This is a genomic window from Pseudoalteromonas sp. OF5H-5 (assembly GCF_021530695.1).
Classification (GTDB): Bacteria; Pseudomonadota; Gammaproteobacteria; order Enterobacterales; family Alteromonadaceae; genus Pseudoalteromonas.
In genome coordinates this window covers 1-115,343 of record NZ_JAKGBF010000004.1, presented here as the reverse complement: position 1 = coordinate 115,343, position 115,343 = coordinate 1, and the positions used below count along the sequence as shown (strand labels likewise).

The 115,343-nt window shown below is 42.4% G+C and carries 109 protein-coding genes and 1 pseudogene (1 of these 110 running past the window's edge); 60 read left to right on the top strand and 50 right to left on the bottom strand.

The features are described 5' to 3' along the window. The 4 genes from L1271_RS07270 to L1271_RS07255 all read left to right on the top strand — a co-directional run. Positions 1 to 137, top strand: partial view of a DUF6429 family protein gene (locus L1271_RS07270; protein WP_099029137.1) — the 3' portion only. The gene continues 88 nt to the left of window position 1, outside the view; the window shows 137 of its 225 coding nt (coding positions 89-225); the start codon falls outside the window, past its left edge; it ends in the stop codon at positions 135 to 137. Positions 138 to 336: 199 nt separating this feature from the next. Then, positions 337 to 624, top strand: coding sequence for a type II toxin-antitoxin system RelE/ParE family toxin (locus L1271_RS07265; protein ID WP_174168916.1), 288 nt, complete (start codon positions 337 to 339; stop codon positions 622 to 624). Between the two features lie 10 nt (positions 625 to 634). Further along, entirely contained in the window at positions 635 to 952 is a 318-nt protein-coding gene (locus L1271_RS07260) for a HigA family addiction module antitoxin (RefSeq protein ID WP_099029135.1), read from the top strand. A 115-nt stretch (positions 953 to 1,067) separates the two neighbouring features. Further along, positions 1,068 to 1,691: a DUF5710 domain-containing protein gene (locus L1271_RS07255; protein ID WP_102056752.1), complete on the top strand. Its 624-nt coding sequence runs from the start codon at positions 1,068 to 1,070 to the stop codon at positions 1,689 to 1,691. A 362-nt stretch (positions 1,692 to 2,053) separates the two neighbouring features. Here the strand turns inward: L1271_RS07255 and L1271_RS07250 are convergent, their stop codons facing one another. Both L1271_RS07250 and L1271_RS07245 read right to left on the bottom strand, forming a co-directional pair. Continuing rightward, positions 2,054 to 3,220: a putative manganese transporter gene (locus L1271_RS07250; protein WP_102056753.1), complete on the bottom strand. Its 1,167-nt coding sequence runs from the start codon at positions 3,218 to 3,220 to the stop codon at positions 2,054 to 2,056. Positions 3,221 to 3,290: 70 nt separating this feature from the next. After that, positions 3,291 to 4,916 (bottom strand): M28 family metallopeptidase, encoded by a 1,626-nt coding sequence (locus L1271_RS07245; protein ID WP_102056754.1) that lies wholly within the window; start codon positions 4,914 to 4,916, stop codon positions 3,291 to 3,293. A 47-nt stretch (positions 4,917 to 4,963) separates the two neighbouring features. Here L1271_RS07245 and L1271_RS07240 point away from each other — a divergent pair, with 47 nt between their 5' ends. The 5 genes from L1271_RS07240 (at position 4,964) to L1271_RS07220 (ending at position 9,261) form a co-directional block, all read left to right on the top strand. Continuing rightward, the gene (locus tag L1271_RS07240; RefSeq protein ID WP_158299109.1) at positions 4,964 to 5,137 is read left to right on the top strand and encodes a hypothetical protein; all 174 of its coding nucleotides are present in this window, start codon (positions 4,964 to 4,966) and stop codon (positions 5,135 to 5,137) included. A 37-nt stretch (positions 5,138 to 5,174) separates the two neighbouring features. Next, positions 5,175 to 5,975, top strand: coding sequence for a DUF3025 domain-containing protein (locus L1271_RS07235; RefSeq protein WP_102056755.1), 801 nt, complete (start codon positions 5,175 to 5,177; stop codon positions 5,973 to 5,975). Position 5,976: 1 nt separating this feature from the next. Then, a complete protein-coding gene (locus tag L1271_RS07230) occupies positions 5,977 to 6,762 on the top strand; it encodes an ABC transporter ATP-binding protein (protein ID WP_174168911.1) in 786 nt (261 codons plus the stop codon). Further along, positions 6,755 to 7,963 (top strand): ABC transporter permease, encoded by a 1,209-nt coding sequence (locus L1271_RS07225; protein ID WP_235367460.1) that lies wholly within the window; start codon positions 6,755 to 6,757, stop codon positions 7,961 to 7,963. The genes L1271_RS07230 and L1271_RS07225 overlap by 8 nt, the downstream gene beginning before the upstream one ends. 155 nt (positions 7,964 to 8,118) lie before the next feature. Then, entirely contained in the window at positions 8,119 to 9,261 is a 1,143-nt protein-coding gene (locus L1271_RS07220; protein ID WP_235367459.1) for a hypothetical protein, read from the top strand. A gap of 394 nt (positions 9,262 to 9,655) precedes the next feature. Here L1271_RS07220 and L1271_RS07215 read toward each other — a convergent pair whose 3' ends face one another. From L1271_RS07215 to tsaA, 3 genes are all read right to left on the bottom strand, one after another. Beyond that, positions 9,656 to 10,456 (bottom strand): UDP-2,3-diacylglucosamine diphosphatase, encoded by an 801-nt coding sequence (locus L1271_RS07215; protein WP_102056759.1) that lies wholly within the window; start codon positions 10,454 to 10,456, stop codon positions 9,656 to 9,658. A gap of 130 nt (positions 10,457 to 10,586) precedes the next feature. Then, the gene (locus L1271_RS07210; protein ID WP_010604699.1) at positions 10,587 to 12,314 is read right to left on the bottom strand and encodes a proline--tRNA ligase; all 1,728 of its coding nucleotides are present in this window, start codon (positions 12,312 to 12,314) and stop codon (positions 10,587 to 10,589) included. A 131-nt stretch (positions 12,315 to 12,445) separates the two neighbouring features. Then, positions 12,446 to 13,153 carry a tRNA (N6-threonylcarbamoyladenosine(37)-N6)-methyltransferase TrmO gene (tsaA, locus tag L1271_RS07205; protein ID WP_235367458.1) on the bottom strand — a complete coding sequence of 236 codons (708 nt, stop codon included), beginning with the start codon at positions 13,151 to 13,153 and terminating at the stop codon, positions 12,446 to 12,448. 157 nt (positions 13,154 to 13,310) lie between these two features. Between tsaA and L1271_RS07200 the strand changes: the two genes are divergently transcribed. Together L1271_RS07200 and L1271_RS07195 are read left to right on the top strand one after the other, a co-directional pair. After that, positions 13,311 to 13,493 carry a hypothetical protein gene (locus L1271_RS07200; protein WP_235367457.1) on the top strand — a complete coding sequence of 61 codons (183 nt, stop codon included), beginning with the start codon at positions 13,311 to 13,313 and terminating at the stop codon, positions 13,491 to 13,493. Between the two features lie 104 nt (positions 13,494 to 13,597). Beyond that, positions 13,598 to 13,780: a hypothetical protein gene (locus tag L1271_RS07195; protein ID WP_235367456.1), complete on the top strand. Its 183-nt coding sequence runs from the start codon at positions 13,598 to 13,600 to the stop codon at positions 13,778 to 13,780. 382 nt (positions 13,781 to 14,162) lie between these two features. Here L1271_RS07195 and L1271_RS07190 read toward each other — a convergent pair whose 3' ends face one another. Next, entirely contained in the window at positions 14,163 to 14,642 is a 480-nt protein-coding gene (locus L1271_RS07190; protein WP_010372647.1) for an acyl-CoA thioesterase, read from the bottom strand. Between the two features lie 84 nt (positions 14,643 to 14,726). Continuing rightward, the gene (locus L1271_RS07185) at positions 14,727 to 16,376 is read right to left on the bottom strand and encodes an electron transfer flavoprotein-ubiquinone oxidoreductase (protein ID WP_235367455.1); all 1,650 of its coding nucleotides are present in this window, start codon (positions 16,374 to 16,376) and stop codon (positions 14,727 to 14,729) included. 176 nt (positions 16,377 to 16,552) lie between these two features. Between L1271_RS07185 and L1271_RS07180 the strand changes: the two genes are divergently transcribed. From L1271_RS07180 to L1271_RS07170, 3 genes are all read left to right on the top strand, one after another. Then, complete coding sequence (locus L1271_RS07180; RefSeq protein WP_174168906.1) at positions 16,553 to 17,305, top strand: electron transfer flavoprotein subunit beta/FixA family protein; 753 nt, start codon at positions 16,553 to 16,555, stop codon at positions 17,303 to 17,305. Then, on the top strand, positions 17,302 to 18,228 hold the full coding sequence (locus L1271_RS07175) for an electron transfer flavoprotein subunit alpha/FixB family protein (protein WP_235367454.1): 927 nt from the start codon (positions 17,302 to 17,304) through the stop codon (positions 18,226 to 18,228). The genes L1271_RS07180 and L1271_RS07175 overlap by 4 nt, the downstream gene beginning before the upstream one ends. Positions 18,229 to 18,340: 112 nt before the next feature. Further along, complete coding sequence (locus tag L1271_RS07170; protein ID WP_235367453.1) at positions 18,341 to 18,748, top strand: VOC family protein; 408 nt, start codon at positions 18,341 to 18,343, stop codon at positions 18,746 to 18,748. A 111-nt stretch (positions 18,749 to 18,859) separates the two neighbouring features. Here the strand turns inward: L1271_RS07170 and L1271_RS07165 are convergent, their stop codons facing one another. Continuing rightward, on the bottom strand, positions 18,860 to 19,930 hold the full coding sequence (locus L1271_RS07165) for a DUF3083 family protein (protein ID WP_235367452.1): 1,071 nt from the start codon (positions 19,928 to 19,930) through the stop codon (positions 18,860 to 18,862). Positions 19,931 to 20,178: 248 nt separating this feature from the next. Here L1271_RS07165 and glnS point away from each other — a divergent pair, with 248 nt between their 5' ends. The 7 genes from glnS to L1271_RS07130 all read left to right on the top strand — a co-directional run bounded on the left by glnS (position 20,179) and on the right by L1271_RS07130 (position 27,613). Then, a complete protein-coding gene (gene glnS, locus L1271_RS07160; RefSeq protein ID WP_211868904.1) occupies positions 20,179 to 21,843 on the top strand; it encodes a glutamine--tRNA ligase in 1,665 nt (554 codons plus the stop codon). A gap of 56 nt (positions 21,844 to 21,899) precedes the next feature. Beyond that, positions 21,900 to 23,726, top strand: a complete 1,827-nt coding sequence (locus tag L1271_RS07155; RefSeq protein ID WP_235367451.1) for a protein kinase domain-containing protein — start codon at positions 21,900 to 21,902, stop codon at positions 23,724 to 23,726. A 102-nt stretch (positions 23,727 to 23,828) separates the two neighbouring features. Next, positions 23,829 to 25,103 carry an RNA polymerase sigma factor gene (locus L1271_RS07150; protein WP_235367450.1) on the top strand — a complete coding sequence of 425 codons (1,275 nt, stop codon included), beginning with the start codon at positions 23,829 to 23,831 and terminating at the stop codon, positions 25,101 to 25,103. A 137-nt stretch (positions 25,104 to 25,240) separates the two neighbouring features. After that, positions 25,241 to 26,086: a YciI family protein gene (locus tag L1271_RS07145; RefSeq protein ID WP_235367449.1), complete on the top strand. Its 846-nt coding sequence runs from the start codon at positions 25,241 to 25,243 to the stop codon at positions 26,084 to 26,086. Positions 26,087 to 26,171: 85 nt separating this feature from the next. Beyond that, positions 26,172 to 26,561 (top strand): YciI family protein, encoded by a 390-nt coding sequence (locus tag L1271_RS07140; RefSeq protein WP_235367448.1) that lies wholly within the window; start codon positions 26,172 to 26,174, stop codon positions 26,559 to 26,561. A gap of 14 nt (positions 26,562 to 26,575) precedes the next feature. Next, entirely contained in the window at positions 26,576 to 26,929 is a 354-nt protein-coding gene (locus tag L1271_RS07135) for a DUF1428 domain-containing protein (protein ID WP_174168900.1), read from the top strand. A gap of 54 nt (positions 26,930 to 26,983) precedes the next feature. Beyond that, on the top strand, positions 26,984 to 27,613 hold the full coding sequence (locus L1271_RS07130; protein ID WP_235367447.1) for a glutathione S-transferase family protein: 630 nt from the start codon (positions 26,984 to 26,986) through the stop codon (positions 27,611 to 27,613). A gap of 90 nt (positions 27,614 to 27,703) precedes the next feature. Here the strand turns inward: L1271_RS07130 and fur are convergent, their stop codons facing one another. The 5 genes from fur to L1271_RS07105 form a co-directional block, all read right to left on the bottom strand. Then, the gene (fur, locus tag L1271_RS07125) at positions 27,704 to 28,150 is read right to left on the bottom strand and encodes a ferric iron uptake transcriptional regulator (protein WP_010372691.1); all 447 of its coding nucleotides are present in this window, start codon (positions 28,148 to 28,150) and stop codon (positions 27,704 to 27,706) included. Between the two features lie 104 nt (positions 28,151 to 28,254). Then, a complete protein-coding gene (gene fldA, locus L1271_RS07120) occupies positions 28,255 to 28,782 on the bottom strand; it encodes a flavodoxin FldA (protein WP_010604714.1) in 528 nt (175 codons plus the stop codon). Between the two features lie 14 nt (positions 28,783 to 28,796). Then, positions 28,797 to 29,075, bottom strand: coding sequence for a LexA regulated protein (gene ybfE / locus L1271_RS07115; RefSeq protein ID WP_010372698.1), 279 nt, complete (start codon positions 29,073 to 29,075; stop codon positions 28,797 to 28,799). After that, positions 29,075 to 29,296, bottom strand: a complete 222-nt coding sequence (locus L1271_RS07110) for a DUF2788 domain-containing protein (RefSeq protein WP_010372701.1) — start codon at positions 29,294 to 29,296, stop codon at positions 29,075 to 29,077. Before L1271_RS07110 ends, ybfE begins: the two co-directional genes overlap by 1 nt. Positions 29,297 to 29,383: 87 nt before the next feature. After that, positions 29,384 to 30,151 (bottom strand): alpha/beta fold hydrolase, encoded by a 768-nt coding sequence (locus L1271_RS07105; protein ID WP_102057864.1) that lies wholly within the window; start codon positions 30,149 to 30,151, stop codon positions 29,384 to 29,386. 136 nt (positions 30,152 to 30,287) lie between these two features. On the opposite strand from L1271_RS07105, the gene seqA reads away from it, so the two are divergent. From seqA to L1271_RS07070, 7 genes are all read left to right on the top strand, one after another. Further along, entirely contained in the window at positions 30,288 to 30,836 is a 549-nt protein-coding gene (gene seqA / locus L1271_RS07100; RefSeq protein ID WP_010604716.1) for a replication initiation negative regulator SeqA, read from the top strand. Positions 30,837 to 30,849: 13 nt separating this feature from the next. Beyond that, a complete protein-coding gene (gene pgm, locus L1271_RS07095; RefSeq protein WP_102056773.1) occupies positions 30,850 to 32,487 on the top strand; it encodes a phosphoglucomutase (alpha-D-glucose-1,6-bisphosphate-dependent) in 1,638 nt (545 codons plus the stop codon). A 245-nt stretch (positions 32,488 to 32,732) separates the two neighbouring features. After that, positions 32,733 to 33,767 (top strand): succinylglutamate desuccinylase, encoded by a 1,035-nt coding sequence (gene astE, locus L1271_RS07090; protein WP_102056774.1) that lies wholly within the window; start codon positions 32,733 to 32,735, stop codon positions 33,765 to 33,767. A gap of 351 nt (positions 33,768 to 34,118) precedes the next feature. Beyond that, entirely contained in the window at positions 34,119 to 35,336 is a 1,218-nt protein-coding gene (locus L1271_RS07085; RefSeq protein WP_010372716.1) for a thiamine pyrophosphate-dependent dehydrogenase E1 component subunit alpha, read from the top strand. Continuing rightward, positions 35,336 to 36,313: an alpha-ketoacid dehydrogenase subunit beta gene (locus L1271_RS07080; RefSeq protein WP_102056775.1), complete on the top strand. Its 978-nt coding sequence runs from the start codon at positions 35,336 to 35,338 to the stop codon at positions 36,311 to 36,313. Before L1271_RS07085 ends, L1271_RS07080 begins: the two co-directional genes overlap by 1 nt. A 9-nt stretch (positions 36,314 to 36,322) precedes the next feature. Then, complete coding sequence (locus tag L1271_RS07075; RefSeq protein WP_235367446.1) at positions 36,323 to 37,894, top strand: dihydrolipoyllysine-residue acetyltransferase; 1,572 nt, start codon at positions 36,323 to 36,325, stop codon at positions 37,892 to 37,894. Between the two features lie 648 nt (positions 37,895 to 38,542). Next, on the top strand, positions 38,543 to 41,473 hold the full coding sequence (locus L1271_RS07070) for a TonB-dependent receptor domain-containing protein (protein WP_235367445.1): 2,931 nt from the start codon (positions 38,543 to 38,545) through the stop codon (positions 41,471 to 41,473). 437 nt (positions 41,474 to 41,910) lie between these two features. Here L1271_RS07070 and L1271_RS07065 read toward each other — a convergent pair whose 3' ends face one another. The 7 genes from L1271_RS07065 to L1271_RS07035 form a co-directional block, all read right to left on the bottom strand. Then, the gene (locus L1271_RS07065) at positions 41,911 to 42,159 is read right to left on the bottom strand and encodes a DUF3862 domain-containing protein (protein ID WP_235367444.1); all 249 of its coding nucleotides are present in this window, start codon (positions 42,157 to 42,159) and stop codon (positions 41,911 to 41,913) included. A 12-nt stretch (positions 42,160 to 42,171) separates the two neighbouring features. Further along, the gene (locus L1271_RS07060) at positions 42,172 to 42,996 is read right to left on the bottom strand and encodes a CsiV family protein (RefSeq protein ID WP_102056779.1); all 825 of its coding nucleotides are present in this window, start codon (positions 42,994 to 42,996) and stop codon (positions 42,172 to 42,174) included. Then, positions 42,993 to 46,466, bottom strand: a complete 3,474-nt coding sequence (gene mfd / locus L1271_RS07055; protein WP_235367443.1) for a transcription-repair coupling factor — start codon at positions 46,464 to 46,466, stop codon at positions 42,993 to 42,995. The genes L1271_RS07060 and mfd overlap by 4 nt, the downstream gene beginning before the upstream one ends. 16 nt (positions 46,467 to 46,482) lie before the next feature. Beyond that, positions 46,483 to 47,373, bottom strand: a complete 891-nt coding sequence (locus tag L1271_RS07050; RefSeq protein ID WP_010604726.1) for a carbon-nitrogen hydrolase — start codon at positions 47,371 to 47,373, stop codon at positions 46,483 to 46,485. Between the two features lie 5 nt (positions 47,374 to 47,378). After that, positions 47,379 to 48,416, bottom strand: coding sequence for an agmatine deiminase family protein (locus tag L1271_RS07045; RefSeq protein ID WP_235367442.1), 1,038 nt, complete (start codon positions 48,414 to 48,416; stop codon positions 47,379 to 47,381). Positions 48,417 to 48,530: 114 nt separating this feature from the next. Continuing rightward, on the bottom strand, positions 48,531 to 49,097 hold the full coding sequence (locus L1271_RS07040; RefSeq protein WP_235367441.1) for a PilZ domain-containing protein: 567 nt from the start codon (positions 49,095 to 49,097) through the stop codon (positions 48,531 to 48,533). Positions 49,098 to 49,163: 66 nt separating this feature from the next. Continuing rightward, a complete protein-coding gene (locus tag L1271_RS07035) occupies positions 49,164 to 51,032 on the bottom strand; it encodes a methyl-accepting chemotaxis protein (RefSeq protein WP_235367440.1) in 1,869 nt (622 codons plus the stop codon). A gap of 165 nt (positions 51,033 to 51,197) precedes the next feature. Here L1271_RS07035 and L1271_RS07030 point away from each other — a divergent pair, with 165 nt between their 5' ends. Then, entirely contained in the window at positions 51,198 to 52,157 is a 960-nt protein-coding gene (locus L1271_RS07030) for a DUF4382 domain-containing protein (RefSeq protein WP_206472913.1), read from the top strand. Between the two features lie 54 nt (positions 52,158 to 52,211). On the opposite strand, the gene ald is transcribed toward L1271_RS07030, so the two are convergent. Then, positions 52,212 to 53,333, bottom strand: a complete 1,122-nt coding sequence (gene ald, locus L1271_RS07025) for an alanine dehydrogenase (RefSeq protein ID WP_102056785.1) — start codon at positions 53,331 to 53,333, stop codon at positions 52,212 to 52,214. 139 nt (positions 53,334 to 53,472) lie between these two features. On the opposite strand from ald, the gene lrp reads away from it, so the two are divergent. The 7 genes from lrp (at position 53,473) to rmf (ending at position 60,991) form a co-directional block, all read left to right on the top strand. After that, positions 53,473 to 53,952: a leucine-responsive transcriptional regulator Lrp gene (gene lrp, locus L1271_RS07020; protein ID WP_095726862.1), complete on the top strand. Its 480-nt coding sequence runs from the start codon at positions 53,473 to 53,475 to the stop codon at positions 53,950 to 53,952. Between the two features lie 114 nt (positions 53,953 to 54,066). Beyond that, positions 54,067 to 56,676, top strand: coding sequence for a DNA translocase FtsK (locus L1271_RS07015; RefSeq protein WP_235367439.1), 2,610 nt, complete (start codon positions 54,067 to 54,069; stop codon positions 56,674 to 56,676). After that, entirely contained in the window at positions 56,676 to 57,314 is a 639-nt protein-coding gene (gene lolA / locus L1271_RS07010; protein ID WP_235367438.1) for an outer membrane lipoprotein chaperone LolA, read from the top strand. The genes L1271_RS07015 and lolA overlap by 1 nt, the downstream gene beginning before the upstream one ends. Beyond that, complete coding sequence (locus tag L1271_RS07005; RefSeq protein ID WP_235367437.1) at positions 57,307 to 58,647, top strand: replication-associated recombination protein A; 1,341 nt, start codon at positions 57,307 to 57,309, stop codon at positions 58,645 to 58,647. Before lolA ends, L1271_RS07005 begins: the two co-directional genes overlap by 8 nt. 2 nt (positions 58,648 to 58,649) lie before the next feature. Further along, positions 58,650 to 59,030, top strand: coding sequence for a fluoride efflux transporter CrcB (gene crcB / locus L1271_RS07000; RefSeq protein WP_102056789.1), 381 nt, complete (start codon positions 58,650 to 58,652; stop codon positions 59,028 to 59,030). A 7-nt stretch (positions 59,031 to 59,037) separates the two neighbouring features. Further along, on the top strand, positions 59,038 to 60,333 hold the full coding sequence (gene serS / locus L1271_RS06995) for a serine--tRNA ligase (protein WP_045988497.1): 1,296 nt from the start codon (positions 59,038 to 59,040) through the stop codon (positions 60,331 to 60,333). A 487-nt stretch (positions 60,334 to 60,820) separates the two neighbouring features. Continuing rightward, positions 60,821 to 60,991 (top strand): ribosome modulation factor, encoded by a 171-nt coding sequence (gene rmf, locus L1271_RS06990; RefSeq protein WP_010372771.1) that lies wholly within the window; start codon positions 60,821 to 60,823, stop codon positions 60,989 to 60,991. Positions 60,992 to 61,069: 78 nt separating this feature from the next. Here the strand turns inward: rmf and fabA are convergent, their stop codons facing one another. Beyond that, complete coding sequence (gene fabA, locus L1271_RS06985) at positions 61,070 to 61,585, bottom strand: 3-hydroxyacyl-[acyl-carrier-protein] dehydratase FabA (RefSeq protein ID WP_010372774.1); 516 nt, start codon at positions 61,583 to 61,585, stop codon at positions 61,070 to 61,072. Positions 61,586 to 61,825: 240 nt separating this feature from the next. Here fabA and L1271_RS06980 point away from each other — a divergent pair, with 240 nt between their 5' ends. The 16 genes from L1271_RS06980 to L1271_RS06905 all read left to right on the top strand — a co-directional run bounded on the left by L1271_RS06980 (position 61,826) and on the right by L1271_RS06905 (position 76,633). Further along, positions 61,826 to 62,680 carry a 6-carboxytetrahydropterin synthase gene (locus L1271_RS06980; protein ID WP_010604735.1) on the top strand — a complete coding sequence of 285 codons (855 nt, stop codon included), beginning with the start codon at positions 61,826 to 61,828 and terminating at the stop codon, positions 62,678 to 62,680. Then, positions 62,673 to 63,497, top strand: coding sequence for a M23 family metallopeptidase (locus tag L1271_RS06975; protein WP_235367436.1), 825 nt, complete (start codon positions 62,673 to 62,675; stop codon positions 63,495 to 63,497). The genes L1271_RS06980 and L1271_RS06975 overlap by 8 nt, the downstream gene beginning before the upstream one ends. Continuing rightward, entirely contained in the window at positions 63,494 to 63,928 is a 435-nt protein-coding gene (locus L1271_RS06970) for an acyl-CoA thioesterase (RefSeq protein ID WP_010372783.1), read from the top strand. Before L1271_RS06975 ends, L1271_RS06970 begins: the two co-directional genes overlap by 4 nt. 284 nt (positions 63,929 to 64,212) lie before the next feature. Next, complete coding sequence (locus L1271_RS06965) at positions 64,213 to 64,578, top strand: response regulator (protein WP_010372787.1); 366 nt, start codon at positions 64,213 to 64,215, stop codon at positions 64,576 to 64,578. Continuing rightward, positions 64,575 to 65,156 (top strand): chemotaxis protein CheX, encoded by a 582-nt coding sequence (locus tag L1271_RS06960; RefSeq protein ID WP_010604738.1) that lies wholly within the window; start codon positions 64,575 to 64,577, stop codon positions 65,154 to 65,156. The genes L1271_RS06965 and L1271_RS06960 overlap by 4 nt, the downstream gene beginning before the upstream one ends. Before the next feature lie 2 nt (positions 65,157 to 65,158). Beyond that, positions 65,159 to 66,457, top strand: coding sequence for a sensor histidine kinase (locus L1271_RS06955; protein WP_235367435.1), 1,299 nt, complete (start codon positions 65,159 to 65,161; stop codon positions 66,455 to 66,457). Positions 66,458 to 66,779: 322 nt separating this feature from the next. After that, complete coding sequence (locus L1271_RS06950) at positions 66,780 to 67,295, top strand: chemotaxis protein CheW (protein WP_010604740.1); 516 nt, start codon at positions 66,780 to 66,782, stop codon at positions 67,293 to 67,295. After that, positions 67,295 to 68,482: a methyl-accepting chemotaxis protein gene (locus L1271_RS06945; protein ID WP_235367434.1), complete on the top strand. Its 1,188-nt coding sequence runs from the start codon at positions 67,295 to 67,297 to the stop codon at positions 68,480 to 68,482. The genes L1271_RS06950 and L1271_RS06945 overlap by 1 nt, the downstream gene beginning before the upstream one ends. A gap of 8 nt (positions 68,483 to 68,490) precedes the next feature. Then, complete coding sequence (locus tag L1271_RS06940; protein WP_010372802.1) at positions 68,491 to 68,856, top strand: response regulator; 366 nt, start codon at positions 68,491 to 68,493, stop codon at positions 68,854 to 68,856. 10 nt (positions 68,857 to 68,866) lie between these two features. Further along, positions 68,867 to 69,151, top strand: a complete 285-nt coding sequence (locus L1271_RS06935) for an STAS domain-containing protein (RefSeq protein ID WP_010604743.1) — start codon at positions 68,867 to 68,869, stop codon at positions 69,149 to 69,151. Position 69,152: 1 nt separating this feature from the next. Continuing rightward, on the top strand, positions 69,153 to 71,129 hold the full coding sequence (locus L1271_RS06930; RefSeq protein ID WP_069020652.1) for a chemotaxis protein CheA: 1,977 nt from the start codon (positions 69,153 to 69,155) through the stop codon (positions 71,127 to 71,129). A gap of 14 nt (positions 71,130 to 71,143) precedes the next feature. Next, positions 71,144 to 73,378, top strand: coding sequence for a methyl-accepting chemotaxis protein (locus L1271_RS06925; protein ID WP_235367433.1), 2,235 nt, complete (start codon positions 71,144 to 71,146; stop codon positions 73,376 to 73,378). Between the two features lie 11 nt (positions 73,379 to 73,389). Further along, positions 73,390 to 74,190 (top strand): CheR family methyltransferase, encoded by an 801-nt coding sequence (locus L1271_RS06920; RefSeq protein ID WP_010604746.1) that lies wholly within the window; start codon positions 73,390 to 73,392, stop codon positions 74,188 to 74,190. Further along, positions 74,184 to 74,684, top strand: coding sequence for a chemotaxis protein CheD (locus L1271_RS06915; RefSeq protein ID WP_235367432.1), 501 nt, complete (start codon positions 74,184 to 74,186; stop codon positions 74,682 to 74,684). Before L1271_RS06920 ends, L1271_RS06915 begins: the two co-directional genes overlap by 7 nt. Continuing rightward, positions 74,684 to 75,736, top strand: coding sequence for a protein-glutamate methylesterase/protein-glutamine glutaminase (locus L1271_RS06910; RefSeq protein WP_102056797.1), 1,053 nt, complete (start codon positions 74,684 to 74,686; stop codon positions 75,734 to 75,736). Before L1271_RS06915 ends, L1271_RS06910 begins: the two co-directional genes overlap by 1 nt. Positions 75,737 to 75,790: 54 nt before the next feature. After that, a complete protein-coding gene (locus L1271_RS06905; protein ID WP_235367431.1) occupies positions 75,791 to 76,633 on the top strand; it encodes a lysozyme inhibitor LprI family protein in 843 nt (280 codons plus the stop codon). Between the two features lie 34 nt (positions 76,634 to 76,667). On the opposite strand, the gene L1271_RS06900 is transcribed toward L1271_RS06905, so the two are convergent. From L1271_RS06900 to ggt, 19 genes are all read right to left on the bottom strand, one after another. Then, positions 76,668 to 77,057 carry a hypothetical protein gene (locus L1271_RS06900; RefSeq protein ID WP_235367430.1) on the bottom strand — a complete coding sequence of 130 codons (390 nt, stop codon included), beginning with the start codon at positions 77,055 to 77,057 and terminating at the stop codon, positions 76,668 to 76,670. A gap of 61 nt (positions 77,058 to 77,118) precedes the next feature. Further along, positions 77,119 to 79,410 carry a sensor domain-containing diguanylate cyclase gene (locus tag L1271_RS06895; protein WP_102056799.1) on the bottom strand — a complete coding sequence of 764 codons (2,292 nt, stop codon included), beginning with the start codon at positions 79,408 to 79,410 and terminating at the stop codon, positions 77,119 to 77,121. A gap of 2 nt (positions 79,411 to 79,412) precedes the next feature. Continuing rightward, positions 79,413 to 80,390: a response regulator gene (locus L1271_RS06890; protein WP_045989674.1), complete on the bottom strand. Its 978-nt coding sequence runs from the start codon at positions 80,388 to 80,390 to the stop codon at positions 79,413 to 79,415. Continuing rightward, positions 80,362 to 81,501 (bottom strand): response regulator, encoded by a 1,140-nt coding sequence (locus tag L1271_RS06885; protein WP_010604753.1) that lies wholly within the window; start codon positions 81,499 to 81,501, stop codon positions 80,362 to 80,364. The genes L1271_RS06890 and L1271_RS06885 overlap by 29 nt, the downstream gene beginning before the upstream one ends. Further along, positions 81,491 to 83,389, bottom strand: a complete 1,899-nt coding sequence (locus tag L1271_RS06880) for an EAL domain-containing response regulator (protein WP_010604754.1) — start codon at positions 83,387 to 83,389, stop codon at positions 81,491 to 81,493. Before L1271_RS06880 ends, L1271_RS06885 begins: the two co-directional genes overlap by 11 nt. 2 nt (positions 83,390 to 83,391) lie before the next feature. Next, complete coding sequence (locus tag L1271_RS06875; protein WP_010604755.1) at positions 83,392 to 83,991, bottom strand: response regulator; 600 nt, start codon at positions 83,989 to 83,991, stop codon at positions 83,392 to 83,394. A gap of 149 nt (positions 83,992 to 84,140) precedes the next feature. Continuing rightward, a complete protein-coding gene (locus tag L1271_RS06870; RefSeq protein WP_010604756.1) occupies positions 84,141 to 85,469 on the bottom strand; it encodes a Na+/H+ antiporter family protein in 1,329 nt (442 codons plus the stop codon). Between the two features lies 1 nt (position 85,470). Beyond that, positions 85,471 to 87,414, bottom strand: a complete 1,944-nt coding sequence (locus L1271_RS06865) for a transglutaminase family protein (RefSeq protein WP_235367429.1) — start codon at positions 87,412 to 87,414, stop codon at positions 85,471 to 85,473. Continuing rightward, positions 87,404 to 88,333: a DUF58 domain-containing protein gene (locus tag L1271_RS06860; protein WP_233525238.1), complete on the bottom strand. Its 930-nt coding sequence runs from the start codon at positions 88,331 to 88,333 to the stop codon at positions 87,404 to 87,406. Before L1271_RS06860 ends, L1271_RS06865 begins: the two co-directional genes overlap by 11 nt. Positions 88,334 to 88,347: 14 nt before the next feature. Then, positions 88,348 to 89,253: an AAA family ATPase gene (locus L1271_RS06855; RefSeq protein WP_010604759.1), complete on the bottom strand. Its 906-nt coding sequence runs from the start codon at positions 89,251 to 89,253 to the stop codon at positions 88,348 to 88,350. Then, positions 89,250 to 89,633, bottom strand: coding sequence for a response regulator (locus tag L1271_RS06850; protein WP_010372856.1), 384 nt, complete (start codon positions 89,631 to 89,633; stop codon positions 89,250 to 89,252). The genes L1271_RS06855 and L1271_RS06850 overlap by 4 nt, the downstream gene beginning before the upstream one ends. 261 nt (positions 89,634 to 89,894) lie before the next feature. Beyond that, on the bottom strand, positions 89,895 to 91,151 hold the full coding sequence (locus L1271_RS06845; protein WP_235367428.1) for a S41 family peptidase: 1,257 nt from the start codon (positions 91,149 to 91,151) through the stop codon (positions 89,895 to 89,897). 45 nt (positions 91,152 to 91,196) lie between these two features. Next, positions 91,197 to 91,769 (bottom strand): tRNA-(ms[2]io[6]A)-hydroxylase, encoded by a 573-nt coding sequence (locus L1271_RS06840; RefSeq protein ID WP_235367427.1) that lies wholly within the window; start codon positions 91,767 to 91,769, stop codon positions 91,197 to 91,199. Positions 91,770 to 91,811: 42 nt separating this feature from the next. Beyond that, a complete protein-coding gene (locus L1271_RS06835; RefSeq protein ID WP_235367426.1) occupies positions 91,812 to 92,465 on the bottom strand; it encodes a sulfotransferase family protein in 654 nt (217 codons plus the stop codon). Between the two features lie 2 nt (positions 92,466 to 92,467). Next, positions 92,468 to 92,842 carry an MAPEG family protein gene (locus tag L1271_RS06830; RefSeq protein ID WP_010604767.1) on the bottom strand — a complete coding sequence of 125 codons (375 nt, stop codon included), beginning with the start codon at positions 92,840 to 92,842 and terminating at the stop codon, positions 92,468 to 92,470. A 56-nt stretch (positions 92,843 to 92,898) separates the two neighbouring features. After that, a complete protein-coding gene (locus L1271_RS06825; RefSeq protein WP_174168866.1) occupies positions 92,899 to 93,603 on the bottom strand; it encodes an SIMPL domain-containing protein in 705 nt (234 codons plus the stop codon). A 137-nt stretch (positions 93,604 to 93,740) separates the two neighbouring features. Further along, complete coding sequence (locus tag L1271_RS24830; protein WP_323054417.1) at positions 93,741 to 93,956, bottom strand: hypothetical protein; 216 nt, start codon at positions 93,954 to 93,956, stop codon at positions 93,741 to 93,743. A gap of 125 nt (positions 93,957 to 94,081) precedes the next feature. After that, positions 94,082 to 95,776: an NAD-dependent malic enzyme gene (locus L1271_RS06820; protein WP_095726893.1), complete on the bottom strand. Its 1,695-nt coding sequence runs from the start codon at positions 95,774 to 95,776 to the stop codon at positions 94,082 to 94,084. A 172-nt stretch (positions 95,777 to 95,948) separates the two neighbouring features. After that, positions 95,949 to 97,709, bottom strand: a complete 1,761-nt coding sequence (gene ggt / locus L1271_RS06815) for a gamma-glutamyltransferase (RefSeq protein ID WP_102056808.1) — start codon at positions 97,707 to 97,709, stop codon at positions 95,949 to 95,951. 82 nt (positions 97,710 to 97,791) lie between these two features. On the opposite strand from ggt, the gene rrtA reads away from it, so the two are divergent. After that, positions 97,792 to 98,376, top strand: coding sequence for a rhombosortase (rrtA, locus tag L1271_RS06810; protein ID WP_010604771.1), 585 nt, complete (start codon positions 97,792 to 97,794; stop codon positions 98,374 to 98,376). Positions 98,377 to 98,401: 25 nt separating this feature from the next. Here the strand turns inward: rrtA and L1271_RS06805 are convergent, their stop codons facing one another. From L1271_RS06805 to L1271_RS06790, 4 genes are all read right to left on the bottom strand, one after another. Continuing rightward, positions 98,402 to 100,885 carry a S9 family peptidase gene (locus L1271_RS06805; RefSeq protein WP_235367425.1) on the bottom strand — a complete coding sequence of 828 codons (2,484 nt, stop codon included), beginning with the start codon at positions 100,883 to 100,885 and terminating at the stop codon, positions 98,402 to 98,404. A gap of 357 nt (positions 100,886 to 101,242) precedes the next feature. Continuing rightward, positions 101,243 to 102,391 carry a 5-(carboxyamino)imidazole ribonucleotide synthase gene (locus L1271_RS06800; RefSeq protein WP_235367424.1) on the bottom strand — a complete coding sequence of 383 codons (1,149 nt, stop codon included), beginning with the start codon at positions 102,389 to 102,391 and terminating at the stop codon, positions 101,243 to 101,245. A 1-nt stretch (position 102,392) separates the two neighbouring features. Further along, positions 102,393 to 102,875, bottom strand: coding sequence for a 5-(carboxyamino)imidazole ribonucleotide mutase (gene purE / locus L1271_RS06795; protein WP_102056812.1), 483 nt, complete (start codon positions 102,873 to 102,875; stop codon positions 102,393 to 102,395). 132 nt (positions 102,876 to 103,007) lie between these two features. Further along, entirely contained in the window at positions 103,008 to 103,214 is a 207-nt protein-coding gene (locus L1271_RS06790) for a hypothetical protein (protein WP_010604774.1), read from the bottom strand. A 132-nt stretch (positions 103,215 to 103,346) separates the two neighbouring features. Between L1271_RS06790 and L1271_RS06785 the strand changes: the two genes are divergently transcribed. Next, on the top strand, positions 103,347 to 103,871 hold the full coding sequence (locus tag L1271_RS06785) for a TetR/AcrR family transcriptional regulator (protein WP_010604775.1): 525 nt from the start codon (positions 103,347 to 103,349) through the stop codon (positions 103,869 to 103,871). 147 nt (positions 103,872 to 104,018) lie between these two features. Further along, a complete protein-coding gene (gene htpX, locus L1271_RS06780; protein ID WP_010604776.1) occupies positions 104,019 to 104,879 on the top strand; it encodes a protease HtpX in 861 nt (286 codons plus the stop codon). Positions 104,880 to 104,923: 44 nt separating this feature from the next. Here the strand turns inward: htpX and L1271_RS06775 are convergent, their stop codons facing one another. Further along, positions 104,924 to 105,403: a GNAT family N-acetyltransferase gene (locus L1271_RS06775; protein WP_010604777.1), complete on the bottom strand. Its 480-nt coding sequence runs from the start codon at positions 105,401 to 105,403 to the stop codon at positions 104,924 to 104,926. A gap of 115 nt (positions 105,404 to 105,518) precedes the next feature. On the opposite strand from L1271_RS06775, the gene L1271_RS06770 reads away from it, so the two are divergent. Beyond that, positions 105,519 to 105,722 (top strand): hypothetical protein, encoded by a 204-nt coding sequence (locus tag L1271_RS06770; protein WP_010604778.1) that lies wholly within the window; start codon positions 105,519 to 105,521, stop codon positions 105,720 to 105,722. 187 nt (positions 105,723 to 105,909) lie between these two features. Next, complete coding sequence (locus tag L1271_RS06765) at positions 105,910 to 107,415, top strand: hemolysin (protein WP_235367423.1); 1,506 nt, start codon at positions 105,910 to 105,912, stop codon at positions 107,413 to 107,415. A 247-nt stretch (positions 107,416 to 107,662) separates the two neighbouring features. On the opposite strand, the gene bioD is transcribed toward L1271_RS06765, so the two are convergent. The 4 genes from bioD to bioB are packed head-to-tail and all read right to left on the bottom strand — an operon-like array spanning position 107,663 to position 111,320. Then, positions 107,663 to 108,358, bottom strand: coding sequence for a dethiobiotin synthase (bioD, locus tag L1271_RS06760; protein WP_102056815.1), 696 nt, complete (start codon positions 108,356 to 108,358; stop codon positions 107,663 to 107,665). Continuing rightward, entirely contained in the window at positions 108,355 to 109,134 is a 780-nt protein-coding gene (locus L1271_RS06755) for a methyltransferase domain-containing protein (protein WP_010604781.1), read from the bottom strand. Before L1271_RS06755 ends, bioD begins: the two co-directional genes overlap by 4 nt. Beyond that, positions 109,131 to 110,273, bottom strand: coding sequence for an aminotransferase class I/II-fold pyridoxal phosphate-dependent enzyme (locus tag L1271_RS06750; RefSeq protein WP_102056816.1), 1,143 nt, complete (start codon positions 110,271 to 110,273; stop codon positions 109,131 to 109,133). The genes L1271_RS06755 and L1271_RS06750 overlap by 4 nt, the downstream gene beginning before the upstream one ends. A 3-nt stretch (positions 110,274 to 110,276) precedes the next feature. Further along, positions 110,277 to 111,320, bottom strand: a complete 1,044-nt coding sequence (gene bioB, locus L1271_RS06745; protein WP_010604783.1) for a biotin synthase BioB — start codon at positions 111,318 to 111,320, stop codon at positions 110,277 to 110,279. Positions 111,321 to 111,468: 148 nt separating this feature from the next. Between bioB and bioA the strand changes: the two genes are divergently transcribed. The 3 genes and pseudogenes from bioA to L1271_RS06730 form a co-directional block, all read left to right on the top strand. Beyond that, positions 111,469 to 112,758 carry an adenosylmethionine--8-amino-7-oxononanoate transaminase gene (gene bioA / locus L1271_RS06740; RefSeq protein WP_227387122.1) on the top strand — a complete coding sequence of 430 codons (1,290 nt, stop codon included), beginning with the start codon at positions 111,469 to 111,471 and terminating at the stop codon, positions 112,756 to 112,758. A 188-nt stretch (positions 112,759 to 112,946) separates the two neighbouring features. Next, positions 112,947 to 114,284, top strand: a complete 1,338-nt coding sequence (locus L1271_RS06735; protein WP_102056818.1) for a KamA family radical SAM protein — start codon at positions 112,947 to 112,949, stop codon at positions 114,282 to 114,284. Positions 114,285 to 114,880: 596 nt separating this feature from the next. Further along, a pseudogene (locus L1271_RS06730) lies at positions 114,881 to 115,343 on the top strand (transposase); the annotation flags it as partial.

Genomic DNA, 115,343 nt, shown 5'->3' with positions numbered 1-115,343 from the left:
TTGACTGGGAAGTTATGAATAGGCTTTATGAAAAAGGTCTAATTTGTGATCCGGTTGGTAAGGCAAAGTCAGTGCAATTGACCGATGAAGGCATTAAGCAATCAGAAGAGTTATTCAAAAAGCTTTTTTCAAAATAGAAGCTATTGGTCATATAACAAAGCAACTTAAAAGCTCGGACAAAAACCAGTTGGCTTTGTTAGTACCTCACAAATTATAGCCAACTAATTTTTGCCGTTTATTTGCGGCGTTATGTACTTTCTTGTCCTTCCAACTTGTGCACATCTCTTTTGTGCGATAGTATTTCACTATAGATGCACAGTAAAACAGTGCGAGGATATGTCAGTAAATTTTAAAGATGATTGGCTTGAAGCATTTTATGAGGAAGATAAGCGTCATCGCTTGATTCCTAAAACTATAGAGAATGCGCTGTATCGAAAGCTTGAAATCCTAGATGCAGCAAAAGCTGAATCAGATCTAAGAGTTCCACCGGGTAATCGGTTTGAACATCTTGAAGGCAATCTGAAAGGTTGGTGTTCGATACGGGTGAATAAACAGTATCGTTTGATTTTTAAGTGGGTTGACGGTGTAGCAGAAGACACCTATTTAGACCCTCATAAGTACTGAGGTTAGGATAATGCGCAGAACTAAACGTCGTCCAGTTGGTGTAGGAGAAATGCTCAAAGTTGAATTCTTGGAGCCAATGGAGATTACATCAAAAACATTAGCAGAAGCTATGGGTGTACATAGGAACACCATCAGTAACTTAATTAATGGTGGTACTCTGACTGCTCCACTTGCAATCAAGTTAGCGGCTGCACTTGGGAATACACCTGAGTTTTGGCTTAACATTCAACATGCTGTGGACTTGTGGGATACACGAAATCGTTATCAAGATGAAGCCAAGCAAGTAAAACCTTTGTTTTCAACGCAAGATATCAAACTACGTACATAACAAAGCGTTTAAGAGCGATTCCATAACGTGTGCCGATTTCGCTTCGCTCAAGCGTAGCAAACGTTATTCCACGCCTTTACGCGGCGTTAGGGCTTATCGAAATAGGTAGCTTTTTATGGATGAAATAACATATTTAGAAGTTCCATTTGAGGATAAAGAGAAAGTAAAGTCGTTGGGCGCTCGTTGGCACTCAGAGAGAAAGAAGTGGTTTGTTCCAAAAGGTTTAGATACGGGACCATTCGAAAATTGGCTACCGATTTATGATGATCATGCATCGCAAAAAGCTATCTCTCCATTTTATCTGCTTCAATCGACAGAGCTTTGCTGGAAGTGCGACAAACCATCTGAAGTCATTACCTTTGCTAGTCATGGCACAATCGACACTGAAAGTGATGAGCGCTCTGAAGGATTAACCAAGTATTTATACGTCAGCTTTATCCCAGAGAGACTGAGAGTATACTTGGATCTACACTTCAAAAGTTATTACTTGGATTATTCCGCAACGACCGATTCATTTTACTACATGAATCATTGTCAACACTGCAAAGCCCCACTAGGTGACTTTTTTATGCATTCTGAACCGGAGGGTGCTTTTTTCCCTATCAGTGCAGAAATGTCAGCCGATATTGCTATTACTAGACTGAAAGAAAGTGGATTTGTAAAAATCTCAGCATCTGAATCATATGGGGTTATTGAGCATATATTGGAAAATGGGCAAATGAAAGAGTTTCAGCCCTAACAGTCTGTATAAGAGTGATTCGCAACGCGTGGCATTTTCGCTATGCGTTGATTTTAGTGATTAAGGTGGCATGCTGAGGCTTTTGTATTGCGTTGCTCACTACTTAAAGCGGCGTTAGCCCATAGAAACTTTTAAGCGAAATTTGCCTAATACAGCCGAAGACCTGAAACGTTTTTTGTCCAAAAATAGGTTTATTTAACCGTCCGCTATTCGCTCTTTCGGCAATTAATCAGTTACGAACGGTCAGATTTGGTTGAACTCATAACCCTAAACTGCCAGATCGTGTATGAGCCAGCGCACTGAGTCTTGTTAACACCAGCGCACTGAGCTGCGTCAGAGCATTTCGTCGACGTACTCAAGTATTAAGCCAAGTTAATGTAGTAGAGGCCGTAGCCCACGATAAATGCAGGCACTGCAGAGTAGATAGTGGCAAATAGCGCCGCCCTTGGTGCCAGTGCTATCGCTGGAAATAACGCATCGCCATCGTTAGCAACGGCATTGGCTGCAAGGGCACTAAATGGCACGACACCTTGCAGGTAAAGCGTTGTAACAACAATTTGGGGGCCACAGCCTGGTAATAATCCGACAAGAATGGCCACCAGTGGTGCATATAGCGCATAGTCTTTAAACCAAACCGCGAGATCAAGCCCTAAATACGCAGTAGATAGCTCGTAAAGCAAAAAGCTTGCAACGACCCAAGCGGTCACAAAATGCGTGTCCTGTAGCACTCTAGTGAGTTTTGACGGTGGGTCGCATTCACCTTCTTCACAGGTGATATCTTTATAGCTTACGCCCTTTGAATTAAGTGCCCACACGCAAACAGCAAAAAGACATAATGCTGCACCAAGCCAAGCAATTTCTGTATCAAATGGCGCTAAATCGACGTTAAAAGCAATCGCGAGTGCAATAGCAAGGCTAGGTAGTAAGCACAGCTTCCACACCTTACGGCTTAGACTAAACGCACGGCTCGCGTGTAAGGTTTCTTCTTCGACCTCATTGATGGTCTGCGGGACACAAAAGTCGGGTTGATGAATTAAGTGCACACATAGCCCACTCACGATACCTACACCAACCCCCATCGCAATGATAGTAAGGCCTGTCAGGGGCTCTTTGGCGAGTAGCAAAAACGCAGCATCTCCCATCGTCGCAGTAAGTACTGCGACAACAGAAGCAAAGCTCGCTTGTTTTTTGGTAAATTGGGTGACCACGATAATCGCGCCACCACAGCCGGGCAGCGCGCCTAATATTGAGGCCATGGCTATTTCGAGAATAGGGGATTTGGTACTCAGATAACTGAGATTAAGCTGTGGAATTCTGTCAACAAGAAAGTAGTACACGAGCAGGGTAGCGGCAACAAAAACGCTGACTTGAAAGAATGCATCGCTCAGCGCGCTGACCACAATTGGTCTCGCCGTTTCAAATGCTAAAAGTACAATAATAACGAGGGGTAAAATCAACCGCTTGTTGAACAACAAACTCACCTTAGCGCCATGTGCTGGTTGAGAGTATCGAAGTAGAGATGAAAACATAAAGTGCAACCCGTGTATTGTCTAAGTTGCACTTTAATTTCATTTTAAATGAAAATCAATATCATTTGCATTATTTTCTTTGAAACTCTGCGGTTGCTTTCCATTTTGGCCAAGCGTCTTGCTCAGAGACATCATAGCCAACTTTAAAGAACAGCTGTAGATCCTGTATCGCCCCACTTAAATCCCACTCTTCACGGTAGCGGTCACACGGCTGATGATAACAACCGCGCAATACTAAACCCATACGTTTACGATAGGTTTCAGTCTCTTCGTCACGTGCTTCAGTTCCACCACCTGCGTACATTGCAGGCACACCCATGTTCGCAAATGCGAAGTGATCAGAGCGATAGTAACCACCAGCGGCAGGACGCGGATCTCCCGAAACGACACGGTCTTGCGCTTTTGCTGCGGTTTCTAGTATTTCATCAAGCTCAGATTTACCAATACCAACTACGCTGATGTCTTTTACTTTACCCAATAAATTTAGGCTATCCATATTGATGTTAGCAACGGTTTTCTCTGCTGGAATAACAGGGTTTGCAGCATAAAATTTAGAACCTAACAAACCTTGCTCTTCAGCCGTCACAGCCAAAAACGTAATTGAACGGCTAGGGCGAGTTGGCAGTTTAGTAAAGGCTTCAGCGACCTCAATCATACCGCCTGTGCCGCTGGCATTATCATGCGCACCATTATAAATTTGGTCACCTTTACGGTTTGGATCGGTACCTAAATGATCCCAGTGTGCTGAGTAGATGATGTGCTCGTCAGACTTATTACTACCTGGCAGAGTGGCGATAAAGTTATACGAAGTTGATTTTTTGATGGTGTTTTTGACGGTAACTGACGCGCTTAGGTTGCCCATATCAACGTGGTATGCGCCTTCAGCAGCTTTTTTCTTTGCGGTGTCAAAATCAAGTCCAGCCTTTTGAAACAGCTCTTTAGCAACGTCTACTGTTACCCAGCCTTCAACCGCAACGCGGTCCATATTGTTATTTTCTTTTTGGAAGCCAAACTGTGGGCCACTCCAAGAGTTTTCTACTACGCTCCAAGGATAAGAAGCCGGCGCTGTTTCGTGAATAATGATCGCACCTGCTGCGCCTTGGCGTGAAGCTTCTTCGTATTTGTACGTCCAACGACCATAATAGGTCATAGCTTCACCGGTAAATTTACCCGAATCAGGATTAGCAAAGCCTGGATCGTTTACTAGCATCACCACTGTCTTGCCTTTCACGTCTAGGCCTTCGTAGTCATTCCAGTCGTACTCTGGGGCATTTACGCCATAGCCAACAAAAACCAGCTCTGAATCTTTGATTGATTCGAGTTCGCTGATACGGGCCGAGCCCATCACCATGTCTTTCTTATATTCGTAGTTTTTGCCACCGATTGTTAACGTCATATTAGGATCGGCTTCAAGCGAAACCAGTGGCACTTCTTGCAAGAAGCTGTTGCCATTGCCAGGCTGATAGCCAAGCGCTTTAAAATGTTTGGTTAAATAGGCAAGCGTTAGCTCTTCACCTTTTGTTGACGGAGCACGGCCGCCAAATTCGTCAGAGGCAAGGGTTTTAATATGGGCTCTGAGTTGAGCATCGTTAATACTATTGTATGCAGTATCGATGTCTTGGGGGCTATTGCTAGTGCTAACACAGCCCGCCAGCACCGCCATAGATAGAGCGCTGAGCGTCAGTTTAAGTTTCATAATTGCCTTTCTTTTACTTGTTAGGAACCCATAAGTAGTAACATAAAATGCGTAAAAGTTCGAGCGGGACAAGACGGCTAGAGGAGATAGAAATTAATGAAACAACCGTTGTGGAACAGATCATTGCATTGTTTTTAATCGCTATCCTCATTTTAGCGTGTGACGTAGCCTGTTACGCTCATTTACAATTGGCTTTTGCCAAGTATCAAGCGCTTCAGTAAAATAGTCGGCTAATTGCATGATAAGTATCTCAATCAAATGAAAAAGTTTACAGCGCCTGAGGCGTGGCAGGTTACATGTTTACATGCTGAGCCATTTTCCCATTTAAATCAGCTTTTTGACTTAAAAAGTCAACAAGACTGGCCAAGCCCCCAGTGGCTGTCTTCTCACGTAAACAGCATTAGCTTGCAACAATATGATACCCGCTTTGTGGCCGATGAAACGATAGACTTTGGCGATAAATACTATGAAGAGATTATCTTTGAAACCCATCAGGTACCGACGCGTAGTCAAAACTGGCACGATTTATTTGGCGCGTTGATTTGGTGTTTATTCCCAAAAACAAAAGCTTTGTTAAATGCCCTACATATCGAAGAAATAGCACAGTTTGGTTTAAAGCAGCGGAGTAAAAAGCGTAACGCGTTAACACTCTTTGATGAGTGTGGTTTGGTGTTGGCAATCGATGATGATAAATGGCGTGATGCCTTTAAATCACACCAATGGCAGAATGTATTTTACGATAATCGTTCAGAATGGCAGCAAAACCTAAAACCTTTCGTATTTGGCCACGCAAACTACGAGATGCTAACCAATCCCTTTATTGGGCTAACGGGAAAGCTGGTGTGTATCAATGTTGATGCTGCATTTTGGCAACTTTCACTAAGCGAACAATATCGTTGGTTAGATGATAAATTGGTTGCACTGATCAATGATGGGCTGCTTGAAGACAATACCAAAATGTCACCCATTCCGCTGCTTGGGATCCCAAACTGGCATGAGCCACAAGATTTAGAATTTTATCAAAATACGGACTATTTCAGGCCGAAAAGAAGGAAATAGCATGATAGCTATCAATGGATTAAAAAAACGCTTCGCCCTGACTCGCGAGCACAAAAAGAAAAAGAGTCAGACGGATCCTCGCGAGCGTGATGGTTTTTTTCACAGTGTAGAAGAGGTTAACCTGCACTGTGGGCAAGGTGAAGTACTTGGATTGCTCGGCCCCAATGGGGCGGGAAAAACCACCACTTTGCGTATGCTCTCAACTGCGCTGACGCCGGATGCCGGTACTATCTTAGTGGATGGTCAGGATATTGTGAAAAAGCCTGTTGTTGCACGCAAAGCCATCGGCTTTCTATCAGGGTCAACTGGTTTATACGGGCGTCTTACTGCCAAAGAAAATGTTGAATATTTTGCACGACTTCATGGTTTAAAAGGAAAAGCATTAAAGGCGAAATGCGATGAGCTGTTTCAGCGCCTGGAAATGGAAACCTTTTTAGATAAAAGGGCTGAACACCTATCGACCGGTATGAAACAAAAGACCAATATTGCACGGGCGGTGGTACACAATCCTAAAGTCGTCGTATTAGACGAGCCAACGACGGGTCTTGATATTATGACCACACAAACGGTTATCTCTTTTATTCGCGACCTCAAAGCGCGTGGTACACCCGTTATATTTTCTACCCATCACTTAGATGAAGTTGCATTATTGTGCGATAGGGTGTCTGTTATCGATAAAGGGATCACCTGTTTTGATGGCAGTTTAGCTGAGTTTAAAGTGAAGGGGCAAAGTGAAGAGCTAAATCAAGCATTTTTAAATTTGTTAACGGGAGCACAGCATGTTTGAGGTATTTTTAAAAGAAATTAGAGAGCTGCTGCGCGACCGCAAAACACTGTTTTTTGTGATTGCACTACCGATGTTGGTATTTCCCGTGATTATGGCTTTAGTCGGCTTTATGGCTTCACAAGCCGCCATGGAAGCGAAGCAAGAAGTTCATACGTATTACATCGCAAATGAAGTCTATGCTGAAAAGTTCTCTGAGCAGGTTTTTTATCATAAAAGTTTTAAGAAATATGCAGGTGAGCTCAAGCTTGATAGTGTCGAAGCATTGAGTGATGCGGTACGAAGTGGCGTGATCGATGTTGGGATTTTTATTCCATCCGATCCGGTTGAAAATCTAGAGTCTGGCGTAAAAAGTGAATGGAAAATCGTGTTTAACGATGCGCAATCTATTAACTTTATTTACGACCGCTTGTCTAAACTTGCTAAGAAGTTTTCTGATGAACTCAGAGCGGTGAAGTTAACCTCACTGGGGTTGTCGCAAGCGGAGCAAGCGGCAGTGCTCCAACCCATATCGATTACTAAAGTGGATACTGCTGACAAACGCGAAAATTTAGGCGAGAAGTTAGGTGCGTTTATCCCTTACATGTTAATTCCGTTGGTATTGATGGGGGCGAGCTATCCAGCTATTGATTTAGGCGCTGGAGAGAAAGAGCGTGGCACTTTAGAGACGCTGTTATTAACACCAATCTCACGCACGGAGCTGGTGTTAGGTAAATTTTTAACCGTATTGAGCAGTTCAATATTCTGTGCGCTTATCACGGTCTCCAGCATGGCGCTGTGGATAGGAATTGCCAGTAGCTTTGTCGAGCTAGACGTAATTAAAAACGCCTTCTCGTCGGTTGCATTATTAGACTTTGTCTTGATTTTTGCACTGTTGCTTCCTGTTGCTGTGATGCTTTCGTCGCTAACACTTGCCATCTCAATTTACGCCAGAACCTTTAAAGAAGCACAAAACTACATGGGACCACTCAGCATGGGGATCTTCATTCCCATTGTGATGTCTTTAATGCCAAATATGGAGCTAACCGCTAAAACTGCATTGATCCCAATTACCAATGTCGCATTAGCGATTAAAGAAATCATCAAAGGCACGGTTGATTATGGTTACGTCGCATTAATTTTTGGCGCTTCTGCTGTTTTAGCTGCTGGGTTACTCGTGTGCTGCGTTAAATGGTTTAATAAAGAAACCGTTTTGTTTAGGTAAAGCTTCAGTTAGGTGTGAGTCATTGAGAATTATGGCGTTTTTCTGTACGATAAACGCCTTATTCAGCGCTTAACTTTTTGTAACTTAGCCTGCTGTTTATTTGGATAGCTTGCGGAAGTCGTAGGTTTCAATTTTAGTCACTCAAGGAATGTAGGATGACATCAACCTCGGTACTTAAGTCAGTCAGTGAATCGGTTACTAACGGCATAGCCATTTTATTCTTGTTTTCGTCGGTGTTGCACTTAGTCGGGTCAAGCTTTTTGGAAGCTCTGATCTACTTAGTGATTTCTTTGTTACTATTTTCATACCGTAATCGTTTAATGTTTGACCTTGCACAAAAGCACTTTGTTATCACTAAACAACTATCGTTATTGAATGTAAGTATTCGGCGAATAGATGAGTGTGTGATACCACTTCCTACTGTGACTGATGTATCTTTGGATTGTAACAAGCAACTCAATTATATCGGTATAAGTTATCTTTCAGAAAGTGAGGAGCCTGCGGTCTATTCATTTTCGTGTTTGCGGCAAACTGATGAACTCAACGCGCTTTTGTCTGCATCAGGTTTTGACCGTAACGTTCAACGAACAGCTGATACAGATAGGAGATCAACTACGCGCTCAACTCCAACTAGCCTTGCAAGATTATTTCCTTTGTTTATGAATAGCAATCGCGATATTGAAGAGCGATTCTCCGTGTTACGATGTGCACTACCGACGCCTAAGCATAAGCTGCATATTGTTTGGATGGTGGTAGGGGCTTTTGCTCTAATGACCTGCTTTATTCTTTACTCGTCACAAAATTACATAGCGGGTTTGGTATTTTTGGTGCTCACGTACTTTAGCTATTGGTTGACGTCTTTATTTATCAGTAATAAACACTATTTTGTCTATCACTCACCCTGTAACCAAATTAAGGTTGAGGAAAATAGTTTGCTGCTACCTGCGTTACTGTTTACAGATAAACAAGCACGAGAGGTAAAAAAGGATGAAGTTAACAATATTAAGGTACACTGGAATACGTTTACAGTCAGCGATTTAGATAGGTTAACCTCTTCGACTCGTCGTAATCATATTGTTGATTTGGTCTTTGATACTGAGTATGGTGCGACGGTTTCACTCTCTGGCATGAGCGTAGAAGCCGAGCCACTCTTACTTGCGTTAACGCATTGGCAATATCCTTTGTCTATCGAACGAACGGATAAAGCGGTGTTCCCAATGGTGAGGCACTTTCAATATGGTATTCTAGTATTTATTATCGGTATTATTGTCTGGGCAATGACCACATTTGTGATATAACACACCTGACAAAAGCGGCGATTCTACCAGAATATCGGTATGCTAGTGGCAATAGTATTTTTAATCTATCGCTATCCAGAAATTATTGAACAACCCGTTTTATACCAGTTGTATTAAGTAAATGATCTATCTTGAAGCGGGGAAGTAGCTTTAGTAGCAAGGCAAAAATTTTGCTATTTAGTTGTTCTAGATGAGAAATTTTTAACGAAGCTAATATGCTATTTCACCCTTCAAATTGATTAGAGAATTAATTCAATTGGTATTATACATCTTTTTGATTTTAATGATGGGCTTAAGCGCAGAGGCATACGTGCAAAACAAGCGTATCAATAAGCGTACTGACTTACTGCATAAGCTATTAAAAGAAGAGTGACTGGAAGAACTGAAGCCGCTATTAAGCGGCTTCAACATTATCGGTTTTAACATTGTCAATTTCAACTACGTTGAGGACAGATTGTACATCTGACCAATGCAGCAATTCGATACGACCTTCTTGGTTTTCAACCAATGCCGTGCAGTTTTCTATCCAATCACCATCGTTGCAGTACACAATACCATCTACGACACGGATCTCTGGTTGGTGGATATGCCCGCAGATAATACCGTCGACACCTTGTTTCTTCGCTTCATGAATTGCTGCGTTCTCGAATGCGGCAATGGCCTCTCTGGCTTTATGCACTCGCTTTTTCAGCCAAGATGCAAGCGACCAATAATGACCACCATATAAACGTCGTACGCGATTGGTCCAGCGATTTAAGAAGAGTAGAAAATCATAAGCGGCATCCCCAATGATACTGATCAGTTTGTTGTATCTTGTTGCCGAGTCAAAATCATCACCGTGTAGTAATAAAAACCGCTTACCTGCGGAAGTGGTATGAATAAAGGTTTTATGCACTTCGACTTTAAAAAGCGTTTGCCCAACATAGTTTCTGAAGGTTTCGTCGTGATTACCCGGTATGTAGATAACGCGTGTACCAGATCTCGCTTTTTTTTGTATGCATTCTAATACCTGATAGTGGGATGGATCCCAAAAAAACTGGCGTTTCATTGACCATAGATCAACGATATCACCAACCAGATAGAGTACATCACATTCGGTTTTGTTGAGAAAATCTAGCAAGAACTTTGCTTTACAGTCCTTGTAGCCCAAGTGTACGTCTGAGATCCAAATACTCGGATAGTATGTTGTTTTCATGGCTTGGCTCTTTAGCGTAATAATGACAATGCTAAGAGGCAAAGATGACAGTGGCGGGGCAGTTAGGAGAAGCTAATATGACAAAAGAGCATACATCTGTATGCTCTTTTGTCATGCAATTTACGTAGGTTTATTTACTTCTAATTGCATTAACGATTGTTTCAACCGCAGATCCAATATCCAGCATCAGTTTTTCGCCAGTTTGACGATTTTTCAGCTCAACCTTATTTTCATCAAGATTACGTTCGCCAATCACTAGGGTATAAGGAACACCGATAAGTTCCATATCGTTAAACATAACGCCCGGACGCTCTTTACGGTCGTCGAATAACACATCAATCCCCGCATTTTGTAGATCTGCATAGAACTTTTCTGCGATCTCTGGGATACGGTGAGACTTATGCATATTCATTGGCACGATTGCCAACTCAAATGGCGCAATAGCAACAGGCCATTTGATACCGTAATCATCGTTATTTTGCTCGATTGCTGCGGCAACGATACGAGAAACACCAATACCATAACAACCCATGGTTAATGTTTGGTTTTTCCCTTCTTCGCCAAGTACACCAGCTTTCATCGTTTCAGAGTACTTAGTACCAAGTTGGAACACGTGACCTACTTCGATACCACGTTTGATAAGGATTTTACCTTTACCACAAGGGCTTGGATCGCCTTCAACCACGTTACGGATATCTTCAACAGTATAAGCGCTTACGTCTCTGTCCCAGTTGATCCCACTATAGTGAACACCATCTTTGTTTGCACCGGCAACAAAATCAGCCATGATAGCTGCGCTACGATCGACAATGATAGGCATTGAAAGACCGACAGGTCCCAAAGAGCCTGGTTTTGCACCAATAGCGTTAACAATGTCTTCTTCGCTTGCCATCTCGAGCGGTGAATCCACTAGTGCTAATTTCTCAGCTTTAAGCTCATTTAAGTCATGATCGCCACGAACGATAAGCGCGACAAGCCCACGTTTACCGTCTTCGTCTGGTGCGCCATACACGATGAGTGTTTTCACACCACGGTGTGGTTTAACGCCATGTTTTGCTTTTAGTTCAGCGATGGTGAAAGCTTCTGGCGTGTCAAACGTATTAAGTTCTTTACTTGGCGCTGGGCGAGTTTCAGTTGGTGCAAGTGCTTCTGCCTTTTCAATGTTTGCAGCGTAGTCACTTTCATCACTGAATGCGATTGCATCTTCACCAGACTCTGCAAGTACATGGAACTCATGCGATAGGTTGCCGCCAATTGAACCACTGTCAGCAATAACAGGACGGTAGTCAACGCCTAAACGATCAAAAATGTTGCAGTAAGCTTGGAACATCTTGTGATACGTTTTTTCAAGGCACTCATCAGTCATGTGGAATGAATAGGCATCCTTCATGGTGAATTCACGCGCGCGCATCACACCAAAACGTGGACGAACTTCGTCACGTACTTTCGTACTGACTTGATAAAGTGTGATCGGCAGTTGCTTATAGCTGTTGATTTCACGACGTACAAGATCAGTGATCACTTCTTCATGCGTTGGACCAAGTGCAAATGGACGGCCATGACGGTCATTAATACGAAGTAGTTCGGGACCAAACTGTTCCCAACGGCCTGACTCTTCCCATAGCTCTGCAGGCTGGATCACTGGCATTAGCAGCTCAATCGCTCCCGCTTTGTCCATTTCTTCACGGACAATTCTCTCTACTTTGCGGAAAACTTTTAGGCCTGATGGTAGCCAAGTATAAAGACCTGAAGCCAATTTACGGATCATACCCGCTCTAAGCATTAGCTGGTGGCTTACCACCTCTGCATCAGACGGCGTCTCTTTTAGAGTCGCTAATATATATTCACTCGTACGCATTCTTATTCCAGTATAAGTTACTTATTGTTCTCTTATTGGCGGCTATTCTAGCAGTGCAGTAGCCGCTTAAAAAGCTTTAATACCTAAACATCTTCATAATTTATAAGTTTATTGGCAAGCCGCTGAATTTGCTATTTTGCTAACGATATTTCAGTGACATGGTTATGCTCACCATCCACAGTCCAGCGAATATTAAAATCATACAAACTCATACCATAGTCCTGCTGTGATGTGCGTTTCTTTTTATAAGCCGGACGAGGGTCCTGCTTCAGTACATTGGTAATGAACTGTCGAAGTTCAGGATAGTTTTTCTGTTTTTCGATAAAAATGTTGGCCTCGTCTGAGAAACTAACAGACATTTGCGTTTCTGGCCGAGTATCAGCAAAGCCAGCCGTGGCATCCACCAAGGCATCTGAATAGGGAAGGTACGGCTTAATATCAATGATTGGTGTACCGTCCAATAAATCTACGCCGGAGAGCAATAGAGCCAGCTGACCATTTTTATACTCTACGCCCTCGAGCTTTACTGCACTCATGCCAATCCCATTGGGTCGAAAAGTCGCTCTAGTCGCAAACACGCCTTTACGTTCATTGCCACCGAGTCTCGGAGGACGTACAAGTGCGGAGTAACCTTTATCAGCGGTTTCATGAAAACGAAACAACAACCATATATGCGTGAACGCTTCAATACCACGAACAAATTCTTCGCGATTGAATTCACCAACAAATCTAAGCTTGGCTTTTGCCTCTGGGACAAGCCTTGGTTGTCTCGGTATAGCGAACTTCTGTTTATAAGGAGATTGGATAAAGCCGATGGGCTCGATAGTGATTTGTTCCACTATGGTCTCTGTTTTAATTAAGATGAGCGAAGTTTACTATTGATCCTGACTTTCACAAAACCCTGCTCGTAATTAGCCCTGTAATGTCATGTAATTTATCTATTCAGATTTTTCGCATAACCTTGTAAACAATGGAATTGCTGGTGGAAGTCGCAACATGAATCGGCACACTTTTTCGCCCCAAAATGGCTTACGTTCGAGTTTACGCACAGATAACGAACAAATTATTGGTACTCGAGCGTACGAGTACAAGCAATTGGTAGAAGATATAAAGCCAATTCAAGGTTTACGAGAAAAATTACAAGCATTTAATCGCCTGAAACGAGATGAGTATAAATAATGGAGTTTCATAGAAAGGTTGACCAAAGTTGTCAAGAAGTGCTCTGTAAATCATCCCCTTTAAAGCCTATTTTGATCCGCGCTATATCGGAGCGTAGAGCTGCATTGCAAGCAATAATTAATGATTTAACAGAAGGGGTAGTAAGTCCAACTAAAATGGATGTACTGCTCAGTCAAGAGGCTGAAAAAGTAAGCTTACAATTATTAAAAGACGGTAATTTAAGCAAACGCGATGCGCTAGCTGCAAGTGAAAAAGTTATTTTTTCTCTTGCAAGAAACCTTTTGTGAAATTGCTATTTAACTTAAAGTTTGAATAAGTAATGTTCTTTGTTGGATAAGCTTTTAAATGTAAAATTGGATTAAATCGCTAGTTCAATGGTACTTAGTTTCAGCAGCTTTAGTATCTCTGCATAGAGCGAATCCAATTTGCACTTGTCAACATTGTTAATGCTGGTCCACTTGCAAGAAATCCGTCCAAATGCCCCGAAGTTCGTCATTGTAACCAGTTCTCACAATTTAAATTTGCTGAAAATATGCAGTGGCAAATATCGAAAAGTTGGGGTGAGTGTAATGTCGTGGTTTTTGGTGAGCCGAATAGCGCCTTTAAACTGCTAGAAGTTCAATCGTAGTTGAACTTCTACACTTTAATTTTTGTTATCAAACCTTCATGTTATTTACTATCGGACAAGGTTTCTTCTAATAGCGATTCGGTCTGGATCGCTATTTCCTTCATTTTCACCGCATAGGCTTCTAATTTTTTCTCCTCTTCGGTTTTCGCTTTAAACTGAGGAATTTGAATTGGATACCCAGCTTGGTCCATGGCGATAAAGCTGATAATACAGTGATTGGTTTCGACAAGTCGTTGCGTTTTTGGATCACCACAGCGCACCTGAATAAAAATCTGCATACTGGTGTTCCCGGTATGGGCAATGCGCGCGGAAACCTCAACAATCTGACCCACAAGAATCGGACGGTGGAAACGCATGCCCGCAACTGAAACGGTAACGCAATAGCTGCCGCTCCAACCCGCGGCGCAAGCATACCCAGCTTGATCAATCCATTTCATGACCATACCACCGTGTACTTTACCGCCAAAGTTGACGTCGGTGGGCTCTGCTAAAAATCGAAAGGTGACGGATTGTTGTGGCATAGGCTCAGCTCTATTTTTAAAAATATACGCTAAGTATAGGAAAGAAAGGGGCATTTCGCCCCCGCAATTTAGGATTTATTGATATTACATGTTTGGATAGTTCGGACCACCAGCCCCTTCTGGGGTGACCCAGGTAATATTTTGGCTCGGATCTTTAATATCGCAGGTTTTGCAATGAATACAGTTTTGCGAATTGATAACAAACTGCTTCTCACCTTGCTCGTTTTCGTTTACTTCATACACGCCTGCAGGGCAGTAGCGCTGCGCAGGCTCATCAAACTTAGCTAAATTCACTTTGATTGGTATTTCAGAATCTTTTAACTGTAAATGACATGGTTGCACTTCTTCATGATTGGTATTCGATAAAAATACGGAAGAAAGTTTGTCAAAACTTAATTTACCATCCGGCTTTGGGTAACTTATAGTTTGCGATTCAGATGCAAGCTTAAGCTGTGCGTGATCCTGATGTTCGTCCTTAATAGTAAATGGTAGCGAACCTGAGAAAATGTTTTGGTCGATCATATTGTAGGCGCCACCCATAATACGACCTAACTTATGCATTGCTGGGCCAAAGTTACGAGATTGATAAAGCTCATCATAAAGCCAACTTGCCTTAAATTTGTCGGCAAAACTTACCAAGTCTGACGGAGCGCTTTCTTGGCCTAATGCCTCAATGATGGCATCGGCTGCAAGCATACCTGACTTCATTGCAGTATGGTTGCCTTTAATTTTGGCAAAGTTGAGGGTACCTGCGTCACAGCCAATCAGTAAACCACCTGGGAAATGCATTTTAGGTAGGCTGTGAAAGCCACCTTTGGCGATTGCTCGAGCACCATAGGCAATGCGCTCACCACCTTCAAGTACACTCGCAAAGGTGTCGTGATGCTTCATACGCTGAAACTCATCAAATGGACTTAGGTGTGGATTAGTGTAATTTAAGTCGATGATTAACCCGACCACGACTTGATTGTTTTCAGCATGATACATAAATGAACCGCCATGGGTATCATTGTCGAGTGGCCAACCTGTGCCGTGTACAACAAGACCTTCTTTATGCTTGCTTGGGTCTACTTGCCAAATTTCCTTAAAGCCGATGCCATAGTGTTGAGGGGAAGCGTCTTTATCCAGTTTAAATTCAGCTATAAGTTGTTTGCCTAAGTGGCCACGGCAACCTTCAGCAAATACGGTATATTTCGCTCTAAGCTCCATTCCAGGCATGTAGCTGTCTTTAGGCTGGCCATCTCTATCTAGGCCCATATCACCGGTAATAATACCTTTAACTTGTTGCTCTTCTATTATTAGAGAGTGGGCGCTAAAGCCTGGAAAAATTTCAATGCCAAGTTGTTCTGCTTGTTCAGCGAGCCAACGGCAAACATTACCCATAGAAACAATATAGTTGCCGTCATTTTTAAATGTTTTTGGTACCACTAGATGAGGCAGTTTGGTGGCATTGATTTCATTTTTGAATAAATAAATGTCGTCACCCGTCACTTTCGTTGTCACGGGAGCGCCTTTTGCAGCCCAATCAGGGATAAGTTCATCTAGTGCTTTGGTTTCAAATACTGCACCCGACAAGATATGTGCACCTACTTCTGAGCCTTTTTCGACTACACAGATCATTAATTCTTGTTGTTTTTCTTGAGCCTGTTGAGCGAGTCGGATAGCGCAAGACAGGCCCGCAGGACCTGCACCAACTATCACAACATCAAACTCCATGGTTTCACGTTCGACCATTATTAACCTCACACTATTTGACGGTAGATTAACTAAAGAGAGGCTTTAGTTTGATTTTCGTTAAACTAAGGTTATTTGAGGTTGACGTTTACGTCAACAGGAAGTAGTCTGAAACCAATAAAATAATTTGTTGACGTAGACGTCAGCTTAGAAAATAACCAGATGATGGAGTAACCATGAAAGTACTTGTGCCAATCAAACGCGTGATTGATTACAACGTAAAGGCAAGAGTCAAATCTGACAACAGTGATGTTGATTTGAGCAATGTCAAAATGGCGATCAACCCATTTTGTGAAATCGCGGTAGAAGAGGCGGTTCGTTTAAAAGAAGCGGGCACCGCAACGGAAGTTATTGCCGTATCAATTGGCGATAAAGCTTGTCAAGAGCAGCTAAGAACGGCGCTTGCACTAGGTGCAGATAAAGCAGTTCACATTGAAACAGACGCAAAGCTTGAATCTCTGCACATTGCAAAACTACTGGCTAAGGTAGTGGAACAAGAAAGTCCAGAGCTGGTCATTCTAGGTAAACAGTCTATCGATTCTGATAATAACCAAACAGGACAAATGCTAGCGGCGTTAACTAAGCGTGCTCAGGGCACTTTTGCCTCTAAAGTTGTAGTTGAAGGCGATAAAGTACAAGTGACGCGTGAAGTTGATGGCGGTTTGCAAACGGTGTCGCTATCACTTCCAGCGATCGTGACAACAGACTTGCGTTTGAATGAGCCTCGTTATGCTTCACTGCCAAATATCATGAAAGCTAAGCGTAAACCACTAGACGTAATTGCAGCGGATTCGTTAGGCGTTGATTTAGCTCCTCGTATTGAATTGGTGAAAGTTGAAGAGCCAGCTAAGCGCTCTGGTGGCGTGATGGTTGAGAGCGTTGAAGAGTTAGTAAACAAGTTAAAAACAGAAGCAAAGGTGATCTCATGAGCGTATTAGTTATTGCTGAGCACGAAAATGGTGTATTGAAACCTGAAACCGCTAAGGTGGTTGCTGCTGCAACAAAAATAGCAAGCGACATCACCGTATTAGTTGCAGGTCACAACATCGCTGAGGCTGCCAATCACTCTGCACAGATCGCTGGCGTAAAAAAGGTGGTTGCTGTTGATGATGCTTCATTCGAACATCAGTTGGCAGAAAACACATCTGAGCTAGTCGTTGAATTAGCAAGTGACTTTTCACACATTTTGTTTTCAGCGTCTACCACAGGTAAAAATATCGCGCCACGTGTCGCGGCGTTACTCGACAAATCACAGATCTCAGAAATTATCGATGTGATTGATGCAGACACCTTTAAGCGTCCAATTTATGCGGGTAATGCAATTGCGACTGTAAAATCATTAGACTCACAAAAAGTTATCACTGTGCGTGCATCAGCATTTGATGCCGTAGAGACTCAAGCAGCATCTGACATTGAGGAGCGCTCGCAAAGTATTGCCTCTCAAGTGAGTGAGTTTGTGAGCATTGAACAAACTGAATCTGAGCGCCCTGAATTAACTGCCGCACCGGTTGTTATTTCAGGTGGCCGTGGTATGCAAAACGGTGAAAACTTTGCCTTGCTAAATGGTATTGCTGACAAACTAGGGGCCGCAATTGGTGCATCGCGTGCTGCTGTTGACGCGGGCTTTGTGCCTAACGATATGCAGGTGGGCCAAACCGGTAAGATTGTGGCGCCTAACTTATATATTGCAGTTGGGATCAGCGGCGCTATTCAACATCTTGCAGGTATGAAAGATTCTAAGGTCATTGTCGCTATCAACAAAGATCCAGAAGCCCCGATTTTCCAAGTGGCTGATTATGGCCTTGTTGCGGATCTATTTGATGCGTTACCAGAGCTTGAACAGGCGCTGTAACGCTTCTTTTTGTAGCTAGCCTACATCAAGAAAAATAATTCTGGTTGTTAAAGCCGTTGTACCTTTGGTCGCGGCTTTTTTCGTATTTGGGATAAAAACGTTAGGAGTAAATATGTTATCAGGCTTAAATCACATCACAATAGCGGTATCTAACCTAAATACATCACTGGATTTTTACTGCGGTTTGCTAGGGTTTGAGCTTTGGGTAACTTGGGACAAAGGCGCGTATTTAGCGCTTGGTGAAGTATGGCTTTGTTTATCTTTAGGAGAGCCAACTCCGAGCTCAGGTTACAGTCATATAGCGTTCAATATTGCTGCCGAAGACTTTACGACTTTTTCTAAAACATTATTGGATAACGGAGTTGGCTTATGGCAGCAAAATAGCAGCGAAGGAGACTCGCTCTACATTTATGACCCCGATCATCACAAACTCGAGATCCATAGTGGTAGTTTGCAAAGTCGGTTAAAAAGTTTGCTGCAGCAACCGTATTCAGGCCTCACTTGGTATAAAAAATTATAATTTTAATTACCAGTATTAATTATCTCGTCGTTTAAATTGATGCTTATATTATTCTGGTAAACAAGTAGGGCGCAATGACTTGCTCGGAAGCGCCCAAACCTTATTTAATGGTTAGTAGTCGTAACTAATATGTTGGAAGAAGCGTACGTTGATATCTTGCTTTTCAACATTAACAGGAAGTTGCGCAACAAAGCGTTTAATCGCCGTTTCTACGTGATTCATAAAACGACCATAGCCCATGTCTTTTTTGTCTTTGTCATTGGCAACGATCACAAAGCGAATGGTGTCCACTAGGTTTGCTTCGTTAAACAGCGAGTAAATTTGATTGTCACCGGAGCCGGTATCAAAACTCAGCTTTTGTAGCTCTCGGTTAGTATCGGACTTATCGATTTTGGCGCTTCTGATGATAGGCAAACGGCCATCGGCTACCATTGCTACCATATTAAGCTGTTTATCGGCGCAAGAAGAAAGAAATGCATCTTCTAGTGTACGATAGAATTGTCCGTAATCACTAGGGCGCATTTGGCTTTGGAACTCTGTTTTTATTGCACGTGACACTGGAATGTTAAAGGTCGCGTAGGTCATTTCACTATATTCTTCTGGTAACGTGCAGTTTCTGGCTTGATAACGTGGGTAAAGTGCACGCAATTTATAACCATACGACTCTTTGTCACCTTTCGCTTTGGCAAAGAGATCATAGGTTAAATGTTGATGGTCTCTCACTCTAAACTGAGGTTCTAGCGGAGAAAAGCCTTCTTTAAGTGCATCAAGCACCTTTTTCACTTTGTTGTGGAAGGTCGCTGCATTGGCGCGTAATTCATTTCCCGTGGCTAAAAATAATAAGCGGATTTTACGCGCTTGGTATCCGTCATTGAGATAAGTTTGGTGCGCTTCGTGGAACTTAGGGTTGTAGAAAAACAAAATCTGCTTTTCTGTTTGCATGGTATAGGCTTCGTCGTGGTAACGCACCACCGGCAATTTATCGTTCGCAATTACATGTACATTATGCAGCTCATATTCGTCACACAGTGCGAATAGCTGGCGAGACAAACGCTCGTAACACGCGCTGCTGGAGTCAAAACATGCATAGAATGCATCATCCGGTTTAAACTCAGCAAGAATATAGTGGTTGTTCCTAGCCTTAGTTGATATATAAACACGATTCAAATTCATTGAAGCCATTACTTTTGTCCTTTCCTCGGTAACGTGACTTAAGCAGTGTTTGTGGTATAAACACTGAGATGGCGCAACTATAGGATGAAGTTGTGACGGAAATATTGCGCTAGAACAAAATTTGTCACAAAAATCTGATGAACATTTAACCAAATGAATAAATCCTGATACAGCGCAGATAATTGCTGTAAGTTCGGCTGAGTTTTTGTAATAATGCCGAGGTTAACTAAGAGCATAATTCAGAGGAAAGATTTCCTATGGCGGAAACTGAAAATCGCCCATCAAACTTTATTCGCAACATTATTGATGCGGATCTTGCCAGTGGCAAACATGCGTCTACGCACACACGTTTTCCACCTGAGCCAAATGGCTTTTTACACATTGGCCATGCTAAATCAATTTGCTTAAATTTTGGTATTGCCCAAGATTATCAAGGTAAGTGCAACTTACGCTTTGACGATACCAACCCAGAAAAAGAAGACATCAACTACGTTAAATCTATCCAAGAAGATGTCCAGTGGCTTGGCTTTGAGTGGGATGGTGAAATTTGTTATTCATCAAACTACTTCGACAAGTTGTATAGCTACGCCGTAGAGCTAATTGAAAACGGTAAAGCGTATGTTTGCTTCCTGTCGCCTGAGCAGGCGCGTGAATATCGTGGCACGCTGACTGAGCCTGGCAAAAATAGCCCTTATCGTGACACTTCACCTGAAGAGAACTTAGCCTTATTCGAAAAAATGAGAAATGGCGAGTTTAAAGAAGGGGAATGTGTTCTTCGTGCCAAGATTGACATGGCAAGCTCATTTATGGTGCTTCGCGACCCTATCATCTATCGTGTACGTTTTGCACACCATCATCAAACTGGTGATAAGTGGTGCATCTATCCGATGTATGACTTTACGCACTGTATTTCCGATGCGCTTGAAGGGATCACGCATTCACTTTGTACATTAGAGTTCCAAGATAATCGCCGTTTGTACGACTGGGTGCTAGATAACATCAGCATTGCGTGTCATCCGCAGCAAATCGAGTTTTCTCGTTTAAATCTTGAATACACGGTGATGTCGAAGCGTAAGCTTAATGACTTGGTTGTTAATAACCATGTTGAAGGATGGGACGACCCGCGCATGCCGACAATTGCAGGGCTTCGTCGTCGTGGTTATACACCAGCTGCAATTCGCGAATTTTGTAAGCGCATTGGCGTAACCAAAATGGACAACATGGTTGAAATGGGTATGCTTGAAGCGTGTATCCGTGATGACTTAAACGAAAATGCACCACGCGCAATGGCGGTACTTGACCCTGTTAAGCTAGTAATTGAAAACTTTGATGCAGATAAAGTTGAAATGCTACAAGCGCCTAATCACCCAACATTAGACATGGGCGAGCGTGAGCTACCGTTTACGCGCGAAGTCTACATTGAACAAGAAGATTTCCGCGTAGAAGCGAACAAAAAGTTCAAACGTTTGGTGCTAGGTAAAGAAGTGCGTCTTCGTAATGCTTATGTGATTAAAGCTGAGCGCATTGAAGAAGACGAAAACGGTAATATTACGACAATCTACTGTAGCTACGACCCTGATACTTTAGGTAAAAACCCAGAAGATGGCCGCAAGGTAAAAGGCGTAATTCACTGGGTATCTGCTTCACATTGTATTGAAGCGCCAGTGCGTCAGTATGATCGTCTATTTACTGTGCCAAACCCAGCGGCTGCTGAAGATTTCACGGAAGTGTTAAACCCAGACTCTTTGGTAACCATTGCAAATGCCAAACTTGAGCCAGCACTTGCAAACGCTAAGCCTGAGCAAGGTTATCAGTTTGAGCGTTTAGGTTACTTCTGTCGTGATAACAAGTCAGAAGCGCTAATGTTTAACCAAACTGTTGGTCTACGTGATTCGTGGGCTAAGATAGAACAGCAAGGTTAATACTGAATGAGGTCGGCTAATGTCGACCTTTTTTATTGCTTTTCCTACGTACAATTATGTCTGAAAAATCCATCCAACACTTCTATATCAACGAACAGCAGTCCATCTACTTACTGTCTCATCATGATGCAAAAAAGCATCGTCAATGGCTGAATATCTGTAAAAAACAATTGAGCCAACTTGGCTATAAACATGTTGAGGTAATTGGCTCTGGTGCATTTGGCTTCGTATTTGCTGGTAGAAGTGATATGGGGAAAGACTGGGTGTTTAAATTTTCTCGGATCACGCTTGCCCAAAGTGTGCGTGATAGGCTTGAAGATGAAGGCTATATGTTGTCGCAAATTGACAACCCTATGGTGCCAAACTTCTATGCCTTCGAGCGAGTAAAGAAGCAAGGCATTTTGATGATGGAGCGTGCCCCTGGTGAAGATTTAGAAAAGATCTCACTCAAAAAGGGCCGTTTTAAAGCGCATGAGTTGGTAAGCCTCGCGTTAAAACTCAGAAATGTGTTGGTTGATTTGCGCGAGCGTCGCAATGGCATGTCTCCTCAGCCCATCGTTCATGGAGATATTAAGCCATCCAATATCGTTTGGGATGAAGCTTCCGATGGTTTCTCTTTGGTTGATTGGGGAAGCTCAGTCTATGCTCAGGTGGACGTGTATGGCGAGCCTATCGCCAGCAATATCATGGATTTAATGTCATCTGATGTAAGTACGACTAACGCTCGGATGGGAGATGTGTACTTTATTGGCGATGAGCAAATGTCGGGTGCACAATCTTCTCCTCGTTTTGATGAACAAGGCGTTGCATCGACGATTTATGCACTGGCTAGTGCACAATCATGTCGCTTTGGTGCTCAGGTCATTCCTGCTAGCGCTTTGGGGCTGCCAAAAGTATTTGCGCAAGTGCTGGATGGCATGCTTAGCAAAGACAAAGCAACGAGGGATAGCGCAGGGGATTACTTTGTTCGTAATATGCCAGCAATGGCAAAAATGTATTTACCTGATTTAACACTGTCAGAGAAAAAATCCCGCATTCCTTTTTGGACCTACGAAGCCGCAGTTAAACCTGAAACGGTCGTCTATAGCTCACGCAAGCAGTTTTTACGTCGTGCTGACGATAAACACAATCTAAGAGACGTAAACGACGCGCAATTAGATAGATATTATAAAGAGTTTTTGTTTGATACCGGCGATACCGAGAAAGCCTTTTTGGCCTCAATCAGCAGGCTGGCAAAATATCCGGTCGTTGGTGGTCTCAGTTTTCACTGGAAAGACGCGCAAGTATTTGTTGAGTCGAGTCTTATTTTACACGATGAAACATTGAGTCTTGCATTTAAAGACGCGTTGAACGCCACCGTAATGCTCGCGCAGGGGATCAAACAAAAAGGTTTATTTAAATGTTGTTTATTCGACGCGCGGCAAACTATTCAATTGACTCGTGACGGCACCGGTGCGTTCCAATTTGACCATCTGCCAGAACTAGAGTTTAGCGTTAGCGATATTTCGAGCAATGAAATTACACGCCCGCATTCATACTTTGAAGACGGCAAAGATCCAGACGAGCAACTGCAGCTGCCAAGACAGATAATTCAATGCGTGTTCGAGTTAAATCAGATCCATCATACAGGTTGCATCATTTTTGAATCGTTGCAAGATAGGATGAAAATTCATTATTACTACCGGCTACTTGATGCTAATAAAGCAGCGCAATTTAAGGCGCTATTGACTCGGATCATGCAATACGCGGTTAGTATTCAAGATTATGGCGTAGCAGGGTTTATGAAGCTGCCCTATAAAAATACACGTGAGTTTGCTTTATGCGACCGTCAGTCTGACTTTTTCTTTCCCAAAAATCCCAAAACATTTGTCGTTAACACTTAGGTGTTAGTACCGCTTCTGGCCAGTTATTGAGGCTCTTGCTGATTTATGAAATAGTGACTATACCAATTCAAATAGCGATAACCTAGCTGACGAAGGAAAGTGATGAGCAATCAACTCGCTTGCGATAGCAATGCTATTCGTAAGTCTATCGAAGTGCTGTACAAGCAAGAAAGCCGGAAAATTTACGCCACACTGATCCGCCTTTTAGGTGACTTTGAGTTAGCGGAAGAAGCATTGCAAGACGCGTTTAATGCGGCGTTAAAACACTGGCCTACTCAAGGCATGCCGGAAAACCCAGTCCCTTGGTTAATTTCTACTGGTCGCTTTAAAGCCATTGATGCAATACGTAAACAGCAACGTCAAAGAGAAAAGCTAGAAGTTGCTGCTACTGAAGTGGATGGGGTTTCTGATATCGCAGGCCACGCTCAAGAGCCAAACGCCAATGCAATTGAAGACGACCAATTGCGATTAATTTTTACCTGCTGCCATCCGGCTATTGATCCAAAGGTACAAGTTGCGCTTACTCTGCGGGAGGTCTGTGGACTAACAACAGAAGAAATTGCCAGTGCATTTTTGGTGTCTAATACAACAATGGCACAACGAATTGTGCGCGGCAAAGCGAAGATCCGTGATGCCCGTATTCCGTTCGAGCTGCCAGACGACACTGACTTTAACAACCGACTTGATGCGGTGCTTACGGTTATCTATCTGGTCTTTAATGAAGGGTATTCAGCAACACAAGGCGAACTTGCAATACGCAGTGAACTGACGTCCGAGGCCATTCGCTTAACTCGTTTACTTTATTCTCTAACACCAGATCCAGAAGTGGCGGGGTTACTCGCCTTGATGCTCTTGAATGATGCAAGAAAGGCGGCGCGCACCAATGCTAGCGGTGACATCATTTTACTGGAAGATCAAGACCGAAACCTTTGGAGTAAAGGTATGATCGCCGAAGGTACGCAGTTGGTCGCTGAAATAATGCGCGCCGGTGAATATGGCTTTTACACCATTCAGGCCGCTATCTCTGCGACTCATGCAGTTGCGACAACTGCAGCGGCGACAGATTGGTCACAGATTGTTGAATTATATGCTCAGCTACACCAAGTAAGCCCGTCTCCTGTTATTGAGCTCAACCAAGCGGTCGCAATCGCTATGAAAGAGGGGCCAGATGCGGGTATTACCATTATAGAGCGGCTATTTGAGCACAAAGAAATGCAAAGATATCACTTGGCTCATGCGGCTTATGGCGAACTATTATCTCGTGCTGGCAGAACGGCTAGTGCGATTAATGCATTTAAAACGGCTCTCAACTTAACAACGCAATTACCAGAGCAAAGGGTTCTCAAACAAAAGCTTCTCAAGCTCGGTGAAAATTAATTAAGAAAATTTTCCTTACTTTGTCGATCTCTAAAGAATGCATTCGACTAGAGTGTATAGAGCACTTTATTTATTAACACCGCAGGTAACCTTTGGTTATTCAGCTCTATTTATAAAAGACAACAGGAGAATTGACGATGAAAGTAATGGTGATTGTAAAAGCAAGTGAAGGGTCTGAAGCAGGGGAGTTACCAACCGCGGAATTAATGGCTGCGATGGGAGAATTCAATAATGCATTAGTTGATGCTGGAATAATGACTTCTGGTGATGGTTTAAAGCCGAGTAAAGAGGGAGTTCGCGTTCGTTTTAAAGGCGAAGAGCGCATAGTAACTAAAGGGCCTTTTGCAGAGACTAATGAGTTAATTGCAGGTTATTGGGTATGGGAAGTTACATCAATGGAAGAGGCGCTAGAATGGGTTAAGCGCTGTCCTAATCCCATGAATGAGGAATCTGATATTGAAGTTAGACCGTTTTATGAAATGGCTGACTTTGCAGGTATCGATCCCAGCGGCGAAATCCTCGAAGACGAAGAACAATTAAGACAAAAGATTGCGATGCAAACTGCACATGTTTGCAATTATTTGTTTTTTGCAGGGCGTACCGAAGAGGCACTTGAATACTATCAACAGCATCTATATGCCAAAGTCGGTCTGCTTATGCGTTTTAACGAAAGTCCAGATCCTATTCCTGATGGTGCGATACCAGAAAACTTCTCAGATAAAGTAATGCACTGTGAGTTTAGCATTGGCGATATGAAGATTTTTGCATCTGACGGCTGTGGTGATGATGCACCGTTTGCAGGATTTAGTCTGTCTATAACAATTGATTCTGAACAAGAAGCTCACCGTGCATTTAATGCGCTAGCCGATGGTGGCACGGTCAGAATGCCATTACAAGAAACATTTTGGTCCCCCCTTTATGGTCAAGTCGTTGATAAATTCGGTGTTGCGTGGATGGTGATGTTACCTAGTAATACTAATTAACCTTGAGCACGGAATAGCTAAGTCAGATCGAGCAGCAAAAGACGTTCGCTATTCAGATACTAATTAATAAGGAGCTGGACACACTATGAAATATGTCGCTTTGGTTTATTACGATGAACAAGCAATGGAAAAGCTCTCACAAGATGAATGGGACGCACTTAACCGTGAATGTATCGCGTGTGGGGAATCATTAAAAGAGCGCGAGCAGATGATAGGGGGCAACGCGTTGCTCTCAACTCAAAGTGCGACAACCTTGCGGGTACGAGCGGGTAAAGTCGATATTACCGATGGCCCATTTGCAGAGACTAAAGAGCAGCTTGCGGGGTTTTATTTACTTGATGTTAAAGACTTAAATGAGGCCATCCAAGCGGCTAGCAAAATTCCGCCAGCGCGCTATGGCAGCATTGAAATTCGGCCTGTTCGCGAGTTACAAGACGAGAACAATGTCAGCTATGAAGCACAAAAACGAGAATAATAGAGGGGTCAAAGATGAGTTATATAGATGGTTTTGTATGCGCTGTACCCACCAGTAAGCGTGAAGAATATCAAGCACACGCCAGCAAAGCGGCAAAAGTGTTTAAAAAATTTGGAGCAGAACACGTTGTCGAGGCCTGGGGGGATGATGTCCCTGATGGTACGCTTACCTCTTTTCCAATGGCTGTAAAATGTAAGCCTGATGAAACAGTGGTGTTTTCCTGGATCACTTGGCCTTCAAAAGAAGTGCGTGACGCTGGAATGGCAGAAGTATTTAAAGATCCTATTTGCGATCAAGAAGCTAATCCAATGCCGTTTGATGGTAAAAGGCTTATCTATGGTGGCTTTATGACAATAGTAGAGTGTTAATCTTAGTTATTAAATTGGGCTGAGTTATCAGTCCAATAGACATGGAGCTGATATATGCCGAACTTTACCATTACCACTTTTGATTGGGTGCCTGAGCTGCCAAGAGGATATGTCAGGGATATTCGCTTGCGCTGGGCGCTAGAAGAGGCGGGCATACCCTATGATATAGAAATTACCGCATTCAATGAACGAGAAAATGCGCATTATTTACATCAACCATTTGGTCAAGTTCCTTGGCTTAGCCATGAAGATAAGGAGATATTTGAAAGTGGTGCTGGTCTGTTATACATCGCTGAACATAACGATGAGTTAATATCGACAGAAAATAGGTCATCGGTAATACAGTGGTTATTCGCCGCGCTCAACTCTGTTGAAATGGCGAGTCTTCCATGGACAATTTTGAAATTTTCTGAAGATACTTTTGAGAGTGATGGCAGCAAAGCGATAGAGCGATTTTTACATAGCCGTTTGAAACACATGAATGAATATCTTCGGGGAAAAACTTGGTTGGCTGAGCAATTTTCTGTTGCAGATATCGCGATGGCTGACGTGCTTCGTTTGGTCGATAGGTTTGATGGGCTAAATCAATATAGCTATTGCCGAAAGTATCTAGAGCAATGTGTTTCTAGAGCTGCTTTTAAAAAAGCATACAAAGATCAGCTGGAATTGTACTCTAGAATATAGTGACCATATAAATGGAAGGTGGTGTTTATGCAACAAATTAAAAAAGCCAGCAATTTGCTGGCTTAATGCTTAAATTGGCGAAAAGGTAGGTTAGTTACCATTTTCCTCAGCGTACTTTTTGCACGCTTCTTTATCTTCACACTCACCGTATAAATATAGTGAGTGATTCGTGAGTTTGATGCCATTGCTGTTCGCGATTTCTTCTTGGCGTGTTTCAATAACGTCATCTTCAAATTCGACAACTTTGCCACATTTTAAACATACCAAGTGATCATGGTGCGTGCTGCCAGACAGCTCGAAAACAGATTTACCGCCTTCAAAGTGGTGACGTGTTACAATACCAGCATCATCAAATTGGTTTAGCACGCGATATACTGTAGCTAGGCCAATTTCTTCACCTTTGTCCAATAAGATCTTGTACACATCTTCTGCACTGATGTGTTGATTATCAGGAGACTGAAGGATCTCTAAAATTTTGATGCGTGGAAGCGTTACTTTTAAACCAGCCTTTTTAAGCTCTAAGTTGTGATCAGTCATTAAATCTGTCTCAATCTGTTAGTTATAATTTGTCTTAGGTCAATATTCACGACGCTATAACCTAAGAATAACTTGCTCGGGCAGCAAGTGCAAAGCAAATGGAATTAATCTTCCAGCTCGCTTAAGCACATTTCGTCATATACTTGTGCACACCACTGTTTAACGCGTTGCTCTGTTAGCTCAGGCTGGCGATCTTCATCAATACCAAGGCCAACAAACTTACCATCTTCAACGACAGCTTTTGACGCTTCAAAGTCATAACCATCGGTAGACCAATGGCCAACAACAATAGCGCCACGTTCGGTGACGATGTCATTAACCATGCCCATCGCGTCAAGGAAATATTCAGCATAATCTTCTTGGTCGCCACAGCCGAAAATAGCAACTAACTTACCTTCGAAATCGACTTCTTCAAGTTCAGGGAAAAAATCATCCCAATCACACTGAGCTTCGCCGTAGTACCATGTTGGAATACCGAAAAGTAGTAAATCGAATTCGGCAATCTCTTCTTTACTGCTTTTAGCAATGTCCTTTACGTCTACGAGCTTTTTACCTAGCTCTTTTTGAATCATTTTAGCAACGTGTTCTGTGTTACCAGTATCACTGCCGAAAAAAATACCTACGCTTGCCATTAATTTCTTACCTTCTATCTATTAACCGCTAACTTTTCTTGTAAGATGGTCTCGATGAGTGCACTTCGACTAATGTTTTGCGACTCCGCCATATCACTTAGCGCTTGATACAACTCTGATGAAACCTTAAATTCTACTCTTTTTAGGCCACGCGCGCGATCCCTCTTAATTTGATTGCGCTTGTTAACCTTTAACTGCACTTCTCGTGGCAGTGGATTCGTCTTAGGACGTCCTGGACGTTTTTCATTTTCAAATAGGTCGATAGTTGTTCTATCAGTTTCAGCCTTGGCCATTATCCAACACCTGCGCCTTGCCAAAATACTTGGATCAAGCCTTTTGCTATAAATCCAGAACAGCCGAGAAACAGCACTAGCCAAACGATGTAGCGTCCGAACTTTGGCACATCACCTTTTTTCAGTACGTCCTGAATCGCCATACCGATGAAAAAGAATATACCAGCTAGCGCAAACCACAGCCCTAGCGTTTCAAATTCATTTATAAATTGACTGACCATCTGAGCTCTACTCAATACTTAAACGGCGGCTACTATACCATAACCTACATGCATAAATTAAGTTTATAACGGTAAATTCAATTCGTTTTATTGAAGAAAATCAATAATTGAGCGATTTACAGCTTCAGGCTTTTCAGCATGTAGCCAATGGCCCGCACCTTGTATTATTTTTGCTCGCGCATTTGGGAAAAAACGAGCGATGGGCTCCCTATGCTCAGGCAGGATATAGTCAGAGTTATTCCCTTTAATGAACAAAGTATCGCATAAACAGGAATGCGTTTCATTAATATTAGATGTAATTGCGTCGTATTTTTCAGTAATTACATCTAAATTAAAACGCCAAGTAAGCTTACCTTCTTCATTTTTTGCCAAACTTTTAAGCAAAAACTGACGCACGCCGACTGTTTCAATATATTGGGACATTATGGTATCTGCTTCACTACGACTTGATACATCACTTTTCTGCACTTCGTTAAGCGCGGCATTTATTGCGTCATGCCTTGAGTGATAATCAACAGGCGCAATATCTAATACGACAAGTTTGTTGATGCTTTCTGGGAATAATTGGGCGAATTGCATTGCCACTTTACCACCCATTGAGTGGCCAACTAGGCTGACTTTATCCAGTTTTAACTCATCCAATAACGCTTTGATGTCGTTTGCCATTATTGGATAGGACATTTGCTCATCATGAAAAGAGCGACCGTGATTTCTCAAATCGACGTTAATCACACTGAAATGTTCAGCAAGTGCTTTTGCCACCACATTCAAATTTTCCAAGGAACCAAAGAGTCCGTGCATAACAAATACACTAGGTTTGGCTTGGTCGCCAATTTGTTGATAGTTTAACTGCATAAATCCTCCAAAATTGGCGCTAATTGTGACATTGAAGAGTAAAAATGCAAAGCCATAGAGTAATAAGTTAAATTTGGATATACTAAGTGGCAATTGAAATGAGTTGCTCCTAATTAGCATAGATGACAGGAAACGCATGAAAAAGATAGAAATAGATGACGAGCTATATCAATACATTGCAAGTAACACACAAAGTATTGGAGAAAGTGCTTCTGAGATTTTACGTCGTTTATTAAAACTTACTTCTGGGACAGAATCTAAAGCCGTCGCACAGCAGGAAGAAAAACAAGTACCAGAAATTACAGCTGAGTCACAAACAAAAACACCAAGCCAACCTGTAAAACCCGTTGCGAATGTCTTTAATATTCTAAATAAAGAAGAGCTTGCCATGCAAAAGGGCGTGGTCGGGCGATTTTTGTTTATCCTATCCGCGCTTCATCGTACACATAAATCCGAATTTAATTGTGTGCTCGAAATTAAAGGCCGCGATAGGATTTACTTCGCCACGAGTAAAAATGCACTACTCGAAAGTGGTAGCAGTATGAACCCGAAAAATATAGCAGACAGCGAATATTGGGTGATGACAAATTCAAATACGACTAGAAAGAAAATGATGCTTCACGAAGTAGCTAAGGTGTTAGGTTACACAGATGAAGCTGCCGAGAAAATTAGAGACTACCTATAAGTAAGGAAATCTTATGGCGATCCATCCGCAAGCTGGCAAAAAGGTATCGAAAGAATTATTGGTAAATGTACCTAAGCTGGTTTCATCGTACTATTTAAATGAGCCTGATTTAGAAGCGCATCCAGAGCATTGTGTCGCCTTTGGCACAAGTGGCCATCGAGGTTGCTCACTTAATTTTAAGTTTAATGAGTCGCATATTCTGGCCATCACTCAAGCGATCTGCGATTACCGTAAAAACAACAATATTTACGGTCCGCTTTTTCTTGGTAAAGACACTCATGCGTTGTCGGAAGCCGCTTTTAACTCGGCTATTGAGGTCTTGGTTGCCAACGAAGTACAAGTCATCACACAAGAAAATGATGACTACACACCAACCCCTGTGATCAGCCATGCGATTGTCTCGCACAATTTAGTCAATCCTCATGAGCTTGCAGATGGAATTGTCGTTACGCCATCACATAACCCGCCAGAAGATGGCGGGTTTAAATATAATCCTCCGAATGGTGGACCTGCCGATACCGATGTCACCAAATGGATTGAAGATAGGGCGAATCAGTTACTACTCGAAGATTTGGTTGAAGTTGAACTATTTCCGTTTGCTAAAGCGAGAAGATCTGGATTTATCAAGTACGAAGATCTGATCACTCCATATGTTGAAGACTTGGGTAACATAATTGATATGGAAGCCATTGCTCGAGCTGGTGTTAATATTGGTGTGGATCCTCTTGGTGGTTCAGGTGTTAATTTCTGGCCAGTGATCGCCAAACACTATGACTTGAAGCTCACGGTTGTAAATGACGTTGTAGACCCGAGTTTTTCCTTTATGCCACTAGATAAAGACGGCAAGGTGCGGATGGATTGTTCATCGCTTTTTGCGATGGCTAATTTGATAGCACTGAAAGATGACTACGATATCGGTATTGGTAATGATCCGGACTTCGACAGACATGGCATTGTTACCCCTGATGGCCTGATGAATCCTAATCACTTTTTAGCGGTTGCAATTGACTACCTCATTAAACACCGAAGCTGGAAGAGCTCAGTAAAAATCGGTAAAACACTGGTATCTAGTGCCATGATTGACAAAGTGTGTGGCGCAAACGGCCGAGAAGTTTACGAAGTGCCAGTTGGCTTTAAATGGTTTGTAGACGGGTTAGCGGCTGGAGAGCTCGCGTTTGGCGGTGAAGAGAGTGCTGGCGCTGCGTTTTTAAGAAAAGATGGCACCACATGGTGTACTGACAAAGACGGTTTTATCATGGGATTACTTGCCGCCGAAATCCTAGCTGTCACAGGTAAATCGCCATCTCAGCATTATCACGCTTTTGAACAAGCATTTGGCGCACCTGTATACAAACGTATTGATGCACCCGCAAATACTGAGCAAAAAGCAAAGCTTAAGGCATTAAGCGCGGACAATATCAAGGCGGACACCCTGGCAGGTGATAAAATTACTCAGATATTAACCAATGCCCCTGGTAACGGCGCGGCTATTGGTGGCCTTAAAGTCGTTACCGAAAATGGTTGGTTTGCGGCGCGTCCATCGGGTACTGAAGATATCTACAAAATTTATCTTGAATCATTTAAAGGTGACGCGCATTTAGCTGAACTTGAACATGAGGCAAAGACATTGGTTGACTCAGTGATTAGTTAACAAAAAGCTTCTACAAGCCATACTCCTCGTATGGCTTTTTTGTATCCCTATGCGGGTTATACCAATTAGTCGTAATACTTGCTCAATTTGAAGGAGTAAATCTGACGCTAACCGCGTTAAAAATTTCTTATTTAGAATAACTAAATAGCAAAATTTTAGCCTTGTTATCGACAAGATTTTCTCGCCTCAAAATAGATCACTTAATTAAGATAATTGGTATTACTCAACAACATCAATTTGGAATTATGACGTACTTAGCAGAATTAAAACAAAGCGGTGACTTTCTTACTATCACAAGAAATAACGAATTTACACTGGAACCCGTGAATTTCACTTTAGACAACGGTACTTTGGTGGAAGTCCATGATACTGGTGTGATCCAGTTTACGCCTGTAGGTGAAACAACGAAAGATATAGTGCTATCGAGCGCTGTGCACGGCAATGAAACCGCGCCAATTGAGATATGTGATGAGCTTATCCAACATATTATTACTGGCAGACTAGCGTTGGCACAACGGGTGTTATTTATTTTTGGCAACCCGAAATCCATTAATATTGGGCAGCGTTTTGTCGATGAAAATCTAAACCGCCTTTTTAACGGCGCACATAATCAAGAAACAGATAATCCAGAAAAGGTCCGAGCGCAAAAACTAGAAGGTTATGTTAGGGCTTTCTTTGAACAGGGAAGCGGTGAGCGCTATCGATGTCATTACGACCTTCACACTGCTATTCGAGGATCTAAAAACGAAAAGTTTGCAGTCTATCCATTTTTACATGGTAAGCCGTGGAAGAAATCGCAGCTGCAATTTTTATTGTCATGCGGTGTCAACACTGTATTAATGATGCGCTCGGCTGCTACGACATTTAGTTACTTTTCTTCTTACCAGTTTGGGGCCGACGCTTTCACTATCGAACTTGGGCAGGTTAAGCCATTTGGTGAGAATAACATGGCAAGCTTTGCAAAAACCAAAGAAACGCTAAAAGCATTAATTAGCCAAGAAAAAGTAAAATATAAAGAATTTAATGCAGATGAGTTCGAGCTGTTTACGGTTCATCGTACAATCAATCGTACTCAAGCCGAATTTTCTTTTCCATTCGCTGATTCTGCTGAGAATTTTACAGGGTTTTCAAAAGGTGAATTACTAGCGACGGACGGAGATAAGCAATATTTCGCTGAAGTTGAGGGGGAAGCTATTATCTTCCCAAATGCCAATGTTGCTTTGGGGCAACGTGCATTACTAACGGTTATCCCGTTAGAGGTTGATGAAAACTTTATATAAATCATAGATGTAAAATTCTACTTGCCTTCGTATCAAAATCTTTCCAAAAACATTGATGCATTTTCACGGTTATTCATCTAGGATTAGTTGAATAACCGTTTACGTTAACGTAAAGTTGAAACGCTTTAATTTAATTTACTTACTTAAATCGCAAATATTATTCAGTCTTTGATAAGTTGTTAGACCAGTTATTCATACTAACCACGAATGTGATCAAGACCAATTAACACAATCATAAATGCGAGGTGAGTTAAGACTCTTTTCGTCTTACGCAATCTGAAGCCAGATCTCGTATGAGAAAGTCGGGTTTGAACTCCGTAAGTTTGTTATGACAACAAGAGAAGGTAGGTTATGACTAACCCCAATAATATATCCTTAAATATCAGCCATGCGCTGGAATTTATAGATGGTCATGCACTCAATATCCCTACATTAAAGATTTTAAGTGACCAAGGCGATGTTTTAGACGGTGCAACAGCACCTGATATTGATAAAGAAACGGCATTAAGAATTTACTCAACAATGCGGTTTATCCGTTTACTTGACGAGCGTATGCAAGGGGCTCAGCGTCAAGGACGTATTAGCTTCTACATGCAATGTCTTGGCGAAGAAGCCGCTGTTACGGCAAGTGCTGCGGCGCTTAAAGAAGATGACATGATCATGGCTCAGTACCGTGAGCAAGCTGCAATTCACTATCGTGGTTTTTCGCTTGAGCAGTTTATGAATCAGCTATTCTCGAATGAGAAGGACTTAGGCAAAGGCCGCCAAATGCCTGTGCATTATGGTTCTAAAGAATTACATTACCTGACTATTTCGTCGCCGCTAGGAACGCAAATTCCTCAAGCAACGGGCTATGCATACGGCCAAAAGCTAAAACACATTGATAAAGAAACTGGCGAGCTAACGTCTGAAATTGACAACGTCACGATTTGCTATTTTGGCGAAGGTGCTGCGTCAGAAGGTGACTTCCACGCTGGTCTAAACATGGCCGCGGTGCATGGTTCACCGGTCATCTTTTATGCACGTAATAACGGTTATGCGATTTCAACACCTGCGGATGAACAGTTCAAAGGTGATGGTATTGCTGCTCGCGGTGTGGGCTATGGTATTAAGACCATCCGTGTGGATGGTGCCGATGCGCTTGCTGTTTACGCCGCAACACAAGCCGCGCGTAAAATCGCAGTTGAAAACGGTGAGCCTGTGATGATTGAGTCTATCGCATATCGTTTGGGTGCACATTCAACATCTGATGATCCGTCTGGTTATCGTACTAAAGACGAAGAAGCTGAATTTAAAAATAGTTGCCCAGTAAATCGATTTAAGCAATGGCTTCTAAAACAAGGTTGGCTGGATGAAGCCCAAGATGATGCGGAAAAAGAGAAAATCCGTGAAGATATCTTGGCTGCATTGAAGGTTGCAGAGAAAGTACAGAAGCCTGCATTAGAAGATCTGGTCTCAGATGTTTATGACACGCCAATTCCATCGCTGCAGAAACAATATGATGAATTGAAAGCGCATATTAAAGCTTATCCAGACGCATACCCAGTCACAGCAGGGAGAATTAAATAATGGCTAAAATGAATATGCTACACGCCATTAATTCGGCGCTAGATATCACGATGGCGGAGCATCCACAGGCTTGTATTTTTGGTGAAGACGTCGGCTACTTTGGAGGTGTATTCCGAGCAACTTCAGGCCTTCAAGAAAAATATGGTAAACACCGTGTTTTTAATACGCCATTGACCGAGCAAGGTATTTTAGGTTTTGCCAATGGTCTTGCAGCGATTGGTGCTCCTGCGCTTGCTGAAATTCAATTTGCGGATTATATCTTCCCAGCATTTGACCAAATCGTGAACGAGTCGGCCAAGTTCCGTTATCGCTCAGGTAATGAGTTTGATGTGGGTAACTTAACAATTCGTACGCCATACGGTGGTGGTATTGCAGGTGGTCTATATCATTCACAATCACCGGAAGCTTACTTTGCACATACACCAGGTCTTAAAATTGTAGTACCGCGTAACCCGTATCAAGCAAAAGGCCTACTGCGTGCTGCCATTAAAGATGATAACCCGGTTATTTTCTTTGAACCTAAGCGCTTATATCGCGCTTCTGTTGGTGAAGTGCCAGAAGAAGATTACAGCATTGAGCTTGGTAAAGCTGAAGTAATTAAAGAAGGTACTGACATAACGCTATTGGCTTGGGGCGCGCAGATGGAAATCATAGAACAAGCGGCACAAAAAGCTGAAGAAGCGGGTATTAGCTGTGAAATAATCGACTTAAGAAGTATTCTTCCTTGGGATATGGACACGGTAGCCAAGTCAGTGGTTAAAACGGGTCGTTTGGTCGTGAGCCACGAAGCGCCAATCACAAATGGTTTTGGTGCTGAGATCGCAGCAACCATACAAAAAGAGTGTTTCCTGCATTTAGAATCTCCAATTGAGCGAGTTTGTGGATTAGATACGCCATACCCTCTAGCACTTGAAAAAGAGTATGTGCCAGATGCACTGAAAGTGTTCGCCGCTATCAAACGTTCTATGGAATTTTAAGGATAAGTTATGGCTAAAGAATTTATCTTACCAGATATTGGTGAAGGCATCGTAGAGTGCGAAATCGTCGAGTGGTTGGTGGCTGTTGGTGACGAAGTAAAAGAAGATCAACCTATTTGTGACGTAATGACGGATAAGGCACTAGTGCAGATCCCTGCGGTACATGACGGTGTGATCACCAAGCTGCATTACGAAAAAGGTGAAATTGCAAAGGTGCATGAGCCTTTATTTGCAATGGATGTTGCCGGCGAGCAAGCTGCTCAGCCGGAGCAATCGGCACCTCAGTCCTCGCCAACTACTTCAACCAGTGCTGTACTTGAAGACTTTATCTTACCAGATATTGGTGAAGGCATTGTTGAGTGCGAAATTGTTGAATGGCTTGTCGCTGAAGGCGATGAAATCAAAGAAGATCAGGCCGTTTGTGATGTAATGACTGACAAGGCGCTAGTGCAAATTCCAGCCAAGTACGATGGTATTGTTGAAAAACTCTATTATCAAAAAGGTGAGATAGCACAGGTGCATAGTCCGCTATTTCAAATGAAATTGGCGTCATCTCATGTCGGAAAATCAGACGATCCAATCGCTGATGTCCACAAGCCTAAAGAAAGTACAGTACAAGCTGCTACTGCAAACGATGAGGCTACGCGTAGTTTACCGAAAAATGGTAAAGCGATTGCCTCTCCGGCAGTACGCCGCAAGGCGCGCGAAGTTGGTGTTGACCTCTCTGAAGTACCAGGCTCTGGTAAAAATGGTCGTGTGTATAAAGAGGACATCGAACATTTCCTTGAGCACGGTGTAAGTGGTGCTTCGACCACGAATGAAGCTAACACAACGATAAAGTCTCAAACACAAAAGCCGGCTCCTACCTCAGAAGGTGGTAAAAGAGTTGAGCCTCTACGTGGTATGAAAGCGGCGATGGCCAAACAGATGGTGGCCTCTGTTTCGACGATCCCACATTTCACTTACTGTGACGAGATTGACTTAACCGATTTAATTGCATTTCGTGGTGCTTTGAAAGAGCAATATGCCAAACAAGGCGTGAAGCTGACGATGATGCCATTTTTTATCAAGGCGTTGTCACTTGCAATCAACGAATTCCCAATTTTGAATGCAAAAGTAAATGATGACTGTACGGAAATCACTTATTTTGATGACCACAATATTGGTATGGCGGTGGACAGCAAGCTGGGTCTTCTTGTACCAAATATTAAATCATGCCAAAGCAAATCGATTGTAGAAGTTGCCCAGTCTGTTACTGAACTGACAGAAGCCGCTAGGGAAGGGCGTGTATCTCCTGATTCTCTGAAAGGCGGTACTATCTCAATCTCAAACATAGGGGCGATTGGCGGTACGGTTGCGACGCCGATTATCAATAAACCGGAAGTTGCTATCGTTGCACTTGGCAAAGTTCAGCAGTTACCACGCTTTGATGCACAAGGTAATGTGGTTGCGCGCTCTATCATGCAAGTAAGTTGGTCTGGCGACCATCGTATTATTGATGGTGGCACGATCGCACGCTTCAATAATTTATGGAAAACCTTCCTAGAGGAACCGGCTAAAATGATGATGGCAATGCGCTAATCCTTGTTTTTGCTAGTTTCTACTTGTTGTAAAGGGCCTTTACGGCCCTTTTTTATGTCCCGCCATATTATATATAAACCACCGTGAAAACAAACTTGTAATACCTGTTTGCTTAATTTAGAGAGCTATTCTGAAGCAAGAAAGCCTTTTCGATAACACTGCTACGTCACCAGCTATCGTCAAGGTATCTACATTCATGTAGGCAAAAAATTCTATTCTAAGTAGAAAGTTCTTAACGGAGTTAGCGTCAGATTCGTTCCTTCAAATTGAGCGAAAGTTTATTAGATATTATCTGCATTTCTACATTCTAACTCTTTGTATATAAAAGATAATTGGAATAGAGCTTAAGAAGCAACTGCTAATTATTTTGCAAAAAAATATTAAAAAGATCCCATTACAATAATTGTACTTCGTATTTATTTCTTTACAATTACTAGAGTGGGTGGGATGACTAAAATGGTATTTTTTCAACTAATTAACAATGGATGCGGGTTAGCTCTGTGTAGTAAAAGTGTAAAAATAAATTTGTACACTTTTTGGGGATAATGGAAATTGCGTTTAGTTGTATTTGCTTTTTTTTAAATTAAGTTAATCTGATCGCGAGACTAATTTTGTCTCAAAGAAAAAGTATAATTAGGGAAAGTCTATATGAAAAAAAGCAAACTGAGTAAAGCTATTCACTCTGCATTAGCCATCTCATTGACAGGTATCATTGCATCAACAGCGATTGCAGAAGAAGTTGCTTCAGATGAATCACTTGATAAAGTTGAAAAGATTCAGATTACAGGTTCACGTATTGCCCGTTTTGAGTTGAGTCAACCAGCGCCCATTATTTCAATAACTGGTGAGGAAATTGAACAAGCGGGTATTCCAGACCTAGCTTCTGTACTTGCAGAATTACCTGCGATTGGTGCGACCGGAACAATTCGAGCCAACTCAAATAGTAACGGTTCTGCAGGTATGAGTACTGTAGATTTGAGAAGGCTTGGAGTAGATAGAACCCTTGTGCTCGTTAATGGTAAGAGACATGTTTCGGGTGAAGCCGGTTCTTCTACAGTTGACCTATCGACTATACCTTCCGCATTGATTAAAACAGTTGAAGTGACAACTGGTGGTGCGTCAGCAGTTTATGGCTCTGATGCGGTATCAGGTGTTGTTAACATTATCTTGAAGAAAGATTTTGAAGGTCTAGAGCTAAGCGCTAGTTACAGCGACTCAACAGAGGGCGTGGGCAGTAAAAATAGCGCATATAGCTTAGTTGGTGGTGTGAATTCAGAGGACGGCAAAGGGAATGTAACCTTTTTCGTAACAAAAGACACCATAGAAGAAGTTATGACAAAAGATATGCCAAACTTCAATCTTGGTGGTCATATGCCAAATCCTGAAAATACTGGTGAAGATGACGGGATCTTTGATGAGCTTTGGGTTCCAAACGTTGTGTCGGAGTATGTTAGCCCTAATGGTGTATTGAGAGGTGGCGGTATTAACTACACATTCTCGAATGACGGCATTGGTGAGTTCATGCCAACTCGAGGCTTATTCGCCAATAGTGCGTTTGCAAGCTTCCCTGATGGTTGTAAATATTGTTTCTCTCCTGAAGACTATGTGAACTATCTTCCTCAGCGTGACAAAGTTTCAACAGGGGCGTTGTTTAACTATGCCTTTAACGATAATGTAGAGCTTTATGGTGATTTCAAGTACGTTCGCTCTGATATCGCTCAACAATTCCAGCCAAGTTTTCGATTTGGCCAAAATAGAATCAAAGTGGCAGATAACCCTTACTTATCTGCTGCAGATAAGAAAGTATTTGCAGATCGTGGACTAGAAGAAGTTCAAATTAATAAATTTCTAGACGAAATTGGTAACCGTTCGGCTAAAAACAAACGAGAAACGTTTACGCTTATGTCTGGGTTACGTGGTGCCTTTACTCTGAGTGACACAATATTTGATTACGATGTGTATTACTCATACGGCCGCACTGAAAATGACCGAATTACTGAAAATGATTTAATTTTGGGGAATTGGGCGGCAGCAATCGATGCGGTGATCGATCCGAATACGGGTAAAGCAGACTGCCGTAGCAATGTTTCTGAAGCTCAGCCGGAAGGTTACCAGAGTCCTGAGACAGTAAATATTGGCGGATGTGTACCTTACAATCCATTTGGATTTGGCCAAGCCTCAGCTGAAGCTATGGATTGGATCACAGCCGATGTTACCAGAAGCGATGCTGTGAAACAGCGTTTCGTGGGAGGCTCTGCATCGTTCGATACCGCTGAGTTTTTTGAATTACAAGGTGGTGCAGTTGGATTTGCGTTTGGTTATGAGAAGCGTTGGGAGTCGTCAGAGACTATCACCGATGAATTAACTCGCTCAAATGTATTATCAAATTCTGCTACACCAAATGTATATGGCGAGTATGATGTATCAGAATGGTTCGTCGAGACACGCCTACCAATTTTGGCTGATGTATTTTTAGCACATGAACTTTCTGTTGATGCAGCGTTCAGAAGAGCTGATTACTCACATACCGGTGAAGCTGATGCTTGGAAAGTTGGTTTTATGTGGTCTCCATTAGAAGGCTATAGCTTACGTGGTACTTTCGGCGAAGCGGTTAGAGCACCAAACATTGCAGAGTCGTTCTCTCCAAGATCACCAGGTTTTGGTCGAGTTACCGATCCATGTGACGTCGATAATATTTCCGATAACCCAAACCGTGTCAAGAACTGTGCAGCATTAGGGATCCCGGCTAATTTCCAAGCTGAAGATAATGTATCAAAAGAGACGCTTACAGGCGGTAACCCAAATCTCAACCCAGAAGAAGCTGAGTCGTTAACTTTAGGCTTTGTATTCACGCCAATTGAGGGGCTGTCGGCGAGTATTGATTACTTTGATATTGAGATCACAGACGCAATCCAATCGCTAACAATACAAACCGTAGCGGATAACTGTGTAGATGGTCCTGATCTAGATACTGTCTTCTGCGGACAAGTAACTCGCGATCCGGCTACTATGTCAATTACGCGTGTTGAGTCTGGTTACTTAAATACAGCTAAACTAAAAGTTAAAGGTGTTGAAGCTGATATTCATTATAATACAGATCTGACATCTATTGGACTTCCTGGTGATCTGAAATTAAAGTGGTTTGTTAGTCATTTGATCGAAAGAAATACATTCCAATTCCAAAACCGCCCTGAGCTTGTAAAGCGCGAACATGGCGAGCTTGGTGATCCAGAATGGCAAAGCACGTTCAGAGCAACTTATGCTCAAGATAACTGGTCTGCAACATGGTATGCAAGATTTATTGATCGCTCAGCTTTGATTGATTTAGAAGATACACTGACTGAGTCTGGAGAAGAAAGAGGTGAGTCGAAAGAAGACCAGGAGCATTCTTATACTGGTAGCTTTATAACGCATGACATTTCTGCTAAGTATCGCTTCGACAAAGCTTCAGTAGAGGTTGGGTTTAGAAACGTATTCGACAAAATTCTACCAGATTACGTAGATGGCCGAGGTGCAAACTCTTCACTCTATGATCCTTGGGGTCGTAAAGTGTTTGTGAATTTGAAATATAATTTTTAATCTAAATACGAGAAAAGAGTACTCAAAGTAGTACTCTTTTTTTCATAAACTTTCACTTATACCAATTTGCTTAATTAAGTGATATTTGCCGATAATACCACTGATACATCCAACTACTCTCCAAGGTACCTACATCCATCTAGGGAAGCCAAAAGCTTTTCTATTTAGTTGTTCTAAATAAGCAGTTCTTAACGCAGTTAGCGTCAGATTCGCTCCTACAGATTGAGTAAGTATTAAGACAAATCGTTATTAAACTTGCTACTCTGGTGGTTTTGTTGCGAAGCGAATTTGAAGGAATACCTTTCGCTTTTCCTAAATTGTGATTTTGATTAGTACTATATGAAATTTACACGATTTTTTAGGTTTAGCTTAAGTTGCTTCTCGGAACTCAACACTAGAGTGCTCTATCACATAAACGATAAAGCACTGAGTTGTGGTTAGTTTAACCCTTTCTTTGAATAAAGGGTGACTTTGTCAGAAAGTAGCGTTACTTTAATATGCTTGTCTTCGCTTCCCCAAATACAATTGGTATGTAGTGTTTTCTCTTCACAGTTATCAGCAGAGCCAAGAATATTCTCAACTTCAGCTTTGTCCATGCCCACTTCTAGTTTGTTGTAGTTTTCTAAACTTACTTTAGAACAGCCGACTAGGGTAATTAGCGCAGCAGCAGTTAGTAATTTTTTCATAGGGTTGCCCGTCTAATGTTTGTATTTTCTTATTTGAAAGATGACCCCAAGTTTAGGGTGATCTAAGTAATGTATGTCGCCGCTATACACGCGCGTATATTGAGACATACGAGCAGTACGAATATCGTTACCGTCTTCGTACTTTAAATCTAAATCTGTGGTCACGTAAAGGTAATGTCTCACGTGAATTTTAATCAAGCCTTCAAGCTGCCAATGCACATGCTCTTTCGATTCTTCGATATTAAAACGCTTCGATAGTGACGAAAACTGATCGTCATTTTCTATTACACTATAACTGGATGGCGATGCGAACTGTTTGCCAGCAATAACCTCGATATTAGGAGCACGCTTATTACTTTGTTCTGGGAATCGCCAACCAGTGTGCAACAGTGGCTTGAGCCCTTTACGTTTTAGCTCTGCAATCTTGTTGGAAAAATTAAGCTGGGACTCATCCAACAAGTAGATAGAGTCCATGTGTTCTTGTGGCTCAACTTTTGGTGAAAGAGGCAAAGTGCCGAATTTTTCAACATAGTTTGCATCTGGATCGCAAGAGCTGGAGTGCGCGCCCGACGTTAATCCTCGAATAAAATCTTGCTCAGCAAACTGCTCACTGCCTTCCAAGCATAGTTTATAGCCGGTGGTATTAAAACCGTCGAATAATAGTGACTTGATGGTTTTTTTATTGAGCGGTTCAGGTTCAATACTAAAGTCTTCTCGCAAAGAGAAACTAGGCTCTTGCTCAAATGCTATCATTTCTACTTCAAACCAACGGGTGGCATGTGCAGACGCGCTACTTACCAAAGCCGCTAGGATGGCCAGACTTTTTATTGTTTTCATGCTACAGCCTTTTTCTCAAAGTCATCAATCATCGCATTAACCAGTTTTAATCTCTCTTGGCCATTTTTTTCTTCGATCAGGAACTTCAGTTTATTCGCGCCTTCCATTCTATAGGTTGACGGGCTACTTTGTATCAATCCTATGATGAATGTTGGGTTAACTTTTGTATGACTACTGAACTCAAAGAAGCCACCTTTGGGGTTTGCTTCGACCTTGTTAATGCCCAATTGAGTTGCCTTTAGCTTAACAGACTGCACCGCAAAAAGGTTTTTCGCCGCATCTGGAAGCAGTCCAAAACGGTCGATTAATTCGATTTGCAGCTCATCAAGTTCCGCCAGCGACTTAGTGCTTGCGATGCGTTTATACATGCTAAGACGAATATTTACATCATGAATGTAATCGTCCGGTAGCAGTGCTGGGAACTTAAGATCAACCTCACTTTGCTGCTGAAGTAGGTTATCGAGTGTTGGCTCTTTGCCATTTTTTAAGGCTTCAACTGCTTGTTCTAGCATTTCCATATACAGCGTGAAGCCAACGGTTTGAATTTGACCGCTTTGGTCATCTCCCAGTAGCTCACCCGCACCACGGATCTCTAAATCGTGGGTGGCAAGGGCAAAGCCAGCGCCTAAGTCTTCGAGTTGTTCTATGGCTTGTAAGCGCTTGACCGCGTCTTTAGTTAAGGCTTGGCTATTCTTCGTGAGCAGGTATGCGTATGCTTGGTGATGGCTTCGTCCTACACGGCCGCGAAGCTGATGTAATTGTGCCAATCCGAGTTTATCGGCCCTATCCATAATGATGGTATTAGCAGAGGGTATATCGATACCGGTTTCAATAATGGTTGTACATACAAGCACGTTATACTTTTGGTGATAGAATTCACCCATCAAGTGCTCAAGTTCTTTTTCACGCATTTGCCCGTGGGCAGTAGTAACGTTAGCTTCTGGCACGAGTGCCGAGATATCAGCGGTGACCTTATCTATCGTCTCGACGTTATTGTGGAGGAAGTAAACCTGTCCACCGCGCTTTATTTCACGCAGAATTGCTTCGCGAATAAGCTCGTCGTTGCGCTCTCGTACAAAAGTCTTTACCGCTAATCGTTTGGCTGGAGGTGTTGCAATAATAGAGAGATCACGCATACCACTCATCGCCATATTCAGCGTACGCGGGATTGGGGTTGCGGTCAGGGTAAGAATGTCGACATCTGCTCTTAGCTGCTTAATCTTTTCTTTTTGTCTCACACCGAAGCGGTGTTCTTCGTCGACAATCAGCAGACCTAAATCGGCGAACTTGATGTTTTCTTGAATAAGCTTATGGGTGCCTATCACAATATCAATTTTGCCTTCTTCAAGTTTTTGTAACGTCTCTTTTTGTTCTTTCGCTGAGTTAAAGCGCGAAAGCACACCGACTTCAACTGGCAGATCGGCAAAACGGTCTTTAAAGTTCTCAAAGTGTTGTTGGGCAAGTAGCGTAGTTGGCACTAAGACGGCCACTTGTTTGCTATCGTTGACGGCAACAAACGCAGCACGCATGGCCACTTCGGTTTTACCAAAGCCAACATCGCCACAAACAAGTCTGTCCATCGCTAGGCTTGATTGCATGTCCGCAAGTACGGCTGTAATTGCATTGCGTTGATCGTCTGTCTCTTCAAATGGGAAGCTATCGGAAAAGTCTCGATAGGCACTCGCATCTAGCTTAAATGCATAACCCGGTTTACTTTGACGTTTTGCGTATATGTCTAGGAGTTCAGCAGCAACATCTCTGACTTTTTCAGCCGCTTTGCGTTTTGCTTTTTCCCACGCGTCATTACCCAGTTTATGAAGTGGTGCAGAAGCTTCTTCACCTCCAGAGTAACGACTGAGCATATGGAGTGAAGAGACAGGCACATAAAGTTTAGCGTCATTGGCATAGATGATCGTCACAAACTCGGTAGCAATACCCGCTGCATCTATGGTTTCTAGCCCTAAATAGCGACCTACACCATGATCTAAATGAACAATAGGTTGACCTTCTTTTAACTCAGCGAGGTTTCGGATCAGCGCATCTTGCCCTTGCTCGTATTTATGTTTGCGGCGGCGTTTTTGGGAGATTTTAACACCTAACAGTTCTTGCTCGGTGATGATAGACAGCGATTTTTTATCCAGTAGTTTCACACTGGTAGCGAGTGGAGTGACGACCACACCAACATCTGAGTCGCTAGATACAAATTCTGCAATGCGCTTATAAGGCTTAAGCTTTAGCCCTGTTGGTTTTAATAAGGTAAGCAGTGACTCTCGTCGGCCCTCTGATTCAACACTGAATAACACGCGAGACTTTTGTTTTTTCTCAGCAGCGATGTAATCGAGGATTTTTTGATATGGATTAGCTTGTTTATGCTCAATGCGAACATCGTCGATTAATTCAGCTGCGACATTGCTATTGCCCCCTTTGGTCCCCAGCATCGCTTGACTAAGCTTTATTCGAGAGAAGCCGTTAAGGCCTTCAAACAAGGTCTCTATTGGCTGATATAGCTTGGCTGGTGAAAGTAGCGGACGAAGTGGGTCAACCCGGCGACTTTCGTAGCGTTTAGATACGTCTTGCCAAAAGGTTTGCGCCGCAGATTCAATGTCGCCAAAAGGCATAAATACGGTATCTTCAGGCAAATAGTCAAACACCGTCGCTAACGAATCGAAAAAGAGCGGCAAATAATACTCTATACCCGCAGGCCAGTTTCCTTTACTAACCTGCATATAGATGCTGTCTTTTTCACTACTTGCGCCAAACGCTTCACGGTAATTAATTCTAAATCGTTCAATGTCTTCTGCATTGGTTGGGAATTCGTGTGCCGGTAATAAATCGATAGCATCAATCTCATCGTTTGAGCGTTGGCTTTCGATATCAAAATGACGAATTGAGTCTAACTCATCGTCAAAGAAATCTAGTCTAAAGGGGAGTGGGCTACCCATGGGGTATAAATCGATAATGGAGCCTCGAACAGCAAACTCACCATGTTCCATTACCTGCTGAACATGACGATAACCCGCTTGAGTTAAGGTATCACGCAAGCTTTGTGCGTCTACTGTGTCACCTTTTTTTACCTGAAGACTCATGCCGTGGATAAAGCTAGGTGGTGCGGTACGTAGCATAAGGGTTGAAACAGGAATGATGAGTACGGATTGCTTTTCCTGTTTGAGTGTATTTAGCGTCGCAAGACGCTGAGAAATAATATCTTGATGTGGTGAAAAGTGATCATAGGGTAATGTTTCCCAGTCAGGAAACATCATGACTGGCGTATCTTTTAAAAGATACGCCAGTTCATGCTCAAGGCGAAGTGCAGAGGGGGTGTCGGGGGTGACGAGTACAACTAAGTTGTCATGTTGTTGGATGTGCTCACTCAAACACAGTGATAAGCTACTGCCAACCAAATTACCCCACGAAATTTTATCCTTGTTTGATTTTACCCAAGGTAAATTGTTCCATTGCACATTCGCCATTGATTACTCCTATTTATTAATCGCGATAAATTTTGCAAAGATCCTGATAGTGATCGATTCGTCTGTCTCTTAAATACGGCCAGATGCGACGAACGGATTCACTGCGTGCAAGATCAACATCAACAACTGAGATTTCCTCAGCTTCTTCAGATGCATGCAATAACATTTCACCTTGCGGACCGGTAACAAAAGAATTGCCCCAGAATTGAATACCTTCACTTTGACCCGAAGGATCTGATTCATGGCCAACACGGTTAACGCTAATCACAGGTACTCCGTTAGAAACTGCATGTGCACGCTGCGCAATTATCCAAGCATCTCGTTGACGGATTTGCTCTGCTTTGTCATCGCGAGGATCCCAGCCAATTGCCGTTGGGTAAATTAAAAACTCAGCGCCTGCCATCGCCATCAGACGCGCACCTTCTGGGAACCATTGATCCCAACACACCAGTACGCCTAATTTGCCAACAGAAGTCTGAATTGGAGTAAAGCCCATGTCGCCAGGGGTGAAGTAAAACTTTTCATAAAAACCTGGGTCATCGGGAATGTGCATTTTACGGTATTTGCCGGCAATCGTACCGTCAGACTCAAGTACAACAGCGGTGTTGTGATAAAGCCCTGTTGCACGCTTTTCAAATAACGACGCAACGATGACAACATTAAGCTCTTTTGCAAGTGCGCCTAGTGAGTCTGTGCTTGGGCCTGGAATGGTTTCCGCTAAGTCGAAGAGAGCGGTGTCTTCAGTCTGGCAAAAATACAAGCTGCGGTGCAATTCTTGTAGCACGATAAGCTTAGCACCCTGACTAGCGGCTTTTCGGATACCGTCACAGGTTTTCGCAAAGTTATTTACGAGATCTGTAGAGTTACTATGTTGAACAATACCAACTTTGATGTTTTTTTCAGTCATGGTACTTACCTTAAAAAACCTTTTGGTAACTGCATCGTAATACAGTGCAGGCTACCGAATTGATGGATGATTGGTAGGCAGTTAACGCTAATTACCGTTCTTTCTGGGTGGGCAAGAGAGACTTTGTCTAGCGCTTCTTGATCTTTGTCATCGCCATAGATAGGTACTAACACCGTTTTATTCAAGATCAGATAGTTTGCATAGGTGGCAGGTAATCTCTCACCCTCATTATCAAACTTAGCACTAGGCCAAGGTAAACTAATCAAACGGTATGGAGCGCCATTTGGGGTGCGGAATGTGCGTAGCTGCTGTTCCATTTTATTGAGGGCATCATAGTGCTCGTCTAATTTGTCATCGCACTTAACATATACCAAGGTGTTATCCGGTGCAAAACGCACTAAAGTGTCGATATGACTGTCAGTATCATCACCGGCTAAGTATCCATGATCTATCCACAAAAATGACTCAGCACCCAACTCTTTTTGCAACAATAGTTCTAATTCGGTTTTACTTAGATGTGGATTGCGATTTGGGTTCAACAGACACTCTGAAGTGGTCAATAAGACATTGGACTCGTTAATCTCAATACCGCCGCCTTCAAGTACCACGTTGACCTGTTCAAAGGTACAGTTTGGGTTGAGGACCTGTTTGGCAAGCTGCTGATTGATCTTATTGTCTAAATCCGCAGCAAACTTGTTACCCCAACCTGTAAAGGTGAAATCTTTGATACATAGATTTCCTGTACTTGTTTGCGTTGTAAGTGGACCGTGGTCACGGGCCCATGTGTCATTACAAGGCGTAACAACAAAGTGACACTTAGCTAAGCTAACCTCAGCTGTGCTGAGTAAGTTTTCGATATGCTGTTTTAGCGCTTCATTATGCGCCACGATAACGACTTCTTGAACTTGGGTAATATGTTGGCAAAGTGCAACGTACACAGGTTCAACGTCACTGAGAATGTCGCTCCAATCGGTATCAGAATGCGGCCAAGTAAGCATGATTGCGTCTTGTGGTGCCCATTCTGGGAGTAAAGTAAAACTCATTAAATCATCACCATATAATAATAAGCCTATAGTTTATCATTAACCTCAGGTGTGTCAGTAAGTTTTATGAAGATAATTGAGCATTTAAAGAAGGCACCTAATGCGTTAAATGCCTTATTGGTCTTTTTGCTGCTTTAGCTTAAGTTGTCTGGTCTGGGCGTGTAAGCTCGCCCGTACGAGCAACTCTTGATCCGCTTCTCTAATAGCGGTAAAGGCGAGAGTGAATTTACCATCTTGCTTGGCAATGACTTCTGAGTAGCAAAAGATAGCACTGGCTTCATTGCGCAAAAATATTTTAGTTCGCAATGATTGTCCGACCTCATAATCTGCTTCTAACGTTGCGGTCAGGCCGCCACCGCCGTAGCTGTCACAAAATAGATGACTGTCGTCAGATTCTTCAGTTGCGAGAATGTGGCTGATAATTAAATCAATCTTACGTGATTGCGCCTGCAAATAAGCTGCTAACTCATTGGCAATATCACCCAGATTACGAAGTGGTCGCAGGGCATTAAGATCTAACTCATTAATTTCGTTCGCGAGCTTAAATAGCGGCGGAATTGCAGCTTCTAATTGATATTCGTTCTCTGGAACCATATTGTCATCAACCGGATAGAGGTTGATCTGAACCTGTTCAGCTATCTGAAAATACTGTTCAAATAATTCCTGCAAATTCGCTTTCATGTTTTATCTCTTGGCATCGCGCCGCTTTACAACTGTCTCTATAGTAACGGTTTAGTTTACCGATAATCAAACCTTGAATTGCTCTAGTAGTTGTTCTTGGGTTGTTATCTTTTCTACTTGAGACTGCATGGTGGCATCAACGCTCTTAGCTTCGCTATACACCGACTCGGAAATACCACGAATTGATGAGCTACTACTATTCACGTTATTTACAATGTCATTTTGCTCATTCAGCATATCAGCAATACGAGAGTTCAAATCGACAATGTGGCGAATGGCGCTGCGCATATCTTCAAGCGCGGCTTTGGTTTGGTCTGCCTTTTCAACCGTTTTATCGACATAATGTTGGCTTTGCTTCATTACAGTGACCGCGCTTTCTGAACCCGACTGCAGTTGACTTATCATTCCACGGATTTCAGTTGTGGCTTCTTGTGTTCTTTGTGCAAGCGATCTTACTTCGTCTGCAACGACGGCAAAGCCGCGACCAGACTCACCAGCCCTTGCGGCTTCAATGGCTGCATTGAGCGCTAGGAGGTTGGTTTGCTCGGCGATACTGTTGATAACAGATAGTATTTGTTCAATAGCCGTAGACGAGCTTTCTAACTCAGTAACTACGGTCATTGCCGAACTGATTTGACTAGATAGCTCTTGAATTGTTTCCGTTGTTTCTGCAACGATTGTTTCTCCTTGGCGAGCAACTTGATCGGTGGTTTTAATTGCTTCAGCGGCTTCATGGGCAGATTGTGTTACTTGATGCTCAGTTGCAGACATGTGTGTTGTTGCTTCATCAAGGACTTTGATACTCGCTAATTGCTCTTGAATGGAAAGTTTGGCTTTATTTGCGACCTTAGATGTTTGTTGAGCATCGTTTAATACCTCATGGCCTAAACCTTGAATATTCGCTATCAAAGACTGTAAGCTGCTGGTAAAGGCATTAAAATTTTGTGCCAGTGCTGCAAATTCGGGTTCATGCTCGGTATTTAATCGTACGGTTAAGTCTGCATTACCGCGTGCGATAGCAGCCATGGCGGTGTTGATTTCATCAAGTGGCTTTAATAATAAACTAATCACAAAAGAAAGTAGCACAGTCGCGAGTGCCACAGAAATAAAGGCAAATATGACTGCATCTCTTTGCAGTCGTGAAAGTGCAGCAAAAACGGTGTCTTCATCCAGCATCACCCCTAAATACCAATCTAAGCCTTCGACCTCTTTAAACTGCACTAATTTGTCTTCGCCGTTAACTTCAACGTATTGGATATTTTCTGAGATACTTATGTCACCGAGAAATGCACGAGAAGACTTACCATTTAGTTTTACATCAGGGTGTGAGATAGTCGACCCGTCTTTACTCACCATAAAGGCAAAGCCTGCGCCTAGCAGGTTAAACGAGTTAATCATTTCGCCGAGTTTTGCCAAACTAACGTCGTAAAAAATTGCGCCGTTAAATTGGCCTTGTTTAAACACAGGTGTACCAATTGATACCACGATTTCGTTACTTACAGCATCAGCGTAAGGTGCTGTGATAATGAGCTTTCGTGCAGTTTTTGCGTCGGTATACCAAGGCCGCTTTCTCGGATCCCAGTTTGCACCTGGGTTCCATTTTGGATCGCTAGCGACATACTTTCCTGTTTGCTCTTCGCCATAACCTATTAGTAGGAAAGAGGTTGTGAGCTGTGGCTGAGAGAGAATAGGGAAGGCAGCGTCTAAGGTATCAGTGGAAGCTACGAGGTTGGTAGCAAGAGCGGCGAGATCGGTTGCTCCTTTCATTTGCGCAGTGACAGTATTACCAATTCCCTGAATTATTTCATTCACACTTTGTTCGGCTTGCGCTTTGATTGCTGATTGCACCGAAATATATTGAATAACAGATAAGATCAGTAATGCTGCAAGCAGCACAAGCGCAGAGACGGATACGACTTTGTGTTTAAACTTCACGGCCACACTCCAATAAGTTTGATACATTAAACTTATGACATTTAATAAGAAAATGCCAAACCTTCTGCACTGCATTTGAAGCTATTTCAAATTATTGCGTTTATATTAATTATTTATTCATGGCGCAATTCCTATTCTTTAAGACTTAGAAGAGGAGAAAACATCATGTACAAACCAGTTTTAACAGCGATTGCCTCGGCAATGATACTCGCTGCATGCGGTGGCGGTTCAGGTTCTGACTCAAACGACAACAACACCTCACAACCAACTCAAAAAACTACCGTAAGTGTTGGTGTTTCAGATGCTGCTGTGAATAATCTTGCAGAGGTCAACCTTGTTATTCAACGGCTGACATTTAGAGCATCTGGAAAAGAAGATGTGACATTTGATACCTTGGATGCGCAGGGTAATCCAATGAAGATCAATCTGCTTGAGTATACGGGTGATGATATCTATTTGGTTGTAAATGACCAAGAGATCGATGCCGGTGATTATGAGTGGATCAGAGCCGATGTTGTAAACGGTGGTGCGGGGTCTAATTTTGATTTAACCTCTAGCGTGCGTTTTTTAGATGGTAGTCAAGCACCATTAGCCGTAACCCGTAAAGGTAACGATGGTGTAGGTGAAATCCAACTCAATAATTTCTCGCTAAATGAAGGTGAGAATCAAATCGTATTGGAGTTTGACTTGAATAAGGCGCTGTTGAAGCGCACAAATGATGACACCGTTTATCTAAAACCAACAGCTGTCCGTTTGGAAAATCTGTTAACCAGTTTCGAGATTGAGGGTATGGTTAGCGAGTCTGTGAAAAATGCATGTATAGCAGATAACGCAGACCTAGCCCCTCTTGTCGGAGAGTACAAACATGTTGTTTATCTTTATAAAACGGATGTTGCAGTGCCAAGCGACATCAGTGATGAAGATTCAGCGCCAGTAGCAACCGCAAACTTAGATGCTGAGAGTGAATATGAGATAGCATTTATTGGTTCTGGAGACTACAAACTAGGGTATTCGTGCTTAGGTCATTTAGATGATGCCGAAACGATAGATGCAGATTTTAGTTTGTATCAAACAAAAGACGTTACGTTGACGCAAGATACCGAAGTGAATTTTGAGACAAACTAACAGCAAACAAAAAGGGCTTCAAGTGAAGCCCTTTTTACTACTTAAAATTCAAAATTAAGCATTTTCTAGTGCAGCGCGTGGGTCAACATATTCCATGTTGAAGCCTTCTGCCACTTCTTTACACGTTACTTGACCTTTCAGAACGTTTAGGCCGTCCATAAAGTGTTTGTCATTAAGTAGCGCTTGTTTGTAGCCTAAGTTTGCAAGCTTGATGATGTACGGAAGCGTTGCATTGTTAAGTGCAAACGTTGAAGTACGAGGTACAGCACCAGGCATGTTAGCTACACAGTAGTGAACTACGTCATCAACAATGTATGTTGGATCTGCGTGTGTAGTCGCTTTAGAAGTAGCAATACAGCCGCCTTGGTCGATTGCAACGTCAACAATAGCAGCACCTGGCTTCATCGCTTTGATGTGCTCTGCAGTTACAAGCTTAGGAGCCGCTGCACCTGGAATTAGTACGCCACCGATCACAAGATCTGCTTCTAGTACGTGTTTTTCAAGTGCATCAGCAGTTGAGTAGATAACTTTAGCTTGGCTACCAAACTGTGCATTTAAAGAACGTAGAACATCGATGTTACGGTCAAGAATAGTAACGTCTGCGCCTAGACCTACAGCCATTTGCGCTGCGTTACGACCAACCATACCACCGCCGATCACAACGACTTTAGCTGGTTCAACGCCCGGTACGCCACCTAGCAGCATACCACGGCCTTCACGCGACTTTTCAAGCGCTTGCGCACCAGCTTGAATTGACATACGACCAGCAACTTCTGACATTGGCGCTAGCAATGGAAGACCACCACGCGTATCAGTTACCGTTTCGTATGCAATACAGATAGCACCGCTCTTGATTAGATCTTCTGTTTGTGGAAGGTCTGGTGCTAGGTGAAGGTAAGTAAATAGGATTTGGTCTTCACGTAACATGGCGCGCTCAACAGCTTGAGGCTCTTTTACTTTAACAATCATATCAGCAGTAGCAAAAACGTCTGCTGCAGTGTCTAAAACTTTAGCACCAACTTGAACATAATCTTCGTCAGTAAAACCAATGCCGATACCAGCATTTGTTTCAACAACGACTTCGTGACCGTGATTGATTAGTTCACGAACGCTCGCAGGAACCATACCTACGCGGTATTCGTGGTTTTTTATCTCTTTAGGTACACCAATAATCATAATATTCGCCTCAAAATAAGAACGGGGTAAAATTTTTGACTATTATATTTACCTATAGCCAGTGTGTCTCACTGTTTTAATATTTTAATGTAGTGATATACTCTGAATTAATGAGTCATTCAGGATAAAAAACTACACTATGTATCAACAACTAGACAGAATCGACAGAAAGATTTTAGTAGAACTTCAGAAAGATGGCAGAATTTCAAACGTAGAATTAGCCAAACGCATAGGATTGAGCGCTACGCCTTGCTTGGAGCGCGTTAAAAAGCTGGAACGGGAAGGATTTATTCGGGGTTATAAAGCCGTAGTCGATCCTGCTAAGCTTGGACAGGGACTTTTAGTGTTTGTTGAAGTTACAGTGAATAAAAACTCGCCTGATGTATTCGATAGATTTAATCAAGCAGTAAAGCAGCATGACGAAATTATTGAATGTCATCTTGTGTCCGGTAGTTTCGACTATCTATTGAAAACACGAGTGACTGACATGTCAGAATATCGAGGAGTATTAGGAGAAATTTTACTTAAACTGCCAAGTATCAGTGAAAGTCGCACTTTTGTGGTCATGGAAGAAGTAAAAGGAGAAGAAGGAGAAGTAATAAAACCTTGTGCACCTTGAGGTATTTCTTGGTAAGGTGTAAGTATATACAGCAATACTAACGCAAATCACTAATTTGCTGACGTTTTGGGCTTACATAGTCCAGAAAAGAAACAGAAAAAAGGTTTAATTACAATGCGCTTAAATGGTGTGCAACGCCTCTTAGAGACAGGTTTGATTGTAAGCACGGCTGCAGCAATATTTATGTTGTGTGCGTTGATAAGTTTCGACCCAGCAGACCCTGCTTGGACTCAATCCGGTGAGTACGTAAAAGTAAACAATATAACGGGTGCTGCCGGAGCTTGGCTGGCAGACATTATGCTGCTGAGTTTCGGGTGGCTGGCGTTTTTGATCCCAGCGGCGCTGCAGTTTCTTGGTTATCTGCTATTTAAAAAGCCGCATAAGCTACTGCAACTCGATTACACCACGCTAGGTTTACGCCTTATTGGCGCAACATTGTTTATCACCTCAGCGAGTGCAATCAGCAGTATCAACTTTGATGATATCTATAATTTCTCATCTGGTGGGGTAGTAGGGGATGTGGTTGCAGGGGCCATGATGCCCGCCTTTAACTTTACCGGTACTTCTATACTGTTACTATGCTTTTTCTTTGCAGGAATGACGCTACTTACCGGTGTGTCTTGGGTTGAATTTGTTGATTATTTGGGTGAAAAGGTACTCGCCGGCTTTAGATGGTTACGCGATAGACTGACAGCAGAGCGCAATATAGAGCAAACGCAGTCAGTTTCACAGAAACCTGAGGTCGCTGGCACCAAAGCGGATAGAGTAGACAGTGAGACACCAATAATAGCTACCGAGAAAAAAAATGATTATGAGCAGGCTCTCCAGCAGCAAACCGATACTGAAACTGATATTGACTTCGATGCTGAAGAAGAACCTAGTGGACTTGGTAAATTAAAAGATAAATTGTTCCGCAAAACGAACACTGAATCTACACCTCAAACTTCGTCTGCACAGCACACTGATCTACAAGAGAAGAAAGAACCGTCGGTGTTCGATGAGCTAGATGATATCCTTGAGCAAGAAATCAACTTTTCAGCGATAGAGGATGAGCCACTGGATACTGTCGCGGCATTAAATGCCTTGGATGAAGCACCTGTGCACGAAACCAAAGTGGTTTCTCCTGCAAGGCCACTTAAGCCTAAAGCACCTGAAAAGGCGGCCAATGGTTATCAGCCTCCACCAAGCGCAAAAGAGCAATTTGAAGCGCTTCTAGAGGCTCAGCCACCTGCAGAACCATTGCCTTCATTAGATTTGTTGGATAGGCCGGACAAGGCTAAGAATCCAATTTCGCAAGAAGAGTTAGATCAGGTTTCGCGGTTAGTTGAAACTAAACTATTAGACTTCAATGTCCAAGCACAGGTAGTTGGTGTGTATCCAGGCCCTGTCGTTACGCGCTTTGAGTTAGATCTCGCGCCGGGCATTAAAGTTGCTAAGATCACCGGTCTGGCAAAAGACTTAGCGCGTTCATTATCTGCAGTCTCAGTGCGCGTAGTTGAGGTTATCCCAGGCAAGACGTATGTGGGTTTAGAGTTGCCTAACAAACACCGCGAAATCGTACGTTTGTCCGAAGTGATAGATGCCCCTAAGTTTGAACAAAATCCATCTCCTTTGACTATGGTGCTTGGTAAAGATATCGCAGGCCAGCCGGTTGTTGCTGATTTAGCCAAAATGCCGCACCTGCTGGTGGCCGGTACAACCGGCTCTGGTAAGTCAGTGGGCGTTAATGTCATGATCCTTAGCTTGTTATATAAGTCGCCGCCAGAAGATGTGCGAATGATCATGATAGACCCGAAAATGCTTGAGCTTTCAGTCTACGAAGGTATCCCACATTTATTATGTGAAGTGGTTACTGATATGAAAGAGGCTGCAAACGCGCTACGCTGGTGTGTGGGGGAAATGGAACGCCGTTACAAGCTGATGTCGGCACTCGGTGTCCGTAACCTTAAAGGTTACAATCAAAAGATTAAAGACGCCAAAGAAGCGGGTCATCCAATCTTAGATCCACTCTTTAAAGATACAGACGGTATGGCGGATGAACCACAAGAGCTAGATAAATTACCGAGTATCGTGGTCGTTATAGACGAATTTGCCGACATGATGATGATTGTTGGTAAAAAAGTAGAAGAGTTAATAGCACGTATTGCACAAAAAGCGCGAGCGGCCGGCATACATTTAGTGCTGGCAACACAGCGTCCATCAGTGGATGTCATTACGGGTTTGATCAAAGCGAATATACCAACGCGAATGGCGTTCCAAGTATCAAGTAAGATTGATTCACGTACAATCTTAGACCAGCAAGGTGCAGAAAACCTGTTGGGTATGGGTGACATGCTCTATCTGCCGCCAGGAACGAGTGTTCCGGTTCGTGTGCATGGCGCGTTTGTTGACGATCATGAAGTACATGCGGTAGTGAGTGACTGGAAAGCAAGAGGCAAACCAAACTACGTAGAAGAAATTCTATGCGGTGAAGCAACCGAGGATATTTTACTACCAGGCGAAGCACCGGAAGGTGGGGATGAAGAGTCTGACCCACTTTATGATGAAGCCGTTGGGTTTGTTATTGAAACAGGCAAAGTGTCTGTTTCGAGTGTACAACGTAAGTTAAGAGTTGGTTATAACCGTGCCGCTCGATTAGTTGAGCAAATGGAAATGTCGGGAGTGGTAAGTGCTCCTGGTCATAATGGTGCACGAGATGTATTGGTAAAAGGTGGAGCCAATTAATGAAAAAATTTAAGCAAATTGCGTTGCTAACGGTATTATCAAACCTCCTTATTCGGCCTGTGTGGGCTGATGAGGCAGCGATGCAAAGTCTAAAAGGAAGACTGGCTGAATTAACCAGTTTTCAAGGTAAGTTTGAGCAAATCGTTAAAGATCAAGAAGGCAATGAGTTGCAAACCGGCGAAGGGGCGATAACCTTAGCGCAACCACTAAAAATCCGTTGGCAACAAGAGATGCCGGATGACACTTTATTTGTATCAAGCGGAGCAACAACCTATTACTACGATACGTTTGCTGAGCAAGTGACCATCCTAGATACGACTAAACTTATTGATACTACGCCATTTGTGCTACTTACGACACAAGAGGACAGTCAATGGCTGAAGTACAACGTAGCACTTAACGGTCAAGAATATCTAATCACGCCAAAAAACAAAGTAGACTCGCAGGTTGAGCAATTAACACTGCGTTTTGATGACAAAAACGATGGTTTAGCACTATTGAAAGTGAACGATATTTCAGGTCAAGTCTCTACGTTTAGCTTTAAGGAAAGCAAAGTCAATGCGCCAATAAAAGAGAGTTTGTTTGAGTTTACAATTCCACAAGGAGTGGTCGTAGACGACCAAAGAGGCAGTGACTAGTTTAGGGTTTGATTTTACACCAGATGTACGACCGTTGGCCGCAAGAATGCGGCCAACCTCGTTAGAGCATTATGTTGGGCAGAGTCATATTTTGTCCAAAGGCTCTGTACTTTATCGTGCGATTGAATCTGGACGCTGTCATAGCCTGATCCTTTGGGGGCCACCCGGAGTGGGTAAAACCACCCTTGCTGAGATCATTGCCAACTATGCGGATGCAGAGCTTATCAAGCTTTCCGCTGTCAGTGCAGGAATTAAAGAGGTTCGTGAAGCGGTCGTCGATGCTAAAAACCGATTAGCTCAATTTGGTAGACGTACGCTGTTATTTGTTGATGAAGTACATCGCTTTAACAAATCCCAGCAAGACGGATTTTTACCTCACATTGAAGATGGCACCTTTATTTTTATTGGCGCGACCACTGAAAACCCTTCTTTTGCACTGAATAACGCGATCTTGTCCCGCGCGCGTGTTTATACCTTACAATCGCTTGTAGAGGACGAACTAGGTCAAGTACTTAAAGACGCGTTGTCACGAGATGAACAGCTGTCGAAATTAGCCATCACCATTGATGACAGCGCACTTAAACTCATTGCCAAAGCCGCTTCGGGAGATGCGAGAAAGGCGCTTAATCTACTGGAGCAGGCGGTTGACTTAAGTTTTGAGCCAAATTCAAACACTCATTTGGTGAATGAACTTGTACTAAAACAAGTGTTGCCCAGCCAATTATCAAGTTATGATAATAAGGGCGACTTATATTATGACCTAATCTCAGCGTTTCATAAGTCAGTTCGCGGCAGCGCACCAGATGCAGCGCTCTATTGGTATTGCAAGATATTAGCAGGCGGAGGCGATCCGCTCTATGTTGCAAGGCGATTGCTTGCGATCGCCACGGAAGATATCGGCAATGCAGACCCAAGAGCGATGCAAGTTGCGTTAAATGCTTGGGATATATTTCATCGTGTTGGGCCAAGCGAAGGAGAGCGTGCGATAGCACAGGCAACGCTTTATCTCGCGAGTGCGCCAAAAAGTAATGCGGTCTACATGGCGTTCAATCAAGCTAAACGCGATGCCGCAAGTGATCCGAATTACCCCGTACCTGAACATCTCAGAAATGCACCGACAAAACTAATGAAAGAGCTCGGTTTTGGCGAAGAATACCGTTATGCACATAATGAACCTGGCGCCTTTGCCGCCGGAGAAAATTACTTTCCAGAAGCCATTCAAGAGCGACAATACTATCATCCGACAGATCGGGGACTTGAGAAACAAATAGCCGACAAGCTCAACTATCTACAGACGCAAAATGCGCAAAGTAGCACCAAGAGGTACAAGTAGCGATGCTAATAAATTATCTCACAATTGCGCTAGGTGGAGCGTTTGGTGCAATGTTACGCTTTTTTATCAGCGATATGTCGATAAAACTCTTAGGTAAGGGATTCCCTTTTGGGACGTTGATCGTTAATATTCTTGGTTCATTATTGATGGGTGTGCTTTACGGTTTAATTGAAAAAGAAGTTATTTCAGTTTCTCCATCTAAAACGTTGATAGGTATTGGCTTTTTAGGTGCGCTGACTACTTTTTCTACATTCTCAATGGATTCCTTGTTGTTACTTCAACAAGGGCAATATGTGAAAATGGCGTTTAACGTCACATTAAACGTGGTGGCGTGTATCTTTATGACCTGGGTTGGTCTTTGCCTCATCATGCAAAAAGGTTAAAAAAACAATGTTAGATTCTAAATACTTTCGTCAAGACATCGAGGAAGCCGCTGCGCGTTTGAAAAAGCGTGGTTTTGAACTCGATGTTGCTAAGATCACCGAATTAGAAGAAAAGCGCAAAGCGCTACAAACCAAAACTCAGGAATTACAGAGTGAGCGTAACAGTTCCTCCAAAGCGATTGGTCAAGCTAAAGCGAAAGGGGAAGACGTTCAACCTTTACTAGATGCTGTTGCAAACTTGGGCGACCAATTAAGTGCAGCGAAAGAAGAGCAGGATAAAATTCTTGCTGAACTTAATGACTACGCAATGTCGTTGCCAAATCTCCCTGCTGAAGAGGTACCTGCAGGTGCTGATGAGTCTGAGAATGTTGAAATAAGCACTTGGGGTGAGCCAAAGCAATTTGACTTTGAAGTTAAAGATCATGTTGACCTTGGTGAAGCGCTTGATAAGGGCCTCGATTTCGAAACTGGTGTTAAGCTAAGTGGTTCTCGCTTTACAGTGATGCGCGGTGGCGTAGCACGTATGCATAGAGCACTTGTACAACTGATGCTGAATACCCACACTGAGCAAAATGGTTATACAGAAATGTATGTACCATATCTTGTGAATAAAGCGAGCTTGTTTGGCACGGGTCAGCTTCCTAAGTTTGCAGAAGATTTATTCCACACAGAAGCATTATCTGAAGACCAAGATGGCTTTAGTTTAATTCCGACGGCAGAAGTACCGTTAACTAACTGCGCTCGCGATGTTATTTATGACGAAAAAGAGCTGCCAATTAAGATGACGGCGCATACGCCTTGTTTTAGAAGCGAAGCAGGTAGCTATGGACGTGATACACGCGGACTTATTCGTCAACACCAGTTTGATAAAGTTGAACTTGTCCAACTGGTTAAACCTGAAGATTCCATGGCTGCGCTTGAAGAGTTAACGGGCCATGCTGAGCAAATTTTACAAGCACTTGGTTTACCTTACAGAAAAGTGGTGCTTTGTACTGGAGACATGGGTTTCGGTGCGACGAAAACGTACGATTTGGAAGTTTGGTTACCAGCACAAAATACCTACAGAGAAATCTCTTCTTGTTCAAACATGTGGGATTTCCAAGCGCGCCGTATGCAAGCGCGTTTCCGTCGTAGTGGTGAGAAGAAGCCAGAACTACTTCATACTCTTAATGGTTCTGGTTTAGCGGTAGGTCGTACTCTAGTTGCGATTTTAGAAAACTACCAGCAGGCAGATGGATCAATTATTGTGCCTGATGCACTAAAACCATATATGGGTGGTGTAGAGGTTATTAAAGCAAGCTAAGATAGTACTGCTTAATTGAGCTTTGCTCGATTTAAAAACTCAAGTTATTGAAAAGAGGTTGGATTCGTCCAGCCTCTTTTTATTACTATATTATGAATGTTTTTTACAGAGAAAAATAGAAAAACAAGATCGTCAACCAACAATTTAAGTCTTGAATATCTAGGTATCTATATAAAACTAAAATAAATATGCTTTTTGTGCTCAGCTGTACAAGAATTACATTTCTGATCATTGCATGACTCGCTGAGATGTGATTTATTGAAGGTATGGGTTTGGCCAAATCTCATCGGTAAGTAGCACATCTGTATGAAATACGATGTCGCTCGTGTTTAACTTTTCTCAATAAAATCTTTAATTTAAATTGTTAGTACGAATTGTCATTATATCGCAAGTCAATATCTTCGTTTTGAATGACGTTCGCTCAAGTTTGAACTACACAGTATTAGAAACGCTAATGCTGATCGAGAAAAAGGTGAGGATATTACCTATGAAGAGACAGAAAAGAGACCGTTTAGAAAGAGCACATTCACAAGGATTTAAGGCAGGATTAGCCGGTCGGTCGAAAGAAAATTGTCCCTATCAACAAGTAGAACACAGATCAGAATGGTTAGGCGGATGGCGAGAAGCGATGGATAATCGCAACATCTTTAAAACCTGATACCGAATTTTAGGAGAACAAAGCCCCAGATGGGGCTTTGTGTGTTTTTAAAGCTATAAAACGATAACAGCGAAAAAGTTAAAATGCGCTGGTATCTTGGAAAAGACCTACTTTCAAATCTTTTGCTTCATAAATCACGCGACCATCAACTTCGACGATACCATCCGCTAGACCCATAAATAGCTTACGTTTGATAACGCGCTTCATTTCAATGCGATAAGTTACCTTTTTAGCAGTCGGTAAGATTTGACCTGTAAACTTCACTTCGCCCACACCGAGTGCACGACCAAGACCTGGACCACCAGACCAACCAAGGAAGAAGCCTACCAATTGCCACATCGCATCCAAACCTAAACAACCAGGCATTACTGGATCACCTTTAAAGTGGCAGTCGAAGAACCACAGATCAGGGTTGATGTCGAGTTCAGCAATAATTTGACCTTTACCATGCTCACCACCGTCATCATTAATTTGAACGATGCGATCCATCATTAGCATGTTGTCGCTAGGTAGGCGGCAGTTGCCTTCACCAAACATTTCTCCGCGACCACATAAAATAAGTTCTTCTTTTGTATAGCTGTTCTTCGGTTCCATAAATCTTCTTCTTAACTTGCAAATTGACGCTACTTTAGCGTACAGATGTACGCTAAACAACTCCGAACAGTTAAAAAGCGTACGGAGACTTGTAAATTTTGCGCTAAAGATATGTCTATTTGATTAAATTTCAAAAAATTGAAGAGATTAAATGCAAATCAGTTCCAATTAGGGGCGATTTATAATGTGAAAATCATTATAATCGGGGATGATTTTTTAGCAGGCTATTTTGGGTGTTCTATGATCCTTTTTGTTGACTCTTTGACCGTAATTGATTTTTCGTACCTCTGCCCACGTCGTGGTGCGGTAGGTGAAAGTTGGATCACCGATATTGTGCTGCATGGTGAGTTAAACGAAGAGTCTATGGTGTTAGACTTTGCAAAAGTTAAAAAGCAAATCAAACGTATTATCGACGAAAAGCTGGACCACAAATTAGCGGTGCCCAGTGCACTTGCGTGTAATGCAAAACACAGTGAAGGCCGATTTGAATTTGATATGCAATTTGATGGAAATCACTTAGCCATGAATGCACCAGAAGAAGCGGTGTGTGTAGTGGAAGGGGATGAAATCAATGAAGCCAATGCAATCGCTTACCTTAAGTCTGTTATTATGCCGCATATGCCTGAAAACGTGAAAGATTTAGATATAACACTGCGTCCAGAGGCCGCAACTGGCTTCTATTATCACTATAGCCATGGCTTAAAGAAACACGATGGCAACTGTCAGCGTATTATTCATGGTCATCGTTCACTGATTGGTGTAAAGCTCAACGATATCAGCATGCCTAGATTACAAAAACAATGGGCGGATAAATGGCAGGATATTTATCTTGGCAGTGAAGAAGACTTGATTGATCCTAGTTTGCTTCAGTACGTAACCGCGCATGATAAAGATTATGCGTTCGCATATACCTCGTCGCAGGGATATTTTGAGTTGGCGATCAGCAAATCACGTTGCGATATATTACCTTGTGATACAACAGTTGAATGTATTGCGGAGTATCTTGCTGGCCAAATAAAGCTGCAAAACCCACATGATAAGGTTGAAGTAAGAGCATACGAAGGGGTTGGAAAAGGAGCGATTGCGTATGCTTAAACGTGCAATTGTCATATTGCTTGCGAGCACCACTTTATTTGCTGAGGCGCTTGAATTAAAAGGTAACCTGACACAAGGTGGCATGGTCGTCGGCAAGCTTGAAAATGCAACTGAGATAAAGCTAAACGAAACAGAATTAAAGCGCTCTAAAGATGGCTATTTCGTGTTTGGTTTTGGTCGTGATGCTGAACTTAACCACATCTTGAGTTGGCAATCTGATGATGGCCAAAAGCATCGCCAAGCGATAGTGATCACGAAACGAGATTACGATATAGACAAGATCACGGGGGTGGCGAAAAAGTATGTTTCGCCACCAGAGTCGGTGCTAAAACGCATACGTGAAGAAGCACAAGCTGTGTCAAAAGCAAGACAAGGCAATTCGGATTTATTATTCTTTAAAGACCCTGTTTTCAGACCTGCGAAGGGCCGTATTTCAGGTGTTTATGGTAGCCAAAGGTATTTTAATGGTGAGCCAAAACGACCACATTTTGGATTGGATATCGCAAATAAAACGGGTGAGCCGGTCTTAGCGCCGGTATCGGGTAAAGTGGTGTTTGCAAATCCAGATCTTTATTACAGTGGCGGCACTTTGATTATCGATCACGGTCACGGCATTACCTCTACGTATATCCACCTTAGTAAACTGGATGTTAAGGTTGGCGATACGGTAAAAACAGGCGATAAAATCGCTGAAATTGGCGCGACGGGCAGGGTAACTGGCCCGCATTTGGATTGGCGCTTTAATTGGTTCGGGGAACGACTCGATCCAGCTCTACTTATGAAAGATACACTAGCGGATAAAGCAGTAAAAAAATGACAGACGAACAAAGACAAGCCATTGTTGAGCAACGCATCAAAAGCTCAATCACACATGTAACAAAGACCGTTTTCCCAGGCCGAACAAACCACCATAACACTTTATTTGGTGGTGACGCACTGGCTTGGATGGACGAAGTTGCCTTTATTGCTGCAACGCGTTTTTGCCGCAAACCTTTGGTGACTATCTCTTCAGACAGAGTTGATTTCAAAGAGGCAATTCCTGCAGGTACTTTCGCAGAATTAGTATCGAAGGTAGTGCATGTTGGTAATACCAGCTTAAAGGTTGATGTTGAAATCTATCTTGAAAGAATGCACAAAGATGATAAACACTTAGCAATTACAGGTAGTTTTACCTTTGTTGCCGTGGATGACAATCATAGGCCAACTCCTGTTGTTTGTGACAAAATGCTAAACGGCTTTGATAGCTAGTTTTTCGCTAAGATTTTATTTTTAAAATCTCTAAAGCAAATATAGGGCTAAGCCCTATATTTTACCGACCCATAAGAACACATCATACAAAATTGTAAAATTGCTACTCGTCAAGAACCGCTAAAACTCATTTACGATAATTAATCGAGCCATTATTTGTTATTTCTAAGTTGAATCTCTTTCGTTCAGAGGACAAATGAGTCATTTTTTACTCATAATTTTTTGACAGTCAAAAAGCCAAAGACCATACTTTTTACCAATATAGTGAAATAGGAGTGGTGCTCATGGCAATTCCAGTAACCGTTGCAGACGATTCTATGATGTCGAGAAAGGCTGTGCTTAGGGCAATACCTGAAGACTGGGATGTCGAAGTCAGTGAGGCAAAAAATGGCAAAGAAGCATTGGTGATGGTTGAGCAGGGCAAAGCAGAGGTGTTATTTTTGGATCTAACTATGCCAGAAATGGATGGTTTTGAAGTTCTTACGCATCTACACGAACACCATGCAAAAACCGTGGTAATCGTTATTTCCGCCGATATTCAGCCCGAAGCGAAGAAGTTGGTAGATAAACTCGGCGCATTTCGCTTTTTGCAAAAGCCATTACAAAAAGAAGAGTTACATAACACGCTACAAGAGCTAGGTTTATTATGAACATGCCACTCAGTGAAGAGCAAAGGGACGGCTTGCAAGAGCTAATGAATATATCCATGGGCCAAGCAGCGAACTCTTTAGCTCGATTAATTGAAACGAAAATTAGTTTATCTATCCCTGAAATTACTTCGGTCAGCCCAAATCAACTCAATGAGATCTGTAATACCGCACATGTTTACAGAACGAGGCAGTCATTTTTAGGGGAAATTAAAGGTGAAGTCATTAATCTATTGTCACCGCAAGGCTTACAAGAAATAGCCGAACTTATGGACTACGATAGTCCACTGGATGACTCTGATCTTAATGAAGTCTTATTAGATTTATCTAATATCTTGGCTGGTGCATGTTTAAACGGCTTTTCTAGTCAGTTAGAGCTTAAAACCTCATTGACTATGCCGACTATTTACAAACATCAACTATCCGACGACATTGCCGAGTGGAAAACCACATTGGTGATGAAAATTGCATTTATAATCGAGTCTATTGCTTTTGATTCGAGAGTGATTATTTGTTTGGATGAGAAATCCATTAAAACTGTGATCCAAAAACTCAATGCCATGCTTGGAATAGAGGACTGACTGTGTTTAACGAATTGCAGCGTTATATTCCGGTTGGAATTTGTGTACTCGACCAATCACATACGGTGGTTTTTGCGAATGAATTTTTGAAAAACCGACTACCGGATAACACTCACAAAAATATTGAGGGCATGTCTATCGATGAGGTATTTCCTGAAGCTGCAAAAATCATTAAGCGGAAATTGAAGAGTGTTTTTGCTTTAAAAGCAGCAAGTTTTAGCTACTGGGAGCATCGTCCTCATGTTTTTGAACTAAGCAGCAGTCGTCCTGTTACTGGTGATGAAACTTCAATGTATCAGAATATTCAATATGTGCCGATTTTTGAGCATTCTGAAGAAGTGAAAAAGGTATGCGTGATCATACAAGATGTGACGGAGCTTGCGAGCTATTATCAAGAGCAAAAACGTCTAACCGAAGCATTAGAGATAGAAAAGCAGGAGTTAAAAACACTCAACCTTAAGTTGGAAGCTGCACAAAACCAATTACTACAGTCTGAGAAAATGGCAGCAATTGGCCAACTAGCCGCTGGCGTGGCGCATGAAATCAACAATCCAATTGGTTTTGTGAATTCCAATATTCAAAGTTTAGAAGGCCAGGCTAGCGGACTGTTTGCGATGCTCGATTTTTATGAATCGAATTTTAGTACACTTGCCGACAGTGATTTAGCACAGCAGGAGCAGCAGCTCCAAAGTCAGCATAGTATCGACTTTTTAAAGGAGGATGTGCCTGAATTACTGCAAGAGTGCTTAGAAGGGCTGGACCGAGTCTCTAAGATAGTTGAGAGTTTAAAATCCTTTTCTCATGTTGATAACCAGGAGTGGCAAGAGGCAGATCTCATTAAAGGGATTGAAAGTACGCTGAAAATAGCCAACAACTCAATTAAGTACCATGCGGTTATCAACAAAACTTACTCTCTCGATGATGAAGTGTTGCTATATTGTCAGCCAATGCAGATTAATCAGGTATTTTTAAACTTAATTATCAATGCAGCGCAGTCAATAGCGTCAAGCGGTACGGTAACTATCTCTATCGAAGATAAACAAAACGAGGTGGTTATTGCCATCCAAGACACTGGCAAAGGGATCCCTGCAGAGGACATCAATAAAATTTTTAATCCATTTTTTACCACCAAACCTGTTGGTCAAGGCACTGGCCTTGGGCTGTCTCTATCATATAGCATCGTCGCCAAGCACAAGGGTCGCATTCAAGTTGACTCACAAGTCGGTGTCGGCACAACGTTTACGGTATCCTTTCCTAAGCTCAGCGAAGCAGATTTCTCCGACGAATTTACGGATAATTAATCAATCAAACCCAGTTCATAATAAAATTAGCCTTCATTAGGTTAGCGTTTCTTTGCAATTCATGTACTCCCTTATTGTTTTTGTTCTGATTATCCAGTTCTCAATCAGTTGGCTTTAGCTTTCTGACGCTTTCATCATCATAAAATCCAATGCAAAACCGTCACAGCGACAATGCTAAATACTGAAAAATAATTTATAACTAGCTGTTTTTAAGTTTATTTTTACCACTCAAAAATAGATAAAATAAATTGTTGCTCAAATTTTGACAGATAAGAAATATGAGACTAAAGTAACATATAAGACAAATGAGACGGGGCGAAAAATGCAAGCGATCACAGAAAACACACAGTCATTGCAATATCTCACTTTTCAGTCAAGACAGGATTGCTATGCAATTGAGATCCTGTCAATAAAGGAGATTATTGAATTGGGCTCCGTGACAAAAGTCCCTTTGATGCCTGAGTTTATTAAAGGAGTGATTAATTTAAGAGGCTCAGTCGTACCCGTTATCGATCTGTCAGCTCGGCTTTGTGGAGAAGTAATAGAAGTTGGCAGACGAACCTGCATTATCATTTGTGAATTCAGTATTTCTGACAACCTCATTGAGATGGGTGTCATTGTTGACGGCGTTAATGAAGTCATAGAAGTTGACGCAAAAGATCTAACCAACTCACCTCAGTTTGGCGCGCAAATCAGAGCCGACTTCATTGCTTCCATGGTAAGACGCGGAGATGAGCTACTCATCGCGCTAGACCTTGAAAAAGTTCTCTCAGTTGAAGAGATGGCTGAGCTGATAGAGTTAAGCGAGCGTGGTAGTCATCTTGGGGAGTCAGCATAATGCAGATACTTCCAATTAATGAGCTAAAGGCAATCTACAAGTACTACATTAGCGCTGCGGTGTTGCTCAGCCTAGTATTGTCTCTCACGCTATTACTCAGTGTTCGCGTTGATATTTTGTCGCTATCTTCTGTGCTCATCACCAGTGCACTCTTAGCGGTAACGTTAAGGCAGCGTCATTTAACTGCAAAAGTCATTCTTGATTGTGAGGCATTTGCTAGTTATTCGAGTGAGATGCAAGAGCATTGCGAGGTGGAGCAGCACAATACAGAATCTGTTGCCGCGATTTTAGAAACCGTTATTAATCAGGTCTACAGTATTAAAACCTTGGGTAATGACTCGGTTTCTGGGCTGACCTTGCAGTTTTCAGAGCTAAGGCAGGCACTAAATAACACGATCGAATCGGCACGAGGTTCTGTAGAAAATTTTGGTGATGATGAACACTGTTTTGCCAAACACAGTCAAGAAGAACTCAATGAAGTCCTGCATAGTTTGCGCGTGGCTCTCGGTTCAAAACTCGAGGTCGTCAATTCCAATCAAGCTGTAAGTCATGCTGCCAAAGAACTAACTGAGCAAACCAAATCCATTCAAAAAATATCAAAAGAGATCACGTTATTGTCACTCAACGCATCAATTGAAGCTGCAAGAGCGGGGGAAGCCGGTCGGGGGTTTGCCGTGGTAGCGGAAAGGGTGCGTGAGCTTTCGGATATTACCTCAGAAGCTGCAGAGCTTATTATTGAAAAGATGAACGGCTTAACCAATGCCGTTGCTGACAATACTGAAAAGCTCACCGAATCACAGGCACAAGACGTTACGCTTATGGATGACGCTGAATTACATATCCGAAAAGTGCTCAATGAGATGGCGACGGTCGCTAATGAGCTGACGCAATCGGTACATGGATTAGATAATACCGCAAGCAAGATAAAAGCGAACGTCGACGACGCGATAACCGATTTTCAATTTCAAGATAGAGTGAGCCAAAAGCTAGAGCACATTTGCAAAGGGCTTACTTCATTAGTCTCACTATACAGGACCGAAGGTGAGCTAGGCGAGGACGGGTTGGCTGCATTACAGCAAGAAATGTTCAACTCTTACACCATGAAAGAAGAAAGGGAATGTCATGTTTCAACCACTGAAAATACGTCTCAACACGACCATGTTGAAGACGAAGTAACATTTTTCTAGGAGGTCTTATGACTAAGAAAATTATGATAGTAGATGATTCGGCTTCAATTCGTCAGGTGGCAAAAATGACACTACTCGCTGAAGGTTATGAAGTCATTGATGCCTGTGATGGTCTCGACGCAATCAACAAACTAGATGACGGCAAAATCAACCTGATCATTAGTGATTTGAATATGCCAAACATGGACGGGCTGAGCTTGTTGAAGAAAGTGAAAGAAATGGGCCAATATCGCTTTACGCCTTTTTTGATGCTAACCACAGAATCGGGCTCGGATTTCGTGAGTCAAGGCAAGCAAGCGGGAGCAAAGGCTTGGATGATAAAGCCGTTTAAACCCGAAAAGCTGATTAATACCGTTTCACGTATTTTGGCGTAGGAGCATAAATATGAGCAACTTAACCATTGTGCTGCCAGAAGTATTGACCATTTATGAAGTGAGCAAAGTGGCAGCAAAATGGCAGCTCATGTTAAGCGATGACACGACGGCGATAGCAATTGACCTTAGCGAGCTGTTGGAGGTGGACGCTGCAGGCTTTCAATTAGTTGTAGCACTCGCACAGTGTTGTACGGAAAAGCCGTTATCTGTGATAGGTGTCGATGAGCATCACTCACCTTGTGCCTTATGGCTACTCAATACCTTAGTTGCATCAAACTGCGCGCAAAGGAGGTAAAATGGTTGATTTATCCGAAATTCAAGCGGTCTTTATTGAAGAAGCCAAGGAGTTGGTACTTCAATTTGAAGAAAGTCTCTTGGCAATGGAGTCTATACTGCCAAATAGTGACGACGAGATCATAAACGAGGCGTTTCGTGCTGCACATACCATAAAGGGCTCAGCCGGTGTTGTTGGCTATGACCATATTGTCGATTTTACGCATTTTGTTGAAGCAACAATGGAGCTTCTTCGTGATCACGCGCTAAATCCTTGCGAAAAACTGATTTCGACTTTGCTCGAATGTAATGACCATATAAATGCGTTAATTAAGTGCTTAGAGTCAAACGAAGATTTTCCTCAGGCGTTGACCGATGCTGAAACTGGGCTGCTAGAAAGTTTAAAGTCATATAGTGGTTTGCAAGACCAAGTCTCAAGTGAGCAAACCGTTGTCGAAAATCAAGAAGCAACGCAGAGCTTTCGAGTCTCAGCGCAGTTTTATAAGGCCTGCATGGTGGATGGTTTTGATCCGCTCTCGATTATTCGCTACATCGAAAGTAAAGGTAGTACGGTAGAAGTAGATTGGCTAATTGATGAGGTACCTGCGCTTAACGCGGTCACACCAGATGAACTAGAATTATGCCATTTTAGAATGCAGCTAGAGATACATCACTCTACGCGAGAAGATATCGATGAAGCATTTGAGTTTATTGCTGCAGAATCCAATATTGAGATAGCCCCAATTGAAGATGATAAGCCAACGCCAACACTTGTCAAAACTGATAAACAGCCCACCAAAAATAACAAAGTCAAACCAAAGAATCCCGAGCGAATGATGAAAATACCGGCGCAGAAGCTAGATGAATTAGTCAATGAACTTGGCGAGCTGGTTATCGTGTCTGCGGCACTTGAAGATCACACTAAAACAATACGTGACTCGGCCCTTACTGAAATTGTTGAACATATTCAACAACTCGTTAGTGATGTGCAAAGCAGTACACTGCAACTCAGAATGGTACAGATAGGCGAAACGTTTAATCGTTTTAGCCGTGTGGTGCGCGACACCTCAAAGGAGTTGGAAAAACAGGTTTCTTTAGAAATTATGGGGGCTGAAACCGAACTTGATAAATCAATGGTTGAAAAGATAGTCGACCCCCTTACGCACTTAGTTCGCAATGCCATTGATCATGGTATGGAGTCACCAGCACAACGAGCGGACAGTGGAAAGCCTGAATACGGTACCTTATCACTCAAAGCCTTTCATGATTCGGGCAGTATTGTAATAGAGATCAGTGACGATGGACGCGGGCTAGACAAAGAAAAAATTAAAGAAAAAGCAATTCAGCGTAATCTGATCTCACCTGATACTGAGCTTACTGACAAAGAAATTGCTAACTTAATCTTCGAACCAGGCTTTTCCACAGCCGAAAAAGTATCAAATATCTCGGGACGCGGCGTTGGCATGGATGTGGTGAGAAAAAACATTGAAGCGGTACGTGGAACGGTGAGTGTTGAATCTGTCGAGCACCAAGGTACGTGTTTCCAACTCAGGTTGCCGTTAACCATGGCCATTATCGATGGTTTTATGGTGAGTGTTGCTGATGCTAAGTTCGTCATTCCACTCGATATGGTTACAGAGTGTATTGAACTTCCGCTTGGCAATGGGGCAACTCGTCAAACCGATTACATTAATCTGCGCGGTACGGTGCTGCCATTTATTCATTTGAGTCGTATTTTCGACTTACCAACGAACCCTAAGATCAGACCAAGTATTGTCGTTGTGAAGTACGGTCAGTTGCGAGCTGGCATCGTCGTCGATCAGCTGTTAGGTGAGTTTCAAACGGTCATCAAACCACTCGGTGCGTTATTTGAAAAGATGTCGGGGATCAGTGGCTCAAGTATTTTAGGGTCAGGAGACATTGCGCTCATTCTTGATGTACCAAAGCTCATTCATGATTTTGCTCATGAACCTGAATCTAGAAAATTAGCTAACTCTTAATAAGGGGATACATAATGGGAATTTTACCAGCAATCTTTGACAAACAAGTTACTCAACTGTCGAAGGCAGTCGTAAACGCGATTGAACACTCAGATCTTACCCAAGTAAACCCCGCTTTATATGAAGGGGAAGCCAAAACACTCGCGACCAATATATTAAGCTTGCTTAAAAGTAATGCAGAATTAACGGCTATCGAGACCACAGGCACATTTGCTGCTCTCCTAGATGGTGCTGGTCGGATTGTTCATCAAAGCAATCAATTTACCCAACTTATTGCAAATAACGCACAAAGTGATGGTAGATATATTACTGATATGCTGTCGTTGCACAATAACTTTTCCGAGCTGATAGACAAAGCCACCACTGTTAATATGCCTAGTGGATCTTATCAATTAGAAATCATGAAATTAGCAGAGCCCATTTCTAACTGTAGTTTCGTGGCTAAATTAATCAGCCAATCGAGTTTGAGCGCTGGAAGTAATAGCGATTTTTATAAGCAAGCCATGGATTACAGTACCGCTTGTATTATGCTGGCTGATGAAAATTACGATATTGTTTATATAAATCGTGCCATGCGAGACATGTTACTCAGGTTAGAAACTGCGATCCAAAGCACGTTACCTACCTTTTGCGTCGACAAACTGGTGGGAGGAAGTATTGACCAGTTCCACCGTAATCCAAGCCACCAGCGCACTATGTTAGCGAGTTTAACCTCTACGCACGTTGCAAAGCTCGGGTTTGGCGAGCACAGCTTGGAGCTCATGATCACCCCCGTATTTGATGAAAGCAATAAGCGTATTTCTACTACGGTTGAGTGGACAGACGTAACTGATGAAAAGCGCAAAGAGCGCTTGTTAGAAGAAGAGTTTGGTGTTGCCTTCCAAGCGGTAGCTTGCGGGGAATTTGACAGACGCATTGAAGCCAATGAGTTAGAGGGATCGATAGGCAGAATTGCTGAGGCATATAATAAGTCGATGGAAGTGCTGGAATCGGTACTTGAGGACAATTTTGCCGTGCTCAACGCAGTGAGTGAAGGTAACTTATCATTAAAGCCCAAAGTACAAGCACAAGGGCTTTTAGGTGAGCTGGCGCAACGTACAGCCAATCTCACCGATGTGTTAGATACCTTAGCGACCGATATCGTCGAGTTGGTTTCGCAAGCGGTCAAAGGAAACATCCAAAATCGCGCAGACACTTCTAACTATGCCGGCGCATTTAAAACCATGACTGATGGTCTTAACGAGGTATTGGAAGCGACTGAAAAACCGATTCAAGAAATTGCTAACGTCATGGATGGGTTAAAAGAAGGTCGCCTTGATGTTGAGATTGCAGGAAGCTATTCAGGTGTCTATGACGAGTTGAAGCAAAGCGTCAATAGTACAATCTCCAGTTTAAGTCGCATTATTTGTGATGTTCGTTCTAACTCAGAGTCGCTAGCGCAGGCATCTACCGAAGTCTCTTCTACAGCACAGTCATTGGCACAGAGTGCAAGCGAACAAGCCTCATCAGTTGAAGAGACATCAGCCTCTGTTGAACAAATGACGGCATCCATTGCCCAAAATGCAGAAAACTCCAAAATCACCGACGGTATGGCATCAAAAGCGGCAGGTGAAGCACAAGAAGGCGGTAGCGCCGTGGAAGAAACCGTATCGGCGATGAAACAAATTGCTTCTAAGATAGGTATTGTCGATGACATTGCTTATCAAACGAATCTGTTGGCACTCAACGCTGCCATAGAAGCGGCTCGAGCTGGAGAGCATGGTAAAGGGTTTGCTGTGGTGGCTGCAGAAGTCAGAAAGCTTGCTGAGCGTTCTCAATTTGCAGCGCAGGAAATATCTCAGTTAGCATCTGGCTCAGTGAGCAAAGCCGAGCGGGCAGGCAGTCTACTTGCTGAAATCGTACCCGCAACAGGTAAAACCTCTGATTTAGTACAAGAGATCTCCGCAGCGTCAGACGAACAAGCGGCAGGTGTTGGCCAAATCAACGACTCGATGAATCAAATCACCCAGCTAACGCAGCAAAATGCGTCATCGTCAGAAGAACTTGCAGCCACCGCGGAAGAGATGTCCAGTCAAGCAGAGACGCTTACCCAGCTCGTCGCCTATTTTAAAATCGGAGACATTGAAAGCCAAAGCAAAATGCGCGTGTTAGAAGGAGGCAAGCCGCAAACAGAAGCACAACCCGTCGCCGAGCGAAAAGAAGTTAGTGCTGGGCAAGCTCGCTCAAAAGAGCACTTTGAACAGTTCTAAGGAGGTGCCACATGATTGGGGACTTTATTAGCGATCAAGAATTTACCTGTATTGCTGACTTCTTCAAAGCCGAATCAGGAATACATCTTAGGGATCATAAAAAGAACTTAGTCTGTGGACGACTAAATCAAAGACTGAGGATTTTAGGATTAAGTAGCTATGGTGAGTACATTGAGTATCTAAAAATACCCAATAACAAAGGTGAGCGAAATATGTGCATCGACTTGCTGACTACCAATGAAACCTATTTCTTCAGAGAGCGTAAACACTTTGAAAAGTTAGCAGAGCTGTTTACCACGTACTACCAAAAGTCTGCACCAGATATTTGGTGTGCGGCTTGCTCTTCTGGCGAGGAAGCATACACCTTGGCCATGTGCACACAGGAGCATTATGGTCACGGGAATTGGGTGGTGCGTGCCAGCGATATTTCTGAGCGGATGCTGGATTTAGCGAAAAAGGCAATTTACCCCTTACATCGTGCTAAAAACATTCCTGACGAATACCTAAGGAAATACTGTCTAAATGGCGTCGGAGAGAAGACCGGCTATATCATGGTGAATGATGAGCTCTATCATAAAGTTAATTTTTTCAAAAATAATCTACTTGTGCCTTATATCGGTGGTAAAGCTGACATAATATTCCTCCGTAATGCACTGATCTATTTTGAAAAAGATGAAAAGGTAAAAATCCTCGAGAATATTTATAGGGCGATGCCGAAGCAAGGTTTTTTGTTTTTAGGACACTCCGAGAGCTTAAATGGCGTGTATGACAAATTTGAATCAATCGCCCCTGCGGTGTATGCAAAATGTTGATGCCAAACAGAGACGTTGAATCAATATTTTTGCAGCCGGGTAGTTTGGCAATTGAGTCATTTCGTCCAGCAACGCTCAATACCTTGCTGGGGTCCTGTGTTTCATTTGTTTTAGTGTCTAAGCAGCACCAACTAGTTGTTGTGAGTCATATGCTATTGCCAACCACAGAAAAGCCGAATGACGATGAGCCCGCTAAATATGTCGATAAGACTTTTTCGTTGGTTCGCCAATATTTAAAGCGGTTTAGTATCCCTGAGAATTGTGTGGAGATTAAGCTTTTTGGTGGTGGAGAGATGTTCAAAACGTCTTGTTCAGAGACTGTCGGTATGCGAAACATCGAAATGAGTCATAAGCTGATTGACGATTATGGATTTAGGCTTGTCGCGCGTGATGTTGGTGGCCCTTATTATCGGAGAATTCAAGTGGATCTCAAGGATGGCGCTTGCCGGGTAGACCGTTTTCATGTTGCGTTATCGAGTAGGAGAGCAACCTGATGTCGAATAAAATTTCCGTCTATATTATCGATGACTCTGCTGTGGTAAGACAAACGGTCACTGCGATGTTGGAGTATTCGCCTGAAATCTGCGTGACTAAGGTGTTTAGCAACCCTGTCTTGGCGCAGCCCAGCGTGTTGGCAGAGCCGCCAGATGTAATTATTCTTGATATAGAAATGCCACAGATGGATGGTATTACCTTTTTACGCTGGCTCATGGCCAATAAACCTATCCCCGTGATCATTTGTTCATCGCTAACAACCACAGGAGCTCAATTGTCGGTAGAGGCACTCTCTCTTGGCGCATTTGAAATCTTAACTAAACCAGAGTGTGGCTTAAAATCATTTCTTGAGTCTCAACGCGAGCAATTTATTAAAGTGGTTAAGCAAGCGAGATTCTACAGACCAAAGTCCTCTACGGAAGACATAAGCCGTGCGCCTGCTATCGATGTTGCAATGAGCAATACCAACCTTGCCATTAATACCACTGATAAAGTGGTAGCCATCGGCACTTCGACAGGGGGGACGCAAGCGCTTGAGTACATATTTAGTCAATTAGAACCCGAATTGCCTGGTATTGTGGTGGTACAACATATGCCAGCCAACTTCACTAAAGCCTTTGCTCAAAGGCTAAATGATATTTCAAAATTAAAGATTAAGGAGGCTGAGCATAACGAACGCGTACTGGCTAACCATGTGTACATCGCGCCAGGAAGCCATCACCTTCAGCTTGTTCGTCGTGGTGCATTCTATTACACTCAGCTCAAAGATGGGCCGCCAGTGCAGCGCCATAAGCCTTCGGTCAATGTATTGTTTCAATCTGTTGCGAAGCAAGTTAGAAGTAATGCTATCGGATTTATATTAACCGGAATGGGCGCAGATGGTGCATTTGGTTTGTTAGAAATGAAGAAATCGGGGGCGAAGACTTATGCACAAGATGAAAGCTCCAGCATTGTATTTGGAATGCCAAAAGAGGCCATTAAGCTAAATGCTCACAGTAAAGAAGTGACTCTAGCGGATGTGCCGATGACAATAACTCAATGTTTTTCATAACGTTACTGTTGGGGTGAGCTCAACTCTTGTTTACGCGATTAAAAGGAAATTAGCTTGAAAGCGACTACATTAACCCGTAATTTTTTTCATGGATTGGCTGCAGTTATAGCCATCACTCTATTTGGATGTGCGTCACAAAATAGGACAGTTTTAACACCCACCGAGAAATTGAACGTTGAAGCGTTTCACTGTGGCGAGCAGTGGATGACAGAGGTCGATGATCTTTTAATAAGTGGCGATGGTAGCGGGCATGGTCCTGATTTTGGCAGCCAAGAATGGCAATCGGTCATTGAGTTTAAACTTGGTGTAAGAAGTTACTCGGATAAGCCTGACCGTAGCACGCAGGATTGGTGTCGCTATATTGACGAGCACTTAAAACAACATACGCCTTCATTCGCTTGTAACGAGGTAAGAGCAGGAAGCATGGAAGCCGTTATTTGTGATAGTGCGGCGTTGTCTCGACTGGATCGCAGGCTAAATTCTGTGTATAAAAAAATTGTAAAAGAGCCGCATTCGAAGCAGCTTAAAGCCGAGCAAAGAGGGTGGATAAAAGGGCGCAATGCGTGTTGGAAATCTAGCGATATCACGCATTGCTTGAAGCAGTCGTATATTCACCGTATTGCCGAGCTTGAGGCTCGTTTTGCATTAGTGACTAGCTCCGGGCATACGACGTATCTCTGTAACGATAAGTTATTATCCGTTTTTTACTACGATACTCAGCCACTAAGCATAGTCGCTGAATTTAATGACAGTGAAAAGCTGATGTTCATCGATAACTCCGCCAGTGATACTCATTACCGCGGTGGCGATTATCACCTTAAAGTACAAAGTAATGTAGCAATATTAACTTGGGGTTATTATCAACAGCCCATCCAGTGCAAAGTTACAGTAGACTAAATTTAGAAGCAGATTAGCGCTTCGAGTTGAAGCGCTAATCACCGGTTGAATGATAGCAAATCTTGTCGAGCATCATGATAATAAACGAGTCGTCTTTTGCTTTTCCTAAGAACTCCATAGCGTTAAATTCAAACGTCCCATCAGATTTGACTTCGTATTGAAGAAGAAAATCAAACTTTTCGCCTCCTTCTTCTACATAACCATCAATATTTATGTAGTTTCTGCCCCAATCGCTTGTGAGATAATCCCAAGTGAGTTCGGTAAAAAAATTATTCATAACTTGGCGAAAAGTGTAGTCGCTACACTCTTTAAACGGTGTGTCCTGCATTCGGTCAATTTCTAACTCAGCAGTATAATCGGCATAAGCTACAGATGAGGTGACTAAAAATCCAAGTGCAGCTAGGTTAAGTGAGAGCTGTTTCATCATTTTCCATTTTTATGTCTGACGCGAAATTAAAGTATATCAAGCAATATGAAATATTTTGTTATTCGAACCAAACTACTTTATTTTTGCCAGTATGTTTAGCCTCATACAAAGCTTTATCAGCATCATTTAAATGTCCTGTAATAGACATTTTTTCCATCTCGGGAAGTACCGCTTTTACACCAATGCTGACCGTGAGATGTATTTTCTCTTTTTCTGACAGTGTAATTTCCAAGTTAGATATGGATTCTCTGATGGTCTCGATCAGTGCGCTAGATGATCCATGTGTGGCATCAAGTAACACAAATGCAAACTCCTCACCTCCCATTCGCGCGGTAAAATCATCACTGCGTAGCGCATCCTTTATGGTGTAAGCAATCAGTTTAATAGCTTTGTCACCAGCATCATGACCGTAGGTATCATTAATAGACTTAAAGTTATCGATATCTACCATACCAATTAAATAGGGGAAGGATATCTCACCAACTTCGGCGGCTTTTTCCATAAAGGCACGTCGGTTGGGCAGGCCTGATAAGGTGTCGGTCATTGCAAGTTCAAGCAGTTTGTTTTCTGCTTCTTGGCGCTCTTTATCGAGTTTAACCGCATAGTATAAACCCGCTAGAGAATCGACCAGTGGTTGTAAGAATTTTGCATCTTCTTCGGTATAGTCAAAAAACTTATTCGCAAGTCCTATCATACCGACCAATTCGCCATTGAGCTTTATCGGCAGCCCTAAAAACTTAGAGATCCTTGGGTGTCCTTTTGGCGTGCCTTTCGACGCAGGGTGCTTGCCTCGTTCATTACTAATGACGGTTTTTCCCGTCAGGATCACTGATCCAAACAGATTATTAAAATCAGTAAAATAGAGATCGTTATCATAATATCTCTGTACCAATTGAGAGCTTAAATCATTCCACTGCATTTCTGAAATGGCATGAATAAAGAGCCTTGGTACACCGGCGGTATGCTCAAGCTCGCCGATCAGCGCAAATTGGCTATCCGCAATGTCGATGAGCTCTTCTAGAATTTCACGGCATGATTTAGACAGATCACCTGTTTTTAAATAGGCTGACTGTGCTTTACTGATAAAAGACAGTAATTGCTTTTGCTTTCGCTCTTGCAACTGTGCTTCCATCCGGTAGGTAATATCCCGGTGAGTACCAGCAAGGCGCAGTGCTCTGCCACTATTATCGCGTTCAACCACTTTGCCATAGGTTTCTATCCACACCCAGTGGCCATCGGCATGTTTCATTCTATAGGACGTGGTGTAGGCATCGGTTAACCCTTGTAGGTGTTTGGCTAGGTCTCTTTCTACGTGACTACGATCGGCTGGATGAATAAGTTGGCGGAAGTAATTAACACTGGTCTCAACGTATTCAAATTCAATTCCAAGCATATCACACCACTTTTTATTAACTTTATTGATATCTGCTGGAATATTCCAATCCCATGTACCTAGCTCCGAGGCTTCTAACAATAGGCGCATCTGTCGGTTCGTCTCATTGAGTTTGTCTTCGGTGTACTTTTGCGCAGTATTTTCGGTAATAAAAGCCTGAATGCTTGTCATTCTGCCGTCGTGGTTAAAGTGCGCCACGGTGATCATACGGATCCAGATCTGTTTTGAGTCTAATGCCATCTCTAGCAAAATTTCAGACGCTTCTAAACCATCCAAGTGGTTTTGTAAGTTAAAATGAAATTTCTCAACACTTGGCTCGGTGAGTAAGTCTTCAAAATGCAATTCCCCGGAGCATAAGTGAAAAGCGTCAATACCAATCACGCGCTCAATATTCGGAGAAACCGTACGAATGCGCAGCCCATTATTGTACTTCCACTTAATTAACACGATTGGTGAAAAGCGGATTAACTCTTGATCTTCGAGGTATAACGAATAGTTTTTTTGTAGCTCTAAAATATTGGTGATAAGACCGCTGATCGTCTCGAGTAAATGAACATCTCGCTCGGCATAGTTTTTCGGTTTGGTATCGATTAAACATACGCCACCGATTGGCTTGCCGTCGAGTCTAAAAGGTACACCCAAGTATGAGCGAATGTAGGGCTCGCCAGTCACGAGCGGGTTATTGGCATAATTTTCATCCAAGGCGGTATCTGGAACAAGCAAAGACCTGTTATGTTTGATTAAGCTCTTACAAAAAGCATCTTGCTCCGGTGTCCTATCGGCTAGGATCCCATGTCTGGCGATCAGATGTTGCCATTGCCCTTCGATTACAGTGACTAAAGTTATTGGTACCTCAAAATAATCAGATAGGGAGGTAAGTAGCGTATTGAGGTCGGCGAGCGGAAAGCTTGATTCGACTAAATCTTGTGTTAATTCAACTTTTGCAAAAGTATCCACGCCTACTCTCCATTATTTAAAAATGCAGCAAGTTGAGTGGTGTTACTTTGTATCTCGTGAGGTAGTGCGGTATCGAGTAACTTTTCCAACTGAATTTCTAGCTCTATCTGCTTTCTTGGCAGTAAGGATTGCTCAATGTTATCCAGTACGAATAGATAGTTATGGGTCGGTGACGGTAATATTTTATAGTTTCTGAAAACTTCTTGCGCCGCAGCTGCCAATTTCGGTGTGGTGAGTTCGCAAGTTGGCAACGCATAGTAAGTGAGAACGGGGTTTATCGAGTAACATAATAGCAGTTCGGTGATAACTTCATAGACGTTAATTTCGTCTGTTACTTCGACTTTTTCTATGGTGATCAGATAGAACTCTTCGTCTTTTGGATTGCTGCGGATCTCACATCTTAAAACACCAAGAGGAGTGTGGTAGATGCCATTACCACTAAAGCATGCCGAGAACTCTGCAAGTATCTGAGATTCTATGTCTTTGCTGAGATTATGCTCGACAACTTGGCCTTCATTATTGATTAATACCCGTGGGCAATCACGCTTTTTTAGTTGTTCCTGTAAAACCGTTTTAAAATAATTATTATTGTATACGTCTATTGCTGCATTAACTTCTTCGAGTAATTTGTCGTTCTCCCATGGTTTACATAAAAACTTATGCGCAACCTTGCTATTAATCATATCAATAAGCATATCGGAGTCGGTATAACCGCTAAGAATTAGGCCAATTGCACCAGGGTTTATTTTTTTGGCTCGTTTTAGAAAATCTCCACCATTCATTAGCGGCATTCTAAAATCAGAGATAATAACCTGAACGGGGTGCGTGTCTATGTACTCAAGAGCTTCAAAAGGATTATCAAAACTGACAACCTCTACCGAAGGCAGCCGTATGACTCGTTTTAACGCCTTAAGTATTGACGTTTCATCGTCTAATATCAGTACTTTGTAACTAACTAAAGTATTTGCTTCTGAGTTCATAGAAAAGCTCCAACCAATCTTGGCTCTTTTGATCAAAAAAGGTGTTGATCACCGTCTGATTGACTTCTTTATTGGTGATAGTGTCTATAAGCAACAATAGCTTAGTGGCATTGCAATCTGAGCTAGCCGTTTCTAGGGCATTAATGAGTGCATACAATTGATCTGTGATGGCTGACTCGTAGCCAATTAACGTGGCTGTATAAAGGGCGATGTGTAATTTCTCGATATAGCAACTCTGTGGGGAATGACATTGACTTTCGGTAATAAGCTGAGCTATTTCTGAGCCGAGCTCACCTAGAAATAATAAGGATTGAAGAAAAACAACACGCTCAGAGTCAATTGATGCGTCATGTAGCTTGTGTACCAATTCCTTAAGTAACTTGACCTTTTTAAAGTTAATATCGCTTAACTGCTCACAGTTCGCGATATCATATCTGGCTGCGACCATATTGTGATAACACACAGAGACAATAATTGCAGACACTAAATCTACACCGAGCGTCTTAATCGCGGTAGAGAGGGAGTATTGCTTCGTCGATAATCCCACATAAGCACTGTTACACAGGTGGAATAATTTAGCTTGAATGAGCACCTCTTGTTCTAGCATCGCTTCAAGCTTATGAAAATCTAAATCAATGTCTTCAATTTTACTTAGCAAGATAGGCAATTCGTTTTCAATGAAAGTTTCATTTAACGCACGCTTTATTGCTTCTCTTAAAGGCAGCTCATTGAGTCGATAAAAAGCGGTGATAACCTCATCGAATTCTTCTCTTCGAAATGGCTTAGCGATGATAAAGGTCGCAGAAATTGAAGATTTGCACAGTACCTTGCCCGTGGTATCGCCCGTTAATAACACGGTGAGGACTTGCGGATAACGGCGTCTAACGATATTGATTAATTCAACACCGTTAATCGATGGCATAAGGTAGTCACTCACAAAGATGTCTATGCTCGCTAACGTATCTAGGGATTCTATGAATTGTTTAGGTGATGAAAAGGTCAGTATCTCAGCGCCTTCCATGCTGATTTTGAAGTGGCGGTGGAGCGACTTCAACATTAACTCATCGTCATCAACGAGCACAATCCGTGGCACTTGGCTTTTAATAGACATAGTGAGTAAACTCCTCAAGCAAAACAGGTTTTCCGATGAGATATCCTTGTACTTCATCGCATTTTAACTGTTCTAGAATTTCAAGCTGTTCCACGGTTTCTATACCTTCAGCGACAACTTTTAATTCAAGGTCGTGAACTAATCGAATAACATTTTGGACAAGATCTCGAGCTGATTTTGAACTGTCGATATTTTCAATCAGGCTTTTGTCAATTTTGATAACATCCACTGGCAATTTTGAAATATAGCCCAGTGAGGAATATCCCGTACCGAAGTCATCGATGGCAATGGAGAATCCGATTTCTTTTAATTGTAGTAATTTAGTTTTAGCTTGCTCGAGATTTTCTAAAACAAAGTTCTCGGTGATTTCTAACTCGAATTGCTCGGGTTTGAGCGAATACCTTTCAATAATCGAATACATGGTTTGTACAAAGCAGGGATCGGAAAGTTGATAAGGTGAAACATTCACTGCAACTTTTTGGATCTCAAGTTCTTCCTTTTGCCATTCGCACAGTGCGATACACGCCTGCTCAAGTACCCAAGTTCCTATTTTGACTATTTGTCCGTCTTTTTCTGCCAACGGAATAAAATAATCTGGTGAGTTAGCGCCAAACTGGGTGTTCTTCCAGCGAATTAACACTTCGCAACTATTGATTGAATGTTCATTTAAATTAAGCTTAGGCTGGAACCTTAGATAAAACTCATCATTATCAACGGCGTTAAATAATGCCTCAGAGACTTTATGCTCGTTTAGCTTTTCTGAAAGCAGTGATTGCGAATAACGCATATAGAAGTCAGTGCGAGACTCACAAACAAATTGGGTATAGATAACTAAGCTGTCTATTGCTTCCGATAGTGGTTGCTCAGGCTCAATCATGGTGTACGAGACAGAGAACTTGATTTGGATATTTTTGCGAATGAAAAATTGTTTAATTGAGTTGATTAACTCATCTAAAAATTTGTGTACCTCAATTTCACTTTGTACTGAATCTAGCCAGAAAATAGCTTGGTCAAAGCTGATTTCAAGCATCGAAAAATGAGTCGCTTCGCTCAGTAGAGCATGATCTATGATTTTTTTAAACGTATCTGAATATATTGGGGTATTAGAAATAATATTCTTAACCAACAAGTCTCGAATTTTCAGGCAGATCATGACAGAGTTATCGGTGCGATTGATATGTTCGAGAAAGCCCAATTTGCTCTGATAAAAGTTAGGATATTTATCCTGCTCGCTGGAGAGGGGTTTAATGATAAGTAGGTAGCTGGATTCTGTTTTTAGCTTGAGCTCAACTTGACATAACACCCCAGAGCTTTTTAATGTTGCAATTCTGCGTTCAGTAAAATCATCAAGGCATTTATCACTTTCAAAATTAAACAGTTGAAAGAAGTTGCCTTTATTGACCTCGTTCAACACTAATTCCGTGTAAGCGTAATTACAGTCAATGACATTACCTATGGTATTAACTTCGACTAAAGGTGCATTATTGTTACGCAATATCTGGGTTTTTAATTCGTTTTTGTGATGGTTTGTGAGTGCCGCTTCTATCGTAGTGTACAGTTCTTCGTTATTCCAAGGCTTGGATAAAAACTTAAAGGTGTTATTCGCGTTGATCAGCGACTTCATATCGTCATAATCAGCTTGCCCACTGAGCACGATGCATTCAATACTGGGATCATGCTTTTTCACTTCTTGGATAAGCTCTTGGCCATTCATGTTGGGCATTCTGAAATCAGTAATAAGCACATGCGGTTTGTGCTCTTGTATTAAACCGAGCGCTTGTCTTGGGTCATCGGTATATACCACTTCATAATGCTGTAAACGCAGAGTGCGCTTAAGCGACTTTAGAATATCAATTTCATCATCAACCAACATGATAGGTGCATTCATAGCTACCCCTGGATTAGCGCATTAATTTTTTCTAACAGAATAGAGTTATCAAACGGTTTAGAAAGGGCATCGTTGGCGCCCATCGCTTTGGCCTTTTCAAGTTCTACATCATTTAACGCAGAGATCACCAAAATCTTAATCGCTTTAAATTCTTCTTTTTCGCGGATAAATGAGATCACTTGAAAGCCATCCATTCCCGGCATGGAAAGATCGAGCGTGATTAAACTTGGTTTAAACTCAGAGATGGCAATGCCTGCCATAAAGCCATCTCCAGCTTCTTGTATCAAATAATCGTTGCCTATCACTCGTCTTATCGCTTTTCTATATTGGGGCTCGTCATCAATGATAAGCACCTTAGCTAAATCCCGTTCTTTATCAGAGTGTAGACCACTTTCTGCGATTTGATAGTCGCTAATAAAGTCTTGCGAAAGGGGGATTTTGTGCTTGTTTAAAAAGGATAAAAAGTCTTCAAGTAAGACACGGTAGTTACCGCGTCCAGGAAGCTTATGACCTTTTAATTCGCCATTGGCAATCCAACGACTTACACTGCGTTGGTGTACGTTACAGTAGCTGGCGATTTCGCTTGGTTTAAGTGTTTGCATAGTCTTATTGCTTTAATTCTCTTACCTATTGGTATAGCACAAGAAAACTAATAAGACAAAAGCGACATTAGAGACAAAGAAAATAGAGTATGTTTGTGAGCTAAAGGTATCAAGGCGGGGAGCCTTGATACCATCATGGATATATAAACCTATAACACCATCGCGGCTATCCAGCCGAAGCAGAGTAGTGGGATGTTGAAGTGAATGAATGTTGGCACCACGGAATCCCATATGTGATCGTGCTGGCCGTCGGCATTTAAGCCAGAAGTGGGTCCAAGTGTGGAATCTGATGCAGGAGAGCCCGCGTCGCCTAATGCACCTGCGGTTCCCACCAAAGCGGCGGTAGCCATAGCGGAAAAGCCAACCTCTAGAGACAAAGGTACAAATAGCGTGGCAATGATTGGCACGGTTGAAAATGAACTGCCAATTCCCATGGTAATAAGTAATCCAACAAGCAAAATCATCGCAGCGGCAAGAGGTTTATTATCGCCAACAAAATCGGCACAACTTGCTACTAAACTTGCCACATCGCCCGTTGCTTTCATGACAGAAGCAAAGCCTTGAGCAGAGATCATGATAAAACCTATCATTGCCATCATTGCCACACCTTTACTGAAAACATCGGAGTTTTGCTCCCATTTCACAATGCCAAAGAGGCTAAAAATCATCACGCCAACGAGCCCACCTAATATCATTGAGCCACTGTTATTTTGTGCAATGAGAGAAGCCAGCACCGCAGCACCGCCGACGATCATGACTTTAGTTGCTTCTTGGCCTTCAGGTACAGTGTTTGACTGAGTACTTTGCTGTTGACTCACTTCATAATCTCGCTTTTTACGATAAGTAATGAAAACGGCAACCAACAGTCCTATCAACATACCAAGCGCTGGGATCACCATAGCGTATGGCACGTCGAACTTAACCAATTCTAAACCATTATCTACAAGGTTTTTATGCAAAATAGAGTAAAGGTAAATGCCACCGAATCCATATGGCAACACCATATAACTGGTCGCTAAGCCAAACGTTAAAATACACGCAATCGCACGGCGGTCTATCGTCAGCTTGTTCAGTACGACTAATAGCGGTGGAATGAGGATCGGAATAAACGCAATATGGACAGGCACAAGGTTTTGCGAGGCAATCGAGCAAGCCAAGATGATGACCATTATAAACATGCTTAAAAACGTTGAACCTTCGCTATCATTGGCATTAACCAATTTGAGCAGCTTTTGCGCGAGGATTTGAGTTAAGCCAGACTTTGAAATAGCAACTGCAAACCCACCTAACATGGCATAGCTTAAAGCTATTTCTGCGCCGCCAGATAGCCCATCATTAAAGGCGTTTAAGGTTGTCTTCAAATCTAAACCGGCCACTAAGCCCGCAGCTATTGCACTAACTGTCATGGCGACAATTACATTTATTCTAAAGAGGGTTAACCCCAGCATGAGCAAGACGCCCAAAATAACAGCATTCATACTATTTTCTTGCCTTTCTTTTTATTGATTTATACAACCTCTTCAACTCACCAAGCTCAAGTTTATTAAGTGGTTTTTGTTGATACTGTGACTTTTCAATTAATTGATAAAACTGCCAAAGCGACGCTTCTAACTCAGGAAATAACTTACATAACTCAACAATATGTTGTTTCGCCGTAGTGCCACTTAGGTGCTCTTTGAAATCGGACACTATAGCATTGTAATAGACAAGTTCGATAGGGCGTTTATGCCGAGTAAGCTGCTTGCTAAGGTAAAATAGCGCAATTGAGAGCAAAAGCAGCATAAACAGGGAAAATATCCCAGCCCAAAATTGACCATTACTCCCAAACCACTCTTTAAACAGTGCGCCTTGCTTTTCTTTGTCAAAATTAATGACGACGCGAGTCCACTGATAGTCAAGCTCCTCGAGCTGTAATCGCAACCAATTAATAGATTGCCAATTAGACAACCCAATTAAGCTGTAGCCCAAACCACTTTTAAACTCGCTCGATAATTGTTCTAACTGAGAAAGACTCCCTGTCATGCGTTCTGGGGCAATCCAGGCAGTTGGGTCTAAGCGTTGCCAGCCAATTCCCGGTGTAAAATATTCAACCCAAGCATGTGCGTCATATTGATAAACGCTGTAATAGCCTTGATTGTCATTTTTTTCACCGCCCAGATAGCCTGATACTAAGCGAGCGGGGATACCCGCGCTTCGCAGTAGAAAAGCCGCAGCAGAGGCGTAATGACCACAAAAACCGTTAAACGAGCTAAATAGAAAGTCATCAATCCTATCGCTCGATTGGGCTGTAGTTGGTGTTAAGGTATAGACGAAACCATTTTGCAAAAAATAGCGCTTCATTAATTCAATGAATTGGCTCGTTGTTGTCGATTGACTGTCCAAGTCGCGCGCCAGTTGCCTTGCCTGTTGATTAATGCCGTCAGGTAATGCGGTGTTACGCCTATAATACCAAGGCCTTAACGAGTCTTGGGGTTCAAAGTCAGTGAAATCGATTTGATACTCGACAGGTTTTGCTGATAGGTTTTTCAAATAGACCGTGCCAAACACGTTACTATTCAGCTTAGCGTTTTTCGAATAAGAGTATGACAGGCCATACAACCAAGGAAGTTGACTTGGCTGCGCAATAATGGTTGCTGCGCCGATCGGCTCTTTGGGCAACGCTCTGATATTAGTACCTTGATACTCAGAGACTTTCCATTGCCGTCCGTCAAATTCATCATGAATAATTGCACGCCAATAGAAAGGTCCAGTTTGTTGAGTGTTCTCAAATGACGCCCTAAACACCAAGTCGCTGGACTGGGATAAGTTTGCGATATTGAAAGGATCTACATTCTCAGATAATCCTGTTTTTGCTTGATTCTGCGGTGCAGGTAACTGCCAAAATGCCGGGAGTTTTGGTAAAAAAACGACTAATAAGGTAGCTACAGGCAGCACCAATACCAATCCCTTTGCACTTACCTTAAGCGCAGGTTTGAACCTTAGGTTTTGCTCGAGATTAAGCATGATAGCTAAATTAACAGCCAGCAAAATCAATACAAGAAATGCTGCAAATATACTTTGTGTAAAAAGAAATAAGCACGGATAAGTAAAGAAATTCAAAATACATATTTGTGTAAATTGGCGAGCTTGCGTGGCATGCACTTGTTTCAGTAGCGATGCAACCAACATCAAAGCCACAAAAACATTCACGCTGTTTTTTATACCTATTAATGAGGCCGTTGCAATGGCGCCGAGTAAAGTGACCAAGTTGATAAAGCGAATGCTTAACACGCTTGGTTTAGTCACCAACCTCGATGCTTGCCATAGTGTTAAAACGGTACATAACCCGACAAAGCCGATACCAAAATCATCGACAAGAATAATGCTCAGCAGCCATAAAAATAGTGACGTGCTGTAGTACCATTTTGGGAAGCTAGAATTCACTTAATGCCTCCAAGCAACATAGTTTATGGGTTTCACCTTGACCGAACGGGATCCTGTTTTGTTGAAGTAACAGGGCATAACTTGTTTGTTGCTTATCGGCGTCAAGCACCATAGTACAAAGTTTACTCAGACGTTCTTCTTTGCTGCCTGAAAGTTTAGAATAATCGAAAATAATGCGGTGTAAATCGGCCGACTCCGGTGCATTCTGTTTAATTAACATCAGTTCCGTCTTGGCGTAATGCTTCCAAGAAACGCGGCTTAAACTCATCCCTTTTTGATATTGCGAGAGATGGTCGAACTCAACTGAACGCTCTTTCTGTTGTATGCTTTGGCTAGTATTCGAGGCACTGCCGAAGCTAAACTCTGTGTCTACAACGGGCAATGGAGTAGGGTACACGTAGAAAGCATCGTTTGGTTTTATATACGACCAGGTACGAATAAGGCCAAATGGGAAGTAGCTGAGGATTTTAATTACCCCCGTATCATATACGCCACGAGGTAATTCAGGGGCACTTAGCTCGAGAATTTTCTCATCACTCACTTTGGAAATATAGGTAGCCGTTTGGTTGTATTCACTTGAAAGTCTGAGTGATTGGATCTCTGTGCTAGATGAAATACTGAGCCTAATAGATGAACTATATGGGCTAAAATTAGCATTACTTCCCAAATATCGGACATTTGTATTGTTCAAGTTGAAAAAACCTAAAAATAGGGCGGCTATCATCATCACAGCCATAATGTAGGACACTGCAAGGATTAGATTATTTTGATAGTTGATCCCCAATACAAAATTAAGCAAAGCCACAGCGATAAAAAAACCGCCATCCTTAGATGGCAGTATGTAGATATTATTATGAGATAACCGTATTTCTGAGCGTTGATGTCGTTGATAAATATGCTGCTTAACTTTCCGTTTCAAGCGGTTAATCATGCTTAATGTACCGGTACGTTTTGAAAGACCTGTGTCTGAACTTCTGCTTCATTAGTCGTGGTAACGCCAAGTCGATGGGCACAGACTGAAGTGAAAACGGCTTGAACATCATCGGGTATGACGAAATCTCGACCACTAATAAACGCATATGCACGACTTGCGGCTGCAAGTGCGATGCTAGCTCTTGGCGACAAAGGATCGCTAAATTGACCTGAGCTTCGTGTGTAGTTAACTAAGCGAAGGATGTAATCAATAATAGCGTCACTTAGCACAATGTTAGGCACAACTTGTTGATAGGCTAACAGTGTTTTACCATCGATCACTTGTGGTGCTTGAGTCAGTTTTCTCGCTTTCCCAGCTAATTTAATTAGCTGCGCTTCTGCCATTTCCGAGGGGTATCCTAAGCTTATACGCATAAAAAAGCGGTCTAGTTGTGACTCAGGCAGTGGATGCGTGCCAGATTGATGCTGAGGATTTTGCGTTGCAATCACAAAAAATGGGCTAGGGAGCTCATGGCTTACGCCATCGATGGTTACTTGATGTTCTTCCATGGACTCCAACAACGCGCTTTGAGTTTTTGGACTTGCGCGGTTGATTTCATCGGCCAGTAAAACTTGGCTGAAAATTGGACCAGGATGGAATTCAAAAGACTGATGTTCACGGTTAAAAATAGAAGTGCCGGTAATATCAGCTGGGAGTAGATCGCTAGTAAATTGCACGCGACGATATGTCAGACCTAACACATCTGCAAGAGAATGAGATAGCGTCGTCTTACCCATACCTGGTAAATCTTCAATAAGGAGATGGCCGCGACACAAAAGACTGCAGATCGCGAGCTTTATTTGTTCAGGCTTTTCTAAAATAACGGTAGAGAGCGCATCGGTAAGTTTCTTTATTTCTTCATTCATGTAACCAGCTCTAAACGCTTCATAACTGAATCCACTTTATGTGCATTGAAAGGTTTAGCGATAAAGCCCTTAGCACCAAGCTCCCAAGTGTTTTGAACATTCTCCATACTATTATGGCCAGAGCACATGATGACATGGGCCACAGGAAAGTTTTCGTTGATGTAGGAAAGAATTTCGGTGCCATCTGTATCGGGAAGCTCAATATCTAAAAAGACAACACTGGGTTGTTTATGCTTTAGTAGCGGCTTTGCGGAATCAAAGTCTTCACAACCATAAACTTCTTCAAACCCTAAGTTTTCCAAAATCTGTGTCAGAAAATCTCTGATCTCAACAGCGTCATCAATTATCAAGATTGGTTCTAGCGGTCTTACAAATTCCATATGTCGATACTTCAAATTACAAATTCAACCACATACTATAAAAAGCGAAACCATAGCTCAATAGAAAATACAGTAAACTTTTTATTAATGTCCGATACCGTCTAGTATTGGACATATTAAGGGTGATTAAATTGGCTTTCTTAACACTACAATTACTACAAACTATATATCCTATAATTTACGTTATGTTAAATGCAGTGAATTAAAAGAGAGATTAACTTACTCTCTTGTACAATCAAAATTTCGCTGGATGTTTACGGACTAATTTTTGACCTGCTTATCCGTTTTCGAATATAAAACTGACACCGCTGTTTCTAGTGCTACATCCCTACCATTATTGTCCATATCGCCAGCTACAATTATATTTGGTTCGAAGTCTTCACGAAAACTACCATTTACGTGATATAAGCGTTCAAACCCAACTTCAACCCAAGCGTTACTTTGATCAAGGACGAGACGTTTGATGCCGCCAAGCAAATCAGCCATCGGTGCGCCAATTACTGCGTCCGCACCCAAAGCATCAAAGCCAATTGTCATGCCTTCTCCAATACTGCCAGTCCAGCGCCCAGCAAGTACAACAAACGGTACCTTTATTTGTTGCTTTGCTGGTTTAGTGAGCGCGTCTTTTAACTCTGCTTTGTTGAATTGTACAGATCCCGTTTGAGTACGGTACTTTTGATACACGCTTGGCGCAGCAGTAAAATGTCCAAGTATGGGTTCTGCGACACCAGTATTCCCGCCGCTGGGTGTATTTCTAAGGTCAATAATATAACCTTTCACTTCACCTAAAAGCTTTAATGCAGCTTTAAACTCATCAACGGTTTGGGCGTTGCCCATAGCGTTATTAAATCGAATATGACCAAATTCATCTATTTTTTCGTAGGATACTTTAGGCCCATTACCTAGCGCATTTATCGCATCATAACTTGCGGCAAGTTCGACAGTTGCTAGCTTTGTATCCCGTTGAAATTCAATTTCGCGTTTTTGATAACGTTTTCCTCCTAACGCAATATTCAGTGCGTAACTCTTCTGAGCCTTATTTAATTGACTCAATGGCACCTGCATTACGTCTTGGATGGCTTGCGATATTGTATTGCCATCTATCCTTGTCACTTTATCTCCGGGTTTTATCCCTTTAACGTCTGCATCGCTGCTACGTTTTACGTCAATAATAAGTGCGCTGTTATCATTAAACTCGACATACATATCAGCACCTGTTGGATACACACTGTAATCCTCTTCATTTAATGGACCAAGATTGAGGTGCGGATCTGTAAAGTGGCGTAAATATGCTTGGCTTAAATCAATAAAGGCTTGCTTTGAATCTAAATTATTTAACTTATTCTCAAATAGCTGCCGAGTTTGCTGGTAATCTTTAAAGTCATCTAGATATGCGTAATGGGTTTGCAAGTTATGATCGAGTTCTTTCCAAGCATCTAACGCGCTAAAAGTCTCAGCACTTGCAGAAAAATTTGTTGTTAAAAGGAAGCTGAAGCATAAAAAAGCATTTAGTTTCATATTATTATGTCCTTGTTATTATTATTTAATCCCAGTTATTTCATACTAATGAAGCGCTGCGCTAAATGGAATACGCTTACAAATATCCGCTTCTGCGATGAGAATTTCCTCTAAACGTTTGTCTATCGTTAATTTGTCGAAATACTCGTAGCCGAGCTCCACAAAGAGGTTTTTGTGTTTTTCTTCTGACTTGGCGATTGCAACATAAAAGTCTTTTTCTTTGCTTTCAGGAAGCGCTTCTGCAACTAAAGAAAAACGCTCGTGGCCCCTAGCCTCAATTACCGCACCAATCAGTAATCTATCAATTAAATATTCATCTGTGCCTTGGCGGAATAATGCGCGCATTTGCTTTATATAGGGGTCTTTTTGATCGTTTCCTAGTAGCGTACCACGTTCGGTTAAGATCTTAAGTACCTGTTTAAAATGGATCATTTCTTCTATTGCGAGATCAGCCATCGCTTTTACTAGCTTGATCCTGTCTGGGTAATGACCAAGCATTGCCATCGCCATTCCGGCTGCTTTTTTTTCTGCAGCGGCGTGATCTTGAAGAAAGGTATCAAAGTCGGCTAGGACTTTTTCAGTCCAGCTAAAAGGTGTGTGATATTTTAATTCAAACATAATTCTATCTTGTATATACAGCTTGTGGTGAGTATAACAAACTCAGGCGCTCGAGCGAACTTGCATGCTAAAGAGCGCTGTGTCTTTATCTGCTTTGCCATTACGTGTCGATTCTACTTTATTGGGGTGTGAAAACCACTTCCATGCAGTGACTTTACCACCGATATTGACATGCGGAATGGTGACTTTTTCTTGAGTCACGCCTATAAATTCGGCAAGCGTTTGCTCGGCATCAGTCGCGGTTAGATTGACCATTATAATAGGAATATGATTCATTTTTGCAAAGCTAAGCACCCTATCATGATGCTTGCTATAACGATCCCGCCAATAACCATCGTCTTCAAAATGTTTGTCAAAATCAGGAAAAGTTTCCAAATAACAACGCTTAATGGTGTCGTTAAAGCCCCCTTTTTGTGACAGTAAATTTTCTTTCATTGCCGTCATCAAACGCTTAATTGAGGGAAGCCATTGCTCAAAATCTCGTGTCAAATGTACTATTTTAACTTCAGGATATAAAGCATATAGTTTTTCATAGTCAGCAAAAACGGGCGTGTCAGCAATAAACTCAGCGCAGTCTAACGCTTGCCTTGTGTATGCCGTGTGTGCTGTTTTGTATCCAGCACCTAATGCAGCAATACACAGACTTGTTGTGCCCGTTCGTGGTAAACCCGTTACCAGAAATTTGTGTTTTGTCATATTTAGATAAAGTAATACACGAGGTTGAATGACGCTAAAATAAGTATTACTCCATATGTTGTCGCCATCGCTACTTTTCTGATTGAAAAGTTGGTTTTACCGAGTGCAACATAGTGTGCAACTCGAGAAAACAAAAAAGCAATGCCAAAAGCATGAAGTAGATATGGGTTGATTTGTTGAGTTTCGAGTAACAACATCATTAACAGTACGAAAGGTGTGTACTCGATAAAGTTGCCGTGGATCCGTATTGCACTTTGCAGTTCATCGACACCGCCATCTCCTAGCGATACTTTGTGTCTGTGTCTGAGTGATATTATGTTAAAACTGAGTTTAATATAGATTATTGCCAGTAATGCCGCATATAAACCGGTGATCATAAAAAGCCCTCCAATGGAGGGCTTAGTGTATAAGTTTAATTAGTTCACAGCCAGTATTACTCAATTAAGTAAACAGCATAAACTTCCGCGTTCAATGTAATTGCACCTGTGTTATACGCATTTTTGTATGCGCCTTGATCTGCTTCCATAGCCATCGCTGCAGAGCGCACGTAAGGCTGAACTGGCGTTTGCATTGGTTGGAATGAAACTGAGTACAGTTTTGCCAATTCAACATCAAACTCGCCTGCTAGTTCTTTAGCTGCTTTCTTTGCATCTTTAATGGCGGCTTTTTTGAGACTTTGCAGATACTTGCCTTCATTTTCAACACCAAATTCTGTGTTATTGAACTGATTGATGCCGCTGTCTACAAACTCTTGAAGTAACTCTGGGTATTTTTTGATGTCTTTAAGTTTCACAGTCAAGCTGCGGCTCACACGAAAACCATCAAACTCTTCTTCATTTGATTCGCGATTGTAGCGTGTCTGTCTGTAAACATTCAGTTGCTCTGCGTGAATGTCGTCTTCTTTAATATCGAAGCGTTTAGCGATTTCGATGGCCTTAGCCATGATCTTATCGACGTTTTCTTTGGCTGTAGGTAGCGATTTTTGCTTTTCGGTAATGGCGACACGTATGGTTGCAACATCGGGTTGTACTTGAATAAATGAAGTGCCTTTAACATATAAATGCGGAGAGTCAGGCAATGCGCCTGCAAAGCTAAATCCAGATAAACATAATGCCAGTAAGCCAGTTAAAATTCGCATCTTTTGCTCCTAAAATGTGATACCTGCATATTCAAGCATATTTCAATTAACAACTACTGAATTGGATTTCAGGGTAACAAATTTTAACAAAATGGTTGATTATCACTCTGAGAAGTTATATGTGGTACTCTCAACTTTTACGCGTGATTGATAAACAAAAATCGCCGCCAATATGAGTTGGCGGCGATTTCTGTTTTAGCTAGGGCCTGTTGACCTTTGCTGTTTGATTTTTGTTCTTCTGAGTGTGTTTTGGTCGCGACGCTCGACTTGCCGCCTAGTAATCTAGGCAAAAGTTGAGCAACAATGAACAAAGCGCACTCAGGTGAACCCAAAGGGCAGCGCTTGACTGGCATTTCTACTGTGTTATCACCTGACTTACATAGAATAACTATGCTACGCAGGCTCTGCCTTGTATAAATACCAGTCAAACTGCTGCAAAAACAAACTTGAAAGATCAACAGGCCCTAAGTAAAAGTAATTAGACGCTACAGCGTTTGTAATTTCTATACTTAGGGAGCCAATAGTTTTTCTCTATCGCTGCCCAAATTGCGTCGTCTTCCATTTCAAGTGCAACGCCCTCTTCCATTGCTTTTTTAGCAACTGCAAAAGCAATTCGCTTACTCAACGGCTCAATTTCAGTTAGGGCTGGTAGTAAGCTACCTTTGCCCGTATTAGCACGTGGTGATGATTCAGCAAGCATTTCGCTCGATACCATCAACATGCTATCTGTAATACGGTTCGCTTTAGCTGCAAGTACACCAAGGCCGATCCCTGGGAAGATATAACTGTTATTACATTGAGGTATGATAATTGTTTGCTCACCATGTACTACAGGTTCAAATGGGCTTCCCGTAGCTACAATTGCTTGACCATCAGTCCACTCAATCACATCTTTTGGATGCGCTTCAACTTGGCGTGATGGATTACTTAGTGGGAAAATTATCGGCTGTTCGCACCCTGCATGCATCGCGCGGATCACTTGCTCAGTGAATAGACCTGCTTGACCTGACACACCAATTAAGATGTCTGGTTTTGCACAGTGCATTACATCTAATAAAGATGCAAATTCACCACTGTATGTCCAATCCGCAAGGTTGGCTTGTTGTTGAACTAGCGCTTCTTGGAAATCTCTTAGCCCTTCCATGCCTTCTGTCAGAAGGCCAAAACGGTCCACCATAAACACTTGGCTTCTCGCTTGCTCGTCGGTTATCCCTTCTGAAATCATTTGGCTAATAATTTGCTCTGCAATACCACAGCCAGCAGAACCTGCACCAACAAACACCACTTTTTGTTCCGAGAGCTTTGCCCCCTTCACACGGCAAGCGGCTAACAGCGAGCCTGCAGTAACCGCAGCGGTGCCTTGGATATCATCGTTAAAGCTACAGATTTCATCGCGGTAACGTTTCAAAAGTGGCATTGCGTTAGGTTGCGCGAAATCTTCAAACTGTAACAGCACATTAGGCCAACGGCGTTTCACCGCTTTAATGAATAAATCTAGGAATTCATCATATTCAGCTTGGTTGATACGCGGGTGTCTTGCGCCCATGTACATTGGGTCGTTGAGTAGCTTCTCGTTGTTTGTCCCCACGTCAAGCATAACAGGCAACGTGTAAGCTGGGCTGATCCCACCACACACGGTGTAAAGTGCCAGCTTACCGATAGGAATACCCATACCACCAATACCTTGGTCGCCAAGGCCTAAAATACGTTCACCATCTGTAACCACAATAACTTTTACTTTGCCTTTAGTAGCATTTCGTAAAATATCGTCGATTTGATAACGGTCTTCATAAGAAATAAACAAACCACGAGAGCTGCGATAGATATCTGAAAACTTCTCACATGCATCACCTACTGTAGGGGTGTAGATGATTGGCATCATTTCTTCCAAATGATCGCGTACTAAACGGTAATACAGCGTTTCGTTGTTATCCTGAATAGCACGCAAGTAAATGTGCTTGTTTAGGTTGTCGCTAAAGCTTGAGTATTGCTGATAACAACGCTCAACTTGCTCTTCAATTGTTTCGTAACGAGGAGGAAGTAGTCCTGCTAAGTTGAAATTTTCACGCTCGCGTTGAGAGAATGCACTCCCTTTGTTAAGCAATGGTGTTTCTAATAGCGTAGGACCTGAATAGGGAATGTAGAGATAATTTGGATCGGTTTGTTTAGTCATATTTACAAGCTTGACACTAATTTTTTAGTCTAAGGGTTCATTATTGTCGAAAAGGATTAAATTACAATGAATTTAGTGCTCATCAGACCATTATTAACGCGCTCCAGAGCACGTTAAACGCATTTTTCTGGAACGCTAAATTATAGCCTAAAAGCACTTAAGAAACCACGGCTTATTCGCTGCTCTCACCGAGTGCAACACCTTCTCTTCTTGGATCTGCGCCACCGATTAAATGTGTTCCACGAACCTCAATGGCATGCAGTCCTGAGTTTAAGTCACGGATCTGTACTTCATGACCTTTTTTCTCAAAGTAAGGTGCTTGTTTTGTCAGCTCAGTGCCTTTTTCAAGCGTTGTGTACTTATTGCGATTGGTGATTTTTGGTAAATCAATCGCAGCCTGCACAGATAATCCCCAGTCCAGAACACCAACTAAGGTTTGAGCAACATAGTTGATAATACGACTACCGCCAGGCGAGCCGACTATCAATTTCAGCGACCCATCTTTATTAAACACCATTACGGGTGCCATCGAGCTTCTTGGGCGTTTGTTTGCTTCTACCCGGTTAGCGACCCATTTATCCCCTACTTTTGGAGAAAGCGCAAAGTCGGTTAATTGGTTATTGAGTAAATATCCGTTGACCATCACCGTCGAGCCAAATGCCATTTCTATCGAGCTTGTCATAGAAATAGCATTACCCTCGGCATCTACAATCGACACATGGCTGGTCGAAGGTAATTCATAACTATCATCCATAGCATAAGCGAGTGTGCCCGAAGTTGGATCGCCTACTGGAAAGTCGTGATTATCCGTTTCACCGATAAGTTTGCTACGGCCTAATAGATATTGCTCGTTAAGCAATGCTTTTGCTGGCACTTCAACAAAATCAGGATCGGCTACGTAAAAATCTCTATCGGCAAACGCTAGGCGAGATGCTTGAGTAAAGAGGTGCAAGGCTTCTGGGTCATTTGCCTTATACTTACCTAGGTCGTACGGTTCCAGCAGCTTCATCATTTGCAAAACGGCAATACCACCACTGCTAGGCGGTGCCATAGAGCAAACTTTATATACACGATATTCCGTACAGATAGCGTCTCGAGTTTTGCTCTTATAATGTTCTAAGTCGCTCAGCGCCAATTTGCCAGGTGCGATTTCAGACTTTTGCACAGCTTCTACTAATTGAGTGGCATTTTGCCCTTCATAAAAGGCTTGGATCCCTTGTGTTGCTACTTTGTAGTATAGGTTTGCCAAAGGCAGATTCTTTTTAAGGGCCCCTGGTTGTAGTGCTTTACCATCCGGATAAAAATACTCTTTTGCGGGACTGAGCTTTGTCAAACCTGGGTTGAGTTTTTTCTCAAGCAGCATATTTAAACGTGGAGAGACGATAAATCCTTCTCGAGCTAATTCAATCGCTGGTTTAAATAATTCCTGCCATGGCAATTTACCGTATTTGTCATGTGCTGATTTAAACGCGTGCAGAATGCCAGGCACACCAACAGAGCGACCGCCCACAACAGCCTCAATCCACCTAACCGCATTACCCGTATCATCTAAAAATAGATCAGGGCCTGCAAGTTTTGGTGCAGTTTCTCTTCCATCAAAACTAATTAATTCATTGCTTTTCTTGTCGTAGTGCAGGATAAACGCCCCCCCACCTACGCCCGAAGATTGCGGCTCAACCAAGGTAAGCACAAGTTGAGTCGCTATCATGGCATCAACCGCACTTCCCCCTTTTGAGAGCATCAATTGACCTGCTTTACTCGCATAGGGATTGGCAGCAACGACCATGTACTTTTCTGCGGTGCGTGCTTCTTTAGATTGGAAACCTGTTGCGGCTTCCGGCTCTCTAATTTCGATTTTTTGTTGCTCAGCTAAGGTGTTGGTTGAAAAGCTGAATGCGGCAATCACGGTTAGTGATGCAAGTGTATGTTTCATAATACCCACTTTGCTTACGTCTTATATTTGGCATCATAAAAGCAATTAGGCACAATATGCAAAAATAATAACGTGAAATCGTATGTTTGAACTTCCAACGAACAAAGAATATCTCATTGGCCCTGTGTCTTTGGCGATATTGTCAACAATACTGATGTTGTTCGGGCTTGGCCCGCACTTAGATTTTGACAGAAATGCGATTGCTGAAGGTGAATTATGGCGTATTTTGAGCGGCCAGTTTACCCATAGCAATTGGTATCACTTGATGCTAAACCTGCTTGGTATCTTATTTATTTGGCTATTACATGCCGAATATACAAGACTAAGAAAATATTGGCTGAATGTACTTTTTCTTGGCCTCTTTACCGGGCTCATGATCTTGCTATTTTCCCCAAACATTGTTGTATATACAGGCTTGAGTGGCTTATTACATGGGCTTATCGTATGGGGAGCACTTGAAGATATTAAGCGGAAGCTAACAACTGGATATCTGTTGTTTATTGGTGTGTGGGCAAAGGTATGTTGGGAGCAATATGCGGGTGCAAGTGCAGATGTAGCCAAACTGATAGACTCGAGAGTCGCCATTGAAGCACATCTATTTGGTGCAGTTGGTGGTGTGGTTTTAGCTGTTATCTATTTATTTTATAAAACAAAAAAGCCAGCTTAAGCTGGCTTTTTATCCACTCATTTGATTACAAGTTTTCTTTGAACAGCTTGTATATACGACGGTATTCATCCAACCAACTTGATGGCTGTCTAAAGCCATGAGGTTCAACTGGATAAATCGCCGTTTCAAAGTCTTCCTTTTCTAGCTCAATTAGGCGTTGCACCAAGCGCACAACATCTTGGAAAAATACGTTATCATCAACCATAGGTGCATTGATCAGAAGCTTGTTTTTCAAACCTTCAGCATGATAGATAGGCGAACTGCGTTTGTATGCAATTGGGTCTACATCTGGGCGATTAAGGATATTTGAGGTGTACGGGTCGTTGTAATAGGCCCAATCGGTGACTGGACGTAAAGCTGCGCCTGCTTGGAATAGATCCGGCTGAGTAAATAGCGCCATAAATGTCATAAAGCCGCCGTATGAACCACCATAAGTACCTACAGCACCACGGTCAACATTAGCGTTGTTCACCATCCACTCAACACCGTCTGCCAAATCTTCGATTTCTGGTTTACCCATATGACGATAGATTGCCGTTCTCCAGTCTCGACCGTAACCTTTAGAGCCACGATAGTCCATATCCATGACGACATAGCCTTCGCTCGCGAGAAGTGAATGGAACATAAACTCTCTAAAGTAGTTAGACCAACCCATATGAGAGTTCTGCAAATAACCCGCGCCATGGTTAAAGATCACAGCCTTACGATTCTTACCCGTTTCGCCTTCTTGATAATCTGCTGGGTAATATACTTTTGCGTAGACAGGCTCACCTTGATGGCTTGAAGGAACCGCGACAATCTTAGGTGCAATTAGCTTCTTATTTAAAAATGCATCTGAGACCGTATTAGTGAGTCGTGACACCGCTGCTTTTGGCGCTGCATCCGCCACATAAAGTTCTGGAGGCATCATGATTTTTGAGTGAGTTAACAACAGCTTTTGCTCATCTGGGCTTAGCTGGTAATCAGTCAGGCCATCTAAATCAGTTAACTGCTCATCTTCACCGCTTGCTAAATTGACGCGATAAATTTCGTATAAACCTGGGTGATCTTTATTGGCTTTGTAATAAACAAATTGACTATCGAGGGTTAAGGTTGGTTCAGAAACCACAAACTTCCCTGAAGTCATTGCTTTTGCTTTGCCGTTAAGCGGCTTAACATAAAGCTGGCTATATCCAGTTTGCTCTGAAAGATAGTACAAAGCATCTTGGTTGTTTAACCAGCCAAAATCATTGTAGGTGTAATTGATCCATGCTTCATCGTGTAGGCGATGCTGAGAAACGAATTGTTGTTTATCAAAATCAACCGTCGCTAACCATCTGTCTTTATTATCCCAAGCACCAAGCATCACTGCGACTTGAGAACCGTCACTATTCCATTGGATAGCGGATTGACTCCAGCCCCATGTGTCGATCAAGTTGATATCACGAGGTGCTTTTTCACTCTTATATGATTCACCTTTTGCCTTAGCATTTTCGCGTTTCACCTCGGCTAGTACATCTTCATCAAAGCCAGGCAAAGTATCATAGCTCAGCGTGACTTGCTCTGATTTCGCTAAATCAATGAAAATCACATCAGAACTCATTGGTTTAGTGTCTGCAACGCGGCGGCGAGCTTTTACCGGATCAATGTCACCGTTTTGGCTCACGTAGTTAGGCATGATGTCAAAGTCAGAACGACTTGGTTTATCATCGGTGATCACGGCGATTAACTTGTCACCAGTAGGTGCTAAGCTAACTGAGATAAGCGTTTTTCCTTTACCAAGATAAAACTGATTATCTTGGATGCTTGCGTTATTCGCTTCTATCTCTTGATTTCTAGCTTCTCGATCTTTGCTGTTTTTGTGCGTTAGCGCGACGAATTGAATCAGTTCGTGTTGCTGCTCAGCGATATATCCATTTGGCTCTTTTACCCCTTCTGGCTTATCCGATAAATGTAACTTTACCAGTTCTTTGGTTAAACCTGTGGCTAAATCGAACGCAAACAGCGTATTGCCTGAACGGTAAGCTAATCGGTTATCACTTAAGAATTGCGGTGCATACTCATAGTTCGAAGAATGAGTAACTTGTGTCAAAGCGCCAGACTTCAGGTTTTTAACGAATATGTTACCCTTAAATTCATAAGATTGTAGCGTCCGCTCTTTATTATAAATCGCGTTTGCAGCACCAACGGCATGCAAATCTGACAGCGAAACCGCTTCGCTTGTTTGTGCGCTACTGACTTTAAATAGATCTCTTAACTCTGAACCAGCTTGCTTACGCTTATAGAAAACGGTTTTGCTATCGGCCCCCCAATACGCGCCTTCTGGTTGTCTTCCCAACCAATCAGGATGCGCCATTGCTTGTTTTAGGGTGATCTGCTCACCACCAAAATCAACGGGAGTGGCAACAACTTGTGGGACTGGTGAATTGGCTTCAACTTGTTGTGGTTTTGGGCTTACTTCAGTGGTCTGACAACCAGAAAGGAATAAACCTGAAGCGACTGCCATCGAGATAAGAGAGAGTTTCAACATGTGACTTTCTTATAATAGTTAAATTTGTCTAATTTAAGCAGAAAGCCAGCGGAATATCGACAGATTTAAGATTAAAAGCACAATGGGTGGGACAAAAAAAGGCCAGCATAGGGATGCTGGCCAAATACTCTCTGCGCTCACATAGTCGTTGATGGACAACGAGTATGAAATGAGGCCTATCCGCGCCTCACAATAGTAGACCGCACTATCAGAAAAGAGTTCCAAAAATTACAGTAAAAAAATTAAATTTTTTATATCCAACCTGAGCTCTTTGATAAAGGAATGAGCTAACTCAATAGTTATCAGAAGCTTAGGTTTTTAGTTAACAATGGGCCTCTTTAGCTAAAAACAGTAGTACTAATTCAAAATTAATTGCTGAGCGGTTTCCATAACCCCAGGGTAGTCTGCTTCAGGCAAGATATCAGCAAGCTCTGCCAGTGCTTCACCTAATTTATGAAGTGAGTCTGCTGACACGTTGATATGCCCCATTTTTCTGCCCGGTTTCGCATCTTTGCCATACCAGTGACTGGTTGTCCCCGGAACAGCAAGAACTTGCGATGGAATGTGACTTTGCCCTAAAACATTAATCATCGCGGTTGGGCGAAGCAGCCTTGTATCACCAATCGGTAAACCGGCAACGGCACGAATATGGTTTTCAAACTGGCTTACATGGGCACCTTGTTGAGACCAATGTCCTGAGTTATGTACCCTAGGCGCTATTTCATTAACCAATAATTGACCTTCAACATCGAAAAACTCAATAGCAAGTACACCAACATAATCGAGTGCATTCGCAAGTTTCGCAAATGCGTCTTCCGCTTGCGATTGAATATTGGCTTTCTCTTTCCCGGCAATTGATAAGGTCAGTACACCATTGGTATGCTGGTTTTCAGTCAACGGATAAATTTTACATTCGCCATTTTTTGCTCGCACACCAATAATCGACACTTCACGGTCAAACGGTATCATTTTTTCAGCAACGATAGAGTGAGGCTGTGCTTCAGTGCCTGCTTGCAAAAACTCGGACATTTCGGCCCAAGTACTATCTATTTCAGACTCTGATTTAACTCGCCATTGCCCTTTCCCATCATAGCCTGCCTGACAGGTTTTAACGACCAAAGGCATGCCTAACTCATCAATCGCTGTGAGAAAATGCGCTTTATCCGTAATGATTTTGAAAGGAGCACAAGGAACAGATGTTTTATCTAGTAGTGCTTTTTCTTTCGCGCGATCACCACCGGTGGCGATTGCTTCTGCGCCAGGGTAGAACTTACCGCTTTGTTCGCAAAGCGCTAAAACATCATGTGGAATATGTTCAAATTCGGCAGTGATGGCATCAGCATTGTCAATGGCTTGCTTTAATGACTCTGGTGTTGTTGCAAAGGTAACGGGGTTTATTACCGTTTGACTGCCAACATCATAAGCCAACACTTTTATATCAAGATGAGTTGACGATAGACTCATCATACGGGCTAATTGTCCCGCCCCTAAAACAAGAATATTCATGTTATTTCGCAGGATCTGGATTAGCTAATACCGTTTCTGTTTGTTCTTTTCTGAACGCTTCTACTTTTGCAAAAACCTCAGGCTGCTGACAACCTAAAATTTGAGCAGCTAGCAAACCGGCGTTTGCAGCACCAGCGTCGCCAATCGCTAACGTACCTACCGCAACACCTTTAGGCATTTGGCAAATTGACAGTAATGAGTCCACGCCATTTAGCGTTTTTGATTTTACTGGAACGCCAAGTACAGGCAGACTTGTAAATGCTGCCGCCATACCTGGTAGGTGTGCAGCACCGCCAGCACCGGCAATGATAACTTTGATCCCACGTTCTGCTGCTGTCGAAGCATAATCCGCTAAAAGCTGTGGAGTACGGTGAGCTGAAACCACTTTAGTTTCATAATCAATACCAAATTTATCTAACATTTCAGCTGCATGTTGCATTGTAGGCCAGTCTGATTTTGAGCCCATAATGATGCCAACGGTCATAATAATTCCTCGACTAATTTTGAACGATACAGGGCTAAGGTCCTTCACACCTTAGCTGCGGGCATTATACCTGAGTTCGTCTTTAATGCGAAGAATCAACTTATTGCAATTATCACGCGATGACACCCTGAGTTATTTAGACACTATCAATTCTTCAATACTTAATGCTTTAGCACGGTTAAAGTGAGAGAAAAACGTTTTAGGACCCATAATTAGGCATAGCACCGCGAGACCACCTGGGATCAGCACAATTTTTAAAGCTGGGCCAAGAATATAGCTGTAAAAAAAGATAAAAGGGATGAATAGAATGTATCCGATGAATAAGCTCAAATATTGCATAACAACTCCTCCTATTGAAATTTAATGAGCACGCTCAATTATAATAATGAGCGCGCTCATTATTTGCAAACTTTATCTCTTAAATAATCTGGAATTGTGCTACACTCTCTTCGCAAATAAAAAGGTAACCATATGAAAAAAAGAGAAATTACGTACAATAAAATTCTCAGTGCTAGTTGGCAGCTTTTTCAAGACAATGGTTTTGAAAACACCACTACTCGGCAAATTGCCCAAGCAGCAAACGTGGCAACGGGAACGGTTTTCTCTCACTTCCCCACTAAGCTCGACATGCTCAAAGTCGCAATGCATAACCAAATAGATGAACTAATTAATGAAGCGAAAACATCAGATGAGCAGCATAGTGCCAGCTTAAAGTTACGCCACTATGCAAAGTATTTATTTGCTTTTTATCTTAGCAATAGAGATTTCAGTAAAGAGCTGCTTTGTGGGATTATTTGGCATAGCGAATTCTTTAAGGGGCAACTCAATTTGTTCAAACACTTGTTATTCAGTGAGCAGGAATACAATGAGTTGAAAGCAACCGTTATGATGGACTGCTACTTTATGACCTTATTAGAAGGGTTAAGCAATGAGCATAGTTCTGTTGACCAGATGCTGCATTCTCTATCTCAGAAGTTGAAACTGGTTAACCAATAAACCGTATGATGTGTTCTTTATTGAATATTCATACGAATTTACTTGTGCTTTTGAACTTCTGACCATATAAAGCATCTAGGACTAGTGTAATAAGCAAGTGCTTGGGAAAAGTTACTTAGTTCCTTATTTTTGTCTAACGAGGTCAAAATGAAACGCGTCATCTTATTCCTTATCACTAACTTAGCAGTAATGCTAGTGTTAGGAATTGTGTTATCTATCTTAATGTCTGTGTTTGGTATTTCTAGCCGAAGCTATACAGGCATTATGGTTATTGCTGCCGTATTTGGATTCGGTGGTTCTTTTATCTCTCTTTACATGTCGAAGTGGATTGCAAAGAAATCAACAGGTGCCCATGTTATTGAGCAACCACGAAACGAAACTGAACATTGGTTAGTTTCTACTGTCGCAGAGCAAGCTAAAAAAGCAGGAATTGCGATGCCAGAAGTTGCGATTTACGACAGCCCTGAAATGAATGCGTTCGCAACCGGGCCGAGTAAAAATAACAGCTTAGTTGCTGTGAGTACTGGCCTACTCCACAACATGAATCAAGACCAAGCAGAGGCAGTGCTTGCGCACGAAGTGTCGCACGTTGCAAATGGCGACATGGTTACACTTACCTTGATCCAAGGTGTTGTAAATACCTTTGTTATATTCTTCGCTAAAGTATTGGCGGGTATTGTTGATAACTTCTTGAATGGCGATGAAGAAGAGTCAGGTGGAAGCTGGACATATTTTATTTTTGATATGATATTCCAGATCCTCTTTGGTATTCTGGCTTCTGTTGTTGTCGCTTACTTTAGTCGTAAACGAGAATTTGCAGCTGATAAAGGTGCAGCGGATTTAGTCGGTGCGCAAAAAATGCGTTCAGCATTAGAGCGTTTGAAGCACAACCATGAATCGCAATTAGAAGGCTCAATGATGGCTTTTGGTATTGCTTCAGGTAAGTCTATTGCAGACTTCTTTGCTTCTCACCCACCACTTGATGAAAGAATTCGAGCACTTTCGTAACTCTTTTTACATTCGTACTAGGGCAACGATTACGTTGCCCTTTTTTATAACTCAATTTTATACAGATTATTTCCAACAGCGCAAAACCCCAAACGCTTGAGTAGGTTTAATGAACGAAGATTATCAGCCGATACATGCGCCAAAACCACATTGAGCTTAAACTCAATCTGGCTTTTGTTTGCAAATAGACAACGTAAAGCTTCAAACATCACGCCTTTACCCCAATAATCAGGCATTAATTCATAGCCAATATGTAGGCCCTCAATATCACCGTCTTCGTGATAGAAACCAATACATCCAATCACCGCTTTAGTGCTTTTACACACGAGGCAAAAACGACCACCTATACCTTCATATTGACGCTCAATATCCATTTGGATCATGCATTTAAGGTCTACTTCAGTGAGGTTATCGCCGTAATCGTTATACGCTTTTACCTGCGGTAAATTAAGTAACGCTAATAACTGCGGATTATCTTTATGCCTTATGGGCCTGATGACTAGCCTTGGTGTTTCAAATTCCATAAAATGCTCAGGTCTAAGTATCTGCCACAATGGTAGCACTTATTGCAGCACATATACCTTTCAATATTATGATCGCTTGCATTGCTTTATAATTTAGCATTTTTGGAGAATGAATATGAGTCAAGAGTTCACCGTTATCCCACCAACGACAAAGGTTTACTGCCCAGAGAGAGGTGAAGGCTGGACTTTAACGGGCATTACAGGGATCGATGAAAATGCATCAGTGATGTTTTCTGGCGTACGCTATACCATCTCAGCAAAAGAAATTGTTGAGTCATTATTGCCAAACTTTAAAAATAGGCAAGAATCAAATAATTAGTACTTTTTAACTATTTCACTGTTGTAAAAGTGTAAATTATGATCAATTATAGCGCTAGATTGCAAAGTCAATAATGGAAGCGCCCGCCTTAAAGGATTAAGTCATCGCATTGCGTTGGACTCAATTGCGAAGACATTGCTTTGTGTTGTTTTAAGTTACAGGACGTAAACTTTTTAGGGTTCCTGCTATGTTAAAAGCATCACTCACAACACTTGGTTTACTCTCAACATTACTTTCCACATACACCTATGCAGATAGTTGCCCAGGTCAGGTTTTTGGTATTAACGCTGGCCGTGGCGATATTGGTATTTTGTTTGGCCTAGATGAAGGTGCAGGACAAGCCAGCGCCAATAGTTTAGCCGCTTTTAGTTCGGCAGCACTCGCCTATGATACTAGCAGTGCGCGTTGGTACTATGCATCCGCACCAAGGCCAATCGATTATAAAGTTGACACTAGTCATCTAAACTTACCAGCTGACGCAGATATTCCCATTGAAGGTAAAAAACATCGCTATGTTCAACTGGCATATTTTGATGGAACCTCCCATACCATAGTCGGTAGAACGGCTTATTTGGTGGGATTGGCATATGACAGCACAAACGATAGACTCATTGGAACGAGTTACGATTCTATTTACAGCATAGATAAAAACACAGGCGACGCGACTAAGCTCTCGGATCTCCCCTCATTGGCGGGAAAATACCGCGGCGATCTTGAGTTTTATAATGGTCGCTTGATTCTAGTCACGAGTGCAGCCGTCTACCAAGTTAATACCAATGACTTTTCTGTGACTAAATTATCTGATCACGACCTAACTGCTGTTACAGGGGCAAGCCTTAATAGTAATGGAGAGCTTATTATCAGTCGCGTTATCATTAATGACGCCGGACACACCAACAAAAGCGCAATTTATAAGTTAAACCCTGATACAGGAAGCACCTGTTATATCAATACATTACCAATACGAGTAAATGACCTTGCATATAACCCAAATGGCAGCAGTACATGCTATACCGTTTCTGGTTGCGGCGGCACACCAACCCCTCCTTCGCCACCGTCTTTTATGTTAACGAGTATTGAAAACACGGTTTATGAAGGAAATACCCTTAGCTATCAAATTACCTTAAGTAAAGTTTTCGAGCAGGACGTCAGCTTTTCGGTGGCGGTCAATGATGTGACAACGCAATCAAATGACTACGTAGCACCACCTACTTCATTGGTAATACCTACGGGCAGCACAACTGCTACCATTCAAATAGCAACAATAGACGATACTGAGTACACTGGCGATCGGGAACTCTCTTTGGGCGTAACTGGCGTGAGCAATACCTCAGGCAATGAAACCCTATCGGGAAACATACTCGACAATGAAACCGCGTGTGTGCCTGACAACTACACGCGGATCAATTACGCGTTCGTCAGAGAAGACTCATTATTCAATAATGACTGGGGTATCAAAGTAAATGGCCAGTATATTAAATTGCTTGATGAATACGGCAGTGCCGGCAGCTATGACATCCTTCAAGGACAATCCTTTACCTATGTGCTCGCTATTGATGGTAACAGTAATGCTCTATCAACCAAGTACCAAGTTTCAGGTACCAACCAACGTTGGGAAGATCAAAACGATAATGATTACAATGACTTTGAGGTCAGTGTGACAACACAAACCATTCAAAAAGGTTGTAATTAACAGACTCAAAGCGGCTTACTACCTTTAGAAGCCGCTTTGTTTAACCTGAACTCGGGATAAGAAGTTAGTTAATCCACTAAAATCACTAAGTTCAAAAGCGTAATATCACTCTAGCCAGAAGTTATTTCTTAATACAAGGCAAATTTGTGCGTCAATAGCTGGCCTATTGCAAGCAAATTTAACGCAGTAGTAAGGAATAACAGCTGCTAGAGAACAAGTTGTTATCCCGAGTTTAGGTTATTTAATACTAACTGGTGCCTGATTTAAGCTCAAACAACTCTAATAACGCTGAGCGAAGCTGTAGCTTTGGTGTGCCCTCACTGTAAGGCGCTGTTGCAAGCAGCGGACAGTCTAGACGAAGCTTTAAACTTTCAAGGTTTTCTTCAAATACAGACATCTCAGGGTCAATCTGGTTTGCAATCCACCCAACCAAATTCAGTCCTTTTTGCTTGATAGATTCTGCCGTTAAAAACGCATGATTCAAACAGCCTAGCTTCATGCCAACCACTAAAATAACGGGAAGTTGTTCTCTGACGACCCAATCATACAGATATTCGTTGTCATTAATGGGCAATGCCCAGCCACCTGCACCTTCACATAATATATACTCAGCGCCTAGTTGCTGAATTTCACTAAAGCGCTCATGTAGCTTATCGACTGTGATGTCAACATTTACCTGTCTTGCTGCAATATGCGGGGCAATTGCTGGTGCAAAACAAAATGGGTTAACTTGCTCGTAAGTACCGTGCACCGTCGCAGCTTCCATTAAACTGATAGCATCGACGTTCACTAGTTCACCAAATGCCTCTTCAGCATCCGCCGCAATCGGCTTAAAGCCAAAAGCCTTTTTGCCGTGCTTAGCCAACAGTTTCAGTAATAAAGTAGAAATATAGGTTTTACCTACTTCTGTGTCGGTCCCAGTTACAAAATATGCTTGATTCATTTCCTTAACTCCAAAAATCCGACTTGATAACTGACATCAAAACCATTTTCACTCTCAGGGTAGCTACTCAGCAGCTGAGCGTAAGCTGATTTGCCTAACAAACCTTGTCGACGAGAAGCGGTTTTTACATCGTTGGCACCGATATTTTTTACCGATCGCAACGCCTTTAACGGTGTGTCATAACTATCAATCAATAACGCTTCATCCGCCCAAGTCACTGCGAATCCGGCTTGTAGAGCAAAAGATTTAAGTGCCGACAGCGAATAAAATGAATTGATATGGCCACACTCATCGATGGCTCGCCATGCGCTATCGATTTCGTTTAACGAGCCGTCAAGCACTGAGCTTAGCAACACTCGTCCTTCTTTTTTTAGTACTTCATACAACTGCGCAAACAACGCTTGCGGGGAATTAGACCACTGAATTGCAAAATTACTAAAGACTAAGTCGATACAATTTGACTGAATAGCGAGTTTATCCATATCACAGCAAACACTATTTGTCGTATTTTCAGCGCTTGCCAACATAGCCAAGCTAAGATCCGCTCCAACATAATGATTCGTGAAGGCGTTTAATCTATGAAAGTTTTCATGTGGCCCGCATCCTAAATCGAGCAACCTAGGAAACATACGCACCGCACCAAGCTCGCTATTTTGCTGTGTTAAACGTGAAAAGAGTACATCTGCGGCCTGTTTTTGTACGTTGGCGTGTTGAGAGTATGATTGCGCGGCTTTTGAAAAGCACTTTGCTGTTTGCGTCTTTTGTGCTTTGCTCATGCTCCCTCCACTAAGGCCGAAACTAAATTGTCTATATCTTCGTGACTGTGCTGTGCCGTTATTGTTATTCGCAATCGTGCGGTATTTTGCGGAACCGTTGGTGGCCTTATAGCCCCAACCCAAAGTCCCTTTTCCTTAAGTTTATGTTGCGCCGCTAATACATTTTCGCTGCTACCATACACAAGAGGCTGTATGGCCGTATCACTTGGAATAGGAGATAAGTTGGTTTGTGCAACTAACGACTTAAAATAGTCGATGTTTACTTGTAATTTGTGTCTCGCTTCAGATGCAGCAAGCAATTTATTCAACTGGCATAATGCAACGCTTGCCATAATAGGCGACAACGCCGTTGTATAGATAAACTCACGATTAAATTGCGTCATGTAATTTATCACATCATGACTTGCTAATACCGCAGCTCCTTGACAGCCCATCGCTTTGCCAAAGGTGATCACCAAAATTTCAGGTTTAATGCCGCTTTCAATCGTGCCAAGTCCTTGCGCTCCCACAACGCCAAACGCATGAGCGTCGTCGACCATGAGCCACGCAGAATGAGACTTAGCCAGCACACTGATTTCAGATATCGGCGCTTTGTCTCCATCCATAGAAAACACCCCTTCAGTCACAATGAGTTTACTGTCGGCTTTGGTTTTTTCTAATCGAGACCTTAAGTGCGTCAAATCATTGTGATTAAAGCGAACAAACTTAGCGCTACCCGCTAAACCACCGTCTAACAGGCTGGCGTGGTTGAGCTTATCTTGGAACACCGCAGCGCTTAATTGCTTTTCTTGGGGCGTGAACAATGCCTTTAACACACTGGTATTAGCGGCAAAACCGCTTGGAAATAACAGTGCTGCATCATAACCCAAAACGCTGCAAAGCTTATCCTCTAGCTGACGGTGAATATCAAGATAACCCGTAACAAGCGCCGAACTACGGCTTCCGGCTTCAGTGCATGCGAGAGTGTTAAATTCCAACGAGTCTGCAAGTCCCAGGTAGTCATTGCTGGCAAAGTTAATATATTGCTGATCAGCAATTTTAATTCTACTTGCAGAGGCCTTTTCAACCACAATGCGTTTTCTTAGCAACCCTTCAGCGTGACGAGCTGCTAAGGCAGATTGAATATACTCAAACGACATTGATTAGTTGGCTTCGTAAAATAGCTCTGATGTCGCCTTGTCCGCAATTGCAGAGCTTAACGATGCCTCATAGGCCTCATCCGAATAATCTTCACGTTTTTCAGGGTTCATCCCAAGTTTTCTGATGAGGTTCATATCGGCGTCTGCTTCCGGGTTTTCCGTGGTTAATAGCTTATCACCATAGAAAATTGAGTTAGCGCCAGCGAAGAAACACATAGACTGCATCTGTTCATTCATTGCCGTTCTACCTGCAGATAAACGCACGTAACTGTGTGGCATCATGATGCGCGCAACCGCAATAGTACGGATAAACTCAAAGTGATCGAGATCATCAACATTTTCAAGTGGCGTGCCCTTTACCTTAACAAGCATGTTAATCGGTACACTTTCTGGTTGTTTTGGCAGGTTTGCTAATTGGATCAGCAAGCCATAACGATCAGATGCCTGCTCTCCCATTCCTACAATACCACCAGAGCACACTTTCATTCCTGCATCTCTTACGTGATCAAGGGTATCGAGTCTGTCTTGATAAGTTCTTGTCGTGATAATCTGCTCGTAGTATTCAGGTGAGGTGTCCAAATTATGGTTGTAATAATCCAGGCCCGCTTCTCTTAGCGTGTGCGCTTTTTGATTATCCAGTTTACCCAAAGTCATACAGGTTTCTAGACCTAGCTCTTTAACTTCTTTCACCATTTTGGCGATATAAGGCATATCTCTGTCTTTTGGATCAGACCAAGCGGCGCCCATACAAAAACGCGTCGCGCCCTTTTCTTTCGCCAACTTAGCTTGAGTTACAACCTTTTCCACTTCCATCAAACGCTCTCGTTCAAGATCAGTTTTGTAATGACCTGACTGTGGGCAGTATTTGCAATCTTCAGGACAGGCACCCGTTTTGATAGACAGCAAAGTGGAGATTTGAACTTCATTGGGATTGAAGTGTTTGCGGTGAATACTTGCTGCATAAAAAAGTAAGTCGTTAAAAGGCATGGTGAACAGTGTTTTTACTTCTTCATGTGTCCAATCGTGTCTTAGCGCGCCTAATTCCATATTTTCATTCTCTTTTTATTCTTGCCTAAATTTACAACACGAGTATTTTCTAGTGATTAAATTTAGCGCAGTCAAACTGACGGTGATTGGCTTAGTCTACTTCTTAGCTTAGTATTGTCAACGTTACATGCGCCCACAAGGTTTACAAATGAACAATAAACAGACAATCGATATTGAATTTGATCGCAAGCATATATGGCACCCTTATACATCGATGATTAACCCTCTGCCCGTCTATCCAGCCGCAAGAACATTCGAGAACAAAATTGAGCTTGAAACTGGCGAAACTCTCATTGACGGTATGGCATCCTGGTGGAGTGCTGTGCATGGTTATGGTCATCCAGAAATAATCACGGCGATAAAAAATCAAGCAGACACGATGAGCCATGTCATGTTTGGGGGGCTAACTCATCAGCCTGCCGTGGAGTTATGCAAACTACTTGTGGAGCTAACCCCAGCCCCACTTAATCGAGTATTTCTAGCCGACGGTGGCTCAGTCAGTGTTGAAGTTGCAATCAAAATGGCGATCCAATATTGGTTGAGTAAAGGCAAAAAGAACAAAACCCAAATAATGACAGCCAAAAAAGGCTATCACGGTGATACATTCGCGGCGATGAGCGTTTGCGACCCTGTGAATTCAATGCATGCCATGTACCAAGGCTTTTTACCTGAGCAAGTGTTTGTCGATGCCCCTAAAAGTGAGTTTTACGGCAGCCAAAGCCAAGATGAACTTAACACGTTAGAAACCGCATTTGCTGCTCATCATGAAAAGGTCGCGGCATTTATCATCGAACCGATAGTACAAAATGCAGGCGGTATGAACTTCTACCACCCTGAATATCTCAAGGCGATTCGAGCGCTATGCGATAAGTATGAGGTGCTACTAATTTTAGATGAAATTGCGACTGGATTTGGCCGTACAGGTAAAATGTTTGCCTGTGAACACGCAGGGATCTCACCGGATATTATGTGTGTTGGCAAAGCGCTTACTGGCGGAAACATGACGCTCGCGGCCACTTTGGCAACAGAAGATGTGGCTTTGGGTATTAGCCAAGGCGAAGCGAAAGTGTTAATGCACGGACCAACTTTTATGGGAAACCCGCTAGCGTGTGCTGCCGCAGTTGCTAGTCTCACTATCTTAAAGCGCCAAGAAACAATGGCCAATATTGAACGAGTCGCGAGCGCGCTTAACGCACTCAAGCGCTGTCTTAATCTAAATGCAGTAATAGATGTCAGGGTTCTTGGTGCGATTGGCGTGGTGGAAGTGGAAAGGGTTGTTGATGTTGCAAAAATCCAAAAATTCTTTATTCAGAAAGGTGTCTGGATAAGACCATTTGGCAAGCTAATTTATATTATGCCGCCTTATATCACCTCAAATGAAGATATTGAATCACTCATTGACGCGATTTATATTGCCATTGACGGCGAACACTTCTAAAACACAATAAATTTGGAATTAGGTCTATTTCATGACCTAATTCTAACAATGCAATCTAAAATCATGGCGCATAATCAATAAAATTACGTTATTTCGAACTTTCCTCGCTTTGTACCTGAAATGACATCAATGGTATGTTACCATGCTCGCTTTTATCATTAGCAAATGAGAAAAGAGACATATTATCTATGCAGCAAACCGTCAAATTGCAGCCAGCTGAAGCTTATCAGCCCCCTCGTTTTACTGTTTACCAACACCGCCAAATTGATAAGATTGAGCAATTGGATAAACTACCTGAACACCTTCGCTTTCAAATGAAAGTCGTCGCCAACGTGTTTCCTTTTCGCGTTAATAACTTTGTCATTGAAGAGCTCATAGATTGGGACAAAGTGCCTAATGACCCTGTTTTTCAATTAACTTTCCCACAGCGCGGTATGTTGGATGACGAGTCATACGAGCAAATGGCCAACTTGTTAAGTCGTGAACATACACCAGAAGAAGTGTTTAACCTCGCAACCAAAATTCGTCAAAAGTTAAACCCGCACCCAGCTGGTCAAATGGAAAAAAATGTTCCTGAGTATGAAGGTGAACGCGTAGACGGAATCCAACACAAATATAAAGAAACAGTGTTGTTTTTCCCGTCTCAAGGACAATACTGCCACTCATATTGCACTTTCTGCTTCCGCTGGGCGCAGTTTGTTGGAAAGGCAACTCGCTTCAATAATAACGACGCTGAATTACTTCATAACTACTTAGCCGAGCACACCGAAGTGACCGACCTACTGATGACCGGTGGCGATCCTATGGTAATGCGCACCGTTAAATTGCGTAAATACCTAGAGGCGCTAAAAGAACCAAGGTTTGACCATATTCGTACCATCAGGATCGGTACTAAATCTCTCACTTTTTGGCCTTTTAGATACGTCACCGATCCAGATGCACAAGAGCTGTTAGCCTTACTAAAAGAGCTGGTTGATGCCGGAAAGCATGTATCAATCATGGCGCACGTTAACCACAAACAAGAACTGCGTACTGATGTCACACGTGAAGCGATTAAACTCATCCGCAAAACTGGTGCGCAGATCAGAACACAAGCACCGCTTTTAAATAATATAAACGTAGACGCTGACATGTGGGCTGACATGTGGAAAGAGCAAACACAGCTTGGCATGATCCCCTACTACATGTTTATCGAGCGTGATACCGGCGCTAAGCGTTACTTTGAAATCCCGTTACATAAAACGTGGGAAACTTTCCGTGAAGCTTATAAGCAAGTCTCTGGTGTGAGCCGCACAGTTCGAGGCCCTTCAATGAGTGCAGGTCCTGGAAAAGTTGAGGTGTCTGGCGTAACCGAAGTCGCGGGCGAAAAAGTATTTGTGCTGCGCTTTATTCAAGCTCGAAACCCTGACTGGGTGCAGCGTCCATTCTTTGCCAAGTTCGACGAGAATGCCCACTGGCTGGATGACTTAAAGCCAGCATTTGGCGAAGAGAAGTTTTTCTGGCAGGACGAGTACGACGCCATGTAAATGTAAAAATATCAAAAAGCCAGAAAATTTCTGGCTTTTATTTTATCTGGCGCATTTAAATAACCTAGTGTTTGAATAAGATACGAGCTAACTCATTGCTTTTAAAATCACAGTGAATTATTTCCTTATCTAGCCAGATAGTTTTGCAGATAACTGGCTGCTAAAAGCATTAATTTGAATAATGTTTAACTGTATCTATCAGGTTTGATTGCTAGGAATTAATCAAATATGACATCGCTTAAGGGCCAAACTGGGCGGTTCAACAGCAACACCATATCTTAAACCCAATTGCGATAAAGGGCACTCGACTGACTCGTATTTGGACAAAACGAGTTGGGAGAACGTCTGTATTAGGTGAGTTTCGCATAAAAATTTCTATGGCGCGAAGTTAATAGCCTTGTTAGTAGCTATGTCCAAAGCGCCCACCTGATATGAATTAAACGAATCAGCATCTGGTTTTCTTCTTGATACTTTTCTTCGCGACAAGGAATATCGTCTTCATCATACAAATCGCTGACACCCACCTCTAATTTGCACCTTCCTAAGATACCACCTAAGCTTTAGCTCTGCACTCAATGGATTGAGGAAACCAAACTATGGCAACTGCCCGTAAAAGACAAATCAGTTTAACCGACACCAAATATTATCACTGTATCTCCCGTTGCGTCAGGCGCGCATTTCTCTGTGGCGAAGATAAATTTACTGGTAAATCATATGAACACCGCCGTGATTGGGTTGAAGAAAAGCTCTTGATGTTGGCTTCCATATTTTGCATTGATGTTTGTGCTTATGCCGTGATGAGTAATCATACTCACATTGTTTTATATGTTGATGACAAAAGGGCGAAACGTCTGTCGGATGAAGCAATTGTGATGCGGTGGCACAAGTTGTTTAAAGGCAATTGGATAAGCCAAAAATTTACTGAAGGTGAGCCACTCAATGAATCGGAACAATTGATATTCGATGAGCATGTCGCCAAGTACAGGGAAAGGCTCGCAGATATTAGCTGGTTTATGCGAGTGCTTAACGAAGACATCGCCCGCCGAGCAAATAAAGAAG

Excerpts from the sequence above, each read along its gene's own strand:
- L1271_RS07265 (WP_174168916.1), top strand. The coding sequence starts at position 337 with ATGTCAGTAAATTTTAAAGATGATTGGCTTGAAGCATTTTATGAGGAA.
- L1271_RS07200 (WP_235367457.1), top strand. The coding sequence starts at position 13,311 with ATGAATCGGCACACTTTTTCGCCCCAAAATGGCTTACGTTCGAGTTTA.
- L1271_RS06980 (WP_010604735.1), top strand. The coding sequence starts at position 61,826 with ATGATCCTTTTTGTTGACTCTTTGACCGTAATTGATTTTTCGTACCTC.
- L1271_RS06915 (WP_235367432.1), top strand. The coding sequence starts at position 74,184 with ATGTTGATGCCAAACAGAGACGTTGAATCAATATTTTTGCAGCCGGGT.
- pgm (WP_102056773.1), top strand. The coding sequence starts at position 30,850 with ATGGCGATCCATCCGCAAGCTGGCAAAAAGGTATCGAAAGAATTATTG.
- htpX (WP_010604776.1), top strand. The coding sequence starts at position 104,019 with ATGAAACGCGTCATCTTATTCCTTATCACTAACTTAGCAGTAATGCTA.
- L1271_RS06870 (WP_010604756.1), bottom strand. The coding sequence starts at position 85,469 with ATGAATGCTGTTATTTTGGGCGTCTTGCTCATGCTGGGGTTAACCCTC.
- L1271_RS06840 (WP_235367427.1), bottom strand. The coding sequence starts at position 91,769 with ATGTTTGAATTAAAATATCACACACCTTTTAGCTGGACTGAAAAAGTC.
- L1271_RS07130 (WP_235367447.1), top strand. The coding sequence starts at position 26,984 with ATGCCGAACTTTACCATTACCACTTTTGATTGGGTGCCTGAGCTGCCA.
- L1271_RS07155 (WP_235367451.1), top strand. The coding sequence starts at position 21,900 with ATGTCTGAAAAATCCATCCAACACTTCTATATCAACGAACAGCAGTCC.
- L1271_RS07105 (WP_102057864.1), bottom strand. The coding sequence starts at position 30,151 with ATGCAGTTAAACTATCAACAAATTGGCGACCAAGCCAAACCTAGTGTA.
- seqA (WP_010604716.1), top strand. The coding sequence starts at position 30,288 with ATGAAAAAGATAGAAATAGATGACGAGCTATATCAATACATTGCAAGT.
- L1271_RS07140 (WP_235367448.1), top strand. The coding sequence starts at position 26,172 with ATGAAATATGTCGCTTTGGTTTATTACGATGAACAAGCAATGGAAAAG.
- L1271_RS06855 (WP_010604759.1), bottom strand. The coding sequence starts at position 89,253 with ATGAATGAAGAAATAAAGAAACTTACCGATGCGCTCTCTACCGTTATT.
- L1271_RS07085 (WP_010372716.1), top strand. The coding sequence starts at position 34,119 with ATGACTAACCCCAATAATATATCCTTAAATATCAGCCATGCGCTGGAA.
- L1271_RS06835 (WP_235367426.1), bottom strand. The coding sequence starts at position 92,465 with ATGACAAAACACAAATTTCTGGTAACGGGTTTACCACGAACGGGCACA.
- L1271_RS07170 (WP_235367453.1), top strand. The coding sequence starts at position 18,341 with ATGTTATCAGGCTTAAATCACATCACAATAGCGGTATCTAACCTAAAT.
- L1271_RS06890 (WP_045989674.1), bottom strand. The coding sequence starts at position 80,390 with ATGAACTCAGAAGCAAATACTTTAGTTAGTTACAAAGTACTGATATTA.
- L1271_RS07185 (WP_235367455.1), bottom strand. The coding sequence starts at position 16,376 with ATGGTCGAACGTGAAACCATGGAGTTTGATGTTGTGATAGTTGGTGCA.
- crcB (WP_102056789.1), top strand. The coding sequence starts at position 58,650 with ATGCTAATAAATTATCTCACAATTGCGCTAGGTGGAGCGTTTGGTGCA.
- L1271_RS06735 (WP_102056818.1), top strand. The coding sequence starts at position 112,947 with ATGCAGCAAACCGTCAAATTGCAGCCAGCTGAAGCTTATCAGCCCCCT.
- L1271_RS07215 (WP_102056759.1), bottom strand. The coding sequence starts at position 10,456 with ATGAAAACAACATACTATCCGAGTATTTGGATCTCAGACGTACACTTG.
- L1271_RS06880 (WP_010604754.1), bottom strand. The coding sequence starts at position 83,389 with ATGAATGCACCTATCATGTTGGTTGATGATGAAATTGATATTCTAAAG.
- L1271_RS07135 (WP_174168900.1), top strand. The coding sequence starts at position 26,576 with ATGAGTTATATAGATGGTTTTGTATGCGCTGTACCCACCAGTAAGCGT.
- L1271_RS06965 (WP_010372787.1), top strand. The coding sequence starts at position 64,213 with ATGGCAATTCCAGTAACCGTTGCAGACGATTCTATGATGTCGAGAAAG.
- bioB (WP_010604783.1), bottom strand. The coding sequence starts at position 111,320 with ATGGAATTAGGCGCGCTAAGACACGATTGGACACATGAAGAAGTAAAA.
- L1271_RS07245 (WP_102056754.1), bottom strand. The coding sequence starts at position 4,916 with ATGAAACTTAAACTGACGCTCAGCGCTCTATCTATGGCGGTGCTGGCG.
- L1271_RS07030 (WP_206472913.1), top strand. The coding sequence starts at position 51,198 with ATGTACAAACCAGTTTTAACAGCGATTGCCTCGGCAATGATACTCGCT.
- glnS (WP_211868904.1), top strand. The coding sequence starts at position 20,179 with ATGGCGGAAACTGAAAATCGCCCATCAAACTTTATTCGCAACATTATT.
- L1271_RS06970 (WP_010372783.1), top strand. The coding sequence starts at position 63,494 with ATGACAGACGAACAAAGACAAGCCATTGTTGAGCAACGCATCAAAAGC.
- L1271_RS06975 (WP_235367436.1), top strand. The coding sequence starts at position 62,673 with ATGCTTAAACGTGCAATTGTCATATTGCTTGCGAGCACCACTTTATTT.
- ybfE (WP_010372698.1), bottom strand. The coding sequence starts at position 29,075 with ATGGCCAAGGCTGAAACTGATAGAACAACTATCGACCTATTTGAAAAT.
- L1271_RS06845 (WP_235367428.1), bottom strand. The coding sequence starts at position 91,151 with ATGAAACTAAATGCTTTTTTATGCTTCAGCTTCCTTTTAACAACAAAT.
- L1271_RS07210 (WP_010604699.1), bottom strand. The coding sequence starts at position 12,314 with ATGCGTACGAGTGAATATATATTAGCGACTCTAAAAGAGACGCCGTCT.
- bioA (WP_227387122.1), top strand. The coding sequence starts at position 111,469 with ATGAACAATAAACAGACAATCGATATTGAATTTGATCGCAAGCATATA.
- L1271_RS06825 (WP_174168866.1), bottom strand. The coding sequence starts at position 93,603 with ATGCGAATTTTAACTGGCTTACTGGCATTATGTTTATCTGGATTTAGC.
- L1271_RS06770 (WP_010604778.1), top strand. The coding sequence starts at position 105,519 with ATGAGTCAAGAGTTCACCGTTATCCCACCAACGACAAAGGTTTACTGC.
- L1271_RS07165 (WP_235367452.1), bottom strand. The coding sequence starts at position 19,930 with ATGGCTTCAATGAATTTGAATCGTGTTTATATATCAACTAAGGCTAGG.
- astE (WP_102056774.1), top strand. The coding sequence starts at position 32,733 with ATGACGTACTTAGCAGAATTAAAACAAAGCGGTGACTTTCTTACTATC.
- L1271_RS07015 (WP_235367439.1), top strand. The coding sequence starts at position 54,067 with ATGCGCTTAAATGGTGTGCAACGCCTCTTAGAGACAGGTTTGATTGTA.
- rmf (WP_010372771.1), top strand. The coding sequence starts at position 60,821 with ATGAAGAGACAGAAAAGAGACCGTTTAGAAAGAGCACATTCACAAGGA.
- purE (WP_102056812.1), bottom strand. The coding sequence starts at position 102,875 with ATGACCGTTGGCATCATTATGGGCTCAAAATCAGACTGGCCTACAATG.
- L1271_RS07175 (WP_235367454.1), top strand. The coding sequence starts at position 17,302 with ATGAGCGTATTAGTTATTGCTGAGCACGAAAATGGTGTATTGAAACCT.
- L1271_RS06950 (WP_010604740.1), top strand. The coding sequence starts at position 66,780 with ATGCAAGCGATCACAGAAAACACACAGTCATTGCAATATCTCACTTTT.
- L1271_RS06945 (WP_235367434.1), top strand. The coding sequence starts at position 67,295 with ATGCAGATACTTCCAATTAATGAGCTAAAGGCAATCTACAAGTACTAC.
- L1271_RS06800 (WP_235367424.1), bottom strand. The coding sequence starts at position 102,391 with ATGAATATTCTTGTTTTAGGGGCGGGACAATTAGCCCGTATGATGAGT.
- L1271_RS07065 (WP_235367444.1), bottom strand. The coding sequence starts at position 42,159 with ATGAAAAAATTACTAACTGCTGCTGCGCTAATTACCCTAGTCGGCTGT.
- fldA (WP_010604714.1), bottom strand. The coding sequence starts at position 28,782 with ATGGCAAGCGTAGGTATTTTTTTCGGCAGTGATACTGGTAACACAGAA.
- L1271_RS06910 (WP_102056797.1), top strand. The coding sequence starts at position 74,684 with ATGTCGAATAAAATTTCCGTCTATATTATCGATGACTCTGCTGTGGTA.
- L1271_RS06820 (WP_095726893.1), bottom strand. The coding sequence starts at position 95,776 with ATGACTAAACAAACCGATCCAAATTATCTCTACATTCCCTATTCAGGT.
- lrp (WP_095726862.1), top strand. The coding sequence starts at position 53,473 with ATGTATCAACAACTAGACAGAATCGACAGAAAGATTTTAGTAGAACTT.
- L1271_RS07070 (WP_235367445.1), top strand. The coding sequence starts at position 38,543 with ATGAAAAAAAGCAAACTGAGTAAAGCTATTCACTCTGCATTAGCCATC.
- lolA (WP_235367438.1), top strand. The coding sequence starts at position 56,676 with ATGAAAAAATTTAAGCAAATTGCGTTGCTAACGGTATTATCAAACCTC.
- L1271_RS06790 (WP_010604774.1), bottom strand. The coding sequence starts at position 103,214 with ATGCAATATTTGAGCTTATTCATCGGATACATTCTATTCATCCCTTTT.
- L1271_RS06755 (WP_010604781.1), bottom strand. The coding sequence starts at position 109,134 with ATGAGCAAAGCACAAAAGACGCAAACAGCAAAGTGCTTTTCAAAAGCC.
- ald (WP_102056785.1), bottom strand. The coding sequence starts at position 53,333 with ATGATTATTGGTGTACCTAAAGAGATAAAAAACCACGAATACCGCGTA.
- L1271_RS07150 (WP_235367450.1), top strand. The coding sequence starts at position 23,829 with ATGAGCAATCAACTCGCTTGCGATAGCAATGCTATTCGTAAGTCTATC.
- L1271_RS07040 (WP_235367441.1), bottom strand. The coding sequence starts at position 49,097 with ATGAAAGCGAATTTGCAGGAATTATTTGAACAGTATTTTCAGATAGCT.
- L1271_RS06775 (WP_010604777.1), bottom strand. The coding sequence starts at position 105,403 with ATGGAATTTGAAACACCAAGGCTAGTCATCAGGCCCATAAGGCATAAA.
- fabA (WP_010372774.1), bottom strand. The coding sequence starts at position 61,585 with ATGGAACCGAAGAACAGCTATACAAAAGAAGAACTTATTTTATGTGGT.
- L1271_RS06940 (WP_010372802.1), top strand. The coding sequence starts at position 68,491 with ATGACTAAGAAAATTATGATAGTAGATGATTCGGCTTCAATTCGTCAG.
- L1271_RS24830 (WP_323054417.1), bottom strand. The coding sequence starts at position 93,956 with ATGCCAGTCAAGCGCTGCCCTTTGGGTTCACCTGAGTGCGCTTTGTTC.
- L1271_RS06750 (WP_102056816.1), bottom strand. The coding sequence starts at position 110,273 with ATGTCGTTTGAGTATATTCAATCTGCCTTAGCAGCTCGTCACGCTGAA.
- L1271_RS06900 (WP_235367430.1), bottom strand. The coding sequence starts at position 77,057 with ATGAAACAGCTCTCACTTAACCTAGCTGCACTTGGATTTTTAGTCACC.
- L1271_RS06875 (WP_010604755.1), bottom strand. The coding sequence starts at position 83,991 with ATGCAAACACTTAAACCAAGCGAAATCGCCAGCTACTGTAACGTACAC.
- mfd (WP_235367443.1), bottom strand. The coding sequence starts at position 46,466 with ATGGCGAATGTGCAATGGAACAATTTACCTTGGGTAAAATCAAACAAG.
- L1271_RS06930 (WP_069020652.1), top strand. The coding sequence starts at position 69,153 with ATGGTTGATTTATCCGAAATTCAAGCGGTCTTTATTGAAGAAGCCAAG.
- L1271_RS07080 (WP_102056775.1), top strand. The coding sequence starts at position 35,336 with ATGGCTAAAATGAATATGCTACACGCCATTAATTCGGCGCTAGATATC.
- serS (WP_045988497.1), top strand. The coding sequence starts at position 59,038 with ATGTTAGATTCTAAATACTTTCGTCAAGACATCGAGGAAGCCGCTGCG.
- L1271_RS07250 (WP_102056753.1), bottom strand. The coding sequence starts at position 3,220 with ATGTTTTCATCTCTACTTCGATACTCTCAACCAGCACATGGCGCTAAG.
- L1271_RS07060 (WP_102056779.1), bottom strand. The coding sequence starts at position 42,996 with ATGAAAACAATAAAAAGTCTGGCCATCCTAGCGGCTTTGGTAAGTAGC.
- L1271_RS06935 (WP_010604743.1), top strand. The coding sequence starts at position 68,867 with ATGAGCAACTTAACCATTGTGCTGCCAGAAGTATTGACCATTTATGAA.
- L1271_RS07230 (WP_174168911.1), top strand. The coding sequence starts at position 5,977 with ATGATAGCTATCAATGGATTAAAAAAACGCTTCGCCCTGACTCGCGAG.
- L1271_RS06850 (WP_010372856.1), bottom strand. The coding sequence starts at position 89,633 with ATGGAATTTGTAAGACCGCTAGAACCAATCTTGATAATTGATGACGCT.
- L1271_RS07145 (WP_235367449.1), top strand. The coding sequence starts at position 25,241 with ATGAAAGTAATGGTGATTGTAAAAGCAAGTGAAGGGTCTGAAGCAGGG.
- L1271_RS06830 (WP_010604767.1), bottom strand. The coding sequence starts at position 92,842 with ATGATCACCGGTTTATATGCGGCATTACTGGCAATAATCTATATTAAA.
- L1271_RS06960 (WP_010604738.1), top strand. The coding sequence starts at position 64,575 with ATGAACATGCCACTCAGTGAAGAGCAAAGGGACGGCTTGCAAGAGCTA.
- L1271_RS07180 (WP_174168906.1), top strand. The coding sequence starts at position 16,553 with ATGAAAGTACTTGTGCCAATCAAACGCGTGATTGATTACAACGTAAAG.
- L1271_RS06785 (WP_010604775.1), top strand. The coding sequence starts at position 103,347 with ATGAAAAAAAGAGAAATTACGTACAATAAAATTCTCAGTGCTAGTTGG.
- L1271_RS07050 (WP_010604726.1), bottom strand. The coding sequence starts at position 47,373 with ATGACTGAAAAAAACATCAAAGTTGGTATTGTTCAACATAGTAACTCT.
- L1271_RS06885 (WP_010604753.1), bottom strand. The coding sequence starts at position 81,501 with ATGTCTATTAAAAGCCAAGTGCCACGGATTGTGCTCGTTGATGACGAT.
- L1271_RS06925 (WP_235367433.1), top strand. The coding sequence starts at position 71,144 with ATGGGAATTTTACCAGCAATCTTTGACAAACAAGTTACTCAACTGTCG.
- L1271_RS07225 (WP_235367460.1), top strand. The coding sequence starts at position 6,755 with ATGTTTGAGGTATTTTTAAAAGAAATTAGAGAGCTGCTGCGCGACCGC.
- rrtA (WP_010604771.1), top strand. The coding sequence starts at position 97,792 with ATGTTTGAACTTCCAACGAACAAAGAATATCTCATTGGCCCTGTGTCT.
- L1271_RS07240 (WP_158299109.1), top strand. The coding sequence starts at position 4,964 with ATGCGTAAAAGTTCGAGCGGGACAAGACGGCTAGAGGAGATAGAAATT.
- ggt (WP_102056808.1), bottom strand. The coding sequence starts at position 97,709 with ATGAAACATACACTTGCATCACTAACCGTGATTGCCGCATTCAGCTTT.
- L1271_RS07110 (WP_010372701.1), bottom strand. The coding sequence starts at position 29,296 with ATGGTCAGTCAATTTATAAATGAATTTGAAACGCTAGGGCTGTGGTTT.
- L1271_RS07190 (WP_010372647.1), bottom strand. The coding sequence starts at position 14,642 with ATGCCACAACAATCCGTCACCTTTCGATTTTTAGCAGAGCCCACCGAC.
- L1271_RS07075 (WP_235367446.1), top strand. The coding sequence starts at position 36,323 with ATGGCTAAAGAATTTATCTTACCAGATATTGGTGAAGGCATCGTAGAG.
- fur (WP_010372691.1), bottom strand. The coding sequence starts at position 28,150 with ATGACTGATCACAACTTAGAGCTTAAAAAGGCTGGTTTAAAAGTAACG.
- L1271_RS07045 (WP_235367442.1), bottom strand. The coding sequence starts at position 48,416 with ATGAGTTTTACTTTACTCCCAGAATGGGCACCACAAGACGCAATCATG.
- L1271_RS07255 (WP_102056752.1), top strand. The coding sequence starts at position 1,068 with ATGGATGAAATAACATATTTAGAAGTTCCATTTGAGGATAAAGAGAAA.
- L1271_RS07235 (WP_102056755.1), top strand. The coding sequence starts at position 5,175 with ATGAAAAAGTTTACAGCGCCTGAGGCGTGGCAGGTTACATGTTTACAT.
- bioD (WP_102056815.1), bottom strand. The coding sequence starts at position 108,358 with ATGAATCAAGCATATTTTGTAACTGGGACCGACACAGAAGTAGGTAAA.
- L1271_RS07220 (WP_235367459.1), top strand. The coding sequence starts at position 8,119 with ATGACATCAACCTCGGTACTTAAGTCAGTCAGTGAATCGGTTACTAAC.
- L1271_RS07260 (WP_099029135.1), top strand. The coding sequence starts at position 635 with ATGCGCAGAACTAAACGTCGTCCAGTTGGTGTAGGAGAAATGCTCAAA.
- L1271_RS06920 (WP_010604746.1), top strand. The coding sequence starts at position 73,390 with ATGATTGGGGACTTTATTAGCGATCAAGAATTTACCTGTATTGCTGAC.
- L1271_RS06805 (WP_235367425.1), bottom strand. The coding sequence starts at position 100,885 with ATGTTGAAACTCTCTCTTATCTCGATGGCAGTCGCTTCAGGTTTATTC.
- L1271_RS06765 (WP_235367423.1), top strand. The coding sequence starts at position 105,910 with ATGTTAAAAGCATCACTCACAACACTTGGTTTACTCTCAACATTACTT.